General features: G+C 66.9%; 95 protein-coding genes, 1 other RNA gene, 1 pseudogene and 1 riboswitch (2 of these 98 only partly in view). Of the genes and pseudogenes, 62 read left to right on the plus strand and 35 right to left on the minus strand.

What is annotated here, in order from left to right; translation table 11 throughout:
- The 7 genes in view from ACSYAO_RS02690 to ACSYAO_RS02720 are tightly spaced (at most 28 nt apart) and all read left to right on the plus strand, a layout consistent with a single transcriptional unit that may run on beyond the window.
- On the plus strand, positions 1-944 hold the 3' portion of the coding sequence (locus ACSYAO_RS02690) for a glycosyltransferase family 4 protein (protein ID WP_049461342.1). The gene continues 256 nt to the left of window position 1, outside the view; only the last 944 of its 1200 coding nucleotides appear in the window; the start codon falls outside the window, past its left edge; it ends in the stop codon at positions 942-944.
- A 21-nt stretch (positions 945-965) separates the two neighbouring features.
- Complete coding sequence (locus ACSYAO_RS02695) at positions 966-1904, plus strand: UDP-glucuronic acid decarboxylase family protein (protein WP_049461344.1); 939 nt, start codon at positions 966-968, stop codon at positions 1902-1904.
- A gap of 5 nt (positions 1905-1909) precedes the next feature.
- On the plus strand, positions 1910-2857 hold the full coding sequence (locus tag ACSYAO_RS02700) for a glycosyltransferase (RefSeq protein WP_049461346.1): 948 nt from the start codon (positions 1910-1912) through the stop codon (positions 2855-2857).
- The gene (locus ACSYAO_RS02705; RefSeq protein WP_049461348.1) at positions 2841-3239 is read left to right on the plus strand and encodes a GtrA family protein; all 399 of its coding nucleotides are present in this window, start codon (positions 2841-2843) and stop codon (positions 3237-3239) included. The genes ACSYAO_RS02700 and ACSYAO_RS02705 overlap by 17 nt, the downstream gene beginning before the upstream one ends.
- The gene (locus tag ACSYAO_RS02710) at positions 3236-3835 is read left to right on the plus strand and encodes a hypothetical protein (RefSeq protein ID WP_049461350.1); all 600 of its coding nucleotides are present in this window, start codon (positions 3236-3238) and stop codon (positions 3833-3835) included. The genes ACSYAO_RS02705 and ACSYAO_RS02710 overlap by 4 nt, the downstream gene beginning before the upstream one ends.
- Positions 3822-5855 (plus strand): hypothetical protein, encoded by a 2034-nt coding sequence (locus tag ACSYAO_RS02715; protein ID WP_049461352.1) that lies wholly within the window; start codon positions 3822-3824, stop codon positions 5853-5855. The genes ACSYAO_RS02710 and ACSYAO_RS02715 overlap by 14 nt, the downstream gene beginning before the upstream one ends.
- 28 nt (positions 5856-5883) lie before the next feature.
- The gene (locus tag ACSYAO_RS02720; RefSeq protein WP_049461354.1) at positions 5884-7050 is read left to right on the plus strand and encodes a nucleotide sugar dehydrogenase; all 1167 of its coding nucleotides are present in this window, start codon (positions 5884-5886) and stop codon (positions 7048-7050) included.
- 50 nt (positions 7051-7100) lie between these two features.
- Here the strand turns inward: ACSYAO_RS02720 and ACSYAO_RS02725 are convergent, their stop codons facing one another.
- The gene (locus ACSYAO_RS02725; RefSeq protein WP_049461356.1) at positions 7101-8042 is read right to left on the minus strand and encodes an electron transfer flavoprotein subunit alpha/FixB family protein; all 942 of its coding nucleotides are present in this window, start codon (positions 8040-8042) and stop codon (positions 7101-7103) included.
- The gene (locus ACSYAO_RS02730) at positions 8042-8788 is read right to left on the minus strand and encodes an electron transfer flavoprotein subunit beta/FixA family protein (RefSeq protein ID WP_012509979.1); all 747 of its coding nucleotides are present in this window, start codon (positions 8786-8788) and stop codon (positions 8042-8044) included. Before ACSYAO_RS02730 ends, ACSYAO_RS02725 begins: the two co-directional genes overlap by 1 nt.
- 264 nt (positions 8789-9052) lie before the next feature.
- Here ACSYAO_RS02730 and rfbB point away from each other — a divergent pair, with 264 nt between their 5' ends.
- The 4 genes from rfbB to rfbD are packed head-to-tail and all read left to right on the plus strand — an operon-like array spanning position 9053 to position 12454.
- A complete protein-coding gene (gene rfbB, locus ACSYAO_RS02735; protein WP_049461358.1) occupies positions 9053-10108 on the plus strand; it encodes a dTDP-glucose 4,6-dehydratase in 1056 nt (351 codons plus the stop codon).
- A gap of 14 nt (positions 10109-10122) precedes the next feature.
- A complete protein-coding gene (gene rfbA, locus ACSYAO_RS02740) occupies positions 10123-11010 on the plus strand; it encodes a glucose-1-phosphate thymidylyltransferase RfbA (protein ID WP_049461360.1) in 888 nt (295 codons plus the stop codon).
- Positions 11007-11564, plus strand: a complete 558-nt coding sequence (rfbC, locus tag ACSYAO_RS02745; RefSeq protein WP_049461362.1) for a dTDP-4-dehydrorhamnose 3,5-epimerase — start codon at positions 11007-11009, stop codon at positions 11562-11564. The genes rfbA and rfbC overlap by 4 nt, the downstream gene beginning before the upstream one ends.
- Positions 11561-12454 (plus strand): dTDP-4-dehydrorhamnose reductase, encoded by an 894-nt coding sequence (rfbD, locus tag ACSYAO_RS02750; RefSeq protein ID WP_049461364.1) that lies wholly within the window; start codon positions 11561-11563, stop codon positions 12452-12454. The genes rfbC and rfbD overlap by 4 nt, the downstream gene beginning before the upstream one ends.
- A gap of 52 nt (positions 12455-12506) precedes the next feature.
- Here the strand turns inward: rfbD and ACSYAO_RS02755 are convergent, their stop codons facing one another.
- The 3 genes from ACSYAO_RS02755 to ACSYAO_RS02765 all read right to left on the minus strand — a co-directional run bounded on the left by ACSYAO_RS02755 (position 12507) and on the right by ACSYAO_RS02765 (position 18683).
- Entirely contained in the window at positions 12507-13910 is a 1404-nt protein-coding gene (locus ACSYAO_RS02755; protein ID WP_049461366.1) for a mannose-1-phosphate guanylyltransferase/mannose-6-phosphate isomerase, read from the minus strand.
- A 12-nt stretch (positions 13911-13922) separates the two neighbouring features.
- Positions 13923-15269 (minus strand): phosphomannomutase/phosphoglucomutase, encoded by a 1347-nt coding sequence (locus ACSYAO_RS02760; RefSeq protein ID WP_049461368.1) that lies wholly within the window; start codon positions 15267-15269, stop codon positions 13923-13925.
- 96 nt (positions 15270-15365) lie between these two features.
- On the minus strand, positions 15366-18683 hold the full coding sequence (locus tag ACSYAO_RS02765) for a DEAD/DEAH box helicase (protein ID WP_049461370.1): 3318 nt from the start codon (positions 18681-18683) through the stop codon (positions 15366-15368).
- A gap of 160 nt (positions 18684-18843) precedes the next feature.
- Here ACSYAO_RS02765 and ACSYAO_RS02770 point away from each other — a divergent pair, with 160 nt between their 5' ends.
- From ACSYAO_RS02770 to ACSYAO_RS02780, 3 genes are read left to right on the plus strand one after another with little or no spacing between them, the layout of a single operon-like run.
- A complete protein-coding gene (locus ACSYAO_RS02770) occupies positions 18844-19575 on the plus strand; it encodes a CoA transferase subunit A (RefSeq protein WP_049461372.1) in 732 nt (243 codons plus the stop codon).
- Position 19576: 1 nt separating this feature from the next.
- Positions 19577-20209, plus strand: coding sequence for a CoA transferase subunit B (locus ACSYAO_RS02775; RefSeq protein WP_049461374.1), 633 nt, complete (start codon positions 19577-19579; stop codon positions 20207-20209).
- Positions 20210-20257: 48 nt separating this feature from the next.
- On the plus strand, positions 20258-20845 hold the full coding sequence (locus ACSYAO_RS02780; RefSeq protein ID WP_049461376.1) for an alpha-ketoglutarate-dependent dioxygenase AlkB family protein: 588 nt from the start codon (positions 20258-20260) through the stop codon (positions 20843-20845).
- 4 nt (positions 20846-20849) lie between these two features.
- Here the strand turns inward: ACSYAO_RS02780 and ACSYAO_RS02785 are convergent, their stop codons facing one another.
- Genes ACSYAO_RS02785 through ACSYAO_RS02800 form a run of 4 tightly spaced genes read right to left on the minus strand, consistent with a single transcriptional unit; the run spans position 20850 to position 24368 of the window.
- A complete protein-coding gene (locus ACSYAO_RS02785) occupies positions 20850-21491 on the minus strand; it encodes an ABC-type transport auxiliary lipoprotein family protein (protein WP_049424921.1) in 642 nt (213 codons plus the stop codon).
- Positions 21488-22414, minus strand: a complete 927-nt coding sequence (locus ACSYAO_RS02790; protein ID WP_014035909.1) for an MlaD family protein — start codon at positions 22412-22414, stop codon at positions 21488-21490. Before ACSYAO_RS02790 ends, ACSYAO_RS02785 begins: the two co-directional genes overlap by 4 nt.
- Before the next feature lie 3 nt (positions 22415-22417).
- On the minus strand, positions 22418-23245 hold the full coding sequence (locus ACSYAO_RS02795; protein ID WP_049461378.1) for an ABC transporter ATP-binding protein: 828 nt from the start codon (positions 23243-23245) through the stop codon (positions 22418-22420).
- 1 nt (position 23246) lies between these two features.
- Entirely contained in the window at positions 23247-24368 is a 1122-nt protein-coding gene (locus ACSYAO_RS02800) for an ABC transporter permease (RefSeq protein WP_032127999.1), read from the minus strand.
- 92 nt (positions 24369-24460) lie between these two features.
- On the opposite strand from ACSYAO_RS02800, the gene ACSYAO_RS02805 reads away from it, so the two are divergent.
- Positions 24461-25720 (plus strand): threonine/serine ThrE exporter family protein, encoded by a 1260-nt coding sequence (locus ACSYAO_RS02805; protein WP_049398420.1) that lies wholly within the window; start codon positions 24461-24463, stop codon positions 25718-25720.
- A gap of 116 nt (positions 25721-25836) precedes the next feature.
- On the opposite strand, the gene ACSYAO_RS02810 is transcribed toward ACSYAO_RS02805, so the two are convergent.
- The 3 genes from ACSYAO_RS02810 to ACSYAO_RS02820 form a co-directional block, all read right to left on the minus strand.
- Positions 25837-26220 (minus strand): H-NS histone family protein, encoded by a 384-nt coding sequence (locus ACSYAO_RS02810; RefSeq protein ID WP_005415203.1) that lies wholly within the window; start codon positions 26218-26220, stop codon positions 25837-25839.
- A gap of 222 nt (positions 26221-26442) precedes the next feature.
- Complete coding sequence (locus ACSYAO_RS02815) at positions 26443-28146, minus strand: proline--tRNA ligase (RefSeq protein WP_032128001.1); 1704 nt, start codon at positions 28144-28146, stop codon at positions 26443-26445.
- Positions 28147-28710: 564 nt separating this feature from the next.
- Positions 28711-29085, minus strand: coding sequence for a DUF4124 domain-containing protein (locus ACSYAO_RS02820; RefSeq protein ID WP_049461832.1), 375 nt, complete (start codon positions 29083-29085; stop codon positions 28711-28713).
- Between the two features lie 80 nt (positions 29086-29165).
- Between ACSYAO_RS02820 and pssA the strand changes: the two genes are divergently transcribed.
- From pssA to rimI, 3 genes are read left to right on the plus strand one after another with little or no spacing between them, the layout of a single operon-like run.
- The gene (gene pssA, locus ACSYAO_RS02825) at positions 29166-29942 is read left to right on the plus strand and encodes a CDP-diacylglycerol--serine O-phosphatidyltransferase (protein WP_049461822.1); all 777 of its coding nucleotides are present in this window, start codon (positions 29166-29168) and stop codon (positions 29940-29942) included.
- Positions 29939-30448, plus strand: coding sequence for a hypothetical protein (locus tag ACSYAO_RS02830; RefSeq protein WP_049461823.1), 510 nt, complete (start codon positions 29939-29941; stop codon positions 30446-30448). The genes pssA and ACSYAO_RS02830 overlap by 4 nt, the downstream gene beginning before the upstream one ends.
- On the plus strand, positions 30445-30942 hold the full coding sequence (gene rimI / locus ACSYAO_RS02835) for a ribosomal protein S18-alanine N-acetyltransferase (RefSeq protein WP_049461824.1): 498 nt from the start codon (positions 30445-30447) through the stop codon (positions 30940-30942). The genes ACSYAO_RS02830 and rimI overlap by 4 nt, the downstream gene beginning before the upstream one ends.
- Positions 30943-31046: 104 nt before the next feature.
- Here the strand turns inward: rimI and ACSYAO_RS02840 are convergent, their stop codons facing one another.
- From ACSYAO_RS02840 to ACSYAO_RS02860, 5 genes are all read right to left on the minus strand, one after another.
- The gene (locus ACSYAO_RS02840) at positions 31047-31868 is read right to left on the minus strand and encodes an EamA family transporter (protein WP_049461825.1); all 822 of its coding nucleotides are present in this window, start codon (positions 31866-31868) and stop codon (positions 31047-31049) included.
- A gap of 121 nt (positions 31869-31989) precedes the next feature.
- Positions 31990-34818 (minus strand): valine--tRNA ligase, encoded by a 2829-nt coding sequence (locus ACSYAO_RS02845; RefSeq protein ID WP_049461826.1) that lies wholly within the window; start codon positions 34816-34818, stop codon positions 31990-31992.
- A gap of 33 nt (positions 34819-34851) precedes the next feature.
- Positions 34852-35043: a YqaE/Pmp3 family membrane protein gene (locus ACSYAO_RS02850; RefSeq protein ID WP_012510005.1), complete on the minus strand. Its 192-nt coding sequence runs from the start codon at positions 35041-35043 to the stop codon at positions 34852-34854.
- A 19-nt stretch (positions 35044-35062) separates the two neighbouring features.
- Complete coding sequence (locus ACSYAO_RS02855) at positions 35063-35488, minus strand: DNA polymerase III subunit chi (RefSeq protein WP_032128006.1); 426 nt, start codon at positions 35486-35488, stop codon at positions 35063-35065.
- Between the two features lie 82 nt (positions 35489-35570).
- A complete protein-coding gene (locus tag ACSYAO_RS02860) occupies positions 35571-37049 on the minus strand; it encodes a leucyl aminopeptidase (protein ID WP_049461827.1) in 1479 nt (492 codons plus the stop codon).
- 104 nt (positions 37050-37153) lie between these two features.
- Here ACSYAO_RS02860 and lptF point away from each other — a divergent pair, with 104 nt between their 5' ends.
- Genes lptF through ACSYAO_RS02875 form a run of 3 tightly spaced genes read left to right on the plus strand, consistent with a single transcriptional unit; the run spans position 37154 to position 40266 of the window.
- Complete coding sequence (lptF, locus tag ACSYAO_RS02865; protein WP_032128008.1) at positions 37154-38236, plus strand: LPS export ABC transporter permease LptF; 1083 nt, start codon at positions 37154-37156, stop codon at positions 38234-38236.
- Positions 38233-39339, plus strand: a complete 1107-nt coding sequence (lptG, locus tag ACSYAO_RS02870; protein WP_032128009.1) for an LPS export ABC transporter permease LptG — start codon at positions 38233-38235, stop codon at positions 39337-39339. Before lptF ends, lptG begins: the two co-directional genes overlap by 4 nt.
- A gap of 54 nt (positions 39340-39393) precedes the next feature.
- Positions 39394-40266: a hypothetical protein gene (locus ACSYAO_RS02875; protein WP_049461828.1), complete on the plus strand. Its 873-nt coding sequence runs from the start codon at positions 39394-39396 to the stop codon at positions 40264-40266.
- 54 nt (positions 40267-40320) lie between these two features.
- Here ACSYAO_RS02875 and ACSYAO_RS02880 read toward each other — a convergent pair whose 3' ends face one another.
- Complete coding sequence (locus ACSYAO_RS02880; RefSeq protein WP_049461829.1) at positions 40321-40812, minus strand: RDD family protein; 492 nt, start codon at positions 40810-40812, stop codon at positions 40321-40323.
- Positions 40813-40868: 56 nt separating this feature from the next.
- Between ACSYAO_RS02880 and xerD the strand changes: the two genes are divergently transcribed.
- Together xerD and ACSYAO_RS02890 are read left to right on the plus strand one after the other, a co-directional pair.
- Positions 40869-41846, plus strand: a complete 978-nt coding sequence (gene xerD, locus ACSYAO_RS02885; protein ID WP_032128012.1) for a site-specific tyrosine recombinase XerD — start codon at positions 40869-40871, stop codon at positions 41844-41846.
- Between the two features lie 100 nt (positions 41847-41946).
- A complete protein-coding gene (locus tag ACSYAO_RS02890; RefSeq protein WP_049461830.1) occupies positions 41947-42732 on the plus strand; it encodes a DsbC family protein in 786 nt (261 codons plus the stop codon).
- A gap of 60 nt (positions 42733-42792) precedes the next feature.
- On the opposite strand, the gene ACSYAO_RS02895 is transcribed toward ACSYAO_RS02890, so the two are convergent.
- Positions 42793-44892, minus strand: coding sequence for a glycosyl hydrolase family 18 protein (locus tag ACSYAO_RS02895; RefSeq protein WP_440566496.1), 2100 nt, complete (start codon positions 44890-44892; stop codon positions 42793-42795).
- 816 nt (positions 44893-45708) lie between these two features.
- Here ACSYAO_RS02895 and purL point away from each other — a divergent pair.
- From purL to pncB, 17 genes are all read left to right on the plus strand, one after another.
- Positions 45709-49593: a phosphoribosylformylglycinamidine synthase gene (gene purL, locus ACSYAO_RS02900; protein ID WP_143048192.1), complete on the plus strand. Its 3885-nt coding sequence runs from the start codon at positions 45709-45711 to the stop codon at positions 49591-49593.
- A 438-nt stretch (positions 49594-50031) separates the two neighbouring features.
- Positions 50032-57210, plus strand: coding sequence for an ESPR-type extended signal peptide-containing protein (locus ACSYAO_RS02905; protein WP_049461662.1), 7179 nt, complete (start codon positions 50032-50034; stop codon positions 57208-57210).
- Positions 57211-57367: 157 nt separating this feature from the next.
- Positions 57368-59221 carry a S8 family peptidase gene (locus ACSYAO_RS02910; protein WP_049461663.1) on the plus strand — a complete coding sequence of 618 codons (1854 nt, stop codon included), beginning with the start codon at positions 57368-57370 and terminating at the stop codon, positions 59219-59221.
- Positions 59222-59357: 136 nt separating this feature from the next.
- On the plus strand, positions 59358-61082 hold the full coding sequence (gene gspE / locus ACSYAO_RS02915) for a type II secretion system ATPase GspE (protein WP_049424954.1): 1725 nt from the start codon (positions 59358-59360) through the stop codon (positions 61080-61082).
- A 24-nt stretch (positions 61083-61106) separates the two neighbouring features.
- Entirely contained in the window at positions 61107-62327 is a 1221-nt protein-coding gene (gene xpsF / locus ACSYAO_RS02920; protein ID WP_032130133.1) for a type II secretion system protein XpsF, read from the plus strand.
- A gap of 49 nt (positions 62328-62376) precedes the next feature.
- Complete coding sequence (gene gspG, locus ACSYAO_RS02925; RefSeq protein ID WP_004142831.1) at positions 62377-62820, plus strand: type II secretion system major pseudopilin GspG; 444 nt, start codon at positions 62377-62379, stop codon at positions 62818-62820.
- 6 nt (positions 62821-62826) lie between these two features.
- Complete coding sequence (gene xpsH / locus ACSYAO_RS02930) at positions 62827-63321, plus strand: type II secretion system protein XpsH (protein ID WP_032130132.1); 495 nt, start codon at positions 62827-62829, stop codon at positions 63319-63321.
- The gene (gene xpsI, locus ACSYAO_RS02935; protein WP_049461664.1) at positions 63318-63737 is read left to right on the plus strand and encodes a type II secretion system protein XpsI; all 420 of its coding nucleotides are present in this window, start codon (positions 63318-63320) and stop codon (positions 63735-63737) included. Before xpsH ends, xpsI begins: the two co-directional genes overlap by 4 nt.
- Positions 63734-64366 carry a type II secretion system protein J gene (locus tag ACSYAO_RS02940; protein WP_049461665.1) on the plus strand — a complete coding sequence of 211 codons (633 nt, stop codon included), beginning with the start codon at positions 63734-63736 and terminating at the stop codon, positions 64364-64366. The genes xpsI and ACSYAO_RS02940 overlap by 4 nt, the downstream gene beginning before the upstream one ends.
- Positions 64363-65226 (plus strand): general secretion pathway protein GspK, encoded by an 864-nt coding sequence (locus ACSYAO_RS02945; protein WP_049424963.1) that lies wholly within the window; start codon positions 64363-64365, stop codon positions 65224-65226. Before ACSYAO_RS02940 ends, ACSYAO_RS02945 begins: the two co-directional genes overlap by 4 nt.
- Positions 65223-66368, plus strand: coding sequence for a PilN domain-containing protein (locus ACSYAO_RS02950; protein ID WP_049461666.1), 1146 nt, complete (start codon positions 65223-65225; stop codon positions 66366-66368). The genes ACSYAO_RS02945 and ACSYAO_RS02950 overlap by 4 nt, the downstream gene beginning before the upstream one ends.
- Positions 66343-67062 carry a type II secretion system protein GspM gene (gene gspM / locus ACSYAO_RS02955; protein WP_032130127.1) on the plus strand — a complete coding sequence of 240 codons (720 nt, stop codon included), beginning with the start codon at positions 66343-66345 and terminating at the stop codon, positions 67060-67062. Before ACSYAO_RS02950 ends, gspM begins: the two co-directional genes overlap by 26 nt.
- Entirely contained in the window at positions 67052-67846 is a 795-nt protein-coding gene (locus tag ACSYAO_RS02960) for a hypothetical protein (protein WP_049461667.1), read from the plus strand. The genes gspM and ACSYAO_RS02960 overlap by 11 nt, the downstream gene beginning before the upstream one ends.
- A 9-nt stretch (positions 67847-67855) precedes the next feature.
- Positions 67856-70057 carry a type II secretion system secretin GspD gene (gene gspD / locus ACSYAO_RS02965; RefSeq protein ID WP_049461668.1) on the plus strand — a complete coding sequence of 734 codons (2202 nt, stop codon included), beginning with the start codon at positions 67856-67858 and terminating at the stop codon, positions 70055-70057.
- A gap of 760 nt (positions 70058-70817) precedes the next feature.
- Positions 70818-71672 carry a glycosyltransferase family 2 protein gene (locus ACSYAO_RS02970; protein WP_049462837.1) on the plus strand — a complete coding sequence of 285 codons (855 nt, stop codon included), beginning with the start codon at positions 70818-70820 and terminating at the stop codon, positions 71670-71672.
- Complete coding sequence (locus ACSYAO_RS02975) at positions 71669-72508, plus strand: glycosyltransferase family 2 protein (protein WP_049462838.1); 840 nt, start codon at positions 71669-71671, stop codon at positions 72506-72508. The genes ACSYAO_RS02970 and ACSYAO_RS02975 overlap by 4 nt, the downstream gene beginning before the upstream one ends.
- Before the next feature lie 108 nt (positions 72509-72616).
- On the plus strand, positions 72617-73795 hold the full coding sequence (gene pncB, locus ACSYAO_RS02980) for a nicotinate phosphoribosyltransferase (protein WP_010482009.1): 1179 nt from the start codon (positions 72617-72619) through the stop codon (positions 73793-73795).
- 10 nt (positions 73796-73805) lie between these two features.
- Here the strand turns inward: pncB and ACSYAO_RS02985 are convergent, their stop codons facing one another.
- Positions 73806-74171 (minus strand): hypothetical protein, encoded by a 366-nt coding sequence (locus ACSYAO_RS02985; protein WP_014645902.1) that lies wholly within the window; start codon positions 74169-74171, stop codon positions 73806-73808.
- A gap of 459 nt (positions 74172-74630) precedes the next feature.
- On the opposite strand from ACSYAO_RS02985, the gene ACSYAO_RS02990 reads away from it, so the two are divergent.
- The 8 genes from ACSYAO_RS02990 to ACSYAO_RS03025 all read left to right on the plus strand — a co-directional run bounded on the left by ACSYAO_RS02990 (position 74631) and on the right by ACSYAO_RS03025 (position 88300).
- Positions 74631-75170, plus strand: coding sequence for a fimbrial protein (locus ACSYAO_RS02990; protein WP_049462839.1), 540 nt, complete (start codon positions 74631-74633; stop codon positions 75168-75170).
- 85 nt (positions 75171-75255) lie between these two features.
- Positions 75256-75984, plus strand: a complete 729-nt coding sequence (locus tag ACSYAO_RS02995) for a fimbrial biogenesis chaperone (protein ID WP_032128056.1) — start codon at positions 75256-75258, stop codon at positions 75982-75984.
- A 92-nt stretch (positions 75985-76076) separates the two neighbouring features.
- The gene (locus ACSYAO_RS03000; RefSeq protein WP_049462840.1) at positions 76077-78641 is read left to right on the plus strand and encodes a fimbria/pilus outer membrane usher protein; all 2565 of its coding nucleotides are present in this window, start codon (positions 76077-76079) and stop codon (positions 78639-78641) included.
- Complete coding sequence (locus tag ACSYAO_RS03005; protein ID WP_049462841.1) at positions 78632-79666, plus strand: fimbrial protein; 1035 nt, start codon at positions 78632-78634, stop codon at positions 79664-79666. Before ACSYAO_RS03000 ends, ACSYAO_RS03005 begins: the two co-directional genes overlap by 10 nt.
- Positions 79667-79932: 266 nt before the next feature.
- Positions 79933-81117, plus strand: coding sequence for a non-hydrolyzing UDP-N-acetylglucosamine 2-epimerase (wecB, locus tag ACSYAO_RS03010; RefSeq protein ID WP_049462842.1), 1185 nt, complete (start codon positions 79933-79935; stop codon positions 81115-81117).
- Entirely contained in the window at positions 81114-83315 is a 2202-nt protein-coding gene (locus ACSYAO_RS03015) for a membrane protein (protein ID WP_049462843.1), read from the plus strand. Before wecB ends, ACSYAO_RS03015 begins: the two co-directional genes overlap by 4 nt.
- Positions 83316-83321: 6 nt before the next feature.
- Positions 83322-85469, plus strand: coding sequence for a glycosyl transferase family protein (locus ACSYAO_RS03020; RefSeq protein WP_049462844.1), 2148 nt, complete (start codon positions 83322-83324; stop codon positions 85467-85469).
- Positions 85466-88300, plus strand: a complete 2835-nt coding sequence (locus ACSYAO_RS03025; protein WP_049462845.1) for an NfrA family protein — start codon at positions 85466-85468, stop codon at positions 88298-88300. Before ACSYAO_RS03020 ends, ACSYAO_RS03025 begins: the two co-directional genes overlap by 4 nt.
- Here ACSYAO_RS03025 and ACSYAO_RS03030 read toward each other — a convergent pair.
- The 3 genes and pseudogenes from ACSYAO_RS03030 to ettA all read right to left on the minus strand — a co-directional run bounded on the left by ACSYAO_RS03030 (position 88294) and on the right by ettA (position 92466).
- Positions 88294-89287: pseudogene (locus tag ACSYAO_RS03030) on the minus strand (DUF4434 domain-containing protein). The gene ACSYAO_RS03025 and the pseudogene ACSYAO_RS03030 sit on opposite strands and share 7 nt — an antisense overlap.
- Positions 89288-89401: 114 nt before the next feature.
- On the minus strand, positions 89402-90718 hold the full coding sequence (locus ACSYAO_RS03035; protein ID WP_005408048.1) for an NCS2 family permease: 1317 nt from the start codon (positions 90716-90718) through the stop codon (positions 89402-89404).
- 83 nt (positions 90719-90801) lie between these two features.
- A complete protein-coding gene (gene ettA, locus ACSYAO_RS03040; RefSeq protein ID WP_005412220.1) occupies positions 90802-92466 on the minus strand; it encodes an energy-dependent translational throttle protein EttA in 1665 nt (554 codons plus the stop codon).
- Between the two features lie 253 nt (positions 92467-92719).
- Here ettA and ACSYAO_RS03045 point away from each other — a divergent pair, with 253 nt between their 5' ends.
- From ACSYAO_RS03045 to ribD, 6 genes are all read left to right on the plus strand, one after another.
- Positions 92720-93166 (plus strand): RcnB family protein, encoded by a 447-nt coding sequence (locus ACSYAO_RS03045; RefSeq protein WP_049462846.1) that lies wholly within the window; start codon positions 92720-92722, stop codon positions 93164-93166.
- A 189-nt stretch (positions 93167-93355) separates the two neighbouring features.
- The gene (gene glyA, locus ACSYAO_RS03050; protein WP_010481990.1) at positions 93356-94609 is read left to right on the plus strand and encodes a serine hydroxymethyltransferase; all 1254 of its coding nucleotides are present in this window, start codon (positions 93356-93358) and stop codon (positions 94607-94609) included.
- Between the two features lie 123 nt (positions 94610-94732).
- A complete protein-coding gene (locus ACSYAO_RS03055; RefSeq protein WP_049462847.1) occupies positions 94733-95152 on the plus strand; it encodes a hypothetical protein in 420 nt (139 codons plus the stop codon).
- 27 nt (positions 95153-95179) lie between these two features.
- On the plus strand, positions 95180-95629 hold the full coding sequence (locus tag ACSYAO_RS03060; RefSeq protein WP_049462848.1) for a hypothetical protein: 450 nt from the start codon (positions 95180-95182) through the stop codon (positions 95627-95629).
- A 149-nt stretch (positions 95630-95778) separates the two neighbouring features.
- The gene (gene nrdR / locus ACSYAO_RS03065; RefSeq protein WP_004143350.1) at positions 95779-96300 is read left to right on the plus strand and encodes a transcriptional regulator NrdR; all 522 of its coding nucleotides are present in this window, start codon (positions 95779-95781) and stop codon (positions 96298-96300) included.
- A gap of 131 nt (positions 96301-96431) precedes the next feature.
- Complete coding sequence (gene ribD / locus ACSYAO_RS03070) at positions 96432-97517, plus strand: bifunctional diaminohydroxyphosphoribosylaminopyrimidine deaminase/5-amino-6-(5-phosphoribosylamino)uracil reductase RibD (RefSeq protein WP_049462849.1); 1086 nt, start codon at positions 96432-96434, stop codon at positions 97515-97517.
- A 35-nt stretch (positions 97518-97552) separates the two neighbouring features.
- On the opposite strand, the gene ACSYAO_RS03075 is transcribed toward ribD, so the two are convergent.
- The 3 genes from ACSYAO_RS03075 to ACSYAO_RS03085 all read right to left on the minus strand — a co-directional run bounded on the left by ACSYAO_RS03075 (position 97553) and on the right by ACSYAO_RS03085 (position 99740).
- Positions 97553-97987, minus strand: coding sequence for a hypothetical protein (locus ACSYAO_RS03075; protein WP_223224668.1), 435 nt, complete (start codon positions 97985-97987; stop codon positions 97553-97555).
- Positions 97988-98082: 95 nt separating this feature from the next.
- Entirely contained in the window at positions 98083-98967 is an 885-nt protein-coding gene (locus ACSYAO_RS03080; protein WP_049462850.1) for a hypothetical protein, read from the minus strand.
- 152 nt (positions 98968-99119) lie between these two features.
- The gene (locus tag ACSYAO_RS03085; RefSeq protein WP_032128042.1) at positions 99120-99740 is read right to left on the minus strand and encodes a hypothetical protein; all 621 of its coding nucleotides are present in this window, start codon (positions 99738-99740) and stop codon (positions 99120-99122) included.
- 187 nt (positions 99741-99927) lie between these two features.
- A riboswitch (FMN riboswitch) is annotated at positions 99928-100073 on the plus strand.
- 74 nt (positions 100074-100147) lie between these two features.
- On the opposite strand from ACSYAO_RS03085, the gene ACSYAO_RS03090 reads away from it, so the two are divergent.
- The 5 genes from ACSYAO_RS03090 (at position 100148) to thiL (ending at position 104068) form a co-directional block, all read left to right on the plus strand.
- The gene (locus ACSYAO_RS03090; protein ID WP_049462851.1) at positions 100148-100774 is read left to right on the plus strand and encodes a riboflavin synthase; all 627 of its coding nucleotides are present in this window, start codon (positions 100148-100150) and stop codon (positions 100772-100774) included.
- Positions 100771-101871, plus strand: coding sequence for a 3,4-dihydroxy-2-butanone-4-phosphate synthase (gene ribB, locus ACSYAO_RS03095; protein ID WP_049425006.1), 1101 nt, complete (start codon positions 100771-100773; stop codon positions 101869-101871). Before ACSYAO_RS03090 ends, ribB begins: the two co-directional genes overlap by 4 nt.
- A gap of 170 nt (positions 101872-102041) precedes the next feature.
- Positions 102042-102509, plus strand: coding sequence for a 6,7-dimethyl-8-ribityllumazine synthase (gene ribH, locus ACSYAO_RS03100; RefSeq protein ID WP_005408061.1), 468 nt, complete (start codon positions 102042-102044; stop codon positions 102507-102509).
- Positions 102506-102985, plus strand: a complete 480-nt coding sequence (gene nusB / locus ACSYAO_RS03105; protein ID WP_049462852.1) for a transcription antitermination factor NusB — start codon at positions 102506-102508, stop codon at positions 102983-102985. Before ribH ends, nusB begins: the two co-directional genes overlap by 4 nt.
- 120 nt (positions 102986-103105) lie before the next feature.
- A complete protein-coding gene (gene thiL, locus ACSYAO_RS03110) occupies positions 103106-104068 on the plus strand; it encodes a thiamine-phosphate kinase (protein ID WP_080355242.1) in 963 nt (320 codons plus the stop codon).
- Between the two features lie 230 nt (positions 104069-104298).
- Here thiL and ACSYAO_RS03115 read toward each other — a convergent pair whose 3' ends face one another.
- From ACSYAO_RS03115 to ACSYAO_RS03135, 5 genes are all read right to left on the minus strand, one after another.
- Entirely contained in the window at positions 104299-104484 is a 186-nt protein-coding gene (locus ACSYAO_RS03115; protein ID WP_032128040.1) for a hypothetical protein, read from the minus strand.
- Between the two features lie 341 nt (positions 104485-104825).
- On the minus strand, positions 104826-106211 hold the full coding sequence (locus tag ACSYAO_RS03120; protein ID WP_049462853.1) for an FAD-binding oxidoreductase: 1386 nt from the start codon (positions 106209-106211) through the stop codon (positions 104826-104828).
- Positions 106208-106927, minus strand: a complete 720-nt coding sequence (locus tag ACSYAO_RS03125; RefSeq protein WP_049462854.1) for a metal-dependent hydrolase — start codon at positions 106925-106927, stop codon at positions 106208-106210. Before ACSYAO_RS03125 ends, ACSYAO_RS03120 begins: the two co-directional genes overlap by 4 nt.
- A gap of 110 nt (positions 106928-107037) precedes the next feature.
- Positions 107038-107406, minus strand: coding sequence for a YraN family protein (locus ACSYAO_RS03130; RefSeq protein ID WP_177179500.1), 369 nt, complete (start codon positions 107404-107406; stop codon positions 107038-107040).
- On the minus strand, positions 107396-109117 hold the full coding sequence (locus ACSYAO_RS03135; RefSeq protein ID WP_049462856.1) for a penicillin-binding protein activator: 1722 nt from the start codon (positions 109115-109117) through the stop codon (positions 107396-107398). Before ACSYAO_RS03135 ends, ACSYAO_RS03130 begins: the two co-directional genes overlap by 11 nt.
- Before the next feature lie 81 nt (positions 109118-109198).
- Between ACSYAO_RS03135 and rsmI the strand changes: the two genes are divergently transcribed.
- On the plus strand, positions 109199-110017 hold the full coding sequence (gene rsmI, locus ACSYAO_RS03140; protein ID WP_005412235.1) for a 16S rRNA (cytidine(1402)-2'-O)-methyltransferase: 819 nt from the start codon (positions 109199-109201) through the stop codon (positions 110015-110017).
- Between the two features lie 152 nt (positions 110018-110169).
- On the opposite strand, the gene ACSYAO_RS03145 is transcribed toward rsmI, so the two are convergent.
- Both ACSYAO_RS03145 and ACSYAO_RS03150 read right to left on the minus strand, forming a co-directional pair.
- Positions 110170-111039, minus strand: a complete 870-nt coding sequence (locus tag ACSYAO_RS03145) for a nucleotidyl transferase AbiEii/AbiGii toxin family protein (RefSeq protein WP_197573250.1) — start codon at positions 111037-111039, stop codon at positions 110170-110172.
- On the minus strand, positions 111036-111695 hold the full coding sequence (locus ACSYAO_RS03150; RefSeq protein ID WP_177179501.1) for a type IV toxin-antitoxin system AbiEi family antitoxin domain-containing protein: 660 nt from the start codon (positions 111693-111695) through the stop codon (positions 111036-111038). The genes ACSYAO_RS03145 and ACSYAO_RS03150 overlap by 4 nt, the downstream gene beginning before the upstream one ends.
- Before the next feature lie 178 nt (positions 111696-111873).
- Between ACSYAO_RS03150 and rnpB the strand changes: the two genes are divergently transcribed.
- Positions 111874-112225, plus strand: an RNA gene (gene rnpB, locus ACSYAO_RS03155) — RNase P RNA component class A.
- 123 nt (positions 112226-112348) lie between these two features.
- Here rnpB and ACSYAO_RS03160 read toward each other — a convergent pair.
- Both ACSYAO_RS03160 and ACSYAO_RS03165 read right to left on the minus strand, forming a co-directional pair.
- Positions 112349-112828: a DM13 domain-containing protein gene (locus ACSYAO_RS03160; protein WP_049461627.1), complete on the minus strand. Its 480-nt coding sequence runs from the start codon at positions 112826-112828 to the stop codon at positions 112349-112351.
- Between the two features lie 361 nt (positions 112829-113189).
- The gene (locus tag ACSYAO_RS03165; RefSeq protein ID WP_049461626.1) at positions 113190-113978 is read right to left on the minus strand and encodes an NRDE family protein; all 789 of its coding nucleotides are present in this window, start codon (positions 113976-113978) and stop codon (positions 113190-113192) included.
- 368 nt (positions 113979-114346) lie between these two features.
- Here ACSYAO_RS03165 and ACSYAO_RS03170 point away from each other — a divergent pair, with 368 nt between their 5' ends.
- Positions 114347-114613, plus strand: the 5' portion of a protein-coding gene (locus ACSYAO_RS03170; protein ID WP_008266948.1) for a division/cell wall cluster transcriptional repressor MraZ. It continues 135 nt past the right edge of the window; only the first 267 of its 402 coding nucleotides appear in the window; its start codon is at positions 114347-114349; its stop codon lies beyond the right edge, outside the window.

Raw genomic sequence — 114613 nt, forward strand, 5'->3', positions numbered from 1 at the left:
ACTGCTCTTCGATGGTCCCGCAGGCCAGAAAATCGCTGTACCTGGCATTCTTTCCCCATGAACTCATCGAGGCCGCGCCGCTTCCCAGGCTTTTTCAGCGTGCGGCGGGAAGATTTGATCGTACCGGACACCCTTGGCTTTCGCGTATGTCGAGTTTGGCGCAGCGCACGCTGCGTCGTGGCGTGGCGTCCAGTCGGCGCCCGTTCATCGACAGTTACGAAGATCCGATGGCGAACTCTGAATTCACGGCAGCGTGGATTCGCAAGCGCTGGGCGCGTGATGCCGTGGTGCTTCCTCCGCCAATCGACGTGGAGCGCTTCGGCTCGGTGGACCTGTCGAACAAGAAGAAGGTCATTCTGAGTGTCGGCCGCTTCTTCTCCGGCGGCCACAACAAAAAGCATATCGAGATGATCACTGCTTTCCGGCAAATGCACGACAAGGGCCTCGTGCCGGAGGGTTGGGAGTACCATCTCGCCGGCAGCGTCCATGCGGAAAGCGAGGAGCATCGCCGCTACTTCCAGAAGGTCAACGCACTGGCGGAGGGCTATCCGATCCGTATTCTCGGAAACCTTGGATCACGGGAGCTGCTGCAGGAGTATGCGGAGGCATCTATCTTCTGGCATGGTGCGGGCTGGGGGGAGCGTGGTGACCAGGAGCCCGAGAAACTGGAACACTTCGGAATGACCGCCTGCGAAGCGATGGCCGCCGGCGTCGTACCCATCGTGCAGCCGTTGGGCGGGCCACGCGAGGTCGTCACCGACGGCGTCGATGGCTATTACTTCAGTGACGCCAGGGAACTCCAGGAGCGCACCCTTTCCTTGATGAAGCTCTATGGGACGCCCGAACTGGCGCAGTGGGCCGCCCGCGCACGTGCCAGCGTCCAGAAGTATTCGCAGGCGAATTTCCGGGCCGTCTTCATCAAATTCTTCAACACGATCGCTTGATCACAGATTTAGGGCAGGCATATGGCACGAGTACTGGTTACAGGTGGTGCGGGATTCCTTGGGTCGCACTTGTGCGATCGATTGGTCGAACGGGGCGACGAAGTCCTGTGCGTCGATAATTTCTACACGGGCTCCAAGCGGAACGTCGAGTCCCTGCTCTCGAACTCGCGCTTCGAGATGATGCGTCACGACGTGACCTTCCCGTTGTATGTCGAGGTGGACCGGATCTACAACCTGGCATGCCCGGCAAGCCCCGTGCACTACCAGCACGATCCGGTGCAGACGACGAAGACCAGCGTCCACGGCGCGATCAACATGTTGGGGCTTGCCAAGCGGACGCGTGCACGCATCCTGCAGGCCAGCACCAGCGAGGTCTACGGTGATCCGGAGATCCATCCGCAGGTGGAGGATTACTGGGGCAAGGTGAATCCGATCGGCATACGCAGCTGCTACGACGAAGGAAAGCGCTGTGCCGAAACTCTGTTCTTCGACTACTGGCGCCAGCACCAGCTGGAAATCAAGGTGATGCGTATCTTCAACACCTACGGCCCCCGCATGCATCCAGAAGATGGCCGGGTGGTCAGCAACTTCATCGTGCAGGCACTGCGCGGGGATGACATCACGATCTATGGCGATGGGCAGCAGACGCGCAGCTTCTGCTATGTCGACGATCTCATCAGCGGCATGATCAGCCTGATGGACAGCCCCGCAGAGCTGACCGGGCCGGTCAACATCGGCAATCCGGGCGAGTACAGCATGCTGGAACTGGCCGAAACGGTCATCCGGCTGGTGGGCGGCCACTCCAAGCTCGTGTTCAAGCCCCTGCCCTCGGACGATCCCCGCCAGCGCCAGCCGGACATCTCGATGGCACGGGCGGCGCTTGGCTGGGAGCCTCGCGTGAGCCTGGAGGACGGCCTGAAGGAGACCATCGCCTACTTCCGCAAGCGCTTGCAGGAATGACGGATATGAAAAGCTCGTCGCTGGTCGTCGTGATGCCTGTTTACGAAGATGTCGAGGCTTCGTCCATGTTGTTCAGGGCTTTGGCACGGGACCAGGGCAATGATGTCTACATCGTCGCAGTCGACGATGGCTCCGTGCGGCAGCCGGTGGACGCCGCCGCGATCGCCGCTGCGGGTCTCGATGGCGTGGTCCTGAAGCTGCGGCGTAATGTCGGGCATCAGAAAGCCATCGCGATCGGGATCGGCTACGTATCCGAACACTTCGTCGATAGGCAGCGCGTGGTCGTCATGGACTCGGACGGCGAAGATACGCCGCGCAGCATCAGCGAGCTCCTGGAGGCGTTGGAGTCCCCCGACGTCGATATCGTCGTGGCCTCGCGCAAGAGCCGGGTGGAAACCTTGAAGTTCCGTGCGTTCTACGTCGTGTACAAGTGGTTGTTCGCGATGCTCAGCGGCCGGCGCATCAGCTTCGGCAACTTCATGGCGGCCAAGCTGCATGCGATCAAGCGCCTGGCGGTGATGCAGGAGCTTTGGGTGCACGTTGCGGCCTGCGTGCTGACATCCAAGTTGCGGGTGGCATCGGTAGCTGTCGACCGTGGCCCGCGCTACGCCGGCAAGAGCAAGATGAACTTCGTTGGGCTGGCACTGCACGGTTTTCGCGCGCTGATGGTGTTTGCCGAGGATGTGCTGGTACGCGTGGGCATCGCCTGCACCGCGATCGCCGGATTGTCAGTGCTTGGCACTGTCCTTGCACTCGGGCTCAAGGCGGTCGGATTCGCTACACCGGGTTGGTTCTCGCTGGTGACCGGCATCCTGTTGCTGGTGTTCCTGCAGACCGGTGCGCTGACGCTGATCATCCTGATGCTCTCCGGAACGCTGCGCAATGGCGGCATTCTTGAAGTCGGTGGCTACAGGGCGTTCATCGCCGAGATCCTGCATGCGCGCACTGAGTGAGCGCATGCTGGCCAGCGAGGTCGTCCGCTATGGGATCAACGGTTTGCTGGCGACCGCGCTGCACTTCATGGTCCTCTACTGCGCGCTGGAAGTATGGGGCTTTCGATCAGCGGGACTTGCCAATGGCGCCGCAGCCTGCGTGGGCATTGCCGCGTCGTTCCTGGGCAGCCGTTACTTCGTCTTCCGCGCCTCCTCGGGCAGTTTCGTCGGCCAGGGTGTCCGGTTCGTAGCGCTTTACGCCGTCATCGCGCTCCTCCATGCACTCGTGCTCTACCTGTGGTCCGATCGAGCGGGCTGGGATTACCGTCTGGGCTTCCTCGTGGCGACTTGCGTGCAGGTGGCCTGTAGTTTTCTTGCAAACAAGTTGGTGGTCTTCAAATGAACAAGCTGGTCAAAGCGTTGCTCCTGACGTTGGCGTACGTCGTTACACTGATTGTCGTCTACATCGTGCACATGCGCTGGTTCAAGGTCGATGTCGTCCTGTACGCCAGTATTTTCGACGGCTTCCTGGCGGCTCTCATCGTCGGCGTGGCGGCACGAGGGGTGGGCGCGCTTTCCGGGTTCTCGGTGCTGGAGAAAGTCCAGCTGATCACGATCTGGCTGTTGGGCGGCTACCTGTTCGCCATATCCGTCCCGACTGTGATTGATCGATCATTGTCCTTCTATATTCTGGAGAAGATCCAACAACGCGGAGGCGGTATCCGTGAGGATGGTTTCGCACGCGTGTTCACTGATGAGTACCTCCCGGAGCACCATTTGGTGGAGGTGCGGCTGACGGAGCAGGAACAGTCGGGCACCATCGCCATCCACGATGGTTGCGTGCGGCTCACGCCCCGTGGCCAGGCTTTGGCAACCGCCAGCCGTTTCTATCGACAGAACTTCCTTCCACGCCAACGTCTGCTGATGGGCCAGTACACGGATGCACTGACCGATCCGTTCCGCTCCAGCAAGCAGGTGACCGACTATGAGTGCCAGTAAGAGCGCAGGCCGCTGGCGCAACGACCTGTTCGCTGCCTCGGTCTTCCTGCTCGTCGGGGTCGTGTTCTACCAACTCAAGGCGAACGCATATTTCACGGCGGTCCCCGGCGATCTTATCGACGCCCGTTTCAACTCGGTGGTCCTTGAGCATGTCTACCTTTGGTTGACCGGCGCCACGCCCGATGTGTGGAGCCCGGGCTTCTTCTACCCGGTGGCCAACGTACTGGCCCTGAGCGACAACCATTTCGGCTCAATCCTTCCTTATGCGGCCTTCCGCTGGTGGGGGCTGGATCGCTCGGAGGCATTGTCGGCCTGGCTAATGCTGGGGGGCGTACTCAACTACGCATGCGCCTACGTCGCCGCCCGTAGTTTGGGGCTGCGTCCTTCCGGCGCGGGAGCGGCGGCATTCGTATTTGCGTTTTCCCTTCCCGTTCTGGCACAGCAGGCGCATGCGCAGTTCGCATTCCGGATGTTCGTCCCTCTGCTGTTCCTAACCTTCTCCCGATGGCTGCAGCACGGCCGCCCCTCATCCCTGGCCTGGAGCTCCCTGCTGTTCGCTGCCCAAGTCTACTGTGCCATTTACACGGGTGTCTTCGCGGCCTACCTACTGCTGGCGATGACGGCCGCTTGGTTGCTGTTGGGGCGTGGCCGAACCCTAGCAGCGCAAGTCCGGGCCAGTTTCGGCAGGAACGAGTTGGGGCGCACGTTGGCCAGCCTTGCCGTCGTGCTCGCGTCTGCCATCGCAGTACTCGCCCTGCTGCGCAGCTATCACGCGGTAACTGAGGTACAGGGGTTCGTCAGGCCGCGCGACGAAATCCTGGGGATGTTGCCGCGGGTGTGGAGCTACCTGATCGCGGACTTCTCACCGCTGACGCGGTTCATCGGCGGCTCGATTGGTGACATCTCGATGCGCCACGAGCACCAGCTCTTCCTGGGCCTGGGCGTCCTGCTGTTCGCCGTCGTGGGGCTGCTCCTCGCCCTGCGGCGCATCGCCGATGCAGAACTGGGCATGCTGGCCGGCTTGGCCACGCTGGTGCTGGTGATCTGCACGCTCAACGTCAGCAATGTGTCGCTCTATCGTGTCTTCCTGCATCTTCCCGGCATTGATTCCATCCGTGCCGTTACACGCGTGATGCTCGTCATGGTGATGCCGATAGGCCTGCTTGCCGGCATCGGATTCCAGCGTGTCCTGCTGCTGGCCTCGCGTCGCGGTACCTGGACGGGCGCCCTGGCCTGTGTGGTTGCCTTTGTGTTGCTGACTGCCGAGTCCGTGACCTTCCAGGCTGGCCATGCGACCTTTGCCCAATGGCAACAACGGCAGGTAGCGTTCGCTGCCCGCGTTCCCGCTTCTGCACGGCAGGGTGACGTCCTATTCGCCGACAGGTCGGCCGAGGCCCCGTATCTTGACGACCTAGATGCCATGATTTACGCGCAGGACCACGGGATGTTCTCCGTGAACGGCTATTCGGGTTACGTGCCGAAGGGCGCGGGCGTGTCGGGCCCCTGTGAGTCGCCCGAAGGGTTTGCGCGCGCGTTCGGCGCCGTCAACGGCCTCGCTGCTCCTGCCATCGAAGCGCTTAGCCACCGCCTAGTACTAGTGCCGCTCGGGGACTGCTCCGGTGGCCGCATGAGCAGGATGTCCGGGCGAGTGGCGTCCGGTGTTGCAGAACACCTGCGCTTGGACATCACTGGCACCACGATCCAGCCGGGTCAGGTTGCGTTCACGCTCACGTTGGCCAATGGCTCGGATGGCGTCCTCTCGACCCGCGAGGTCCTGGGGCGCGACGTGCTGCTGTCGTGGCGGTTCATCCCCGACGGTCGCGACGAACGAGCCGTCGACTGGGATGCACGCCAAGCGCTGGTGTTGGAGTTGGCGCCCGGTGACCAGGCGGAGCTGCACGTCAAGGCGCCCGTCGCATCGGGGAGCTACACCCTGGAGGCGTCGCTGGTCCAAGAGACGATGTTCTGGTTCCACGATGAAGGCATGCGGATCCCGTCAGTCCACGTCGAAGTTCCTTGAATCCATTCTCCCCACAGAAGACACACGGATGAAGATCGCAATTGCAGGTACCGGGTACGTAGGCCTATCCAACGGCGTGTTGCTTGCGCGGAAACATGAGGTTGTCGCTGTCGACATCATGCCCGCTAAGGTAGAAGCGCTCAATGCGCGCAGGTCTCCCATCGCGGACGCCGAGCTGGAACAGGCATTGGCACACGACGCGCTGGATTTCCGCGCGACGCTCGAGCCCCGGGAGGCTTACGAAGGCGCGTCGTTCGTCATCATCGCCACGCCCACCGACTACGACCCCGACACCAATTACTTCAATACCCGTTCGATCGAGTCGGTCATCGCTGACGTGCTGGCCATTAATCCATCGGCCACGATGGTGATCAAGTCCACTATCCCGGTCGGCTACGTGCTCAAGGCACGTGAGAAGTTCGGCGTGGACAACATCATCTTCTCGCCGGAGTTTCTGCGCGAGGGCCGCGCGCTGTACGACAACCTGCACCCGTCCCGCATCATCGTGGGCGAGCGTTCGCCCCGGGCCGAGGCGTTTGCACGCCTGCTCCAAGAGGGCGCCATCAAGCAGGACGTGCCCGTCCTGTTTACTGAACCGACCGAAGCCGAGGCCATCAAGCTCTTCGCCAATACTTACCTTGCCATGCGCGTGTCCTACTTCAACGAGCTGGATAGCTACGCGTTGACGCATGGGCTGGACTCGCGGCAGATCATCGAAGGCATCAGCTTCGATCCACGCATCGGCGGGCACTACAATAATCCATCCTTCGGATACGGTGGCTATTGCCTGCCCAAGGACACCCGGCAGCTTTTGGCCAACTACCAGAGCGTCCCTCAGACGTTGATCCGGGCCATCGTCGATTCGAACACTACGCGGAAGGACTTCATCGCGGCCGATATCCTGCGGCGCAATCCCCAGGTGGTGGGTATCTATCGCCTGATCATGAAGGCCGGTTCGGACAACTTCCGCTCATCCAGCATTCAAGGGATCATGAAGCGCTTGAAGGCTAAGGGCGTTGAGGTGATCGTGCACGAGCCGGAACTTCATGAAGACGCGTTCTTCCGCTCGCGGGTGGTAAACGACCTGGAATCCTTCAAGCAGCAAGCGGACCTGATCATCAGCAACCGGATGGCCGACGCCCTGCTGGATGTGAAGGACAAGGTGTATACCCGCGATCTTTTCGGCGACAACTGAAAAATGATCGAACAAGGCAGGCCGGTGACAGACCGGCCTGCCTTGTTGCTTCAGGCCAGCGCCTCTTCCAGCTCCGGCAGGATCGCAAACAGATCCCCCACAAGGCCGATATCGGCAATCTCGAAGATCGGCGCGTCGCCGTCCTTGTTGATCGCGACAATGGTGCCGGCATCCTTGATGCCGGTCAGGTGCTGGATCGCACCACTGATGCCAACGGCCACGTACAGTTCCGGCGCGATGATCTTGCCGGTCTGGCCGACCTGCAGGTCGCTGGGCACGTAGCCGGCATCGACCGCCGCACGCGAGGCACCGACGGCAGCACCGAGCTTGTCGGCCAGCTGGAAGATGACCTTGAAGTTCTCTTCCGAACCGACGCCACGGCCACCCGAAACCACGCGCTTGGCGCTCTGCAGGTCCGGACGGTCGCTGGCACCGGCGGCCAGGCCGACGAAGCGGGTATGGGTCGGCAGGGCAGCGTCGACGCTGGCTGCTTCAACGGCGGCATTGCCACCTTGGGCGGCTTCCGGCCACGAGGCGGCACGCACGGTGGCGACCACGATCTGGTCGGCCGGGGCTTCCACGGTGATGATCGCGTTGCCGGCGTAGATCGGGCGCTTGAAGGTGTGGCTGCCTTCAACGCTCATCAGGTCGGAGACCTGGTTGACGCCGAGCAGGGCGGCCACGCACGGCATCAGGTCCTTGCCGAAGGTGGTCGACGGGCCGAATACGTGGGTGTAGCCCTTGGCCAGCTGTGCGATCTGCGGCGCCAGCACCTGGGCGATGGCCTGCGCGTTGGCCGCGTTGGCGACGGTCAGGACCTTGGCGACCCCAGCGATCTTCGCGGCTTCAGCGGCGACAGCGGCCGGATCGGCGGCCAGCACCAGCACGTCGATGCTGGCACCGCTGATGGCGGCGGCGGCGCTGACGGTCTTGGCGGTGGCGGCATTGAGCTTGCCGTCGTGGTGCTCGGCGATGACGAGAATCCTGCTCATTACAGCAACCCCTTCTGCTTGAGTGCGGCAACCAGTTCGGCCGCGTCCTTGACCATCACACCCTTGCTGCGCTTGGACGGCGCGGCGTACTGGGTGGTCTTGAAGGTGTCGGCGGCTTCAACGCCGAGGTCGGCCAGCTGCAGGGTCTCCAGCGGCTTGGCCTTGGCCTTCATGATGTCCGGCAGCTTGATGAAGCGCGGCTCGTTCAGGCGCAGATCGGTGGTGACCACGGCCGGCAGATCCACTTCCAGCGTTTCCAGGCCGGCGTCGACTTCACGGGTCACCGTGGCCTTGCCATCGGCAATTTCGAGCTTGCTGGCGAAGGTCGCCTGCGGGCGGCCCCACAGCGTGGCCAGCATCTGGCCGGTCTGGTTGGCGTCGTCGTCGATGGCCTGCTTGCCGAGGATCACCAGATCTGGCTGCTCCTTTTCGATCAGCTTGAGCAGGGTGCGCGACGCGGTCAGCGGCTGGATCGCCTGGTCGGTGACGACGTGGATGGCACGGTTGGCGCCCATGGCCAGGCCGTTGCGCAGGTGCGCCTGGGCGTCGGCCGGGGCGATGGTGGCAACCACGACTTCGCTGGCGATGCCCTTGTCGCGCAGGCGCAGGGCTTCTTCCAGAGCGATTTCATCGAAGGGGTTGGGGGACAGCTTGACGCCGTCGGTGACCACGCCGGAACCGTCCGGCTTGACCTGAATGCGGACGTTGTAGTCCACCACGCGCTTGTACGCGACGAGGATTTTCATCTGGTACGGGGTCCTTCAATAACGGAGAGAACGTCCGGTCCTGGAGCAGCAACCGGTTCGGGGGTGGGACCCCGATTCTAGCTGGCTTGGGGTGACCATGCGAATGCGTATGGTGGGAGCTCCGGCTGTTGCGATGCAGCAATGCAGTCGGCCTGAGTTCACTTGTGTGATCGCGTGTTACCGGAGGCCCGTTGTATCCTTCAACGTTGCATTGTCGTGGCCATGAAGGCCCCGTCCCACGAATCTCGATCAGGAGAACAGGTAGTGCCCACATGGCTTGTCACCGGCGGCGCCGGATTCATTGGCGGTAACTTCGTTCTCGAGGCCGTCGCGCGCGGCGTCAAGGTCATCAACCTCGATGTGCTGACCTACGCCGGCAACCTGAAGACCCTGTCCAGCCTTGATGGCAACCCGAACCACCTGTTCGTGCAGGGCGACATCGGCGACCGTGATCTGGTCGCCCGCCTGCTGGCCGAGCATCAGCCGGACGCGGTCGTGAACTTTGCAGCTGAAAGCCACGTTGACCGCTCCATCGATGGTCCCAGCGCCTTCATCCAGACCAATGTTGTGGGCACCCTGGGCCTGCTGGAAGCGGTCCGCGACTACTGGAAGGCGCTGCCGGCCGAACAGGGCGCGGCGTTCCGTTTCCTGCACGTGTCCACCGACGAGGTGTACGGCACGCTGGGTGAGACCGGCAAATTCAGTGAAACGACCCAGTACGCGCCCAATTCGCCGTACTCGGCGTCCAAGGCTGCGTCGGATCACTTGGTACGTGCGTTCCACCACACCTATGGGCTGCCGGTGCTGACCACCAATTGTTCGAACAATTACGGCCCCTACCACTTCCCCGAGAAGCTGATCCCGCTGGTGATCGCCAAGGCGCTGGCCGGCGAGCCGCTGCCGGTGTACGGCGATGGCAAGCAGGTGCGCGACTGGCTGTTCGTGTCCGACCACTGCGAGGCGATCCGCACCGTGCTGGCCAAAGGCCAGGTCGGCGAGACCTACAACGTCGGCGGCAACTCGGAAAAGCAGAACATCGAAGTGGTGCAGGCCATCTGCGCGCTGCTCGATGCGCGCCGCCCGCGTGAGGATGGCCTGCCGCGCAGCAGCCAGATCACCTACGTCACCGACCGCCCGGGCCATGACCGCCGTTACGCAATCGATGCGTCGAAGCTGAAGAACGACCTGGGCTGGGAACCGGCCTACACCTTCGAGCAGGGCATCGCCTTCACCGTCGACTGGTACCTGGACAACCAGAACTGGGTCAACGGCGTGCTCGACGGCAGCTACCGCCTGCAGCGCATCGGCACTGCAGCCTGAACCCAGGAGACACCATGACCCAGCGCAAGGGCATCATCCTCGCCGGTGGTTCCGGCACCCGCCTTTATCCGATCACCAAGGGCGTCAGCAAGCAGCTGTTGCCGGTGTACGACAAGCCGATGATCTACTACCCGCTCAGCGTGTTGATGCTGGCGGGCATCCGCGAAGTGTTGATCATCAATACCCCGCACGAACAGGCGCTGTTCCAGCAGTTGCTGGGCGACGGCTCTCAGTGGGGCATGGACATCCAGTATGCGGTGCAGCCGAGTCCGGATGGCCTGGCCCAGGCCTACCTGATCGGCCGCGACTTCGTGGCCGGCAAGCCGAGCTGCCTGGTGCTGGGTGACAACATCTTCCACGGTCACGGTTTGCGCGAAGTATTGAAGCGCGCCGATGAGCGCGTGGATGGTTCGACCGTGTTCGGCTACTGGGTAAATGATCCGGAGCGCTACGGCGTGGCCGAGTTCGACACGAGCGGCAAGGTCATCGATCTGGTGGAGAAGCCGGAAAATCCCCGCTCGAACTATGCGGTGACTGGCCTGTACTTCTATGACGGCAAGGCCAGCGATTACGCGGAGGAACTGAAGCCGTCGCCGCGCGGCGAGCTGGAGATCACGGATCTCAACAAGCGCTACCTGGAGGAAGGCAATCTTCACCTGGAAGCGCTCGGCCGTGGCTATGCCTGGCTGGATACCGGCACCCATCAGTCGCTGCTGGAGGCATCCAACTTCATCGAGACCATCCAGACCCGCCAGGGCCTGCAGGTGTGCTGCCCGGAAGAAATCGCGTTCGGTCAGGGCTGGATCAATGCCGAGCAGCTGGAGGCGCTGGCTGCGCCGCTGATCAAGAATGGCTACGGCCAGTACCTGCATAAACTCGCGCTGCGTGGAGTCGTTCCGTGAAAGTGATTGAAACCAAGCTTCCCGGCTGCAAGATCATCGAGCCGGCCGTGTTTGGCGATGCGCGTGGCTATTTTTTCGAAACCTGGAATGCCGAGCGCTTCGCTGCACTGGGCCTGCCGGACCGTTTCGTGCAGAGCAACGTATCGACGTCCGCACAGGGCGTGCTGCGTGGCCTGCATTACCAGTGGCCGCGCCCACAGGGCAAGCTGGTCAGCGTGCTGGAGGGCGAGGTCTATGACGTGGCCGTGGACATCCGTCGTGGCTCGCCGACCTTCGGCCAGTGGGAAGCGGTGGTGCTGAGTGCGGAAAACAGGAAGCAGTTCTGGATTCCGGAAGGCTTCGCGCACGGGTTTGCCGTGCTGTCCGAACGTGCGCTGTTCAGCTACCTGTGCACCGATGTCTACGTCAAGGAGGCGGATGCGGGTATCCGCTGGAACGATGCTGATATCGCGGTGGACTGGCCGGTCAGCGCACCGACCTTGTCGGCCAAGGACGAGAACGCGCCGTTCCTGAAGGACATTGCCGAAGACCGCCTGCCGGTCTACATCCCGTGACGGTGCTGGTGTTCGGCGGCAATGGCCAGGTCGGCCAGGAGCTGCTGCGCGCGCTGGCGCCGCTGGGCAAGGTGGTCGCAACGACCCGCAGCGGGCAACTGCCCGACGGAAGTGGCTGCGAAACCGCCGATTTCGGCCAGCCCGACAGCCTGCCGGCATTGCTGGATCGCCTGCAGCCATCGGTGGTGGTCAACGCGGCCGCCTATACGGCGGTTGATCGTGCCGAGCAGGATGCCGAGGCCGCCTTCGTCGCCAATGCGCAGACGCCGGGCATGATCGCGCGCTGGTGTGCGGCGCACGGCGTGCCGTTCGTGCATTACTCCACCGACTACGTGTTCGATGGACAGGGCAGCGCGCCCTACCGCGAAGACGAGCCGACCGCGCCATTGGGCGTGTACGGCACCAGCAAGCGCGATGGCGAGGATGCGGTTCGCGCGGCCGGCGGTCGTCATCTGATCTTCCGCACGGCGTGGGTGTATGCCTCGCATGGCGCCAATTTCCTGCGCACGATGCTGCGGGTGGGCGCCGAGCGCGACCAGTTGCGTGTGGTGGCCGATCAGATCGGCACGCCGACACCGGCCGCGTTGATTGCCGATGTCACCGTGCAGGCGCTGCAGCATCCGCGCGCGCTGTCGGGAACGTGGCACCTGACGGCGTCGGGGCAGACCAGCTGGCATGGCTTTGCCGAAGCGATTTTCGCTGAAGCGCTGGCGACGGGCGTGCTGGCCAAGGTGCCGTCGGTTGAAGCCATCCCCAGTTCCGAATACCCGACCCCGGCCAAGCGCCCGGCCTGGTCGGTGCTGGACAACCGCAAGCTGCAGCAGGATTTCGGCATCGTGCTGCCGAACTGGCAGGACGGCCTGAAGCGGGTGATGGCGGAGATTGCCTGACCCGGCAGGCGAAGTGCCGACCAACGGTCGGCACCCGCCGCAGGTCGTCGGATCAACTACGCCCGTACGTGTCCTCGAAACGCACGATGTCGTCTTCACCGAGGTAACTGCCGGACTGCACCTCGATCAGCTCCAGCGGCAGCTTGCCCGGGTTGCGCAGGCGATGGGTCACGCCCAGCGGGATGTACGTGCTCTGGTTCTCGCTGAGCAGGATCACCTCGTCGCCGCGGGTCACCTCGGCGGTGCCGCTGACCACGATCCAGTGCTCGGCGCGATGGTGATGCATCTGCAGGCTGAGCGTACCGCCGGGCTTGACGGTGATGCGCTTGACCTGGAAACGCTCGCCGTTGTCGATCGAATCGTAGGCGCCCCACGGGCGGTAGACCTTGCGATGCCAGGTGGCCTCGCTGCGACCGTCGGCCTTCAGCTGCGCCACCACGGTCTTGACCTCCTGCATGCGGTCGGCCTTGCCGACCAGCACCGCGTCGTCGGTCTCGACCACGATCACGTCATCCAGACCGACCAGTGCCACCAGGCGCTGTGCATAGGCATAGGTGTTGCGGCAGTCGATCGCGATCACGTCACCCTGATGCGCATTGCCATCGCCATCCTGATGCGAGACATCGCGCAGGGCTGTCCACGAGCCGACATCGTTCCAGCCGGCGTCCAGCGGAATCACCACGGCGTCTGCGGTTTTTTCCATCACGGCATAGTCGATGGAATCGGAGGGAACGGTTGCGAACGCCTCCTTGTCGAGACGGGTGAAATCCGAATCGCGACGGGCCTGCTGCCAGGCCTGGCGGCTGCCGGCCATCATGTCGGGCTGGAAGCGCTCCAGTTCCTGCAGGTAGCGCGAGGCCTTGATCAGGAACATGCCGCTGTTCCAGTAATACTGACCGCTGCTGACGTAACCGGTGGCGGTCTCAAGGTCGGGCTTTTCGACAAAGCGCTCGACCGCACGCAGGCCCTGCCCAGTGGCGGCCTTGATATAGCCGTAGCCGGTTTCCGGACCGGTCGGCACGATACCGAAGGTCACCAGCTTGCCGGACTCGGCAGCGCTGGCTGCAGCCTGCACGACTGCACGGAATGCAGCCTCATCGGTGATTACATGGTCCGAGGGCAGCACCAGCAGCAGCGCATCGGCGCCGTCGCGGGTGGCCTCCAGGGCTGCGACCGCAATCGCCGGCGCCGTATTGCGGCCAACCGGTTCCAGGATGATGGCAGCCGGCTCGGCGCCGACCTGCTGCAGTTGCTCGGCAGCGACGAAGCGGTGCTCTTCGTTGGCGATCACCAACGGGCCGTGGGTGGCGATGGGCGCGACGCGCTGCCAGGTGGCCTGCAGCATCGTCAGTTCGCCTGCCAGCGGCAGGAACTGCTTCGGATACGCCTCGCGCGACAGTGGCCACAGGCGGGTGCCGGAACCACCGGACAGGATGACGGGCTGGATGTTGCTCATGGTCTTCCTTGATTACTGCTGGAGGAGATGGGAGATTTCGTCGGTGCGCGCCTGCATCAGCGCTGCGTCGCCGCGGGCTTCAACGTTCAGGCGCAGCAGCGGCTCGGTGTTGGAACTGCGCAGGTTGAAGCGCCAGTCGCCGAAATCGGCGCTGATGCCATCGGTATGGTCCAGCGCGGGCGACCGCGCGGCGAAGTGCTCCATCACGCGGGCCACGGCGGCCTTGGCATCGGCCACCTTGAAGTTGATCTCGCCGCTGCAGGGATAGGCCGCCATGCGGTCTTCGACCCAGTCGGCCAGCGAGCGGCCGCTCTCGGAGATCAGCTGCGCGATCAGCAGCCACGGGATCATGCCGGAGTCGGCATAGGCGAATTCGCGGAAGTAGTGGTGTGCGCTCATCTCGCCGCCGTACACCGCATCTTCGGCGCGCATCTTTTCCTTGATGAAAGCGTGGCCGCTCTTGCACAGCACCGGCACGCCACCTGCCTGTTCAACCATTTCCACGGTGTTCCAGACCAGCCGCGGGTCATGCACGATCTTGCCACCGGGATTGCGTGCCAGGATGGCCTTGGCCAGCAGGCCGACCAGATAGTAGCCCTCGATGAAGCGGCCGGTATGGTCGAAGAAGAAGCAGCGGTCAAAGTCACCGTCCCAGGCAATGCCGAAGTCGGCGCCGTGTTCGCGCACCGCATTGGCGGTGGCGGCGCGGTTTTCCGGCAGCAGCGGGTTGGGAATGCCGTTGGGGAAGTTGCCATCGGGTTCGTGACAGATGCGGATGAACTCGAACGGCAGGTGCGGTGCCAGCAGGTCGACGATGGCGCCCGCACCACCGTTGCCGGCATTGACCACCAGCTTCAGCGGCTTGAGCTTGGCGGCGTCGACGTAGCTCAGCAGATGCTGGATATAGGCGCTCTTGTCATGCTGGGCGGTCTGCCCGGCGCGTGGCGGCTGGGCCTCGGACGTATCGACGGCGACCGCATCGGAGATCGCGAACAGGCCGGTATCGGAGCTGATCGGGCGGGCGTTCTCCTTGACCAGCTTCATCCCGTTGTAGTCCATCGGGTTGTGGCTGGCGGTCACCATCACACCGCCGGCTGCGCCGAGGTGATCGGTCTGGAAGTAGACCTCTTCGGTACCGCACAGACCGATGTCGATCACCTCACGACCGGTACCACCCAGGCCTGCGGCCAGTGCATCCTGCAGCGCCGGGCTGGTCAGGCGCACATCGTGGCCGAGGACCACCGGGCCGGGAGCGAGCTGCGCAGCCAGGGCGACGCCGATGCGGCGCGCCAGGTCTTCGTTCAGTTCTTCCGGCACGCGGCCGCGGATATCGTAGGCCTTGAAGGCGGGCAGGGGCATCGATCAGATCCTTTGTGAGCTCAGCGCTCAATTGTAGCCCCAGTCCCGTATGGGAATCGTTTCCATCGGAGAACGCCACCTGACTGGCGCCACGGATCAGGCCTGCGGCGATCGTCGGCCTGGCCGGCCGGTGCGCTTGGCCGGCAGGCCCGGCAACGGCGCCAGCAGCGCCTGGACGTCTTCCTCACTGAAGCGTGGACCCGTGCTGCCGCCGCCTTCCAGAATCGATTCCGCCAGAAGGGCCTTGCGTTCCTGCAGCTCGGCAATCCGTTCTTCGATGCTGCCTGCGGCGATCAGCCGGTAGACGAACACCGGCTGCTGCTGGCCGATGCGATGGGCGCGGTCACTGGCCTGGTTTTCGGCCGCCGGGTTCCACCAGGGATCGAAGTGGATGACGGTGTCTGCAGCAGTCAGGTTCAACCCGACGCCACCGGCCTTCAGGCTGATCAGGAACACGGGTACCTCGCCCTGCATGAAACGCTGCACCGGCGTGGCCCGGTCCTGGGTGTCGCCGGTCAGCGTCACATAGGCCAGCCCGAGCTCCTCCAGCGCCTGCCCGATCCGCGCCAGCATGCCGGTGAACTGTGAGAACACCAGGATCCGCCGGCCTTCCTCGACCATCGACGGCAGCATGTCGCGCAGCAGCTCCAGTTTGGCCGAGCCGGCATTGCGTGCAGGGGCGTCGCCCGGCAGCAGGCGCGGATCGCAGCAGACCTGGCGCAGCTTCAGCAAGGCATCCAGCACCACGATATGGCTGCGCGCCAACCCGCTGCCGCTGATGGCCTCGCGCACCTGCTTTTCCATCGCAGCACGCACGGTTTCATAGAGATCACGCTGGCCACCCTCCATCTCCACCGCGCGGGTAATGAGGGTCTTGGGCGGAAGCTCTGACGCGACCTGGTCCTTGCGACGGCGCAGGATGAAGGGACGCAGACGCTGCGCCAGCAACGTGGCGCGGCGGTGGTCGCTGCCGCGTTCGATCGGATGGCGCCAATGCTGGTTGAACTGTTTCTCGCTGCCGAGCAGGCCGGGCAGCAGGAAATCGAACTGCGTCCACAGTTCGCCCAGATGGTTTTCCAGCGGCGTACCGGTCAGGCACAGGCGATGACGCGCCTGCAGCGTGCGCAGCGTGACGGCCGCACGCGATTTCGGATTCTTCACCTGCTGGGCCTCGTCGAGGATCAGCAGATGGTAGGCATGTGCCTGCAGCGCCTGCTCGTCACGCCACAGCAGGGGATACGTGGTCAGTACAAGATCGTGCTCGGGGATCGCCTCGAACAGTGCTTCACGTGCCGGTCCGTGCAGGGTCAGTACGCGCAGGCCCGGAGTGAAGCGTGCCGCTTCGCTCTGCCAGTTGTGCAGCAGCGAGGTCGGCACCACCAGCAGCGCCGGCTGGTCCAGGCGGCCACTTTCCTTTTCGACCAGCAGATGCGCCAGTGTCTGCAGGGTCTTGCCCAGCCCCATGTCATCGGCCAGCACCCCGCCCAGCCCCTGCTGGCGCAGGTACTGCAGCCACGACAGGCCCTCCAGCTGGTAGGGACGCAGCGTTGCCACCAGCCCCGCCGGTGGCGGCACTTCGCCCAGTGCGGGTGCCTGCATCAGCCGCTGCACCAGCGCCTGGGTATCCTTGCGGCCCCGGAACTGCAGGCGCGCCGTGTCCTGCAGTGCCTGCAGGCGGCCACGGTCAAGCGCTGACAAGCGCAGCGGCGCGCCACGCTGGGCGAACAGGTCCGCCAACAGGGCCATGATCGGCTTCAGTCGCGCGGCCCGCAGTGCCAGGCGGGTGTTGTCGCCTGCCATCAACAGGACGTTCTCGTCGTCGCCGATGGCGTCCAGCTGGCCACGCATCCAGCGGGGATCGGACTGCAGCACCTGCTGCAGCAGCGGAACCATCGATACGTTGCGGCCTTCCACCTGGATGTCCAGACCCAGGTTGAACCAGCCCGCATCCGTCGGGTCCGCCTGGATGTCCAGGTCGATCTCATCCACCCGGGTGATGCGATGGCGGAAATCGTCGTCCGTCTCCACCTTCCAGCCCAAGGCTTCCAGGCGCGGCACGTCATCCAGCAGGAACCGTGTCCAGTCATGGGTGCGCAGCTGGAACTGCGGGCCAGCGCCGTCCAATGGCGCCCGCGGGTCCGTGTCGCGATACAGTCCCACCGTGCGCAGCTGGGCCTCGCGCCGTGATTCCTCAGCCAGGTCACGGGGCAGCAGGGCGAGCTGGCCCTCCGGATCGAGTGCGAACAGGCTCGGATCATCCAGGAACCGCACGTGCTCGTCGTACTCGAAGGCCACGGTCGCGATATCGGCCCATTGCGACGGGTCGCGGCGACCGAGCCATGCCGGCCGGAACTCAATCGTATGCAGGCGCAGCACGGGGATCATCGCGCTGATCTGCAGGGTAGGCAGCGTGTCGCTTGCACCGGGGCGCGGCAGGGCAGGGTCGATCTGTTGCAGCATCTGTGCGACCACCGCTTCTTCGTTGGGTAACAGATTGGGCAGGCTCAGGAAGGCGTCGGCGTCCTCGGCCCTGACATCCAGCAGCAGCGGACCGACCTCGCCGGTGACCGGGTCCAGATAGCACGCACTCCGGCCCAGGACCACGCCTCTGGCGCCGCCCTCCACGCTCAACGCGGGTTCCAGCAGCGTTGCGCCCTGCGTCATGCCAACGGTCCAGCCCAGTTCGCCGCGGCGTGGAGCTCCTGACCGGGCCGGCACGTCGCCGTGCGTACCGCAGGAGACCCAGCCATGGCCGCTGGAGACGATCAACTGCAGGGTGGCCGCGAAGTCGATCCATTCGTCCTTCGTCGCGGGCTGCCGCTGGGTGCGTAGCTGGATCATCACCGCCAGATCAGTCGGCGTGAGATAGGCCGGAGGATCCAGCAGCAGGTCCGCAGTGATATCCATCCACTTGCCCGTGCTGATCGCACCATCGGTCCCGTACTTGACGCGCCGGACCAGCACGGCGGGGTGGTGGTTGTAGGTGGACAGTTCGAAGATGACACCGTTTCGGCGTGGCTGGGCCGGCCGGATCCGCGCGCTCTGCCAACGCGAAAGCTCTGCCAGCAGTTCAGGACGCGGCGGTTGCGTCAGGTCCTGTTCGGTCAGGGGGCTCTCGTCGTCCATGGCAAGCGAATCCAGCATGTACGAGACCAGCACCGCCGCCACATGCTTGCAGGTGCGGCCGACGGGGCAGGAACAGGCACTCTGCAGGCGGCTGCGCGCGGTGCGCGTACTGGCCGTCAGATCGATCTCCACGTAGTAGGGATGCCTGGCCGAACCCTGTACCTCGGCCGTCAGCAGGCCATCGCGGAGTTGCCGGTTGCGCACGCCACCCAGGCACTGCTCGCTTTTCTGCAGTGTCCATTCGTCGATCCAGCGGAACAGGTCTTCGTCTGTGAAGGTCGGCGTCATCGTAGATCGAGGGGCGTAGGCGCTGAAGCACCCTTCTGCGTGGAATCGCCCATTCTACCCAATGCCCGCCTGGTCCTCCGTCAATGCTGCGGCGCATCCAGGCCCTTCGCCGCCCTCCAGCTAGAATGCGGTCATCCTCAACGTGCAGGGTAGTACAGCAATGCAGCAATCGACTTCCACCGGCAAGCGCGGCAAGCGCTTCGCCAGTGCGGCGGAGGCCCTGCAAGGGGTGGTCGCCGATGGCCAGACGCTGGCCGTGGGCGGCTTCGGCCTGTGTGGCATTCCCGAGGCCCTGATCGCCGCGCTGCGTGACAGTGGCGCCAAGGGCCTGACCGTGATCTCCAACAATGCCGGCGTCGATGGTTTCGGCCTGGGCCAGCTGCTGGAAACCCGCCAGATCAAGAAGATGATTTCGTCCTACGTGGGCGAGAACAAGGAATTCGAGCGCCAGTTTCTGGCCGGCGAGCTGGAGCTGGAATTCAACCCGCAGGGCACCCTGGCCGAGCGCCTGCGTGCCGGTGGCGCGGGCATCCCGGCGTTCTTCACTGCCACTGGCTACGGCACGGTGGTGGCCGAGGGCAAGGAAACCCGCGAGTTCGACGGCAAGCACTACGTGATGGAGACCGCGCTGCGTGCCGACGTGGCGCTGGTCAAGGCGTGGAAGGCCGACGAGGCTGGCAATCTGGTGTTCCGCAAGACCGCACGCAACTTCAACCCGGCCTGCGCGATGGCCGGCAAGGTCTGCATCGTGGAAGTTGAAGAGGTGGTGCCGGTCGGCACGATCGATCCCGACCAGGTGCACCTGCCGGGCATCTACGTGCACCGTATCGTGCACAACCCGCATCCTGAAAAGCGTATCGAACAGCGCACCATCCGCGCGGAGGGCAACTGACATGGCGTGGACCCGCGATGAGATGGCGGCACGCGCCGCCCGCGAACTGACCGATGGTGCCTACGTGAACCTGGGCATCGGCCTGCCGACCCTGGTTGCCAACCACATCCCCGAAGGCGTGGATGTGTGGCTGCAGTCGGAAAACGGCCTGCTCGGTATCGGCCCGTTCCCGACCGATGCCGAAGTCGATGCCGACCTGATCAACGCCGGCAAGCAGACCGTGACCGCACGTGCCGGTGCCAGCTACTTCGGCAGCCACGACAGCTTTGCGATGATCCGCGGCGGCCATGTCAACCTGGCCATCCTCGGCGCCATGCAGGTCACCGACAAGGGTGACCTGGCCAACTGGATGGTGCCCGGCAAGATGGTCAAGGGCATGGGCGGCGCGATGGACCTGGTGGCCGGCGTGCAGCGCGTGGTGGTGCTGATGGAGCACACCGCCAAGAACGGCGAGCAGAAGATCCTGCCCGAATGCACGTTGCCGCTGACCGGTGTGGGCGTGGTCGACCGCATCATCACCGATCTGGCCGTGTTCGACGTGACTGACAAGGGCCTGCTGCTGGTGGAAGCCGCGCCGGGTGTCAGCGATGACGAGTTGAAGGAAAAGACGGGCGTGGCGTTCGTTCGCGGTTGAAGGTCTGGGGCGGCCCGGCTCAGGGACGCCCCATTCTCAGGTAGCGCCATGCTTTTCCCTCACGACCTGCCCGATGCCGATGTCCAGCACCTGCCGGGCTGGCTGGCCGCGACCGATGCAGACCGGCTCCTGTCCGTGCTGCAGGCCGAAGTCCTCTGGGAAGTCCACCGCATCCGCATGTTCGGCAACTGGGTGGATTCGCCGCGGCTGAGCTGCTGGATCGGCGATCCGCAGGCGCGCTACCGCTATTCCGGGGCTGAATTCGTGCCGCACCCCTGGCCACCCGCGTTGCAGGCCATGCGTGATCGCCTGCAGGTGGAGGGCCTCGGCCGCTTCAACAGCGTGCTGCTGAACCGCTATCGCGGCGGCGGTGATTACATGGGCTGGCACAGCGATGACGAGCCGGAACTGGGGCCGGCCCCGGTGATTGCTTCGCTGAGCCTGGGCGCGGCGCGGCGCTTCCTGCTGCGCCGGCGCGATGACCCGGCGCGGAAGGCCGAGTATCTGCTCGGCCATGGCGATCTGCTGGTGATGGCCGGTCAGACCCAACAGTTCTATCAGCACGCGCTGCCGAAGATGGCACGCGTGCAGGGGGAGCGGATCAACCTGACGTTCCGCTGGATCACGCCGCGCTGATCGATCAGCGCGCGACGGTCGGCTGGTCGGCCTGTCCGCTGGTCAGCGTCCAGCCCACCACGTCCTGCGCCAGCTGCTGCAGGCCACGTTCGAAGGCGGCGGTGACGGCAGGAACATCGGTGCTGCCGACCGGCTGCGCCTGGCGGAAGGTGCGGTCGGCGACCACGCGCTGGTCGGCGACGTGGATCAGCTTGGCGTTGACCTCGATCACCACCGTCGGCGTGGCCTGTCCCTGGTAGTCCGATTCGAAGCGGCGCACGTCGGTGGACAGCTTGTAGTCGGCGCGGATGCCGGCGGTGCTGCGCGCCACGCCGCGGATGCGGCCGGAATCCTCGAAGCCGCGCAGCAGGGTGTCCTCGATCATGTCGGTGGCCGGCTGCGCCCAGCTGGCGCCCTTGTAGATCTCCAGCTGCGACGGCGTCGGCCGCACGTTGATGCGCGGGCTGTCGACCATGCGCGCGGCGCTGGGTTTGGCCAGTACCAGCTGCCAGCTGGCCTGTGGCCACGCCGGGTCCGCCTTGACCTGCACGGACGGCGAGTACAGCGTCACTGCGGTTTTCTCGCTGCTGCCAAGGATGGAGCAGCCGCCCAGCAGGGTGACCATCGAAGCGGCCAGCAGCAGGCGCGGAAGGGTGGTCGGGCTCATTTGGGTTCGAACTCCTTCGGTGCGTCGCGGCCCAGCAGGTAGCGCGCGGGGTTGTTCTCGAGGCGGTCGCTGACCCGGCGCAGGTCGCGGATCAGGCCGCGCAGTTCGGTCAGCGTCGGGCCGAGCTGGCCGAGGCCATCGTTGGCGAAGCTGTTGATGGCAGCGCGGTTCTCGCCAAGGATCGAATCGGCGTTGCCTGCGGCCGAATCAAGCTTGGCCAGAGTGCCGTCGAGCTTGTCGATGATGCCCGGCAGCTGCTGCACCAGGTTCTTGTCCAGGCGCTCGATGGTGCCGTTGGTGGTCTTCAGCGTGGTGTCCAGGCTGCGGGCGGCGTCGCGCGCGCTGAGCAGCAGCGCCTGCGTGCCCTGGTCACGGTCGGCCAGACCACCGCTGATGGTTTCCAGGTTGGCCAGTGTCGCGTTGATCGAAGCCACGTTGCGGTCGCTGAGAATCTGGTCCATGCGCTCGACGATGCGGTTGGCGACGTCGGTGATGTTCTGCAGCGCGGAGGGCGTGGTCGGGATGATCGGCGCCGGGTCCTTGTTGACCGTGGTCAGCGCCGGCGACTGCGGCGTGCCACCGCTGAGCTGGATGATCGACGGGCCGGTCAGGCTGGTGATCGCCAGCTTGGCGCGGGTATCGGTCTTGACCGGCGTGTTGGAGTTCAGGCGGATGCGCGCGACCACCTGGCGCGGGTCGTCCGGTACCAGGTTCAGTTCGGTGATCGAGCCCACCGCGATGCCGTTGTACTGCACCGGGCTGCCCACCGACAGCCCGGTCACCGCTTCGCGGAACACCACGCGGTATTCCTGCCAGGTGCGGTCGGAAGAGTACTTGGCGGCCCACAGGCCGAAGGCCAGCAGGGCCAGGCCGGTGATCAGGGTGAACGCGCCGATCAGCACGTAGTTGGCTTTGGTTTCCATGGCTCAGGCACTCTCGATCTGTTCGCCACGCGCGGCGCGCGCGCGGGGTCCGTGGAAGTATTCCTGGATCCACGGATGATCCAGTTTCTCGATGTCAGGCAAGGGTGCGTTGGCCACCACCCTGCGGTCGGCGATCACCGCGACCCGGTCGCAGATCGCGTACAGCGTGTCCAGGTCGTGGGTGATCAGGAACACGGTCAGCCCCAGCGCTTCCTGCAGGGTCTTGATCAGGCGGTCGAATGCAGCCGCACCGATCGGGTCGAGGCCTGCGGTCGGTTCGTCCAGGAACAGCAGCGGCGGATCCAGCGCCAGCGCTCGGGCCAGGCCGGCGCGCTTGCGCATGCCACCGGACAACTGCGAGGGCAGCTTGTTGATCGCATCGGCGGGCAGGCCGGCCAGCTTCACCTTCAGCAGCGCCAGCTCGTAGTGCCAGCGCTCGGGCAGTTCGCGATGGTGCTCCTTCAGTGGCACCTGCACGTTCTCGCCCACGGTCAGCGAGGAGAACAGGGCGCCGTCCTGGAACAGCACGCCGGTGTTGCGCTCGATGTGCAGGCGGCTCTCAGCATCGTCGGCACGCGCGTCGCGGCCGAGCACTTGGATCTGCCCGGCATCGGGCACGCGCAGGCCGAGGATCGAACGCATCAGCACCGATTTGCCGGTACCCGAACCACCCACCACGCCCAGGATCTCGCCGCGGCGCACGTCCAGGTCCAGGTCCTCATGCACGGTCTGGCTGCCGAAACGGTTGACCAGCCCGCGCACGCGGATGGCCAGCTCGTGGCCGTTGTCGTCCTGCATGGGAACTTCTTCGGGGGTCGGATGCGTGCTCATGTCACCAGTCCATGTGCATGAACCACAACGCCGCGAAGGCGTCGATGATGATCACCAGCGAGATGGTCTGCACCACGCTGGAGGTGGTGCGTTCGCCGACCGACTGCGCCGTGCCTTCGACCTTCAGGCCTTCCAGGCAGCCGATCAGGCCGATCACCAGCGCGAACACCGGCGCCTTCGACAGGCCGACCAGCATGTGGCGCACTTCCATCGTCTCGTGCATGCGTGCGATGTACATCTGCGGCGGAATATCCAGGTCGAACGCACCCACCGTGATGCCGCCGGCCAGGCCGGCGACCATGGCGATGAAGGTCAGCAGGGGCAGGGTGACCAGCAGGGCCAGCAGCCGTGGCAGCACCAGCAGGTCGATCGGGTCCAGGCCCAGAGTGCGCATCGCATCGATTTCCTCGCGCGCCTTCATCGCACCGATCTGCGCGGTGAAGGCGCTGGCGGTGCGGCCGGCCAGCACGATCGCGGTCAGCAGTACCGCGAATTCGCGCAGGAAGGCAATGTTGACCAGTTCGACCACATAGATCTCGGCGCCGAAGTCGCGCAGGATGGTCGAGCCGAGGAAGGCGATCACCGCGCCAACCAGGTAGGACAGCAGTGCCACCAGCGGTACCGCATCCAGCCCGACCTGCTCCATCTGGTGCACGGTGGCGGTCAGGCGGAAACGGCGGGGTTCCTTGACCAGGCGCGCGGCCTTGACCAGGTTCTCGCCGAGGAAACTACACAGCGCCTTGATGTTGTGGCCGGTGGCATGGACGCTGACACCCAGCCGTTCCAGTGCAGCCAGCACGCCGAAGTCGCGCTTGGGCTTGGGCCGGTCGTCGGCCACTTCCTCGATGGTGCACACCAGCGCCTGGTGGTCCGGGCGGAACTTCAGTGCGTCCTCGCCGAGGTCGGCACGGTGGGCTACGCGCAGCACCTGCAGCACGCCGGCCGAATCCATCTTCTCGATGGCGGTGGCATCGATGCCGGTCAGCGTGTCGGGAACGCCGCGCAGGACTTCGGCCGCGGCCAGCGCGGTCTTCAAGGTCCAGGTGCCGGACAGGCGGATCACGCCCGGGTCATGGGCATCCTGTTCGAGCTGGGGGGCGTGGTTCGGGGTCACTTGGGCCATTCGGGTCGCAGCATAACCGTTCTGTATTGGGCATCGCGTCGAACTCGGATGAATTTCTCCGGTAAGGCCCAGCCTAGGTAATACTACGGCGCATGTCCGCAGACGCTCACACGATCCCCACGCCCCAGGCCACCTACGCGCAGCGCGTGGCCTTCGTTTCCGAGATCGCCGGACGCCTGCACAGCTACGGCACAACGGCCCAGCGCCTGGAAACGGCAGTGGTGGCACTGGCCCGCCAGCTCGATCTGGATTGTGAACCGTGGTCGAATCCCACCGGTATCATCCTCAGCTTCAGCGACCCTGCGCAGGCGATCGGCTCCAGTGACATCACCCGCGTGATCCGCCTGGCCCCCGGCGAGAACGACCTGCACAAGCTCAGCGTGGCCGATCATATCGCCGAGGAAGTGGCCAACGGGCGGATGAGCATCGCCCAGGGCCACACCGCGCTGCGCCAGCTGGACAAGGATCCGGGCCGGCGCGGCAAGCTGCGCACCATCCTTTCGTTCACCCTCGGCGCGGCCGGCGTGGCCGGCATGTGGAAGCTGCCGTGGCTGGACATTGCCACCGCCGGTGTCATCGGCCTGATGATCGGCCTGCTCGGCATGGTCACCGACCGTCGCCCGGCCACCCGCGAAGCCGCCGAGGCACTGGCTGCGCTGCTGGCCGGCCTGGTCGCCACCCTGGTGGCGTCCTTCATCGGCGCGCTCAACCTCAACACGGTGATCATCGCCTCGCTGGTGGTGCTGCTGCCCGGCATGTCGCTGACGAATGCGGTCAATGAGCTGGCCAGCCAGCACTGGGTGTCGGGTACCGCGCGCTTTGCCGGTGCGCTGACCACCATCATGAAGCTCAGCGTCGGCGCGATGATCGCGGTGACCCTGGCCGATGTGCTCGGCCTCGATCCGGTGATCCGCGCCACGCGGCCGCAGGGGCCGTGGGTGGAGTGGGGCTCACTGCTGACCGCGGCGTTTGCCTTCGCGATGCTGTTCAAGGCCAACCGCCGCGATTATCCGTGGGTGATCGCGGCCTCGGTCGCTGGTTATGCGATCTCCAAGTTCGGTGGCCACGCCTGGGGAGCGCCGGCTGGCATCTTCCTGTCGGCGATGCTGCTGACCGCCGGTGGCAATCTGTTCGGCCGCCTCGTCGGCCGCCCGGGCGCAATCATCCGCCTGCCCGGCATCATCATGATGGTGCCCGGCAGCACCAGCCTGCGCGGCGTGCTGACCCTGGTCCAGCAGCAGGACGTGGGCGCCGGCCAGAGCGTGTTCCTCACCGTGCTCAACGTGGTGATGGCGCTGGTCGCTGGCCTGCTGTTCGGCAACCTGCTGATGCCGGCCCGCAAAACCCTGTAATCGCCCTCTGGGCTGCTTCCTGTGGGTGTGGACCGTTGGTCCACACACCTTTCCTTTCCGGGGAATGAAAAAACGCCGGCTTTCGCCGGCGTTTTTCATTGCATCCCGATCCGGCCTCAGGCCTTCTTGATCAGGAAATCTTCCGGCTTCTTGTTGCCCTTGGCGGTCAGCTCGGCCATCCAGCGCGGCTGCTTGCCACGGCCGGTCCAGGTTTCCTTCGGATTGGCCGGGTTGCGGTACTTCGGCGCAACCTTGCCCAGCTTGCGGCCAGCGGTCTTCGACGGTGCCTTGGCAACCTTGGCCACCTTGCGCGCGCGCGGGGCCGGGGCGTCGCCGAACAGTTCCTCGATGGTGTAACCCTCGGTCTTGGCCAGCTTGGTCAGCTGTGCCCGGACCTTGGTGATCGGCCGGCGCTTGGCGACGATGGTCTGCTGTTTCTTGGCGGTGCGGATCAGGGCGCCCAGCTCGCGTGCCGACAGGCCGGTCAGGTCAATGCTCATTTACGGTTACTCCGGAAACTAATAAGTGGACGGGACGAGCCAGTCCCTGGCGTCGCGGGACAGAATAAAGATGAATTAATCGCAGCACAAATGCAGACCGGTCATGGCCTGGCAGCATCCCGGCTGCATTGCGTCGATTTTGACCGGATTATGTCCGCTGCAATATTGCTCAAATGGGCGTCAGGCAAAAAAAGACCGGGGCATGCCCCGGTCTTTTCCTGATCAACCCTGCAGGCGCTGAAGCAGGGTGGCCTTGTCCAGGCTTTCCGCTTCGCTGGCGCGGCGCGAACGGTACTCGTAGGTGCCGGCGGCCAGGCCACGTTCGCTGACCACCACGCGGTGCGGGATGCCGATCAGTTCCATGTCGGCGAACATCGCGCCCGGGCGCAGGCCACGGTCGTCGAGTGCCGCGTCCAGGCCCGCATCGCGCAGCTCCTGCAGCAGGTTGGCCGCGGCGTCGGCCACGGCGGCGTCGCCCTTCGGATTGATCACGCATACCACCACCTGCCACGGCGCCATCGCGTCCGGCCAGATGATGCCGGCATCGTCATGGTTCTGTTCGATCGCGGCAGCCACCACGCGCGAGATACCGATGCCATAGCAGCCCATCGCCATCACCGCGGCCTTGCCGTTCTCGTCCAGAACGGTGGCATCCAGCGCTTCGGCATACTTGCGGCCGAGCTGGAACACGTGGCCGACTTCGATGCCACGGGCGATCTTCAGTTCACCACCGTCCAGCGCGCGGTCACCGGCACGCACGTTGCGGATGTCGGCCACTTCCGGTTCCGGCAGGTCGCGGCCCCAGTTGACGCCAGCCAGGTGGAAACCGGCTTCGTTGGCGCCGACGACGAAGTCGGACATCGCCGCCACTTCGCGATCGGCCACCACGCGGATGGCCTTGGCCGGGGCGACCGGGCCGAGGAAGCCCGGCACGCTGCCCAGGTGCTCGGCGATTTCCGCCTCACTGGCGAAGCGCTGTTCGTCCAGGCCGGCAACCTTGGCCAGCTTGATCTCGTTGACCTCATGGTCGCCGCGTACCAGCAGCAGCACGAACTGCTGTGCCTTGCCTTCGCCGGCGATCAGCGCCACCGATTTCACCGTGCGCTGCAGGTCGATGCCGAGCAGCGCCGCGACATCCTCGCAGGTCTTCTGGGTGGGGGTATCGACCTTGCGCATGGCTTCGCTGGCGGCCGCACGCGGTGCCGGATCGGCAGCGATCGCCGCTTCCATGTTGGCCGCGTAGTCCGAACCGGTGGAGAACACCAGCGCGTCTTCGCCGGAATCGGCGATGACGTGGAATTCCTGAGAGGCATCACCGCCGATCGCGCCGGAGTCGGCCTGCACCATGCGGAAATCCAGGCCGAGGCGGGTGAAGATACGGCTGTAGGCCGACTTCATGTTCTCGTACTCGCGCACCAGGCACTCATCGTGCAGGTGGAACGAATAGGCGTCCTTCATCAGGAACTCGCGCGAACGCATCACGCCGAAGCGCGGACGGATCTCGTCGCGGAACTTGGTCTGCACCTGGTAGAAGTTGACCGGCAGCTGCTTGTAGCTGGACAGCTCGCTGCGCGCGAAGTCGCAGGCGGCTTCTTCGGCGGTCGGGCTGTAGCAGAACACCTGGTCCTTGCGGTCCTTGATCTTCAGCAGCTGCGGGCCGAACTTCTGCCAGCGCCCGGTCTGCTCCCACAGTTCCTTCGGCTGGATGGTCGGGATCTGGAATTCCACGGCACCGGCGCGGTCCATTTCCTCGCGCACGATGCGCTCGACCTTGCGCAGCACGCGCAGGCCCAGCGGCGACCAGGTGTACAGGCCCGATGCCAGCTTGCGGATCATGCCCGCGCGCAGCATCAGCCGGTGGCTGGTCAGCTCGGCGTCGCTGGGGGTTTCCTTGGTGGTGTGCAGGTGGAACTGGGAGAGGCGCATCGTCGGCTTCGGATAACGGCAGAGACGCCTATTCTGCCAGCCCGGCCGGGGGGAGGGGTATCGGCAGGGCTGCGCCCTGCACCCGCCTCAAGCAACGTCAACTGCAACTGCAACTGCAACAGCGGGCTTCCCGTGGGATGGCGGGGGGGGCGGTTGCGGGGGACGCCGTAAATACGTCCCTGTGGCTCGGTCGCGCCATCCATGGCGCTCACGCCCTCGCAACCGGACCCACCCCGCCTTCGACAGTTTTCCGCGATCTGTCGCCCTTTTGTAGGGCCGAGCCATGCTCGGCTGCTGTTCGATCAATTCTCGAACTATTCGATTTCCATGGAGATTCATCCACGCATGGCGTGGATCTACTGACCACCGGGAATCTGTCGGGGGTGGGGCGGTGTCGGATTGCGGGGTGTCAGCCGCATGGATGCGGCTGCCAAGCCTACAGGGACGTACTTGCGGCGTCCCCGCACTCCGACACCGCCCCGCCATTCCACGGAATGCCCGCTTTTGACGTTGCCCTTGCTACCGCCTCTGTCGGTGCAGGGCTGCAAGCCCTGCCGATAACCCTCACTCCGCCGGGCAGTAGGCCTTGATGGCGGCTTCAGCCAATCCCTTCTGCGCGCTGCGCTGCTCCGGAGCCAACGGGGTATCGGCCTTGCCATCACCATCGGTGTCCTGCATCACCTGGCCGCCGCCCTCCAGCAGGGCCAGGTTGGCGCGGGCGGTGCTGCACTGCTCGGGCACCGGCGCGGCCGGGGTCTCGGCGCTGGCCGCCGCCTGGGGACTGCGCGCCTGCGCCCGGGTCTCGAACTTCCTGCCCGCCGGCGGGGTCTCCGAATACTGGGTCACGCCATTGGCGTCCTTCCATTTATAGACCGGGCCGGCCACGGCGTTGGCACTGGCCAACAACAGCAGGCATCCAAGGCAGGACAGGGCACGCATGGCAAACTCCACGGAATGGGCGTAGAACGCCGATTGCAGCATTGGCGCCGAGCACTGGCAAGTCGATTAAACTGGATTCCATGGACCCGATCACACCGCCGCCGCGTTCGCGCACGATTTACCTGCTGCCCAACCTGTTCACCACCGCCGGCCTGTTTGCCGGCTTCTACGCGATCATCGCCGCGGCCAACGGGGACTTCGTCAACGCCAGCATCGCCGTGTTCGTGGCGGCGGTGATGGATGGCCTGGATGGGCGCGTGGCGCGCCTGACCGGCACCAGCAGCGAATTCGGCGTGCAGTACGACTCGCTGGCCGACCTGGTCAGCTTCGGCATGGCCCCGGCGCTGGTGATGTACCACTGGTCGCTGTCGTGGCTGAAGTTCGACGACCCGCTGCTGGGTCGCGTCGGCTGGGCCGTGGCCTTCCTGTATGCCGCCTGCGCGGCGCTGCGCCTGGCCCGCTTCAATACCCAGGTAGCGGTGGTCGACAAGCGCTGGTTCGTCGGCCTTGCCAGCCCGGCCGCGGCCGGCCTGATGATGTCCTTCGTCTGGGCGTTCGCCGATGGCAACCTGGGCTGGGACGGCAACCAGCTGCGCTACGTGGCGCTGGCGGTGACGATCATCGCGGCGCTGCTGATGGTCAGCCGCATCCGCTTCTGGAGCTTCAAGGGCGGCGGCGCCAAGGGCACCCGCTCCGACCGCGTGCCGTTCCTGGTACTGGCCCTGGTGCCAGTGGCGATCGCCATTGCGGTCATCGACCTGCCGCGCGTGCTGTTCGCGGTGGGCATCCTGTACGCCTTGTCGGGCCCGGTGATGTGGGCCGTGCAGCGCCTGAGCAAGAAGCCCGAGGCCGCGTGAGCGAGGACCTGCCCGTGCTGTGGTCACCGGCCCAGCAGGCCTGGCTGCAGGCCATGGGCTACACCGTCTATCACGACGGCCAGCTGGCCGCCGAGCTGGATGCCGCGCTGCAGCTGAGCGTGGCCGAAGCCGAGGCGGCTGCCACACCAGCGGCGGAGCAGGCGCGGGCGTCGACCGCACCCGCGCGCGAACCTCTGGCTGCGGCCGCACCGGTTTCCCGCCAGGAACGCCCGGCGCCAGCGCGTCGCGAGACCCCGATCAGCGCACCGGACACCGCGCCCGCGGCTGCCCGGCCGCTGCCTGGCGGCAATGCCCGGCAGCCGGTGGTGCGCCTGCCGGATCGCCTGCAGATCGCCTTGCTGCGCGCGTCCGGCTGCAATCCCAATGATCCGGCCACGCAGGCGCTGATGGACAGCTGGCCGCTGGACCAGCTGCGTCAGGACCCGGCCGCCAAGCGCGCGCTGTGGCCGCAGCTGCGCGCCCTGCGCAAGCGGGGCGCGCCATGAGTGCGGTCAGCCAGCCCGGTCCGGTCAGCCTGCGCGCGCTGCGCGAGAGCGACCTCAACGCGGTGATGGCGATTGAAGTACGCGGCTATCCGTTTCCCTGGACCCGCGGCATCTTCGTCGACTGCCTGCGTGCGGGCTATCCGGGCCTGGCCATGGAGCGCGATGGCCAGTTGATCGGCTATGGCGTACTCAGCATCGCGGCCGACGAAGCCCATGTGCTGAACGTCTGCATCGACCCGCTGACGCAGTCGCGTGGGCTCGGGCGCCAGCTGCTGCGCGCGCTGGTACAGCTGGCCGGCGACCGGGGTGCGCAGCGTGTGTTCCTGGAAGTGCGTCCGTCCAACACACCCGCGCTGGCCTTGTACCACAGAGAAGGCTTCAACGAGATCGGTCGCCGCCCGCGTTACTACCCGGCCGCACAGGGCCGCGAAGACGCGGTGGTGATGGCGATCGAACTGGTCGACGGCGACCTGCAGGCGATGCCGCCGCTGTAACGGAGAAGGGGGGCCGGCCAGCGGCCGGCACTACCGATGGATCTCCGCTGTCATCGACACATCACCTACCGTGGTAGGTGCCAGCCTTGGTTGGCACGCTTTCCTCACGCCAGCCGCAGTGCCAACACACCCCCGACGATCAACGCCGCCGCCAGCCAGCGCGCGCGCGGAATCCGTTCGCGCAGCAGGAACACCGAGATCAGCAACGCGAACAGGATCGACGATTCGCGCAACGCCGAGACCATCGCCACCGGCGCCTGGGTCATTGCCCACAACGCCATCGCATACGAGGTGGTGGTGCCGACGCCACCGGCCAGCCCCAGCGGCCAGTGCTGCCGCGCATAGTCCAGCACCGCGCCGCGGCGCGTGTACAGCGCCCACAGTGGCAGTGGAATGCCCGACAGCAGGAACAGCCACAACGTATAGCTGAGTGCGCTGCCGGACTGACGCGCGCCCTGCGCATCGACCAGCGTGTAGGTGGCGATCATCGCCGCGGTCAGCAGCGGCAGGCGCAGCTGACCGCCACGCGCGCCCAGCGCCATGCACAGGATGCCGGTGCTGACCAGCACCACGCCCAGCCACGCCGCAGGCGGCAGCTGCTCACCGAGCAGAGTGCCCGCCAGCGCGACCAGGATCGGCGCGCTGCCACGCATCAGCGGGTAGGCCAGGCTCATGTCGACCTGCTGGTAACAGCGTGCGACCAGGCCGTAGTAGGTCACCTGCAGCAGCACCGACGCGCCCAGCCACGGCCAGCTGTGCGCGGCGGGAAATGGCAGGAAGGGCAGGCCGGCAGCCGACAGCAGCGCGGCACTGCCGGTCACCAGTACGGTGCCGAGGAACTTGTCCGGCCCGCGCTTGACGATTGCGTTCCAGCTGGCATGCAGCGCGGCAGCGGCGAGAACCAGCAGGAAGATGGAAAGCGGCATCCAGCGATGATGCCATGCGCGGGAAATGTAGAGTCGAGCCATGCTCGACTGCTGTCATGAGTCGAGCACGGCTCGACTCTACAAAAGGAAACGCCGGGCAGTACCCGGCGTTTCCCTGCACTTACAGCTTCGCGCGCTGCTCGCGCAGGCCGGCCAGCTGGGTGTTCCAGTCGACCAAGCGCACGCGTTCCTGCTCGACCACCGCCGGGGGCACCTTGTCGGTGAACTTGGCGAGCTTGGTTTCGCTCTTCTCCTGCTCGCCTTCCACGCGCTTGATCTCCTTGTCCAGGCGCGCACGCTCGGCGTCGAGATCAACCAGGCCTTCCAGCGGCACCAGCAGCTTCAGCTCACCGACAATCGCGGCGGCAGCCGGCGGTGCACTTTCGCCTTCAGCCAGCCACTGGATGCTGTCCAGCTTGAGCAGGAACGACAGCGAGGCGCTGAAACGTTCGATGCGCACGCGGTCCTGCTCCAGACCGGCCTGCAGGCGCAGCGGCACCAGCTTGGACGGGGCCACGTTCAGCTCACTGCGCACGCGGCGCACGGCACTGATCACGGCCTTCAGCCATTCCACGTCGGCCTCGGCCTGGGCGAAATCGCCTTCGAACTCGGCGGCGGTCGGGTACGGACGCAGCGACAGCGTGGTTTCGGCCAAGCCCAGGCGCGGGGCCAGTTGCTGCCACAGCTGTTCGGTGATGAACGGCGTGAGCGGGTGCAGCAGGCGCAGCAGCGCTTCCAGCACGTACAGCAGAGTGTGGCGGGTGCTTTCGGCGTCGGCGGCATCGGCACCATTCAGTGCCGGCTTGCTCAGCTCCAGGAACCAGTCGCAGAACTCGTTCCAGGCGAACTCGTACAGGCACTGCGCCAGCAGGTCGAAGCGGTAGTTGGCGTAGTGGCCCTGCGCCTCGGTGGACACCGCCGCCAGGCGCGCAAGGATCCAGCGCTCGGCATCGGTGCGCGGCGTCGGCACGCCGGTGAACGTTGCACCCTCGGTGTTCATCAGGGTGAAGCGGCTGGCGTTCCACAGCTTGTTGCAGAAGTTCTTGTAGCCCTCGGCGCGGTTCATGTCGAACTTGATGTCGCGGCCGTGGGTGGCCAGCGCGGCGATGGTGAAGCGCAGCGCATCGGCACCGTGGGCAGCAATGCCGTCCGGGAATTCCTTGCGGGTGGCCTTCTCGATCTTCTCCACCATCTTCGGCTGCATCAGGCCGCCGGTGCGCTTGGCGACCAGATCGTCGATGGTGATGCCGTCGATGATGTCCAGCGGATCGAGCACGTTGCCCTTGCTCTTGGACATCTTCTGGCCCTGGCCGTCGCGGATCAGGCCGGTGAAGTAGACGTCCTTGAACGGGATCTTCCCGACCAGGTTGTCGGTGGCCATGATCATGCGCGCCACCCAGAAGAAGATGATGTCGAAGCCAGTGATCAGCACCGACGACGGCAGGTAGCGGTCGAAGCCGCGCTCGGCCATGGCCTGCTCGTTGGGCCAGCCCAGGGTGGAGAACGGCCATAGCTGCGAGGAGAACCAGGTCTCCAGCACGTCGCTTTCCTGGTTCAGCACCACGTCGCTGCCCAGGTTGTGCTTCGCCCGCACTTCCTCTTCGCTGCGACCGACGTAGCAGCTGCCGGTGGCTTCGTCGAACCACGCCGGAATGCGGTGGCCCCACCACAGCTGGCGGCTGATGCACCAGTCCTGGATGTTGTTCATCCAGTGGCGGTAGGTGTTGATCCAGTTCGGCGGCACGAAGGAAATGCTTCCATCCTCGACCAGTTCCAGGCCGCGCTTGGCCAGGTCGTCCATCTTCACGAACCACTGGTCGGTCAGGTACGGCTCGATCACCTGGCCGGTACGGTCGCCGCGCGGCACCTGCAGCTTGTGCGCCTTGGTCTCGACCAGGATGCCCAGGTCTTCCAGCTCGGCCAGCACGGCCTTGCGCGCGGCGTAGCGGTCCAGACCCTGGAAACGCTCCGGCGCGTTCTCGTTCAGCGCCGCCACCGGGGTGAACAGGTTGATCATCGGCAGGCTGTGGCGCACGCCCACTTCATAGTCGTTGAAATCGTGCGCCGGGGTGACCTTGACCACGCCGGTGCCGAAGGCACGGTCCACGTAGTCGTCGGCGATCACCGGGACGCGGCGGCCGGTCAGCGGCAGCACCACGCTCTTGCCGATCAGATGTGCATAGCGCTCGTCTTCCGGGTGCACCATCACCGCGGTATCGCCCAGCAGGGTTTCCGGGCGGGTGGTGGCGACGACCAGGTAGTCGCGGGTTTCGCGCAGGGTTTCCACGCCGTCGGCATCGCGCTCGACGTGTTCGTAGCTCAGGCCCTCATCCAGCGTGTAGGCGATCGACCACAGGAAGCCGTCTTCCTCGGCGCTCTCCACCTCCAGGTCGGAAATGGCGGTCTTCAGCACCGGGTCCCAGTTGACCAGGCGCTGGCCGCGGTAGATCAGGCCCTGCTCGTACCAGCGCACGAAGGCCTCGTTGACCGCCGCCGACGGCTGCGGGTCCATGGTGAAGGTGCTGCGCGACCAGTCGGCGGAGGTGCCGAGGCGGCGCATCTGGCGTTCGATGGTGTCGCCGGACTGCTGCTTCCACTCCCAGACCTTGCCGATGAAGCCTTCGCGGCCCAGCGAATCGCGGGTCTCGCCCTTGCCTTCCAGCGCCAGGTTGCGGCTGACCACCATTTCGGTGGCGATGCCGGCATGATCGGTACCGACCTGCCACAGCGTGTCGTAGCCACGCATGCGGTGGTAGCGCACCAGCGCGTCCATCAGGGTCTGCTGGAAGGCGTGGCCCATGTGCAGGGTGCCGGTCACGTTCGGCGGCGGCAGCAGGATGGTGTAAGGCTCGCCCGTGCCGGACGGCTTGAAGTGGCCGGCCTTCTCCCAGGCCTCGTAGAGGTCGGTCTCGAAGGACTTCGGGTCGTAACTGGAGGCGAGTTGGGTCATGCGGGGGAACCGGTAATCAAGGCGGAAGGGAGATCAGCGCGGCCCGAGGGCGCGCCGGATCTTCTGGTCGGTGTGGTACTGGCTGACCGCGTAGGCGGCCCAGATGGCGGCGGGCAGCCAGCCGATCAGGGTGATCTGCAGGATCAGGCAGACAATGCCGGCAAACGGCCGGCCGATGGTGAAGAAGGACAGCCAGGGAAGAATCAGGGCGATCAACAGGCGCATCAAGGGGTCCTCGCTGGACTTACATGTCGTGCTTGTTCAGGTCGTAACCGGCGGTCTTGTACTGGCGCCAGCGTTCGCGCAGCGGTTCGCGCGCTTCCGGGTCGGCCGGAACCACTTCCAGCACGCGCTCGCACTCGCCCAGCCAGGGTTCATCGCGCAGGTTGATCACCAGCGGGCGCGCCGGTGCCTCGGTGCCCGGCACGGCGATCAGCACCAGGGCTTCTTCCTCGTCCATGTCCTCGCCGGCGATCTGGTGCGGGATGTAGGCATCGTTGTCGAACGCCCACAGCAGTTCGTCCAGCTCCTCGGCCTGGGCCTGGTCGCGGGCCAGCACCAGGGTGAACAACCCGGCGTCGTTGGCCTTGCGCGCCAGCTCGCAGACCAGGCGCAACGGCTCGGTCAGGAAGCGGGGCTTGGCGATCAGGTAGAAGTCGGCGCGGGGCATGGCAGGGTCCGGGTCAGGCAGGGGCCCGGCAGTGCCGGGCGAGGCCCTGGCCGGCGGGCGCCGGCCAGGGTCGGGTACGGCATCAGGCGCGGGCGGCCTGGTCCAGCAGCCACTGGCTCAGCAGGCCGACCGGGCGGCCGGTGGCCATGCCACGCTTGCCTTCATCGCTGGCCACGCCGGCGATGTCCAGGTGGGCCCAGCGCTGGCCTTCGGCGAAGCGCGACAGGAAGCAGCCAGCGGTGATCGCGCCGGCCCAGCGGCCGCCGATGTTGTAGACGTCGGCGAAGGTCGAATCCAGCATCGGCTGGTACTCGTCCCACAGCGGCAGGCGCCAGGCGCGGTCGAACACCTGCTCGCCGGCGGCCAGCAGCTCGTTGGCCAGGTCGTCGTGCTTGCTCATCAGGCCGGCGGTCTGGTGGCCGAGGGCGACCATGCAGGCACCGGTCAGGGTGGCGACGTCGACCAGCGCGGCCGGCTCGAAGCGCTGCGCGTAGGTCAGCGCGTCGCACAGGATCAGGCGGCCTTCGGCGTCGGTGTTGCCCACTTCGATGGTCTTGCCCGACATCGAGGTGATCACGTCGGACGGGCGGTAGGCGTTGCCATCGATGGCGTTTTCCACCGCCGGCACCACCACCACCAGGTTCAGCGGCAGCTTGGCCTTGACCGCAGCGACGAAGGTGCCGATGACGTTGGCGCCACCGCACATGTCGTACTTCATCTCTTCGATGCCGCCCTGGGTCTTCAGGTTGACGCCACCGGTATCGAAGGTGATGCCCTTGCCGACCAGCACGTACGGCTTGGCGTCGCCGCCATTGTTCCACTTCAGTACGACCAGGCGCGGGCGGTTGGCCGAACCACGGGCCACGGCCAGCAGCGAGCCCATGCCCAGCGCTTCCATCTGGTGCTCGTCGAGGATCTCGGCTTCGGCACCGTCGTGCTCGCCGGCGAACTTCACGCCGACCTCGGCCAGATGGGCCGGGGTGCAGTAGTTCGGCGGCAGGTTGCCCAGCTCGCGGGCGAACTCGACACCGGCGGCGATGGCCTGGCCCTGGGCCAGGGCCTGCGCGTCGTCACCGGCGATGGCCAGCTGGGCCAGGCCGGCGTCGTCGGCCTTCTTCTTGCCCAGGGTGGCGGTGTAGCGGTACGCGGCATGATCGGCGGCGATCACCGCCTGGCGGATCGCCCAAGCCGCGTCGCGGTCCTTCACCGCCACTTCGGACAGGGTGAACAGTGCGCTGCGGGCAGCACCGGCCTTCAGCGCGCGCACGGCGTCGCCGACGGCCTTCAGGTACTGCGGCACGCCGAAACGGGCGACTTCGCCGAGGCCGACCACCAGCACGCGCGGGGCGGTCACGCCCGGCAGGTCATGCAGCAGGGTGGTGGCGCCGGTCTTGCCGGACAGGTCGCCGCGCTGGGCCAGGGCGGCCAGGCGGCCACCGCTGGCGGCGTCCAGGGTCTGTGCGGCCGGGGTCAGGGTATGGTCGGCATACGCGCCAACCACCAGGCAATCGACGGTGGCGGCGGCCGGAGCAACGTGGTTCAGGGTGAATTCGAGGGCCATTGAGCAGATTCCATTGGCGAGTCCGTACAATCGCAGGCCGTTTACGCCCAGACAGTAGACTGGGCGGCACCGCGAACGAACCCCAGAGTTTAAACCACCGCCCCATGCTGAAGCTCGACCGATACCTGCTGGGCGATTTCGTCCAGAGTTTCCTGGCTACCCTGATCGTCCTGCTGGTGGTCAGCGTGGGCGGCGTGCTGGTGGACATCCTCGGCAACATCGCCGACGGGCGCCTGCCGGCCAAGCTGCTGTTCTCGCAGCTGGGCCTGCAGTTCATCGCCTACCTGCCGCTGATCCTGCCGCTGGCGCTGATGCTGGGCCTGCTGCTGGCCATCGCGCGCCTGTACCGCGACTCGGAAATGGCAGTGATCACCGCCATTGGTGTCGGCCCCAAGCGACTGCTGCGGCCACTGCTGATGCTGGTGGTGCCGGTGGTGGCCCTGGTGGGCGCCTGCTCGCTGTGGCTGGGCCCGTGGGCCGGCCGGGTGGCCGAGCAGATGATCATCGAGGCCAACCGCAGCGTGCTGATGGCCGGTCTGGAGCCGGGCCGCTTCACCCCCCTGCCCAACGGCGGCGTGGTCTACCTGTCCTCGATCTCGCCCGATGGCACCCAGCTGGGCAAGGTGTTCCTGCAGCGCCAGAAGGATGACCGCCTGGAGGTGGTGTCGGCCAATGGCGGCCGCATGTTCTTCGAAGGTACCCGCCAGCGCTTCCTGGAGCTGGATGACGGCCACCAGGTGGAAGGGCCGGTGGCCGGTGGCCTGGACTACCGCCTGGCGACCTTCGCCCGCAATGACGTGGCCCTGCCCGATGGCGCGCAGACCCGCACCGAGGATGACCCGGAACTGATGCCGACCCTGCAGCTGATCGGCGATGAGCGTCCGCAGGCGCAGGCGCAGCTGCACCGCCGCCTGGCGCCGCCGCTGATCGCGCTGGCGTTCGCCCTGCTGACCGTGCCGCTGGGCCGCAGCTCGCCGCGCCAGCAGCGCTACGGCCGCATGATGCTGGCGCTGATGGCCTACATGGTCGGTACCAATCTGATGTTCATCGGCAGCGGCTGGATCGCCAACGGCAAGATCCCCCCAGCGCTCGGCCTGTGGTGGTTGACCCTGCCGTTGCTGGCGCTGGCAATCTGGATGTATGCACGTGATGGCCGCCTGGGCCGCCCGAAGGGAGCCCGCGCATGAGGCTGCGCCCGATGCGTTTCGACCTGTACCTGGGCCGGTCGGTGTTCACCACGGTGCTGCTGACCTGGGCCGTGCTGGTCGGCCTGGACGTGGTGATGGCGTTCTCCGGCGAGTTCAAGGACATCGGCAAGAATGGCTACACGCTGGGCCATGCCGCCGCCTGGGTGCTGTACACGGTGCCACGCCGCGCCTACACCATGTTCCCCACCGCCGCGGTGATCGGTGCACTGATGGGCCTGGGCCAGCTGGCGGCGACCTCGGAGCTGACCGCGCTGCGAGCGCTGGGCCTGTCGCGCAAGCGCCTGAGCGTTTCGGTGGCGATCGCGCTGTCGCTGCTGACCGCGGTGATGGTGTTCAGCGCGGAGACCCTGGGCCCCTGGGGCCAGGACCGCGCCGATGCGTTGAAGTCCAGCGCCAAGTGGGGGCGGGATATCGCCACCAGCCGCTACTCGGGCCTGTGGGCACGCGAGGGCGATACCTTCCTCAACGCGCAGAGCGGCGAGGAGCAGCTGGTCGGCGACAAGGGCACGCGCCTGATCCTGCGAGACGTGCGCCTGTACCGCATCGCCGAGAACGGGGGCATCGCCTCATTGACCCATGCCGACACCGCCGAGCATGACAAGGATGGCTGGGTGCTGACAGGGGTACGTCGCGATACCTTCGGCGAGCGCTCGGCGACCCGCCAGGAAATCGCGCGCGAACCGTGGAATTCGAAGCTGGATGCGGCCGCATTGGCCACCGGCATCGCCAAGCCGCGCAACCTCAGCCTCGCCGAACTGAGCACCAGCATCACCTACCGGCAGCGCAACGGGCTGGACGCGCGTGACTTCGAGGACGTGTACTGGAGCCGCTGGTTCTACCCGTTGAACGTGCTGGCGCTGTGCCTGGCGGCGGTGCCGTTCGCGTTCGGCTCGCTGCGCAGCGGCGGCATGGGCAAGCGCCTGTTCCTGGGCATCCTGTTCGCGCTGGGCTTCTGGCTGCTGCAGCTGTTCTTCGGGCGCATGGCCGGCGCGCTGAAGTTCGATTACCGCATTGCCTATGCGCTGCCACCGATCGTGATGCTGGCAGTGTCCGGATTGCTGTTCCGGCGCAAATCAGGTTGATTCCCAGGGAGCCGGGCAAGGCCCGGCTGTTTCCGTTTCACTTCAAGGACGAACATGAGCTTCCAACGCTTTCTGCCGTACATCGCGGCCGTGCTGCTTTCTGCCGGCTGCAGCCGGTCCACCGTCGACTTCGAGATCGACAACCCGACGGATGCACCGCTGACCTTGTCGGTCGACCAGCAGGTGCATACCCTGCCGCCGCACACCTCCATGCCCCTGGTCCTGGAGCCGGGCCAGTACCGGCTGCAGAGCGAGAAGATCGGCAGCGTACGCATGGTTGTCTACGCCGACGGGATCGGCGGGCTGATCAACCCGGCCATGGCCGAGTACGTGATCGTCACCGAGCAGTACGTCACCAGCAAAACCAATACCGGCAACCTGGCGTCGAAGATCGAACTGAACGATGTGGAGATCGAGGGTCCCTACGTGAAGGCGACCGGCTTCTTCATTCCGCGCCGTTGGGACGCAGGACTGAAGGGCGAACTGCCTGACACGGTGGTCTCCAGCAGCCCGGATACCTCGTCCGACTACCGGACCAAGCTCTACAACGTGCCTGGCTTCTTCGAATACCTGGATGCCGGGGACGAGCTGAAGGAGGCTTTCGGGCCGGATGGCTACCGGCCGCCGGCAGCATCGGTGGCTTTCACTGCCGCCCAGCTGCCGCCGCTTCCGGCGGCCTATGAGGCCCAGGGCAAACCGATGCGCGAGCTGTACGCGCAGTACCTTGCCGCAACCGATGCAGGCGAGCAGAAGCGCCTGAAGAAGGCCAGCCTGAAACTGTGGCAGGAGTTCGTGAAGACCCGTGCGCAGTTGAGCGGACAGTCGCCGGCGGCTGACGATGTGCAGGCCAATGCGTTTGCGTCCGCCTTTTTCGACCTCTGGACGCAGCCGGCGGTGATCCTGCCGGATCCGGCACCTGCTGGCTGATCGCTGCGTTGATCGTGTGGAGCCGAGCCCATGCTCGGCTCTACACGTGGTGCATCACCGCTTCGGCATGCGCATCAGGCGGGTGCCGCTGGCGCGGTCGTGCCAGGTCAGGCGGTCGCGGTCGACCCATGCCCACCAGAACCCCAGTCCACCCAGCAGCAGCGACAGTGAGCCCACCGCGAAGCGCAGCCACAGTTGGCCGCGCCGCAGCGGCGTGCCATCGCTCGATTGCAGTTTCAGCCGCCACGGTCGCATGCCCAGCGTCTGTCCGCCACGGCGCCAGCTGGCCGTGGCGTACCACCCCGTGATTCCCCAGCACACCGCCCACAGCAGCCATTGCCAGGCACTGAACGGTGCGATGTTCTCGCGCTGCGCGTGGCCGCTGAAGGTGTAGGCGAGGGTGAACAGCGTGCCGGCCAGCATCCACAGCGCCAGCACCGGCAGTGCGTCGTAGACCATCGCCAGCACGCGCCAGGCCAACAAGGCACGTGGGCGGGGCATTTCGGTAGCGGCCGCAGGGGCCGTGTCGGTGGCGGGGCGGGACATGCGCCGAGCATACGCAAAGCTGGCCGCGTCCGCAGTGGCCCTCGTATCCTGCACCCATGGCCCTTGTTTCCACCCCCGCCGAACGCCGCCAGCTGGTGCAGCAACTGCCCGAGCTGCGCGCCGACGACAGCGCGCGCATCCAGCGCTTCCTCGATGCGATCTGGGCCGAGAACGGCCTGGCCCGCGCCACCCTCGACAGCTACCGGCGCGACCTGGAAGGGCTGGCGCGCTGGATGGATGGACGCGACGGTGGCCTGGCCGGCATCGAGCGCCCGGGGTTGTTCGATTACCTGGCCTGGCGCACCCGGCATGGCTGGTCACCGCGCAGCAATGCGCGCCTGCTGTCGGCGCTGCGCGCGTTCTTCGCCGATGGCGTGCGCCGTGGTGAACGCAGCGAGGACCCCAGTGCCCTGCTGGACCCGCCGAAGCTGCCGCGGCTGTTGCCGAAGGCGTTGGCCGAAAGCCAGATCGACGCACTGCTGGCGGCGCCGGACATCGACAGTCCGCTGGGCCTGCGCGACCGTGCCATGCTGGAGCTGATGTATGCGGCCGGCCTGCGCGTGAGCGAGCTGGTGCTGCTACCGGCCACGGCAGTCAACCTGCGCCAGGGCGTGCTGAGGGTCACGGGCAAGGGCAGCAAGGAGCGGCTGGTGCCGCTGGGCGAGGAATCGCAGCACTGGCTGGAGCGCTATCTGCAGGCGTCGCGCCCGCAGCTGGTCGGCAAGGGCAAGGTGCAGGCGCTGGCCGATGGGCAGACCCCATTGTTTGTCGAGCCGACGCTGCATGCGCTGACCCGCCAGGCGTTCTGGCATCTGGTCAAGCGCCACGCGCAGGTGGCCGGTATCGATCCGGTGCGGATCAGCCCGCATGGCCTGCGCCACAGCTTCGCCACGCATCTGCTCAACCGCGGCGCCGACCTGCGCGCGCTGCAGATGCTGCTCGGCCACAGCTCGCTGTCGACCACCCAGATCTACACCCTGGTGGCCCGCGAACACCTGCAGAAGCTGCACGCGCGCCACCATCCGCGCGGCTGAGCAGCGGCCTGAACCCCGGCCTCGGACGGTGGGCGGTGTCGCGGCCCGGTAGCGGCGGCTGTGTCAGAATCCGGGGTCTTCTTCTGTCGCGGACCGCTCCATGCTCCGATTTGCCATCGCCGCCGTGTTCGGTGCGCTCAGCCTGACCGCCTGCGCCCAGCCGGCTCCGCCGGCCGCCAAGGCACCCGCCGCGGCCGCGGCCAAGGCCGTCCCGGCCGCCAACGCTTCGGCCGACCAGGCCGTACGCGCCGTGCTGACCGCCCTGAATCCCGGCTTCCAGGTGGACTACATCGGCGCTGCGCCGTTCCCCGGCTTCCGCGAGGTCGTGGTCTCCGGCCAGTTGCTGTACGTGTCCGACGATGGCCGCTACCTGTTCCAGTCGCAGCCCTACGACACGCGTGCCAAGGGCCCGGCCAACAGCGAAGGCCTGCTCGGCTACCGCCGCGATCTGCTGGCCAAGGCCAACCACGGCGACCGCATCGTATTCGCTGCGCCCAACGCCAAGTACACCATCAGCGTGTTCACCGACATCGAGTGCGGCTACTGCCGCAAGCTGCATCAGGACATCGCGGAGCTCAACCGCAACGGCATCTCGGTCGAGTACCTGGCATTCCCGCGCATGGGCCTGGGCAGCAAGGACTACACCGACATGATTTCGGTCTGGTGTGCAGCGGATCGCCGCCAGGCCCTGACCAACGCCAAGCGCGGTGGCAGTGTGCCGGCCAAGAACTGCACCAACCCGGTGGCGATGCAGTACGCGCTGGGCCAGCAGTTGGGCGTGAACGGCACGCCGGCGATCTTCGCGCCGGATGGCACCCAGCTGGGCGGTTACCTGCCGCCGGCGCAGCTGCGTGCGGCGCTGGAAAAGCTGTCGGCCAAGCGCTGATCGCCGCCGACCTCTACAGGTGGGAGGCCGGGGATGCGTGCCGCATCCCCGGCTTTTTTCTTACTTCAGGCCATCACTGACCGCCTTGGTCAGCGTGCCCTGTGCATCGTCACCACTGAACTCCCAGACGAACGCGCCGCCCAGGCCCTGGGTCTTCACGTAACCCATCTTGCGGGTGATGTTGGCCGGGGTGTCGAAGCTCCACAGCGTGCTGCCGTTGTAGATCCAGGTGGCACCGGCGGTGTTGTCGGTGTAGCTCGGCCACGCCAGGTTCTTCAGCACCTTCCAGTCCTCGATGCCGGCTTCATACGTGCCCGGGGCAGCGCCGGTCGCGGTCTGGTACAGGCCGTTGTTGGCGTTGGCCACACCGGTCCAGCCACGCCCGTAGTAGCCGATGCCCAGGTTGAGCTTGGCGGCAGGCACGCCACGGCTGATGAAGGCCTCGATGGCGTCGTTGCTGTTGTAGAGCTTCTGGTCGCCGGTGGACGGATCATTCGGCGAATCGAACAGCGCCGACTGGTGATTGGTCTTCGCATCCCACGCGCCGTGGAAGTCGTAGGTCATCACGTTGATGTAGTCCAGGTACGGGTGGTACGCGGCCGGATCGGTGACGCGGATCTTGTCGATGCCGGCACCCACCGCCACCGTCAGCAGCAGGCCCGGACGCACCGCATCGAGCTGGCGGCGGAACTCGGCCATCAGCGCGGTGAAGTTGGCGTTGTCCTCCGGCTTGCCGCATTCGATGCCACACGCCACCGGGTATTCCCAGTCGACGTCGATGCCGTCGAACACACCCAGTGCGGCACCGGCGCCACCGGCACCGTCGGTCACCGGCAGGTTGCCCTTGATGTAGGCGTCGATGCACGAGGCGACGAAGGCCTGGCGGTTTTCCGGGCGCGCCGCGCTGGAGAAACCACGCGACCAGGTCCAGCCACCCAGCGAGATCAGCACCTTCATGCCCGGGTACTTGGCCTTGAGCTGCTTGAGCTGGTTCCAGTTGCCACGCAACGGCTGGTCCCAAGTATCGGCACTGCCGCTGACGCTCTCGGCGGCACTGAAGGCCTTGGTGTAGTCGGCGAAGGCATCGCCACCGGCACCGCTGTTCGGATCCGACGGCTGGGTGATGCCCACTTCGCAACGGTTGTTGCGCACGTTGCCGAACGCGTAGTTGATGTGGGTCAGGCGTGCGGCCGAGCCACTGCTGTCGATGTTCTTGACCCGGTAATTGCGGCCGTAGATGCCCCACTGGGTGAAGTAACCGATCACCCGCTTGCCGGTGGTGCCGCCGTCGCCGGCCAGCGTAGTGGCGCTGATCTCGGTGCCCTGGGCCGAGGCGTTGCCGGCGTTGTCGCGGGCACGAACCCGGTAGCGGTAGGTGGTGGAGGCAGTCAGCCCGCCATCGATGTAGCTGGCGCTGGACGGTGAACCGACCAGGCTGCCGTTGCGGTACACGTCGTAGCCGGCCACGCCGCTGCCACCGGTGTTGTCGGTGGACGGGCTCCAGCTGAGCGCGATGCTGTTGGCGGTGCGGGTGCCGACCGCCAGCCCGCCCGGCACGCTCGGTGCGGTGGTATCGCCACCGGCGGCATTGACGGTGATGGTGATGGTCGCGGTGCTGGTGGTGGCGTTGTTGTTGTCGGTCGCGACTGCACGCAGGGTGTGGCTGCCGGCGCTGGCATTGGCCCAGCTGGCCGCGTACGGCGCACTGGTGGCCACGCCCAGCGTGCTGCCATCGCGGAAGAACTCGACCTTGGCGACGCTGCCGTCCGGATCACTGGCGTTGGCGGTCACGTTGACCGTGCTGCCGGCGCTGAAGGTGGCGCCGTTGGCCGGCGAGGTCAGGCTGACCACCGGCGGCTGGTTGCTGCCGCTGCCATCGCAGGCACCGAGGTTGGTGTAGTAGGGCGCACCGGCCGGATGGTCCGGCGGCGCGTTCCAGATGTCCTGGTTCGCCCGATAGAGGACGCCTCCTTTCTGCAGGGTATCGCCGGCCCGGTAGATCTTGGCCTGGTCCCACTGGGCCACGCCGGCACAGCTGGCGGCCTGCGCCAGGCCGGGCAGGGCGGCGGTACCGGCGGCCAGGGCAAGCAGCCAGGCCAGGCGGCGGGGACGAGAGCTTCGGGTCGAACGTTCGGCACTGCGCACAATCGGGTCGTACATGGGTAAGTCTCCGATCAAAGGGCGCGCGGGCCCCGATGGCGCCGCGCGTGACGCAGGTCCGGGCGTCGCCCGGGAAGGCGACGGAGGGGGCGGACGGAGGTACCTGGGAGGCCGGGGAGAGAGTCCGGCACCAGGTAGGGACAACGTTGTCATCAATCGTGTGGTCAATCCGTGAGCGAGTGCATGGTTCGGGGATTTGGCGGAGAGCGGCGCTGGTGCGCGGTCGGCGGCCATCGGCGGAGCCCCCTCGTGGCTGGGGCTTTCCGCGAACAGCGGATTTCTGGGGGGTGGCCGTGCGGGTGGGCTGCGCAGGGGACGCCGTGAATCCATCCCTGGAGGCTCGGGCGCGCCATCCATGGCGCTTACGCCCCTGCGCAGCCCACCCGCCCGGCCACGGACAGGTTCCTGCGCGGCCAGCCACGGAAGACAGAACAAAAAATCAAAAGCAGAAGCCGATCGCTTCGCTCTTCAATGCCTGACTTCTGAGATTTCCCTGGTTGCCGGCCAGCGGCCGGCATTACCGGGGAGCATCCACGCATGGCGTGGATCTACTGCAGATCTCGGAAATCTGTCGAAGGCGGGGTGGGTCCGGTTGCGGGGGCGTGAGCCGCATGGATGCGGCGATCGAGCCTCCATGGACGGATTCACGGCGTCCCCCGCAACCGGACCCACCCCGCCATCCCACGGGAACCCCGCTTTTGCTTTGGCAGTTGCCGTTGCCTTGGCCTCGGCGGGTGCCGGGCGCCGCCCGGCCAAAGCCCTTCCCCCGCTTCCGGTACAATGTCGGGCCCGTTTCCCAACTACGGTTCCCCGGACATGATGGTCCTCGAGGGCGCGCCCGCCCTGTCGCCGTTCCGCCGCGAACGTCTTGAATCCCGCCTGCAGTCCATCGCTCCCTCCCTGCGTATCAGCGGTGCCTGGCACGTCTACTTCGTGCAGCCCGAAGGCAGCGCCGCCCCCGACCTGACCACCCTGTGCCGCATCCTCGAAGCCGCGCCGCAGGCCGAGGCCGTGGCCGACGGCGCGGTCAGCCGCATCGTGGTGCCGCGCCTGGGCACGCTGTCGCCGTGGTCGAGCAAGGCCACCGAACTGGTCCGTGGTGCCGGGCAGCCGGTCAGCCGGGTCGAGCGTGGCCTGCGCATCGACGTGCAGGGGTGGCCGGCCGATGCCGCCGCCCAGCAGGCGCTGGTCAAGGCGCTGCACGACCCGATGACGCAGTCGGTGCTGGAGACCGTGGAACAGGGCCAGGCGCTGTTCTCGGCGCCGGCCCGCGGTGAACTGGAACGCGTGCCGGTGGACCAGCTGGAGGCTGCCAACCAGCGCCTCGGCCTGGCCATGGCCCAGGACGAGATCGACTACCTGCGCGAACGCTTCACCGCGCTCGGCCGCGCGCCGTCCGACGTCGAGCTGATGATGTTCGCGCAGGCCAACTCCGAGCACTGCCGGCACAAGATCTTCAACGCCAGCTGGACCATCGACGGCCAGGAGCAGGACCGCTCGCTGTTCCGGATGATCAAGAACACCCACCAGCAGACCCCGCAGCACACGCTCAGCGCGTACAGCGACAACGCCGCGGTGATCGAAGGCCATCCGGCGTCGCGTTACCGCCCGGATCCGGCCAGCGGCGAATACCGCCGCGAGCCGCAGGTGCCCAGCGCGTTCCAGATCAAGGTGGAAACGCATAACCATCCGACCGCGATCGCGCCGTTCCCGGGTGCCTCGACCGGCAACGGTGGCGAGATCCGCGACGAAGGCGCGACCGGCCGCGGCGGCAAGCCGAAGGCGGGCCTGTCCGGGTTCTCGGTCTCGCACCTGCGCATTCCGGAGCTGCCGCAGCCGTGGGAAGCGCCGCGCGCGCTGAACCCGCGCATGGCACCGGCGCTGGAAATCATGACCGACGGCCCGCTTGGCGGCGCTGCGTTCAACAACGAGTTCGGCCGCCCGAACCTGCTCGGCTACTTCCGCAGCTTCGAGCTGCCGGAAGGCGCCGATCTGGTGCGCGCGTACGACAAGCCGATCATGCTGGCCGGTGGCCTCGGCGCGATCGACCGCGTGCAGGTCGACAAGATCCAGCTGCAGGCCGGTGATGCGGTCATTGTGCTCGGCGGTCCGGCGATGCTGATCGGCCTGGGCGGCGGTGCCGCCAGTTCGGTGGCCTCCGGCGAGAGCGCCGAGGACCTGGACTTCGCCAGCGTGCAGCGCGACAACCCGGAAATGGAACGCCGCTGCCAGGAGGTCATCGACCGCTGCGTGGCGATGGGCGCCAACAACCCGATCAAATTCTTCCACGACGTTGGTGCCGGTGGCCTGTCCAATGCCATCCCCGAACTGCTGCACGACTCCAAGGTCGGCGGTGTCATCGACCTGGGCAAGGTGCCCACCGATGATCCGTCGCTGTCGCCGATGCAGCTGTGGTGCAACGAGTCGCAGGAACGCTACGTGCTGGGCGTGGCCCAGGAGCGCCTGGCCGAGTTCGCCGCACTGTGTGCCCGCGAGCGCTGCCCGTTCGCCGCGGTTGGCGTGGCGACTGCCGAGGAACACCTGGTGGTGGCCTACGGTGCGGTGCCGGGCCACACCCCGGCCGATGCGCCGATCGACCTGCCGATGGATGTGCTGTTCGGCAAGCCGCCGAAGATGCACCGCGACACCGCGCATCCGTCGGCCCCGCGCTGGCCGGCGCTGAAGACCGGCGGCCTGGACCTGCAGGAAGCCGGCCTTCGCGTGCTCGCGCACCCGACGGTGGCGTCAAAGAATTTCCTGGTCACCATCGGTGACCGCAGCGTCGGTGGCCTGACCGCACGCGAACAGATGGTCGGCCCGTGGCAGCTGCCGGTGGCCGACGTGGCGATCACCCTGGCCGACTTCGAAGGCGTGTCCGGTGAAGCGATGTCGATCGGCGAGCGCACCCCGCTGGCCCTGCTCGACGCCGCTGCTTCGGCACGCATGGCGGTGGGCGAAGCGTTGACCAACCTGTGCGCGGCCCCGGTCGATGCGCTGGATGAGATCAAGCTGTCGGCGAACTGGATGGCCGCGGCCGGCCACCCGGGCGAAGACGCGCTGCTGTACGACGCAGTGAAGGCGGTGGGCATGGAACTGTGCCCGCAGCTGGACATCAGCATCCCGGTGGGCAAGGACTCGCTGTCGATGCAGGCGCAGTGGCACGACCAGGGCGAAGCGCACAAGAGCGTGTCGCCGGTGTCACTGGTGATCTCGGCGTTTGCGCCGGTGGCCGACGTGCGCCAGCAGCTGACGCCGCTGCTCGACCGCGACGTGGAAAGCGAGCTGTGGCTGATCGGCCTGGGCGCCGGCAAGCAGCGCCTGGGCGGTTCGATCCTGGCCCAGGTGCATGCCGACCACGGCGAACTGCCGGCTTTCGCCGGTGCCGCTCCGGACCTGGACGACCCGCAGCGCCTGCGTGGCTTCTTCGAACTGATCCGCGATGCGCGCCAGTCCGGGCTGCTGCTGGCCTACCACGACCGCAGCGACGGCGGTGCCTTCGCTGCGCTGTGCGAAATGGCCTTCACCTCGCGCCTGGGCCTGGACATCACCCTCGATGCCTGGGGCGATGATCCGTTCCGCAGCCTGTTCAATGAAGAACTGGGTGCGGTGGTGCAGATCGCGCGCGAAGACCGTGCTGCGTTCGCCGATCTGGTCGAACGCCACGCACTGACCGAATGCGCACAGCGCATCGCCAAGCCGACCACCGCGCCGGTGGTGCGCGTGTCGCTGGGCGGCGAGAACCTGGCCGAGTGGCGCTGGGACGCGCTGTTCGACGCCTGGTGGTCGGTCACCCACGCGATGCAGAAGCGCCGCGACAACCCGGCCAACGCCGACGCCGAGCGCGAGATTGCGCGTTCCTTCACGGCGCCGGGCCTGAAGCCCAAGCTCAGCTTCGACCTCAACGAAGACGTGGCGGCGCCGTTCATCAGCACCGGTGCGCGCCCGCGCGTGGCCGTGCTGCGCGAGCAGGGCGTGAACGGCCAGATTGAAATGGCCAACGCCTTCGAACGTGCCGGCTTCCGCGCGTTCGACGTGCATATGAGCGACCTGATCGAAGGCCGCGTGGCCCTGCAGGACTTCACCGGCCTGGTCGCCTGTGGTGGCTTCAGCTACGGCGACGTGCTCGGTGCCGGCCGTGGCTGGGCCACCTCGATCCTGGAGCGCAGTGCGCTGCGTGATGCCTTCGCCGCATTCTTCGCGCGCGAGGACAGCTTCGCGCTGGGCGTGTGCAATGGCTGCCAGATGATGAGCCAGCTGAAGGGCATCATTCCGGGGGCCGAGCACTGGCCGCAGTTCCGCCGCAACGCCAGCGAGCAGTTCGAAGCCCGTACCGCGCTGCTGGAGGTGGTGGAATCGCCGTCGATCCTGCTGCGTGGCATGGCCGGATCACGCCTGCAGGTGGCGGTGGCGCATGGTGAAGGCCAGGCGGTGTTCGACAACGCCGTTGACCAGGCCGCCGCACGCGTCTCGCTGCGCTACATCGACGGCAATGGCAACGTCGCCAGCCAGTACCCGCTGAACCCGAACGGTTCGCCGGACGGCATCACCGGCCTGACCAGCAGTGACGGCCGCGTCACCATCATGATGCCGCACCCGGAACGCACCCCGCGCGCGCTCAACCTGAGCTGGGCTCCGACCGAGTGGCAGGGTGACTCGCCGTGGATGCGCATGTTCCGCAACGCGCGGGTGTGGTGCGGCTGATCGCACTGCATCGCGCAGGCCTCAATGCCATCGCGTATGGAAAAACCCGCCGTTGATCGGCGGGTTTTTCTTTGCGCGCTTGAAACTCCAGTCGCGACCGCTAGTTACATGCATTTTCATGCGTCGAGGAATCGTCACGCATGTATAACAAAATACTTTCATAAACACGTGAAATAGTGATGTGCTTCACGGCAATAGGATTTGCTGTGTCAAAGTCTTGACGATCTGCAAAGTTGCCGTTAACACTTGAGCCCCGTTTCAGAATCATTCATTTCGCAGTAACCGCTTGGCGCACGCGCTCGGTTTTCTGTCGCTGCGCGCCGTTCGGCAATACCCCGCAGTAAATCACGCGAATAAACGCCCCCAGGGGACGTTGGGCCGGAAAGCCCAGCGGTGGCGTTGCTTTGCCCAAAACCAGTCCAATCAGGAGCCGTACCGATGAATCGGATTTATCGCAAGGTCTGGAACAAAGCATTGGGTCAGTTGGTGGTGGCCTCGGAACTGGCCTCCTCCGACAGCGGCGGCGGGGTCGTCGACCAGCGCCGCGATGCGACACAGGCCACGCCCGCACTGTTGGCAGTGGCACTGGGCCTGGCAATGGGGTTGGGCATGAGCGGCAGCGCCGCAGCACAGTCGGTGCAGATCGGCGGCAGCGCCACCTGCGTTGCATTCAGCGGCAAGCTGCTCGAAAAGTGCCTGATCGAAGGCTCGGCCACGGCCAAGGGCAGCAACGCGGTGGCGATCGGCAGCAACAGCAATGCCAGTGCCGCCAACAGCGTTGCGCTGGGCGCTGGCTCCAAGGCCACGCGGGCCAACACCGTGTCCGTCGGCGATGCCGGCAAGGAACGGCAGATCGCCAACGTTGCGGCGGGCACCCAGGCGACCGATGCGGTGAACAAGGCGCAGTTGGACGCGCAGGCGCGCGCCACCCAGGCTGCGCTGGCCGACGTTGCCGCAGATGGCAACCGCTATTTCAAGGCCGATGGCGCAGGCGATGACAGCGACGCGGCGAAGATCGACGGGCAGGGCGCAGTCGCGGCCGGTGCCGGCGCGCAGTCGCTGGCCAATGCCACCACTGCCATCGGTACCCAGGCCATTGCCGCGGGCCTGGGCGCAAGCGCGTTCGGCCAGGGCGCCTTGGCAATCGGCGATGCCAGCGTGGTGGTCGGGCAGAGCGCTGCGGCCTTCGGTCTTGGCGACACCGCGGTTGGCGCAAGCGCGACCGCCGCCAGCGAGAACGGCGCGGCCACCGCACTGGGTGCGCTGTCCGAAGCGACTGCCGATGGCGCCACGGCTGTGGGCGGCGGTGCCGTGGCGATGGGCCCGGGCAGCACCGCATTGGGCCGCGGCGCTACCGCCGCCAACGAAGCGTCGATTGCGGTGGGTGCATTCAGCACCGCCGTTGGTGAATACAGCACCGCGCTGGGCTCGAATTCCGCTGCGGTTGCCACCGGCAGCGTGGCGCTCGGCGCGGGCTCGCTGGCCGACCGCGTCGATACCGTGTCCGTTGGTGCCGCCGAATACGGGCTGACCCGGCAGATCACCAGCGTGGCCGCAGGCACCGAAGACAACGATGCAGTCAATGTCGGTCAGCTGAAGGACGTCGCCGCCGTGGCCGATTCCACCGCCAAGCGCTTCCAGGCCAATGGCAGCAGCAACAGCGATGCCGGTGCACTGGCCGAGGGCGACGAGGCGCTGGCGGCCGGCGAGGCCGCCAATGCCATCGGCAACGGCACCACTGCAGTCGGTGCCGGCGCCACCGCCGTCGCGCAGAACGCCACTGCCGTTGGCAACAACGCGCTGGCCTCGGGCCAGAACAGTGCCGCGTTCGGCAACAACGCGCAGGCCAACGGTCCGGGCAGCGTTGCCGTGGGTGGCGCTGCGGTGGATGCCGACGGCAACCCGCTGATCACCAGCGGCGGCGTGCCGGTGGAAACCGGCGCAACCAGCGCAGGCGTCGGCGGCACTGCGGTCGGCGCCAGTGCCGAAGCCAGTGGTTTTGCGGCGTCGTCCTACGGCGTCGGCGCCTATGCGGCCGGTGCGCAGGCGTCGGCCTTCGGCGCCGTGGCCAATGCCATCGGCGATTATTCCACCGCGCTGGGTACGCAGAGCAACGCGACGGGCACCAGCAGCGTCGCCATCGGTGGTCCGGCTGACCTGATCCCCGGCCTGGGCTTCTTCGTGCAGACCCAGGCCAGTGGCGAAGCCGCCACCGCCGTCGGTGCCGGTGCCATCGCCAGTGGCGACCGTGCCGTGGCCAACGGCAGCCTCAGCGAAGCCTCCGGCGCCGAAGCGACCGCGGTCGGCTACTTCGCCTATGCACCGGGCGAGAACGCCAGTGCCCTCGGCGCGCAGACCTGGGCGAGCGGTGCGCAGAGCACGGCCGTGGGTTACTACGCCACCGCACGCGGCGCGAACAGTGTGGCACTCGGCGCGAATTCCGAAGCGGTGCGCGCCAACAGCGTGGCCGTCGGCAGCGCCGGCAACGAGCGGCAGATCACCAGTGTTGCTGCAGGCAGCGAAGCCACCGATGCGGTGAACAAAGCCCAGCTCGACGCCGTGGCCAGCACTGCCGACACCACCGCGCGTTTCTTCCAGGCACAGCCGGAGGCGGGCAGTGATGCTGGCGCACTGGCTGATGGCGAAGGCTCCATCGCTGTGGGTTCGTCGAGCAATGCGATCGGCGCAGGTGCCATTGCACATGGTGCTGCCGCGTCGGCCATCGGCGATGACAGCGTGGCCGTGGGCCGCAACAGCGCGGCCACCGGTAATGGCGGTGTCGCCATCGGTGGCCTCGGCCAGGCCTACGACGAGTTCAACCAGCCGATCATCGGTGCCGATGGCACGGCGCAGCAGGTGGGCACCACCGCTGTTGCCGATGCCACCGCAGTCGGCAGCGGCGCGCAGGCCACCGGGGCTGCCAGCAGCGCCTTCGGCAACGCGGCCAAGGCCAGTGGTGACAACAGCTTCGCCGCAGGCGGCAAGTCGCGCGCCACCGGCAGCTATGCGGTTGCGGTCGGCGACAGCGCATTCGCCAGCAGCGATGACAGCACTGCAGTAGGCGGTTACAGCTGGGCGACTGCCAGTGGCGCAGCAGCATTCGGTTCGGGTGCATGGGCCACTGCCACCAATGCCTCGGCGTTCGGCAACGCGGCCTGGGCCAGTGGCAGCGGCGCAACGTCCATCGGTTACAACAGCTGGGCCAACGGCGCCAGCTCCACAGCGGTCGGCCGTGGTGCCTTCGGCTATGGCGACAACAGCGTGGCGCTGGGCTTCCAGGCGCTGGGCAACAGCATCAACAGCATCGCCATCGGCACCAACACGGTAGCCGGTGGTGAAAGCGCGATCGCGCTGGGTGCGGGCAGCAATGCCAGCGCCAGCAATACGGTCGCGCTGGGTGCCGGTTCGGTCGCCAACCGAGCGCGCACGGTGTCGGTGGGCAGCGCCGGCAACGAACGCCAGGTCACCAACGTCGCCGCCGGCACCCAGGCCACCGATGCGGTGAACAAGGCGCAGCTGGATGCGGTGGCGACCACGGCCACCACCACCAGCCGCTTCTTCCAGGCCAGCGGCAACGGTGATGACGTAGCCGGTGCGCTGGTGGAAGGTGACAACGCACTGGCGGCCGGTGATGCCGCCAACGCCATCGGCAATGGCGCCACCGCACTGGGTAGCGGCGCCAACGCGCTGGCCAGCAACGCACAGGCGCTGGGCTTCAATGCGTTGGCGACCGCAGCCAACGCCAGCGCTGTTGGTGCCAACGCACAGGCCACGGGCGAGTACGCCACCGCGCATGGCGCGGAAAGCGAAGCCAGCGGCGAGCAGAGCGCGGCGTTCGGTGCGGCCAGCATCGCCAGCGGCGCCGGTAGCACTGCCAATGGCGTGCTGTCCGAAGCGTCCGGCGAAGAGGCCGTGGCCGTGGGCTACTTCAGCAATGCCAGTGGTGACGCGGCCACCGCTGTCGGTAGCGAGAGCGTAGCCAGTGGTACGGCGTCGGCGGCCTTCGGTATCGGTGCCGAAGCCAGCGGCGGTTACAGCACCGCCATCGGTGGCTACGCGCAGGCCTCGGCGTTCAATGCCACCGCGTTCGGCAACTTCGCCAACGCCTCCGGCTCCAACAGCGTGGCAGTGGGTGGCGACTCGGAAGCGTCCGGCGCCTACAGCACCGCCACCGGCCAGGGCAGCCTGGCCACCGGCACCAACAGTGTCGCCGTTGGCGGCTCGCTGTTCGGTCTGCTGGCCACCGAGGCATCGGGCAACTACTCCACTGCGGTGGGTGGTGGCGCCTGGTCGGGGGGCATCAACAGCACCGCACTGGGCAACGCCGCCGAATCGCGTGGTGCCAACAGCGTGGCGCTGGGTGCGGACTCGATTGCCGACCGTGACAACACCGTATCGGTGGGCGGCGGTGGCAATACCCGCCAGATCACCAATGTGGCCGACGGCATCCAGGGCAATGATGCGGTCAACAGGAATCAGCTCGATGCCGTAGCCGCGGCAGCGGAAAAGACCAGCCGGCAGTTCCAGGCCAGTGGCAATGCCGATGGCGAAACCGGGGCGCTGGTCGAGGGTGACAACGCGCTGGCGGCCGGTGACGCGGCCAATGCGATCGGCAACGGTGCCACCGCGCTTGGCAGTGGTGCCAATGCGCTGGCCGCCAACGCCACCGCCGTGGGCATCGATGCGCTGGCCACCGGTAGCAACGCGGCTGCCCTGGGCAGCACGGCACAGGCCACCGGCGAAGACAGCCTGGCGCTCGGTACCGGCGCCAGCGCCAGTGAACTGGGCGCCACAGCCACCGGTGCGCGTGCGCAGGCCAGTGGTGCGTACAGCACCGCCAGCGGCGCCGAAGCCAATGCCAGCGGCACCCAGGCATTGGCCAGCGGCTTCCGCAGCGCCGCGTCCGCCGATGGCACTACCGCTGTCGGCGGTTATGCCGAAGCCAGCGGTCGGCTCGGCACGGCACTGGGCTACGGTTCGGCGGCCAGTGGCGCCAACACCACGGCGGTCGGCTTCGGTGCCGCCGCCGCCGGTACCGGTGCAGTAGCGGTCGGTCAGTCCAGCGAAGCCAGTGGCGAAGAAAGCGTGGCGATCGGTGGCAGCACCTTCTTCGGCCTGATCCCGTCGCGTGCCAGTGGCACCGGTGCCGCGGCATTCGGTGCGGGCGCGTGGGCCACCGAAGACTACGCCACGGCGATCGGCTGGAATTCGTGGGCGGCGGGCAGCAGCGCCACCGCGCTGGGTGCCAACGCCACCGCCAATGGCAACAACAGCGTCGCGCTCGGCGCCGGATCCAAGGCCGACCGTGACAACACTGTGGCCGTCGGCAAGGCGGGCGGTGAGCGCCAGGTCACCCATGTCGCAGGCGGTACCGAAGCCACCGATGCGGTGAACAAAGGCCAGTTGGATGCAGTCGCCAGCGTCGCCGACAAGACCAGCCGGCAGTTCCAGGCCAGCGGCAATGCCGATGGCGAGGCCGGTGCCCTGGTGGACGGTGACAACGCACTGGCCGCCGGCAACGCGGCCAACGCCATCGGCAACGGCGCCACCGCGCTGGGCAGTGGTGCCAATGCCATGGCCGGCAATGCCACGGCCGTGGGCTTCGATGCGCTCGCCACCGGCAACAATGCGGCGGCGCTCGGCAACGCGGCGCAGGCTGCTGGTGTCGACAGCGTAGCCGTGGGCAGTGGCGCCAGCGCCAGCGAACTCGGCGCCAGTGCTACCGGCGCCGGCGCCCAGGCCAAGGGCGCTTACAGCACTGCCAGCGGCGCGCAGGCCACGGCCAGCGGCACCCAGTCGCAGGCCAGTGGTTTCCGCGCCAATGCTTCGGCCGACGGCGCTTCGGCGCTGGGCAGCTATGCCGAAGCCAGTGGTCGCCTTGGCACTGCAGTGGGTTACGGCAGCAAGGCCACCGGCGCCAATGCCACTGCGGTGGGTGTCAGTGCCAACGCGTCGGCGGCCGGCAGCATCGCACTGGGCGCAGGCTCGGTGGCCGACCGTGCCAACACCGTGTCGGTGGGCAGCAGCACCAGTGATCGTCAGATCACCCGCGTCGCCGCCGGTACCGAGCGCACCGATGCGGTCAATCGCGGCCAGCTTGATGCGGTCGCCGCAACCGCTGATGGCACGGCGCGTTACGTCAAGGCCACCGGCGCAGGTATCGCCAGCGCCAGCGGCAGTGATGCCGCCGCGATCGGTTCGGCGGCCAGCGCCAGCGGCGCACGCAGCAATGCACTGGGTGCCAATGCGATGGCGATCGGCAATGGTGCACTTGCGCTGGGTACCAGCGCCGGCGCATCCGGTGCCAACTCGGTGGCACTGGGCGCAGGTTCGCGTGCGCTCGATGCCAACGTGGTGTCGGTCGGCGGTGGCAACGGCACCGAGGGTCCGGCCACGCGCCGCATCGTCAATGTGGCCGATGGCCGCATCGCCGCCGGCAGCAGCGATGCCATCACCGGCTCCCAGCTCAACGTCACCAACCAGCGGGTGGGTGCGGTGGAAACGCGCGTGGGCGATTTCGATTCGCGCATCGCCACCGTGGAAACCACCGCGGCCAGCGCGGTCGGCTACGACGACGCCAGCCGTGACCGCCTGACCCTGTCCGGCTTCCAGGGCACCACCATCGACAACGTCGGTGCCGGCAGCATCGCTGCGGGCAGTCGCCAGGCGATCAACGGCGGCCAGCTGTTCCAGTCGCTCAGCGATGCCGCCAGCTTCCTCGGCGGTGGTGCCAGCGTCGGCATGCAGGGGGTGTTCGTGGCCCCGAACTACGTGATCCAGGGCGCCACCTACAGCAACGTCGGCGATGCGCTCGGCGCGCTGGACCGCAAGGTCAGCGAGATCGACCGCAGAACCGCCGGTGGCTCGCGTGCCGGGACTGCCAACCTGCGCGCGATGAGTGCCTCGCTGGATGAGAGCCCGCTGGCAAGCACCGCTGATGCACCTGCAACGGCCGACGCGGCACCGGCCAGCACCGCGCGTGTGCAGGGCACGCCGACCGCTGCTGCCGCCGGTGCCGGGATTCCGGTTGGCACTCCCGCGACGGGCTTCAATGCCGTCGCCATGGGCGAGGGCGCCGTCGCCAGTGGCGCTTCGTCCACGGCCATCGGCCAGGGCGCCAATGCCACTGCGGCAAATGCCGTGGCGCTGGGCCAGGGCTCGGTTGCCGATCGTGCCAACACGGTCTCGGTGGGCAGTGAAGGCAACGAGCGCCAGGTCACCAATGTGGCGGCGGGTACCACGGCCACCGATGCGGTCAACAAGGGCCAGCTCGACCGTGGCATGGCCACGGCCAACAGCTACACCGACAGCCGCGTCCAGGCCGTCGCCGACAGCTTCGATGTGTTCAAGGGCGAGATCGACGGACGCCTGCGCCACATGGATCGCCGCATCGACCGCCAGGGTGCGATGAGCGCGGCGATGCTCAACATGGCCACCAGTGCCGCCGGTATCCGCACCCAGAACCGGGTCGGCGTCGGCATTGGTTTCCAGGGCGGCGAGTCGGCGTTGTCGCTGGGCTACCAGCGTGCGATCAGCGATCGCGCCACGGTGACCTTCGGCGGTGCTTTCAGCAGCGACGACAGCTCGGTTGGCGTCGGTGCCGGCTTCGGCTGGTAAGCCACTCCATCGCGCCGGCGGCCACCCACGCCGGCGCAGCACCTGCAGTGAGGGCCTGGGGGGAGGTCACGGCAATCCCGGCTGGGCCGGCCGGGAGTCGTCAAGGAATGATGGCCGCAGTGTTGGTTCGATCCATGACCCAGAAGAGGAATTCGACGTGATCAAGAAGCAGAACCTTCGCATCAATGTGCTTGCCGCCGCCGTGCTGTCGATGACGGCCGTCGGTGCCGTCCACGCCGCCGGCCTGCCGACCCGCGAACCGGTGCGCCAGGCCAGCACCGCCCAGCCGGGCACCGAGCGCATCATCGTCAAGTACCGGGCCGGCGCTGCCGCCGCCACCGACCGCTCGGCGAAGCTGTCCACCGTGCAGTCGGCGCTGACCCGGGCCAGCCTGTCCGGCGGTACCTCACGTGCCAGTACCCTCGGCCCGCAGGTGGTACGCAAGCTCGCTACCGGTGCGGACCTGATCCGCGTGCAGGGCCGCCTGGCCCCGGCCGAACTGCAGCGTGTGCTGAAGGAACTGCAGGCCGACCCGTCGGTGCAGTACGCCGAAGCCGACGTGAAGCTGCGCCGCACCGAACTGCGTGCCGGCAACGTACAGCCGGCGCTGGTGCCGAACGATCCCTTCTACCAGCAGAACCAGTGGCATCTGCACAATGCGGTCGGCGGCATCAACGCACCGGCGGCATGGGATGTCTCGCAGGGTGAGGGCATCGTGGTGGCGGTGATCGATACCGGCATCCTGCCGCAGCATCCGGACCTGGTCGGCAACCTGCTGGAGGGTTACGACTTCATCAGCGATGCGGAGACCTCGCGGCGCCCGACCAACGATCGTGTGCCGGGTGCGCAGGACTACGGTGACTGGGTCGAGAACGACAACGAGTGCTATGACGGCTCGCTGGCCGAGGACAGTTCCTGGCACGGCACCCACGTCGCTGGCACCGTGGCCGAGCAGACCAACAACGGCGTCGGCATGGCCGGTGTCGCCTACAAGGCCAAGGTGCTGCCGGTACGTGTGCTGGGCAAGTGCGGCGGCTACCTGTCCGACATCGCCGACGCGGTGGTCTGGGCATCGGGTGGCACGGTGACCGGCATCCCGGCCAACACCAACCCGGCCGAGATCATCAACATGAGCCTGGGCGGCAGCGGTACCTGCGGCAGCACCTACCAGGACGCCATCAACGGCGCGATCTCGCGTGGCACCACGGTGGTGGTCGCGGCGGGCAATGAAGCCGACAACGCATCCAAGTACCGTCCGGCCAGCTGCGAAGGCGTGGTGACCGTGGGTGCCACGCGCATCACCGGCGGCATCACCTACTACTCCAACTACGGCACCCGCGTGGACCTGTCCGGTCCGGGTGGCGGCGGCAGTGTCGACGGCAACCCGGGTGGCTACATCTGGCAGACCGGCTCCAATGCGGCGACCACGCCGGAATCGGGCACGCCGGGCTACATGGGCATGGGCGGTACCTCGATGGCCTCGCCGCATGTGGCCGCCGTTGCTGCACTGGTGCAGAGCGCACTGATCGCCAAGGGCAAGGATCCGCTGACCCCGGCCGCGATGCGTACCCTGCTGAAGGAAACCGCACGTCCGTTCCCGGTCGCCATCCCGGCAGCCACGCCGATCGGTACCGGCATCCTCGATGCCAAGGCCGCGCTGGCCAAGGCACTGGAAGAACCGTGCACCGAGAACTGCGGGCCGGTGGCCACGCCGCTGACCAACAAGGCCGCCGTCGGTGGCCTGTCCGGTGCGGCCGGCAGCAGCAAGCTCTACAGCTTCGAAGCGGCTGCCGGCAAGCAGTTCAGCGTGATCACCTACGGTGGCACCGGCAACGTTTCGGTCTACGTGGCTGAAGGCCGTGAGCCCAGTGCCAGCGACAACGACGCCAAGTCGACCCGTCCGGGCACCTCCGAGACGGTGCGGGTGACCAAGCCGGTGGCGGCCACCTACTACATCAAGGTGGTGGGTGAAGCGGCCTACAACGGGGTGAGCATTCTCGCCACGCAGTAAGCTTGAACTGTCGTAGTTGAATGGCCGAAGCCCGTCATCCCATGTGACGGGCTTCGTCTTTTTACGAAAGGTGGCGCAGGGGCGGCGGAAATCATGGCTTAACTGTTAAAGTCGAGCCGATTGACAGGAGAGTCATGTGAACGCGCTTGCTGCTACCGCCGCTGCCGACGACGCTGAAGGCCGCATCCTGGATGCGCTGCTGGCGCGCGGCCGGCTGAAGGAAGGCGATCTGGCACGTGCGCGGCCGCTGCACGCAGAGGCCGGCGGCAGCCTGCTGGGCCTGCTGGTGCGGCTGGGGCTGGTCTCCGAGCGTGACCAGGCCCAGGCCAGCGCCGAAGTGCTGGGGCTGCCGCTGCTGGAAGGCAAACAGCTGCCGGAAGCACCGCCACAAGGGCTGGCGGAAGGCTTGCCGTTGTCGCTGCGCTTCCTCAAGCAGTTCCATGTCTGCCCGCTGGCGCTGGATGAACAGGGGGTCCGGCTGTGGCTGGCCGATGCCCATGATCCTTATCCGCAGCAGGCCGTGCAGCTGGCACTGGGTGTACCGGTGACACCGGTGCTGGGCATGCGCGCAGAAATTGATGACCTGGTCGAACGCTGGTTCGGCCAGGGCCGCAGCGCGATGGGCGCGATCGTCGAAACCGCCGATGGCGAGGGCGGTGCGGTCGATGACATCGAGCATCTGCGTGACCTCGCCTCGGAAGCGCCGGTGATCCGCCTGGTCAACCTGGTGATCCAGCGTGCAGTGGAGCTGCGCGCTTCGGACATCCATGTCGAACCGTTCGAAAGCCGGTTGAAGGTGCGTTACCGCGTCGATGGCGTGCTGGTGGAAGGCGAAAGCCCGCCGGCCAACCTCACTGCTGCGGTGATCAGCCGCATCAAGATCATGGCCCGGCTCAACATCGCCGAGCGCCGCCTGCCGCAGGACGGCCGCATCATGCTGCGCGTGCAGGGCAAGGAGCTGGACCTGCGCGTGAGCACGGTGCCGACCGCGCACGGCGAAAGCGTGGTGATGCGATTGCTGGACCGCGAAACGGTGGTGTTCGATTTCCATCGTCTCGGTTTCACTGACGCCTTCCTGCCGCAGTTCCGCAAGGTGCTGGAACAGCCGCACGGCATCCTGCTGGTGACCGGCCCGACCGGTTCAGGCAAGACCACCACGCTGTACACCGCGCTGAGCCAGCTGAACACTGCCGACGTCAAGATCATCACGGTCGAAGACCCGGTGGAATACCAGATCGAAGGCATCAACCAGATCCAGGCCAAGCCGCAGATCGGCCTGGACTTCGCCAACGCCCTGCGCAGCATCGTGCGCCAGGACCCGGACATCATCATGATCGGCGAAATGCGCGACCTGGAAACCGCGCGCATCGCGATCCAGTCGGCGCTGACCGGCCACCTGGTGCTGTCCACCCTGCATACCAACAACGCAGCCGGCGGCATCACCCGCCTGCTCGACATGGGCGTGGAAGACTACCTGCTTACCTCCACCATCAACGGCATCCTGGCCCAGCGCCTGGTGCGTCGGCTGGAGCCGACCCATGCCGAGCGCTATGAAGCCTCGCCGGAGGAGATCGAACGCTTCGAGCTGCGCCGCCTGCAGCCGGAAGGACCGATCCACCTGTACCGCCCGAAGCCCTCCGCGCTGGCGCCGACCGGTTACCTCGGCCGGACCACCATCATGGAATTCCTGGTGATGAACGACGCGCTGCGGCGCGCGGTGATGCGCCGCGACGGCATGGGCGAGATCGAACGCATTGCCCGCGAAGCCGGTATGCGCACGATGTACGAAGATGGTCTGTCCAAGGCCCTCAGTGGTCAGACGACCATCGAGGAAGTGCTGCGTGTCACCGAGGAAAGCTGATGCGCGCAGGACGCCGGGGCTGACATGCCGACCTACCGTTACAAGGCACTGAATCCGCACGGCGAGATCTTCGACGGGCAGATGGAAGCGGCAAGCGAGGCCGAGCTGGTCGCGCGCCTGCAGGACCAGGGCCATCTGCCGATGGAGACCCAGCTGGCCGATGGCGGTGCGATCGGTGGCAGTACCTGGCGCAACCTGTTCCGCCAACGGCCGCTGCAGGGTGCGGCATTGCTGCAGTTCACCCAGCAGCTGGCGACACTGCTCGGTGCAGGCCAGCCGCTGGATCGCGCGCTGTCGATCCTGCTCGGGTTGCCCGAAGACGAACGCTCGCGCCGCGCGATCACCGACATCCGCGATGTGGTGCGCGGTGGCGCGCCGCTGTCGACCGCACTGGAGCGCCAGCATGGGTTGTTCTCGCGCCTGTACGTGAACATGGTGCGGGCCGGTGAAGCCGGCGGCAGCCTGCACGAAACCCTGCAGCGCCTGGCCGACTACCTCGAACGCAGCCGCGCGTTGCAGGGCAAGGTGATCAACGCGCTGGTGTACCCGGCCATCCTGCTGGTGGTGGTGGGTGGCGCGCTGCTGTTCCTGCTCGGCTACGTGGTGCCGCAGTTCGCGCAGATGTACGAAAGCCTGGATGTGGCGCTGCCGTGGTTCACCAACGCGGTGCTGCAGCTGGGCCTGTTCGTGCGCGACTGGTGGGTGTTGCTGCTGGTGGTGCCAGGGATACTTGCGCTGTTCTTCGAACGCAAGGCGCGGCAACCGGCCTTCCGGCTGGCGCTGGATGGCTGGCTGCTGCAGCGTCGCGGCATCGGCCGCCTGCTCGGCGAACTGGAAACCGCGCGGCTGGCCCGCACGCTGGGCACCCTGCTGCGCAATGGCGTGCCGTTGCTGGGTGCCTTGGGCATCGCCCGCAACGTGCTGGGCAACCGCGCGCTGGCCGCCGATGTGGAAGCCGCCGCGGATGAAGTGAAGAACGGTACCGGCCTGTCGCTGGCGCTGTCGCGCGGCAAGCGTTTCCCGCGCCTGGCGCTGCAGATGATCCAGGTCGGCGAGGAATCCGGTGCACTCGATACCATGCTGCTGAAAGCCGCCGATACCTTCGAACAGGACAGCGCCCGGCGCATCGACCGCCTGCTGGCGGCGATGGTGCCGGCGATCACCCTGGTGCTGGCCTCGGTGGTCGGTGCGGTGATCGTTGCCGTGCTGGTACCGCTGTACGACCTGACCAATGCCATCGGTTGACGATGGATCCCTACGCAACCCCGACACTCCGCAACTGAAAGGACCGACCATGATTGCTTCCCGTCGACCGATCCGCCTTTCCTTCACCGCCGCGCGCAACCAGTCGGGCATGAGCCTGCTGGAAATCATCATCGTCATCGTGCTGATCGGTGCGGTGCTGACCCTGGTCGCCAGCCGCGTGCTGGGCGGCGCCGATCGCGGCAAGGCCAACATCGCCAAGGCGCAGGTGCAGACCGTTGCGTCCAAGGTCGACAATTACCAGATCGATACCGGCAAGCTGCCCGGCTCGCTCAACGATCTGGTGACCGCACCGGCGGGTGTCGGTGGCTGGCTGGGGCCGTATGCCAAGCCGGCTGACCTGAACGACCCGTGGGGCCACGCGCTGGAGTACCGTGCGCCGGGCGAAGGCCAGCCGTACGAGCTGATCAGCCTCGGCAAGGATGGCAAGGCCGGCGGCAGCAGCGTCGATGCCGACATCCGCTACCAGCCGTAATCCTGCATGACGTATTTCCTGCCGCGCCGGCTGCCTCGCCCGCGCCTGCACGGCAGGCGCGCAGCAGGCCTGTCGCTGCTGGAAATGCTGCTGGTGATCGCGCTGATCGCAGCGATCGGCCTGATTACCGCCGCCGGCCTGTCGCGCGGCTTCGCCGGCATGCAGCTGCGCAGCGCCGGCAAGGACATCGCCAACCAGCTGCGGGTAGTACGCGCGCAGGCGATCGCCCGCGGCGAGCCGCAGCGCTTTGTCATCGAACCGGCAAAGCGGCGCTGGGAAGGCGCCAACCAGCGCCATGGTGACGTGCCGGCACAGCTGCAGGTGCAGTTCGAAGGCGCCGCGCAGCTGGCCACCGCGCCAGGGCAGGGCGTGATCGAGTTCCATCCCGATGGTGGCTCCAGCGGTGGCCGCATCCGGCTGCAGCGTGACGATGCCGAATGGCGCATCGACGTGGGCTGGCTGACCGGTGAGGTCCGCTCCGGCCCCTGGCGGGCACAATGAAGCGGCACATTCGCGGCTTTACCTTGCTGGAAGTGATCATCGCCTTTGCCCTGCTCGGGCTGGCGCTGACCCTGCTGCTGGGCAGTCTGTCCGGTGGTGCCAGGCAGGTGCGCGAGGCCGAGCTGCGCACGCGCGCGATACTGCATGCGCAGTCGCTGCTGGCCGAAACCGGTGTCGCCACGCCACTGCAGGTGGGTAGCCAGCAGGGCGACTGGGAACAGGGACGCTACCACTGGGAGCTGCAGGTGCAGCCGTGGGTGGAGCCACGTGCCGGCAACGCCGTGCAGTCACAGTCGGCCGGTGCCCCCTGGCTGGCCGAACTGCAGCTGCAGGTGCGTTGGGGCGACAGCGAACGCGAGCAGCTGCGCTGGCGCAGCCTGCGCCTGCTGCCGCCGGACCTGGAGAGCGCGCGATGAAGCGCCGCGCCGCGGGTTTCACGCTGGTTGAAGTGATGCTGGCCACGGTGCTGCTGGCCGGTGGCCTGGCGCTGGCGTTCGCCAGCGTCCGCTCGGCAATGGCGGTCAGTCAGCGTGGCGAGCAGATCGCGGCCGAGAGTGAGCGCATGCGCGCGGTGCAGGCGCTGTTGCGGCGGCAGCTGGCCGGTGCGCTGCGCGCGCCGCTGGAAGTACCCGATCCCACCCGCGAACCGATCTTCTTCCAGGGCGAAGAGCAGCGCATGTTGTTCGCCGCCGATCTGCCGGGCTACCTCGGCCGCGGCGGACCCTACCTGCACGCGCTGCAGGTGGACGGCCGCGATGGCCAGCAGCGCTTGCTGCTGGACCTGGTGCTGCTGCAGGAAGGCGAGCGCATCGCCGAGAACCCGCCGCGCCCGCCGGAAGTGCTGGCGGAAAACCTGAAGTCGGTACAACTTCGCTATCGCGGCATCGATGCCAGTACCGGCCAGGTGAGCGACTGGATGCCGCGCTGGGACGATACCCGCCGCCTGCCGATGCTGGTGGAGATCAAGATCGTCCCGGCCAGGGGCGCGCCCTGGCCGACGCTGGTGGTGGCGCCGCGCAACGGTGGCAGCGGAGGCGCGCGATGAACCGGCAACACGGTGCGGCACTGGTACTGGTGCTGTGGTTGATCGCATTGATGACCGCGCTGGTCGGTGCGTTCGCGCTGAGCGCACGGGTCGAGCATCTGCAGCAGCGGGTGCTGGATGACGATGCACGCGGCCAGGAACGGGCGCGCGCCGGCCTGGAGTACGCGCTGCTGCGCCTGTCCGCCGATCCGCTGCGGGCGCCCTGGCGCGCTGATGGCCGAACCTACCGCTGGCAGTTCGATGACGCCAGCATCGAGATCAAGGTGCTGGACGAGAACGGCAAGATCAACCTGAACCTGGTCGACGTGACCTTGCTGACCGCGTTCCTCAAGGCGCTCGGCGAAGACGAAGGGGCAGCCCGGCAGCTGGCCGGTGCCATTGTCGACTGGCGTGATGAAGACAGCCTGCTGCAGCCGGGCGGCGGTGCCGAAGCCCCGGACTATGCGGCGGCGGGGTTGCCGTATGGCCCACGCAACAAGCGTTTCGAGACGCTCGGTGAACTGCAGCGGGTACTGGGCATGCGCGGCCCGCTGTACAAGGCCATGCTGCCGCACCTGACCCTGTACAGCCGCCAGGCACGCCCGGATCCCCAGTTCGCCAGCGCGCCGGTGCTGACCGCACTGGGCCTGGATGCGGATACCGTGCTGGCGCAGCGCGCACAGCAGGAGCGTGACGCAGATACCGCTGGCGGTGCGACAACGCTTGCCAGCAGCAGCGGCACCTATAGTATCGAGTCTCGTGCAACCGACGGCAGTGGACGCCGGTCGGTGTTGCAGGCAGTGGTACGCAATGGCTCGGGCGGGGTTCCCGGGCGGTCCTACACAGTGCTTCGCTGGGAGCAGGGAATGACAGCAAGATGACGGCATGGCAGGACAGTGTGCGGCAGGTGCAGGGCCGGATCGGCCCTGGCGCCGGCCGTTTCCTGCGCTGGTGGCGGCAATCGCTGCTGGCCTGGGTGCCGGCACGTTGGCAGTGGGCACTGGGCTGGGCACAGGCGCGCCTGCTGCTGCAGCGCCAGGGTGAGCAGCTGCAGGTCTGGCGAGAGGCCGGAGAACGCCGCGAAGCAGTTGCCAGCGTGCCATGGCCGCTGTCGCCGGCCGAACTGGACCGCGTGCTGGAACCGCGACTGCGCAGCCTGCCGCGGGTGTGGCTGCTGCCGGCCAGCGAGGTACTGCGTCGTCATCTGCGCCTACCTGCGGCTGCGGCCGACCGGCTGCGCGCCGTGGTCGGTTTCGAGATCGACCGCCAGACGCCGTTCGAATCCAGCCAGGTCAGCTATGACGTGCGTGAACTCGGGGGCGCCGCCGAGGGCCAGCTGCAGGTCGAACTGATCGCCTGGCCACTGCGCCAGCTTGAGGCGTGGCGGGCCAGCGTAGGCGAATGGGCCGATGCACTGGCCGGTGTCGATGCCATCGACACCGAGGGTGAATCCCTGCAGGTGAATCTGCTGCCACCGGGGCAGCGCCAGCTGCGGGCAGACCCGACGCGGCGCTGGAATGTGCTGCTGGCCGTGGCCGCGCTGGTGATGCTGGTGCTGGCGGCCCTGCAGCTGCTCGACAACCGCCGCGCCGCCGCCGACGAACTGCGTGCGCAGGTCGAGCGCAGTGCACGCAGTGCGCGTGGTGTCGCCAGCGAACGCGCGCAGCTGCAGGCGCTGATCGATGGTGCCGCATTCCTGGAAAAGCAGCGCAGCCAGCGCGCCGGAACGGTGGAAATCTGGAATGAACTGACCCGGCGCCTGCCGGAGGGCACTTACCTGGAAAAGCTGGCCATCGAGAACAACAACCTGCAGCTGATCGGCCTGAGCCGCGAGGCCTCGCAGCTGGTGCAGCTGCTGCAGGACGCACCGCAGTGGCGCAAGGTCAACCTGACCGGCGTACTGCAGGCCGATGGCGCAGCCAGTGGCCGTGACCGCTTCACCATGACCGCCGAACTGCAGCCGTTGCCGGCTGCGGCCCCGACACGGGAGGCGGCCGATGCCGATGCCAAGCGCACGCCGTGACCGCTGGCTGGCACTGGCGCTGCTGCTGGCAGTGCTGGGTCTGGCGTACCTGCTGCTGGTGCACCCCTGGTTCACCCAGCCACTGCGCGAAATCGACGCCGACGTGGCTGCCCTGCGCGAGCGCGAGCAGCGCGTGCAGGCGCAGCTGCAGCAGCAGCCGCAGATCGAACAGCGCCTGCGCGCCACCCGCGAGGCACTGCAGCAGCGGCCGGGCTTCCTGCGCGAAGCCACCGCCGAAGCTGCGGCCGCTGCGCTGGGCGCGAAGCTGCAGGATGCGGTGGCGATGGCCAGCCCGGGCAACCGCAGCTGCACCATCAGCAACCGCACGCCACTGACCGACAACCGCCGTGACGCCGAATTCGTGCGCGTGGCCATGCAGGTGCGCCTGCGTTGCGGTGTGGCCGAACTGGCCACGGTGCTGCACAGCCTGGAAACCGGCAGCCCGCGCCTGTTCGTCGACAACCTCAACCTGATCGCGCAGCGCTTCCAGCAGTCGCCCAACGAGTCCGGGCTCGGCCTGGACGTGTCGTTCGAACTGGCCGGTTACCTGCTGCCCGGTGCTGCGGCCGATGGCGCTGCGCCGGCACCTGCAGCCGAACCGGGCGCGGCGCCGCAACCGCCTTCGGCCACACCTGCACCGGCCGCCGCACCGGCTGCGCCGGAAGAAGGGCAGGAGGTGGCCGATGAAGCTTGAGCAGATCAGCCTTCGCACCGGCTTCCTGCTGGCACTGGCCGGCTGGGCGGCAGCGGTCTGGCTGGCCACCGGCTTCGGTCTGGGCAGCCAGCTGCCAGGTGCGGACGGTGATGCCGATGCGGTGCCTTCGTTGCCGGTGCTGCCGCCGTTGGTTGCAGAACGCATGGCCAGTGCCGACAGCTACAGCGCGATCGGCGAGCGACCGCTGTTCGCCGAGGACCGCAGGCCGAAGCCCTACCTGCTCGGCGGCAGCGAGCCCGCCGCCAGCGCCGCGCTGCGCCTGACCGGCGTGCTGCTGACCGGCGACTTCGGCATGGCCACCTTCACCACCGAACAGAACCGCTCGCTGCGCCTGCGCCTCAACGGTGAAGCCGTCGACGGCTGGCAGCTGGTCGCACTGCAGCCGCGCCAGGCCACCGTGATCGGCCCCGGTGGCAACCAGGTGCTGGAACTGGCGGTATTCAACGGGCAGGGGGGGGAACCGCCGACCGTGCTGCGCGGCGCCAACGGTGCGCCACCGGCCGGTGCGATCGTTGTGCCGCCCCCGGCAGGCGCTCCGCCGGCACCGCCGCCGGCTGCGGCAACCGCATCGCCGTCGCCTGCTGGCAGTGCGCCGGCATCCTCGGCTGCGGCGGCCGCCACACCGCCTGCCAACAACAACGGCCCCAGCGAAGCGCAGATGCAGGCCATTCGCGAACGCATCCAGGCCCGTCGCCGCCAGCTGCAGCAACAACAACAGCAGCAACAACCGTCGCCGCCCCCGGGCGATGGCACCAACCGATAGAGTGAATGCATGAGCCTGCGTTTCCTTCCCTGGTCCTTTGCCCTCGCGCTGCTGGTCGGCTGCAGCACCGTGTCCGCACCGCATGTGCAGCGCAAGGGCAATCTGTCGCCCACTGCCGAGGCCGGCCAGGCGGCCGAAGTCGCCGCTGATGCTGCCCGTGACGCCCAGGGCGCTCCGCAGGCGGTGATCCGCCGTGGCACCGGCACCATGATCAACCGCGAAGCAGCACGCGCACCGGCTCCGGCACTGCATGGCGCCAGCACCGGTGAAGCAACCTTCAATTTCGAAGGCGAATCGGTGCATGCGGTGGTCAAGGCCATCCTCGGTGACATGCTGGGCCAGAACTACGTGATCGCACCGGGGGTGCAGGGCACAGTCACCCTGGCCACGCCCAAGCCGGTGTCGCCGGCGCAGGCGTTGAACCTGCTGGAGATGGTGCTGGGCTGGAACAATGCCCGCATGGTCTACAGCGGCGGCCGCTACAACATCGTCGCCGCCGATCAGGCATTGGCCGGCACCGTCGCACCGAGTACGGCGCCGGCGGCCAGCGCACGCGGTTTCGAGGTGCGGGTGATCCCGCTGCAGTTCATCTCCGCAACTGAAATGAAGAAGGTGCTGGAGCCGTACGCGCGCCCCAACGCCATCGTCAACGTCGACAGCGGCCGCAACGTGATCACCCTGGGCGGTACCCGCGCCGAGCTGGAAAACTACATGCGCACTGTCGAGATCTTCGACGTCGACTGGCTGTCGGGCATGTCGGTGGGCGTGTTCCCGATCCAGTCGGGGAAGGCCGAGCAGGTGGCCGCCGATCTGGAGAAGGTGTTCGGCGAGGAGAGCAAGACGCCCAGCGCCGGCATGTTCCGCTTCCTGCCGCTGGAAAACGCCAACGCGGTGCTGGTGATCACCCCGCAGGTGCGTTACCTGGACCAGATCCAGCAGTGGCTGGACCGCATCGATACCGCCGGTGGCAGCGCCCGCCTGTTCTCCTATGAGCTGCGCTACATCAAGGCGCGGGATCTGGCCGAACGCCTCAGTGAAGCCTTCGCCAGCAGCGGCAATCGCGGCGGCTCCAGCCCGGCCTCGCTGGCACCGGGTGCAATGCCGTCGCAGCTGGGCAGCGACGGTGAGCGTGGCATGGACAGCAACAACAGCAGCAATTTCGGTTCGACGCCGGGCAGTGGCTCCAGTGGCACCGGCAACGGCAGCATGAACCTGCCGCAGCGCCAGTCCGGCAACGTCAGCGTCAGCCTGGAAGTGGAAGGCGATCGCGTGGGCGTGTCGGCGGTGGAGGAAACCAACACCCTGCTGGTGCGCTCGACCCCGCAGGCCTGGCGCTCGATCCGCGAAGTGATCGAGAAGCTGGACGTGATGCCGCTGCAGGTGCATATCGAAGCGCAGGTGGCCGAGGTCGCACTGGAGGGTGACCTGAAGTACGGCGTGAACTGGTTCTTCGACAACGCGGTGGCCGGGCGCGCGCTGACCGGCGCATTGGCCGGCGTGACCCTGCCGGCCGCCGCCGGCGGCTCCTGGAGCAGCTTTGCCGGTGCCGCGACCGGTGGCGAAGGCCTTGGCTGGGCGTTCACCGGCCACAATGGCGCGGCGGTGGTCAGCGCGCTGGACAAGGTCACCGATGTGCGCCTGCTGCAGACCCCCTCGGTGTTCGTGCGCAACAACGCCGAGGCCACGCTCAACGTGGGTGACAAGGTGCCGATCAACACCACCACGGTGAACACCGGTATCGGCGCCGGCACCTACAGTTCGGTGCAGTACATCGACACCGGCGTGATCCTGAAGGTGCGGCCGCGCGTGACCCGTGATGGCACCGTGTTCCTCGACATCGTGCAGGAAGTGAGCAGTGCCTCCAACGTGCCGGACAATTGCAATCCGACGGAGCGCAACTGCAACCCGCGTATTTCCACCAAGAAGCTGTCGACCGAAGCGGCGGTGCAGAGCGGGGACACCATCATGCTGGCCGGCCTGATCACCGACACGGGCACCGATGGCAGCAGCGGCATCCCCGGCCTGAGCCGGATTCCGGTGGTGGGCGCACTGTTCGGGCAGAAGAGCCGCACCAGCCGCCGTTCGGAGGTGATCGTGCTGCTGACGCCGAGCATCGTGCGCAACGGGCAGGAGGCACGCACCCTGACCGACGAGTACAGCCAGCGCTTCCGCGCGATGGAACCGCTGAACCAGCCGCGCGCAAAGAAGTAAGGGGTTACGGCCGGGCTGCGCCCGGCACCCGCAGAGGCCAGAGCTGGAGCAACAGCAACAGCAACAGCAACAGCAACAGCAACAGCGGGTTTCTGGGGGATGGCGGGGCGGTGTGGGTTGTCAGGACACGCCGTAAACCCTTCCATGGGGGCTCGATGGCGCCATCCATGGCGCCAACGGTCCTGCCAACCCACACCGCCCCGCCTCTGACAGATTCCCGCGGCTGTTGGTAGGTGTCGACCTTGGTCGACACGCTGGATCCACGCCATGCGTGGATGCTTTTCGATTCCAATTCGAAATATTCGATTCCGATGGAGATTCATCCACGCATGGCGTGGATCTACTGCAGATCGCAGAGATCTGTCGAAGGCGGGGTGGGTCCGGTTGTGGGGGCGTGAGCCGCATGGGCCCGAGGCATGCCTCGGGCGGGTTGAGCAGGACGCCCAACCCCGGTCTTGCCGTGTGCGCAGGACTGCGCACACGAGCAAGCGGCGACCGAGCTTACATGGGTGAGGGCGCTTTGCTTGCGAAGCATTGCTTCGCAAGCGCCCGAACGCACAGCCGCCAGCGGCTGGGCCGGGCCCCGGAGGGGGACTTGCAGCGGCCCCCGCAACCGGACCCACCCCGCCATCCCCCAGGAACCCAGCTTTTGCTCCGGCTGTTGCTTCGGCTCTGGCTCTGGCCTCTGCAGGCGCCGGGTGCAACCCGGCCGATACCCTCCCAGTGCTAGGCTGTGGCTACCGACAACCACGGAGGCGGGATGGGGGCGATCGTGTTGTTGCCGCTGTGCGTGGACGATGCCGCGCTCGACCGCTGCCTGGCCGCGCTGGATGCCGGCACCGCGCCGGGAACCGCGGTCTGGCTGGCCGATGACGCGCAGACCGGCCCGCGTGCGCAGGCGGTGGTGGAGCATTGGTTGGCGCATACGCCGTTGCAGGCCGAATACACCCGCCGCGCGCGGCCGTTGGGCGAGGTCGCCCATCTGGATGAGATGCTGCGCGCCTGCGAGGGCATGGACGTGGCGGTGCTGGCGCCGGACAGCGTGCCCGCGCCGGGCTGGCTGCAGCAGCTGCAGGATGCCTTCGCCCGCGACGCCGCCATCGCCACCGCAACCCCGTGGTGCAATGCCGGCGAAACCGCTGCATGGCCGCGGCTGGGCGAGATCAATCCGGAACCGGAGGACCCGGCGCTGCTGGCACACACCTGTGCCACGCTGCCGGTGCTGCATCCGGAGCTGCCCTCGGCGGTCACCCACGCGGTACTGGTGCGCGGCAACGCGCGTCGCCGCGCCGGCGGCCTGGACGTGGACAGCTACGCCGGCTGGAACGCGGCACTGGTGGACCTGAGCCTGCGCATGGCTGGCCTGGGATGGCGCAACGTGCTGTGCGAGACCGCCTTCGTCAGCCGGGAAGGGGAGGCGGTCAGCCGTGATGGCGATCTCGAGGCCCTGGCCGCGCGCTGGCCGGGGTGGGTGCCACGGTTGGCTGACTTCCTCATGCACGATCCGCTGCATGGCCTGCGTGCCGATCTGCAGCAGCGCATGCGGCAGGCGATAATGCCGAAGGAACAGGGTGACCTGTTCGTCTCGTCTTCCGCGCCGGAGCCTCCTGCTTGAATGTTGCCATTGCCGCCATCGTCGTCACCTACCAGAGCGGCAGCACCATCGACGCCTGCCTCTCGCGTCTGCGCCAGGCGCAGGACGTGGCCGAGATCCGGGTGATCGACAATGGCTCGATGGATGGCACGCTGGATATCGTGCAGCGCCATGCCAGCCACGACCCGCGCGTGCGTCTCGTCGGCAATCCGGACAATCCCGGCTTTGCCGCCGCCAACAACCAGGGCGTGGCCGATTCGCACAGTCCATGGCTGGCCTTCATCAACCCGGACCTGATGGTTGAACCGGAGACGTTGGCCGCACTGCGCAGCCGCGCGGAAGGACTGGGCGACTGCCTGCTCGGTGTCGAGCAGGTGGACGAGCAGGGCCATGCCGACGAAGCCGTGCGCCGCCGCGACCCGGATTTCCTGATGATGCTGCGCTCGCCGGGCAAGGGCTCGAAGCTGGCGGTGCCGCGTGACCCGCAGCAGGCGCTGCAGCGGGTGCCGGCGCTGTCCGGTGCGCTGCTGATGATGCCGCGTGCATTGTTCAACTGCATCGGAGGTTGGGACGCCGGCTATCGTCTGCATGCCGAAGACCTGGACCTGTGCCGGCGTGCACGCGAAGCCGGAGCAGTGGTGGCGATCGCCAATGACCTGCAGGTCACCCACGTTCGTGGCGTCTCCAGCCGCTCGCGGCCGTTCTTCGTTGAATGGCACAAGCACAAGGGCCTGTGGCGCTATTTCCAGAAGTTCGAGGCCAGGCAGCGTTCGCTGCCGGTGCGGGTAGCGGTGTGGGGCGCGATCTGGGCGCACGCGCTGATGCTGGTGCCGAAGCTGCTGCGCAAGGCGCTGTAGCGCCGCAAGAGCATCCACGCATGGCGTGGATCTACCAATGTTGTTTCCCGTGAGCTGAGTGTGGCCGCAGGCACCCCGGTTCACCCTGCCGGGCGCATAATCCGCCCCATGCCTATCATCCAGTCCCTGCTCGACACCGACCTGTACAAGTTCACCATGATGCAGGCGGTGCTCCACCAGCACCCCGGCGCCCAGGTGCAGTACCGGTTCAAGTGCCGCACGCCCGGCATCGACCTGGCCCATTACATCGACCAGATCGACGAAGAGATCGACCACCTGTGCAGCCTGCGTTTCAGCGACGCGGAGCTGGACTACATGCGTGGCCTGCGCTTCGTGAAGCCGGACTTCGCCGATTTCCTCGGCCTGTTCCACCTCGACCGCAAGTACATCCAGCTGCGCGCGTCGAAGACCGTGCCCGGCGAGATCGAACTGGACATCACCGGGCCCTGGCTGCACACCATTCTGTTCGAAGTGCCGCTGCTGGCGATCATCAACGAAGTCTGGTTCCGCAACACCACCACCGCCGACTTCGCCGAGGGCGAGCGCCGCCTGCAGGCCAAGGCCGCGCTGCTGCGTGATACCCCCGGCTTCGAGCAGTGCCGCATCGCCGACTACGGCAGCCGCCGCCGCTACTCGCGCGACTGGCATGCCCGCCTGCTGCCGTTGCTGCGCGACGCCCTCGGGCCGCAGCTGGTCGGCACCAGCAACGTGCATTTCGCCCGCCTGTACGGCATGACCCCGCACGGCACCATGGCCCATGAGTACCTGCAGGCGTTCCAGGCGCTGGGCCCGCGCCTGCGCGATTCGCAGGTGGCGGCACTGGAGTCGTGGGCACGCGAGTATCGCGGCGACCTCGGCATCGCGCTGTCCGACGTGGTCGGCCTGGATGCGTTCCTGCGCGACTTCGACATGTACTTCTGCAAGCTGTTCGACGGCGTCCGCCATGACTCCGGCGATCCGTTCGACTGGGGCGACCGCATGCTGGCGCACTTCCAGCAGCGCCGGGTGGATGCACGCAGCAAGGTGCTGGTGTTCAGCGATGGGCTCGACATCGCCAAGGTGATGCGCCTGTACGACTACTTCCGTGGTCGCTGCCAGGTCGCCTTCGGCGTCGGCACCCACCTGACCAATGATCTGGGGCCAACGCCGCTCAACATCGTCATCAAGATGGTCCGCTGCAACGGCCAGCCGGTGGCCAAGCTCAGCGATTCGCCGGGCAAGAGCATGTGCGACGACCCGGGCTACCTGGCCTATCTGCGCCAGGTCTTCGAGCTGCCGCCGGCGTAAACACGCCGGCTTACAGGTAGTCGACCACCACCAGGTAGGCGCCCTGCAGCGGCTGCTGCTTCGAAGCCTGCACGCTGTAACGCTCGGAGAAGGCGATATCGCCGGCGCGCATCGCGCTGGCCGACACCGACAGCTTCTGGCCCTGGCGCTTGCCGTCGCGCAGCGTCGCGGCCTGGCCATCGGCCAGCGCCGTCACGGCCACCGTCGAGCCCTTGGCCGAGGGCGGGCAGGCGGCCAGGCTCAGCTCACCCTGGGACAGGTTCGTCGTGCAGCCCGGCTCGGCGATACGGCCGCTGAAACGGATGCTGCCGCTGCTGGCCTGGGCCAGCGCACTGACGGACATCAGGGCCACACACAGCAGAATGGAGTTCCTCATGACACGTTCTCTGGTTCGGTGTGTCCTAGTTAGCGACAGGTTCGATCCGTCTTTAATAGGACAAATCCGAATCTGCTAGGGCCATCACCAAGAAAGAGTGATGCGCATCAAATAAGGCGATTTCCACCTGAAAAAAGCCTGTTTTCGCGCATGCCGAACGCGCCACGGGAAGCGTCATGCAGGGTCGTTTGTGACCTGATCGCCTTGCCGTCAAATCCCCTACGCCCGCCGGGCTCTCATTCCGCCTACCACGTCACATTTGAGGCGTCAATGAATTGGCGTTCAGAAAAATAATGAGACTTTCATCACAGTTGTGCCTATACTTGCGTCACGGATTCAGGGGAAGGTATGTCCGAGTCCGGCCACAGGTGAGACGCAAGGATGGGTCTTGATAGCCCGGCAGTGCTCCTTGCTTCCTCCTCTACTTCTCATCTCTTCAGTAGGGTTAGGTAAAAGCGAATGCACAAGATCAATATCATCGCCGCTCTGATGCTGGCCGCCGCTCCGCTGGCCGCCAACGCCGCCGACGGCACCATCACCTTCAACGGCAAGGTGACCGACAAGACCTGCACCATCTCGACCCCGGGCGGCAAGGACTTCGCCGTCAACCTGCCGACCGTGTCCAAGAACACCCTGGCCACCGCCGGTGCCGTTGCGGGCCGTACCCCGTTCGCCATCAACCTGAGCAAGTGCAGCGCCGGCAACGTCGCCACCTACTTCGAGCCGGGTTCCACTGTTGACTTCAACAGCGGCCGCCTGGTCAATCAGGCTTCGGCCAACGCTGCCACCAACGTGCAGCTGCAGCTGCTGGGCTCGAACAACACGTTCCTGCCGATCAAGGCGGCTGGCCTCGGTCTGGCCCAGGAGAACTCGCAGTGGGTCACCGTCGGCACCGACGGCTCGGCCAATCTGAACTATTACGCTGAGTACTACGCCACTAACGCCGCCACCCCGGGCGACGTCACCAGCAGCGTCAAGTACACGATCATCTACAACTGATCGTAGTCGTACCCGCGCTGGCCGGCGTACGCGCCGGCCAGTGCATCGCGGCCCCTGGCCACATACCTCGAGCGTAGTACTTCCGATGAAAGCATTCTTTCCCCGGGCGCTGCTGCTGGCAGCGTTCACGCTGCCCTTCTGCCAGAACGCTCTGGCCGGCGTGGTGGTCAATGGCACGCGAGTGATCTATCCGGCGCAGGCGCGCGAAGTCACCGTGCAGGTCGACAACGTGGGCGATTCGCCGGCGCTGGTGCAGGCCTGGATCGACAGCGGCGACGCCAACCAGACCGCTGATACCAGCGATGCCCCGTTCGTGCTGACGCCGCCGATCGCGCGCGTCGAGCCGGGCCGCAGCCAGGCGCTGCGACTGATCTTCTCCGGCGCGCAGCTGCCGACCGACCGTGAGTCGGTGTTCTGGCTCAATGTGCTGGATGTTCCGCCGTCCCCGGACAACGCCGACAGCGGCGAACAGAATTACCTGCAGGTCGCGTTCCGTTCGCGCCTGAAGCTTTTCTACCGGCCGCAGGGCCTGAAGGGCGTCGCCAACGACGCGCCCGCAGCGCTGCGCTGGACCCGCACGGGCGACCGTCTGCGGGTGGAAAACCCGAGCCCCTTCCACGTCACTCTGGCCGAAGTACATGCCGTGACCGGCAGCAGTGAAAAGGCCGTCGAGGACAAGGGCGCGATGGTCGCGCCCAAGCAGAGCCTGGAGTTCGCCGCACCGGCGGGCACCGACCAGGTCCGCTTCATCACCATCAACGACTACGGCGGCCGGGTGGAACACACCATCCGCCTCGGCAGCACCGGGGGCTGAACGCGCCGCGCCGGCCTTGGGCCTGCGCATCCCGCCACCGCCGCTGTGCGGCGAATTGAAGGAATGTCAGTGTGATCGGAAACAGATTGACATTGTCGATCCATCAGGCGCTTTGCCTGTTGGTTGCTGGCGTGGCCTGCCCAGGATGGGCGCTGGCTGCCCCGGCCAATCTCGGCGAACAGGCGCTGATGGCGCAGAGTGGTGCGGCCAATGCGCGTGCACCGGAATCGGCCCAGTTCAACTCCAGCTTCCTGTCTGGCCAGGCCAAGCAGGTCGATCTGGCGGCCTTCAGCAACGGCAACCCGATGGTGGCCGGCAACTACCGTGTCGACGTCTACGTCAACGGTGCCTGGCAGGGCCGTCGCGATCTGCAGTTCAAGGCCGATGCGCAGGGCCGTGTCGACGCCTGCCTGCCGCTGCCGATGCTGGAAGAAATGGGCGTGGACAGCGAAGCCGTGCTGCTGCAGCAGGATCCGTCCGTGCCGACCGACAAGACCAGCTGCGTGCCGGTTCAGCAGCGCATGGCCAATGCCTATGGTGTCTATGACAGCGGCAACCTGCGCTACGACCTGAGCATCCCGCAGGTGTTCCTGCGTCGTGAGGCACGCGGCTACGTCAACCCGGCGCTGTGGGACCGCGGCATCAATGCCGGCTTCGTCGGCTACAGCTTCAATGCCATCGACAGCGACAGCCGTGTCGAAGGTGGCCAGCGCAACCGCAGTGCCTACCTCGGCCTCAACGCCGGCATGAACCTGGGTGGCTGGCAGTTCCGCCACGATTCGAACCTGACCTGGTCCGAGGGCGATGGCCGCCATTGGCAGAGCATCGCCACCTATGCGCAGCGCGGCATCCCGCAGGTGCGCGGCATGCTTACCATCGGTGAGGCCTACACCACCGGTGAACTGTTCGACTCGATCGGTTACCGCGGTGCCAGCCTGGCCAGCGACGACCGCATGCTGCCCGATTCGCTGCGCGGTTACGCGCCGGTCGTGCGCGGCATCGCCGAGACCAACGCACGCATCGAAGTGCGCCAGAACGAGCAGCTGATCTACTCCTCCACCGTGTCGCCGGGCAGCTTCGTCATCGACGACCTGTACCCGACCGGCTACGGCGGCGACCTGGAAGTGAGCGTGATCGAGGCCGATGGCCGCCGCCGCGAATTCAAGGTGCCGTTCGGTTCGGTGCCGCAGATGCTGCGCGAAGGCGTGTCGCGTTACTCGCTGACCGCCGGCCAGGTGCGCAACAAGCTGCTGGCCGATGAGCCGTGGCTGGTGCAGGGCACCTACCAGCGCGGTATCGGCAACCAGCTGACGCTGTATGGCGGCAGTGCACTGAGCGACGGCTACCTGTCGCTGCTGTACGGCGTCGGCCTGTCCACGCCGGTTGGCGCGTTCGCCGCCGACGTCACCCATGCACGTACGACGTTCGACCACTACGGCAACCACACCGGTGCCAGCGTGCGCTTGAGCTACAGCAACATGATCGGCGAGACCGGGACCAATCTGACCCTGGCCGCCTACCGCTATTCGACCGAAGGCTTCTACAGCCTGCAGGACGCGCTGTATGGCCGTGATTCGGACAAGCGCGGCATCGATCCGACCACACGTGGCCGTCAGCGCAGCCAGTTCCAGGTAACGCTGAACCAGCCGCTGGGCCGTCGTGGCGGCGCGCTGTACGTGACCGGTTCGGTGCGTGACTTCTACGACCGTTCCGGCACCTCCAAGCAGTACCAGGTCGGCTACAACAACGCCTGGCGTTCGGTGAACTACGGTTTCTCGGCGCTGCGCACCGAAGAGGGCGTACTCGGTCGCTCGGATACCCAGTACCTGCTGTCGATGAGTGTGCCGCTGGGCCGTGGTACCCACCCTGTGTCATTCAGTGCTGATCTTGGCGTGCGCGACCGCGGGGGCTACGACAACAGCCGCGTTGGCATCACCGGTTCGGCCGGTGTCGACAACAACTTCAGCTATGGCGCGGCCCTGTCCGATTCCCGCGAGGGCAGCACCACCGCGATCGGCAACGTCGAATACCGCAGCCGTTATTCCGCATTGAACGCCAGCTACAGCCACTCGCGTGACTTCCGCCAGGCGTCGGTGGGTGCCAATGGCAGCGTGGTCGTGCATCCGGGCGGTTTCACCTTCACCCCGCAGCGTGGCGACACCATGGTGCTGGTCGAAGCACCGGGCGCGCGCGATGCGATCGTCAGCAACGCCCCGGGCCTGCGCGTCGACGGCCGCGGCTACGCGGTGGTCCCGTACGTGTCGCCGTACCGCCTCAACACCGTCACCCTCGACCCGCAGGGCATGGCTCACGACGTCGAGCTGGAAAGCACCAGCCAGTCGATCGCGCCGTTCGCCGGTGCCATCAGCTACCTGCGCTTCGATACCCGCAAGGGCAACGCGCTGCTGATCCAGGTGCGCAACACCGATGGCCGCACCATGCCGTTCGGTGCGCAGGTCAAGGACGAGCAGGGCCAGCCGGTGGGCATGGTCAGCCAGGGCGGCCGCCTGTACGTGCGCAGTGACAAGAACCAGGGCAGCCTGCTGGTGGAGTGGGGCGCCGGCGCCGACCAGCGCTGCACGGTCGATTACCAGGTTCCGGCGGGCGCCGATGCGTCCAAGACCGGCTTCATCCCGCTGGAGGCAGCATGCCGATGATTTCTTCCCGTGGCCGCAAGGCGCTGAGTGCCCTTGCATTGCTGGGCGGCGTGCTGCTGGCCCAGCAAGCCAGCGCCGCGTGCAGCCTGAACTCTTCGTGGTTCACCGCACAGGACGTCACCATGGACATGGGCCAGATCGTGATCCTGCCCAGCACGCCGGTCGGCGGCGTGATCAAGGAGATCAGTGAATCGATCACTCAGCGTGATAGCGTGGCCAGCTGTGATTGGAGTGGCGGCTACTCGCGCGGCGAGTATGTCAACGCGGCGCAGCAGCGCCCGGTGCCCGGTTTTGCCAATACCTATGAAACCGATGTCCCTGGCGTTGGCATCAAGCTATTCCGCGATTCAGGGGCGATCCAGGCCTACTATCCGCACAGCATTCCATTCAACGGTGGGGCGAGGATCAATCTCAATGGCGGTCGATTCCGTATCCAGCTGATCAAGACAGCCGCGCAGACCGGTTCCGGCGTGATCGCGCCGAACGGTCGTTTCACTACATACTATTTTGATGGTGATGGCAGCCGTCGCCCGGTGTTGACCTCCACCTTCAAGGGCTCGGGCACCACCGTGGTCAGCCCGACCTGCGAAGTGCAGGCGGGCAGTCGCAACATTGCCGTCGATTTCGGCAGCGTGCCCAACACCACGTTCACCGGTGTCGGTTCCAAGGCTGTAGATCGCGATTTCGAGATCCGCCTGAACTGCCAGGGCAGCAACGTTGCTGCCTACCAGAGCAAGATCGGCATCCGCCTCGACGCCGACCAGGACAGCTCGAACATGCCGGGCGTGCTGAAGCTCAGCGCGGCCACCAACAGTGCCACCCGCATCGGCATCCAGATGGTCCAGCGTGATGGCAGCACCGAGCGCGAAGTGCGTTTCGGCCAGACCGTCAACGTCGGTACCACCGTGCCGGGTACCAGTGTCATGGCGCTGCCGCTGCGTGCCCGCTATGTGCAGACCCAGGCCGGCACTGTGGGTGCAGGTGTCGCAAACGGCCAGGCCACCTTCACCATCCAGTACGAGTAAGGCGGCCGCAGGCCGCGCCACTGCTGCGTTCCACCGCAACGTCGCCCGTTCCACGGGCGGCGTTGACTGCGTCTTGATCTTCCAACGATGAAGATCAATGCCACGACGCGCGTACCATCATTCGAATGTGATGTACGTCGCGATTTTGGAGTTTCCTCATGAGGTGACCGTCTCCTGCCTGCGGGTGTTGGACGGGAACGCCGAAAGGATCCAGACGTGGCTACAGCTCCTGGCATTCCCTCGCGCCGGCCTTTCGGAGCGCTGCGATGAAGGTCCTGTCGGTGTTCGGCACGCGACCGGAAGCGATCAAGATGGGGCCGCTGGTAAGGGCCTTGGCGGAGGCTGCGGACATCGAATCGGTGGTCTGCATCACCGGCCAGCACCGGGCGATGCTGGACCAGGTGATGTCGCTGTTCGCGATCACCGCCGACCATGACCTCGATGTCATGGTGCCTAACCAGACCCTCAATGGCCTGTGTTCCAAGCTGTTCGAACGGCTTGACGCGCTCTACACGCAGGTTCGCCCGGACCGGGTACTGGTGCACGGCGATACCACCACGGCGATGACCGCCGCACTGGCCGCGTTCCACCACCGCATTCCGATCGGTCACGTCGAGGCCGGCCTGCGCACCGGCGACATCAACCGGCCGTGGCCGGAGGAAATGAACCGGCGGGTGATCGATGTGGTCGGCCACCAGCTGTACGCGCCCACGCCCAGCTCGCGCGCCAACCTGGCCGGTGAACACCTGGGCGGGCAGATCCTGGTCACCGGCAATACCGTCATCGATGCCCTGCAGCAGACCGTAGAGCGGCTGGATGCCGACCCGGCGCTGCGTGCGCGGGCTGACGAACCCTTCCACATGCTTGACCCCGATCGTCGCCTGCTGCTGGTCACCGGCCATCGCCGCGAGAGCTTCGGCCAGGGCTTCGAGGACATCTGCCGTGCGCTGGCTGAGCTGGCGCGGCGGCCGGACCTGCAGGTGCTGTACCCGGTGCACCTCAACCCGAACGTGCAGGGACCGGTCAACGCCCACCTCGGCCATCTCGACAACGTGCACCTGGTGCCACCGCAGGATTACCTGCGCTTCGTGCGCCTGATGCAGCGTGCGGACGTCATCCTCACCGACTCCGGTGGCGTGCAGGAAGAAGCGCCTGCGCTGGCCAAGCCAGTGCTGGTCATGCGCGACGTCACCGAACGCCCGGAGGCGGTCGAGGCCGGAGTGGTGACGCTGGTCGGCACCACGCCCTCGCGCATCGTCGAGGGGGTCAATGCGGCACTGGCCCAGCCACCGCAGCCGACCCGCTTCGATCCTGATGCCAGCCCCTACGGGGACGGCCGCGCCAGCGCCCGCATCGTCGCTGCCCTGCGCGGCACGCCGCTTCCCGAATTCTCGCCCGGTCTCCGCAGCGGCGGTGCCGCCCACCCCCATCCGCACGAAGTGACGCCATGACCCAGACCGGCCGCTCTGCCCTGTTTGTTTCCGCCGCCGCGTTCGTCCTGTCGGGCGTGGTCGGCACTGCCCATGCCGCCGACAACGTCGCCGGCCAGTTCGCCGAATGGAGCGGCGACAGCACGGTGAACCGGCAGATGACCCTGCGCGAACTTGGTTTCCGCCAACCGCTGGTGCTGAGCGGGCAGGAGAGCCAGCGCGAGGTCTACCTGCCGGTGCCGGCCGGCGTCGCCACCCGCGATGCGCAGCTGCAGCTGGATGGGCGTTATGTGCGCGGTCACGCCGGGCGCACCTCGGGCCTGTGGTCGGTCGATGGCGATCCGATCGCCGCGCGCTCGATTACCGACGCGCAGGGCGACGCCAGCCAGCTGCTGGCCATCGATGGCGAACCTCGCCAGAACGGCTTCGTGCGGGTCGGCGTCGGCTGGTGGTCGATCGTCTCCGACTACCAATGTGCCGACCAGAGCGCGCCGGCCAACGTGTTGCGGCTGTCGCCGGACTCGCGTTTCAGCTACCGCTTCGATGGCCGGGCCGTGGACACCGTGGCCAAGGCCTGGGGCGCGCTGCCACCGCAGGTGCGCCTGCTGGTGGATGGCAAGGCGCTGCAGGCGCCCGCCTACGACGCCGCCTGGCGCGTCGGTACCGCGTTGCAGGGCGGTGGCAAGCAGGTGCAGGTGGTGGCGCTACCCAAGGTCGGTGACAGTGTCGACCTGACCGGCATCAGCATCCCGGCCAGCCTGCAGGGCGTGCCGGCCTACGCTGCGCTGGCGACGGGCGAGCGTGCGCATGTGATCAAGGATCTGGCCGAAGTTGGCGCGCTGCTGTCGCTGCGTGACAGCGGGCCCTTGGCCGCTGACGTGATGATCGGCAGTGATGCGCTGCGGGCCGGCGTACGCGCGGCACTGGACGCGCTGGCCGTACAGGTTGCGGCTACGGGTGCCGATGCGGGCGCTGCCTTCGCCGCGTGGCGCGGTACCGATATGGGTGGCCTGGAAAAGCCCACGGCCAACGCATCGGTCAGCGTGGTCGCCGTTGCTGGCCGTCCGACGCTGGTGGTCGACCCGGCGGCGGCGGGCAAGGTCGCCGGGTTGTTCGCCGAACAGTGGCGCAGCTACGCGTTGGGCCGCAGCCTGCAGGTCAGCGCGGCGGGAACACCGAAGCTGGACGGAGACCAGGTGCTGCTGAGCCGGCTCGGCAACATCGCCGGCACGATGGATGTGGTCACCCGCGCGGACCGCAGTGCCACCTTCGACCTCGGCGTGCTGTCGGCCGATGGGCGCCTGCCCGAGGAAGTGGTGATCGATGTCTCGGCGGCGCCCAACGCCGCCGGGCAGGGCGCGGTGGCCACGATCCATTTCAACGATTACCTGCTGGGCGGCAAGGTGCTGTCGGCCAATGGCCAGCCGCAACGGCTGGTGGCCAAGGTGCCGGCCTACGCGCTGTCGGCGCGCAACGAGATCCGCGTCAGCTTCCTGCGCCAGCCGGCACGACCTTATTGCCACGATCCGGCCACCGCCTATCCGGTCTCGATCCTGCCCAGCAGCCACCTGACCCTGGCCAAGCGGTCGCTGGGCAGTGATTTCGTCGGCGCCAGCAGTCAGCTGTCGCGCGGCAACCAGGTGTTCGTGCCGGCCACGTGGCTGCAGGATGCACCGGCATCGCTGCGCAAGGTGATTGCGGTGGCCAGTGCAGTGGGTGCCTCGCCGGAGGCGTCGGAACTGAAGGTGGTCGATGCCGGTGCGGCGGTCAGCCCGGGCGTACCGTGGCTGGCATTCGGTGTGGCGCCATCGGGTGTCGATGTGGCCGGCCTGAAGGACGGTCATCTGCTGATCGGCGGGAAGCCGCAGCCGCTGCTGGATGTCAGCGGCCTGGACCGCGCCGCGGTGGTGCAGGTCGGCACCTCCGGCGGCCAGCTCGGCGTGCTGTACAGCGACCTGGGCGCACAGGCACCGTCATTCGGCGCACCGTTCCGGCTGCTGCGCGGTGATCTCGCCGTGCTCGACGGCAGTGATGCCGTGCGCGAGTTCGACCGCCAGGATCCTTACGGGAGTCGCGTTGCCCAGGATGGCAATCCGCAATCGAAGTGGGAACGGCACATGATCTGGTTGCTGCTGCTGGTCGGCGTGATCGTGTTCGCGCTGCTGGCCGCCCGCGTCACCCAGGTGCGCCGCCGCAAGTCCGCCAACACAGGGCACTGATCCACCGTGGACGGTCTGTTCTGGAACATCCAGCTGGCCAACTACTACGCTGCCCTGGAAACCACGGCGGCGGCGGTGGCCGTGCTGATCCTGATCTCCAGCCTCGATGACCTGTTCATCGATGTCTGGTACTGGGTGCGCGAGAGCTGGCGGGCGCTCACCATCAAGCGTCGCGCGGCGTACCGGCCACTGAGCCAGGAAGACCTGCTGCAGCGGCCGCAACAGCCGCTGGCGATCATGGTGCCGGCGTGGATGGATTACGACGTCATCGCGCAGATGGTGGAGAACATGATCAACGTGCTCGACTACCGCGAGTACGTGGTGTTCGTCGGCACCTATCCCAACGACCAGCAGACCATCGACGAAGTGGAGCGCATGCGCCGCCGCTACAAGCGCCTGCGCCGCGTGGAAGTGCCGCATGACGGGCCGACCAGCAAGGCCGACTGCCTGAACTGGCTGATCCTGGCCATCTTCGATTACGAGAAACGCCACGACATCGAGTTCGCCGGGGTGATCCTGCACGACAGCGAGGACGTGCTGCACCCGATGGAACTGCGCTTCTACAACTACCTGCTGCCGCGCAAGGACATGATCCAGTTGCCGGTCACCTCGCTGGACCGCGAGTGGTACGAACTGGTGGCCGGCGTCTACATGGACGAGTTCGCCGAATGGCATGCCAAGGATCTGGTGGTGCGCGAAAGTGTTTCCGGCATGGTGCCGTCGGCGGGCGTCGGTACCTGCTTCTCGCGGCGCGCGCTGCTGGCGCTGAGCGCGCAGACCGACAACCAGCCCTTCAACACCGACAGCCTCACCGAGGACTACGACGTCGGTGCGCGGCTGGCGGCGATGGGCATGCAGTCGATCTTCGCGCGCTTCCCGGTGCAGTTCCGCGTGCGCCGCCCGTCCTGGTTCGGTTGGGGACCGGTGCGCGAGCGCACCCAGCAGATGGCGCTGTGCGTGCGCGAGTACTTCCCCGACAACTTCCGCGCGTCGTACCGGCAGAAGGCGCGGTGGGTGCTGGGCATCGGGCTGCAGAGCTGGGAGTCGCTGGGCTGGCGCGGCTCGCTGGCCACCAAGTACCTGCTGGCGCGCGACCGCAAGGGCATCATCACCTCGTTCGTCAGCATCATCGCCTACCTCATCTTCCTGCAGCTGCTGCTGTTCTGGCTGCTGAAAATGACCGGGCTGTGGACGATGCAGTTTCCCAGCGTGTTCCAGGCCGGTACCTGGCAGATGAACGTGGCGCTGCTGACCACGGCGGCGCTGGCGACCCGCGTCGTGCAGCGCTTCTACTTCGTCAACCGGCTGTATGGCTGGGAACACGCGCTGATGTCGATCCCGCGCATGGTGGTCGGCAACATGATCAATTTCATGGCCACCGCACGCGCGTGGAAGGTGTTCCTGGCCTACCTGCTGTTCGGCAAGCGCATGGTCTGGGACAAGACCATGCACGACTTCCCGGATGCGGCGCAGCTGGTGCAGACCCGCAAGCAGCTCGGTGAGCTGTTGACCACCTGGCAGGCGGTGGAACCCGAACGCCTGCAGCAGGCGCTGGATCAGCAGCAGGCAGGGCGCCAGCAGCCGCTGGGTCGCATCCTGCTCACCCAGGGCTGGCTGGATGATGAAACGCTGGCCGAGGCGATCGCCTTCCAGGGCGACCTGCCACGCGCGGTCATCGACGTGGACTACCTGCGCGCCTGCCAGTTCCCGGTCAGTGCCGATGCATGTGTGCAATGGCGCATGCTGCCGCTGCCACCGCGCCAGCAAGGCACCCTGCGGCTGGCCGTGGCCAGCCCATTGCCCGAAGAGGCGTTGGCACTGCTGAAGCAGGAAACCCGCAGTGAGCACGTCGAACAGAGCATCGCCCGCGAAAGCGAAATCAACGCGGGCCTGCGCCTGATCGGTGGCGACCGGCAGTGGCACCTGGACAACGTGCCGCTGCTGGGCGACCTGCTGGTGGAGATGCGCCTGATCGACCACGCGCGCTTCGAGATCGCACTGGATGACTACATGCCGCAGCGCGACGGCCGCATCGGCGATTACCTGGTCAAGCAGGGCATCACCACCGAGGAGGCCGTGGCCCAGGCCATGCAGGAGCAGCGTCGACGTGCGGCCGCGCTGCAGTCACCGCCTCCCGGAGCCTTGCCGGCATGAAGACCACGCTGCTGTCCACCGTCATTGCCGTCGCGTTGGCCACGGCCAGCGTATCGGTACAGGCCCAGGCCGATGCGCAGCTGCCATTGTCTGGAGCTGCCTACCGTATCGCCGAACAGGCGTTTGCCGCCTATGAGCGTGGTGACTACCGAGCGGCGTACCAGCAGTCCACTGAAGCGATCCGGCTGCGCCCGGATGTGGTGCGGCTGCGCCTGCTGCAGATCTATGCGCTGCAGAAGCTCGGGCGTGGCGCAGAAGCGCAGCAGCAGGCGCGGCGTGCGCTGGATGCGGGGTTGAAGGATCCCGCCTTGCCGGCGCTGGCGGCTGCCACCGCTGCACGTAGCGCGGCAACCGGAGGCGAAGGTGCGCGCACGACATCCCCATCGCGTCCGGTCGGCAGCGCCGCAGACCGCAGCAGGCAGCAGGCCTACGCGCTGGCCACCGAGGCGTACGCGGCCTATGACGCCGGGCGGATGGGAGAGGCGGCCAGCAAGGCCGAGCAGGCGTTCCGGCAGCAGCCGAAACAGAGCGCATGGGCCCTGCTGTGGGTGGCGGCACTGGAGGCACAGCAACAGCCCGAACAGGCCGACGCCGCCATCGGCACCGCGCTGCAGCTGGGGGCACCCAACGTCGAGGAACTGCGCGCGCGCCGCGTGGCACTGGGTCGCCAACGCGCCCTGCTGCAGGCCCAGCAGGCCTATCAATCGCTGTCCGCAGGCGAGGATGCCGCCGCCATTGAGCAGGCACACGCTGCCGTGGAACTGGCCCCCGACGTGGCTTCATACCGGCTGCTATTGATCACCGCGCAGCTGCAGGGCGATCAGCTGGCCGACGCTGAGCACAGTGCTGATCAGGCATTGCAGGTAGATGCCAACGACCTCAATGCACGGGTCATGCGCGGTTACCTGCGCCAGCGCCAGGGCAGCACGTTGCGGGCCAATGAAGATTTCGACGCCGCGCTTGCCACGCCGGGATCAACCGCGCAGCAGCGCAACGTGCGCCTGCTCGCGGTGGATGCGGCACTGGCTGCCGGCGATCGGGTGCGTGCGGCTGCACTGCTGGCACCGTTGCAGGCGCCAGTGCCAGCAGATGAGAGAGACGCACGGGCACAGCTGCTGTTGCAGCAGGGCATCGAGCAGCGCGCCAAGGCGATTCGCTCCAGTCGCGCGCTTCCCCGCATCAGCGCCGAGGCCTACCCGGCACCGGTCCAGCACTGCCAGTCCGGCGACACAGGCAATGTCTGCGAGCTGATGCCGGCCGACCTGCAGGGGGATGGCGGTGCCGCACAGCGCGCCTACGCTGCCTATGCGCGGCGGGACTACGCTGACGCCATCGATGAGGCACGGCAGGCCGTGCAGCACGCACCGGACGACGCGAACCTGCAAGGCCTGCTGACCACCACGCTGGCAGCGGGCAACCGTGCCCAGCAGGACGAAGCGCGGCGGCGGCTGGATACGGCGCTGGCACAGCACCCTGATGACGCAGGAGCACTGATGCAGCGCGGCTACCTCAACCAGAAGGCCAGGGATCCGGCACAGGCACTGGCCGACTTCCGTGCCGCCGAGGCCACCGGCAAGGCGCCGAAGAGCGTGGTGCTGGACCAGGCGTACGCGAGTGCGGCCAACGGCGATCATCCACAGGCGGTGACGCTGCTGCGTAGCGCCATTGATCGCGCCGACGTCGGTGAGCTGCCGCTGGATGAGCATCAGCGCTACAACGTGCGCAATGCCATCGCCAACTATTCACGCGAGTGGGGCGTGGTCGCCTCGGCGGGTTTCCGGGGTGCGCGCCAGGCCGCAACCAATGTCGGCGGTGCGGCGATCAGCACGCCGGGCGATTCGGTGTTCAGCACGCTGGAGGCGTTCTGGCGGCCACCAGCGTTCAATGACCAGCATGGCACGCTGGAGCTCTACGCACGCCTGCTCAATACGCTGTACGACGAAGGCGGCACCTATGAATCGATCCGTGCGGTGGATCCGTGCACCGGCGAATCAACGCCGGATGCGCGTGCACGCGCCGAGCGCCTCAGTCATTCGCGCTCGACCACCGGCTGGCCGTCCACCATCGCCTCTTTCGGCCTGCGCTACGCCTTTGGCCAGACCGGTTTGAGCGCCGGCATCGAGCGCCGCCAGTTCCTGGGCAGTGCCACCCGCCAGGGCGAGGTCTACCCCGCATCGGCAGCGGTGCAGTGCCGCCTGCAGCTGGCCCTGAACCGGCCACTGGAAGCCAGCACGCTGGCGCGCTACCGCTTGGCCAGCGGTTCCGGTGGATGGATGTCCTACCTGACCTACGGCTATTACCACGGCACTGATCTGCGCACCGATGTGAACCAGTGGTGGATGGTCAGTGGCTATGCGCAGGGGGGATATACCTGGGACGACAACGGTGCCACCTTCACCCTCGACGCGCTCGATGCCAACGGCACGCCGGTGCGGCGCCTTGGCGAGGCCAATGGCCGCCTGCATCGCGAACAGTGGTTCGCTGCCGGTGAACTGCGTGCCGGGCGCAGCTTCCGTTTCGGTGCCGGGCAGACGCACTGGGTGGTGACACCCTATGTCGTGGTTGGCGCCGATTGGCTGGACCAGCGCTCGCGCGTGCGTGACATCCGTTATCCGCCGTTCCCGGCGCAGTCGTTCGCGCTCAACGATACGCAGCGCAGCTGGTCACTTGGCGCAGGGCCAGGCGTGGGCGTGCGTTACTGGTTCCGGGAGGACCACTACAACACGCCGCGTTCCTACCTGGACCTGACCGTGCAGTACCGCATCGCGATCGGCGGTGGTGATACGCAGCGTGCCAAGGGCCTGTTCGCCACCGCCATCCTCTACTACTGAGGAAGGCCCCAGCGTCGCCGCAGCGCTGCGGCCTGCGGTGTGTCCTGGGTCAGCCATGGCTCCAATGCATAGACCAGCACGTGCTGTGCGCCGCTGTCGCGTGCCCATGCCAACTGCCGCTGGATGCGTGCGGCATCGGCCGTTTCGCCCTTGAATCCGCTGCCGTCGGCGGGGCCGCCGGGCAGTTCGCGGAACAGTTCAACGATCGCATCGAAACCGATGCCGTTGGCATGGAGATGATCGAGCAGCGGTTGCAGCTGCTGCACGTTGCCGGCGCCGGCCACCCCCACGCCGTCCTGCACCATTGGCCGCAGCGCGGTCTGTGCCAACACCGCCTGCCACAGCGTGACCAAGTTGCCATCGGTCTGCAGGCGGCTGAAGTAGCAGGACATCGCGCAGTCGCCACCGCGTGCGCTGGCGGCCTGCACCAGCCCGTGCAGCCACTGCGCCAGCCATTGCTGGCGGGCCGGATCGGCCCAGTGGTACTGCTCCAGCTCGTAGGGCAGGTACCAGCCCCCGAAGGCCGGCTGCTGCGCCCAGGGTGCCTGTGCCAACCAGCTGCGTGCGTGCGCCAGGCTCTCGGCCAGGAAGGCCTGCAGCGTTGCGTCGTCTGCGCCGATGGCCTGCCACCAGCGCTGCTGGAAGGGCAGGCCGACGCGGATGCGGATGTCGTTCTCGCTGGCAGCGGTGAACAGCTGCTGCAGGCTGCCGTCGGGCAATGACCATGCCACCGACGATGCCGGTCCATTGCAGCACCAGCTGCCTGCAGCCCAGCGTACGTGCAAGCTTCAAGGATCGCTGCCAGTCGGCCAGGCCCCACTGCAGGTGGCTGCGCCAGGGCTGCAGGAAGGTGCCATCCACCTGCACCGGCAGCGAGCAGCCGGGCAGGGTGGCGAGCGTACCGGCCAATGGCGCCAGCACTGCCGCACGCAGCAGCCGGCGGCGCAACGGCGAGGACGGATCAGCAGGAAGGACTGGCGGTGGCATGCCCGCATCATCCCAAAGCACCGTGCGCGGCAGGTGAACCAGCGCCCGGTAGCGCCGGCCGCTGGCCGAAGCGTGCTCCGGTAGTGCCGGCCGCTGGCCGGCATCACCTACCGCTTATTCCAACGCGTAGCGCAGGGTGAACAGCACCGCCACCAGCCACACCGCCGGATGCACTTCGCGCCAGCGGCCGGTACCGGCCTTCAGCGCGGCATAGGCGATGAAGCCGAACGCCAGGCCATTGGCGATGGAGTAGGTGAACGGCATCGCCAGCGCACACAGTGCCGCCGGCACCGATTCGGTCAGGTCGCTCCAGTCCACTTCCACCAGCTCACGCAGCATCAGCCCGGCCACGAACAGCAACGCCGGTGCGGTGGCATAGCTGGGCACCATCGCCGCCAGCGGCGAGAACAGCAGCGCGGCCAGGAACAGTGCCGATACCACCAGTGCTGTCAGGCCGGTACGGCCACCTACCTGCACGCCCGAGGCGCTTTCGGCAAACGCGGTGGTACTGCTGGTACCGAGCATCGAGCCGGCCACGATCGCGGTGCTGTCGGCCAGCAGCGCACGGCCGAAGCGCTTCTGCGCGCCTGGAAGTTTCAGCAGGCCGGCGCGACCGACCACGCCGTACAGCGTGCCGGTGGCATCGAACACTTCCACCAGCACGAACACCAGCACCACCTGCAGCAGCACCGCGATCGGCGCACCGCCGTCATGGTGCAGCAGGCCCGGCAGGTCCAGCTGCAGGAAGGTGGGTGCCAGGCTCGGCGGCAGCGAGACCAGACCCTGGTACTGCACGTCGCCCAATGCCCAACCAGCGCCGGTCACGGCCAGGATGCCGATCAGGATCGCGCCACGGATGCGGCGCGCTTCCAGTACCGCGATCAGCAGAAAGCCGGCCAGCGCCAGCAGCGGCGGCGCCGTGTTCAACGGGCCCAGCGCCACCAGCGTGTCTTCATTGCCGACGATCACGCCGGACTTCTGCAGCGCGATGATCGCCAGGAACAGGCCGATGCCGGCCACGATGGCCGAGCGCAGCGACGAAGGAATGCCCGACACCAGCCATGCACGCACACCGGTCAGCGACAGCACCAGGAACACCAGGCCGGAGATGAACACCGCGCCCAGTGCCTGCTGCCACGGCAGGCCGGCAGCGCCGACCACGGTGAAGGCGAAGAACGCGTTCAGGCCCATGCCGGGCGCCATGCCGACCGGGAAGTTGGCGGCCAGCGCCATCACCGCCGAACCCAGTGCAGCAGCCAGGCAGGTGGCCACGAACACCGCGCCCGCATCCATGCCGGTGGTGCCAAGGATCTCGGGATTGACGAAGACGATGTAGGACATCGTCAGGAAGGTGGTGACACCGGCCAGCAGCTCGGTGCGCACGGTGGTGCCGTGCTGCTGCAGCTGGAACAGGCGCTCGAACAGGGACATGGGGCTTCTCGCGAAGGTGTCGCCAGCAAGCGGGCGACCCACAGAAGGAGAAAGGCCGCGCGAGCGCGGCCTTTCCTGTTGCCTTACTTCAGCGCCTTGAAGCGCAGGCGCTTCGGCGCAGCGTCGTCGCCCATGCGGCGGCGCTTGTCTTCTTCGTACTCGCGGTAGTTGCCCTGGAAGAACTCCACGTGCGAGTCGCCTTCGAACGCCAGGATGTGGGTCGCGATGCGATCCAGGAACCAGCGGTCATGCGAAATGACGAAGGTGTTGCCCGGGAACTCCAGCAGCGCATCTTCCAGCGCACGCAGGGTTTCGATGTCCAGATCGTTGGACGGTTCGTCGAGCAGCAGCACGTTGCCACCCTGCAGCAGGGTCTTGGCCATGTGCAGGCGGCCACGCTCACCACCGGACAGCGAACCAACCATCTTCTGCTGGTCCTGGCCCTTGAAGTTGAAGCGGCCGATGTAGGCGCGCGACTGGATCTCGATGCCGTTGATGTTGAGGATGTCCAGGCCGCCAGCGATTTCCTGGAAGACGTTGTGGTTGCCTTCCAGCGCGTCGCGGCTCTGGTCCACGTAGGACAGCTTCACGGTCGGGCCGACCACGATCTCGCCGGTATCCGGCTTTTCCTGGCCGGTGATCATCTTGAACAGGGTCGACTTACCGGCACCGTTCGGGCCGATGATGCCGACGATGGCGCCGGCCGGCACCAGGAAGCTCAGGTTGTCGAACAGCAGGCGGTCGCCGAACTTCTTGGAGACGTTCTTGAACTCCATCACCGCATTGCCCAGGCGCTCGCCCGGCGGAATGAAGATTTCATTGGTCTCGTTGCGCTTCTGGTAATCGACCGACTGCAGCTCTTCCAGGCGGGCCAGACGGGCCTTGCCCTTGGTGCGGCCGCCCTTGGCGTTCTGGCGCGACCACTCCAGTTCCTTCTGGATCGCCTTCTGGCGAGCCTTTTCCTGGTTGTCTTCCTGCTTCAGGCGCTCATCCTTCTGGGTCAGCCAGTCGGTGTAGTTGCCCTTCCACGGAATGCCGCGGCCGCGGTCCAGTTCCAGGATCCACTCGGCGGCGTTGTCCAGGAAGTAGCGATCGTGGGTGACCGCCACCACGGTGCCGGTGTAGCGCGCCAGGAACTGTTCCAGCCATTCCACCGACTCGGCGTCGAGGTGGTTGGTCGGTTCGTCGAGCAGTAGCATGTCCGGCTTCTGCAGCAGCAGGCGGCACAGCGCCACGCGGCGCTTTTCACCACCGGACAGCTTGCCGACCACGGCATCCCACGGCGGCAGGCGCAGCGCATCGGCGGCCACGTCCAGCTGGTTCTCCAGGGTGTGCGCGTCGCCAGCGGCCAGGATCGCCTCCAGGCGCTCCTGTTCCTTGGCCAGCGCGTCGAAGTCGGCGCCTTCCTCGGCGTAGGCCAGGTACACCGCGTCCAGCGCGGCCTGGGCCTGCAGCACTTCGCCCACGCCTTCCTCGACCGCTTCACGCACGGTCTTGGTCGGGTCCAGTTCCGGTTCCTGCGCCAGGTAGCCGACCTTGATGCCCGGCTGCGGGCGGGCTTCGCCCTCGAAATCGGTGTCCACGCCGGCCATGATCTTCAGCACGGTGGACTTGCCGGCGCCGTTCAGGCCCAGCAGGCCGATCTTCGCGCCCGGGAAGAAGGACAGCGAGATGTCCTTGATGATCTGCCGCTTGGGCGGGACCACCTTGGACACGCGGTTCATGGTGTAGATGTATTGCGAGGACATGCGGTCTCCGTAGGCGCGGCCCTGCGCCCGACCCGTCACGGGAACATCCCGTTGCGGCAGCGGGCACAGACTGAAATGGAATACCGCCAATTATAGCCGGAACCGGTTCCGGGCCGCGCCCGGGCAGGGGCGCCGGGCTGGCCGCGGCCTGAATACCCGGTCACAGTCCTGTAGCGGGAAGCGTTTCCAGCCGGAAACGGTTCAGATCGGGTGCGCAATATGGGCTCACCACCCACCCGAGCAGAGGTCTGACATGCGCATCAATCGAGTAATGGCCGGCGCCGTGGCCCCGGCCTTCGCCGACAACGACCACCGCCGCGACCACGACCGCCGCGAGTGGCGCGAGGACCGCCGCGAATGGCGCCAGGACCGTCGTGACTGGGAACGCGACCGCCGCGAGGCCCGGCGCGACTACCGCCAGGATCGCCGCGAGTGGCACCGCGACCATGACCGCTACTACCGCCCGGCACCGCCGCGTGTGGTGTACCGCCCGGCCTATGGCCCGGGCTACGGCTGGAAGGTCGGCCATCGCTACCGCGACTACTACCGTGGCCCGGTCTATGTGGTGAACGACTACCCGCGCTATCACCTGCGTCGCCCGCCATATGGCCACCACTGGATCCGCGATGACCGCGGCAACATGCTGCTGGTGGCCATCGCCACCGGTGTGATCGCCCAGTACGTGCTCAGCAGCCGCTGAGGATCGCAGTCGGGGTCGGATCCCTTTGCAGCGCAAAGGGCTCTGCCCCCGCAACGCCACTCGAAACCATACGGGGCCGGATTCCTTCGGGGATGCCGGCCCCGTCCGTTTCGGCCCCGGCAGGCCCGGTGCGGGGCTACAATCGGGGGCTGAGCCGTACCCCCTTTTCCCTGCCTGCTGGAGTACCCGATGTTCCCGCGTGACGTCCGCATCGAATCCTACGATCCCGAACTGGCCAAGGCCATCGCCGCTGAAACCCAGCGCCAGGAAGACCACGTCGAGCTGATCGCCAGCGAGAACTACACCAGCCCGGCGGTGATGGAAGCGCAGGGCAGCCAGCTGACCAACAAGTACGCCGAAGGCTACCCGGGCAAGCGCTACTACGGTGGCTGCGAATACGTGGACATCGCCGAGCAGCTGGCGATCGACCGCTTGAAGCAGCTGTTCGGCGCCGACTACGCCAACGTGCAGCCGCACAGCGGCTCGCAGGCCAACCAGGCCGTGTACTTCGCCCTGCTGCAGCCGGGTGACACCATCCTCGGCATGAGCCTGGCCCACGGCGGCCACCTCACCCACGGTGCCAAGGTCAACGCCTCGGGCAAGCTGTTCAACGCCGTGCAGTATGGTGTGAACGACCAGGGCCTGATCGATTACGACGAAGTCGAGCGCCTGGCCCTGGAGCACAAGCCGAAGATGGTCGTGGCCGGCTTCTCGGCCTACTCGCAGGTGATCGACTGGGCGCGCTTCCGCGCCATCGCCGACAAGGTCGGTGCCTACCTGTTCGTCGACATGGCCCACGTCGCCGGCCTGGTTGCTGCTGGCGTCTATCCCAGCCCGCTGGAACACGCGCACGTGGTCACCTCGACCACCCACAAGACCCTGCGCGGCCCGCGTGGCGGCATCATCGTCGCCAAGGGCGCCGACGAAGACCTGGTCAAGAAGCTGCAGTCGATCGTGTTCCCGGGCATCCAGGGCGGTCCGCTGATGCACGTCATCGCCGGCAAGGCCGTGGCCTTCAAGGAAGCGCTGGAACCGGGCTTCAAGGCCTACCAGCAGCAGGTGGTGAAGAACGCCCAGGCGATGGCCAACACGCTGATCGCGCGCGGCTACAAGATCGTCTCCGGCGGCACCCAGAACCACCTGATGCTGGTCGACATGATCGGCAAGGACGTGTCCGGCAAGGACGCGGAAGCCGCGCTGGGCAAGGCCCACATCACCGTCAACAAGAACTCGGTGCCGAACGATCCGCGTTCGCCGTTCGTGACCTCGGGCCTGCGCCTGGGCACCCCGGCGGTGACCACCCGTGGTTACGTCGAACAGGATTGCGTGGACCTGGCCAACTGGATCGCCGACGTGCTCGACGCACCGAACGATGACGCCGTCATCGCCCGCGTGCGCGACGCCGTCAGCGCGCAGTGCCGCAAGTACCCGGTCTACGGCTGATCGCAGCAGGGGTCGGATCCCTTCCCGCCGGGAAGGGCTCCGACCCCGAAGCCCGGATCGAAGCAGGGGTCGGATCCCTTCCCGCAGGGAAGGGCTCTGACCCCGGTATCGGAGCAACCGCGCATGGATGAGCGCCACCTCAAGTACCTCTACGCCGCGCTGGCGGTGCTGTTCGGCCTGCCCAGCCTGGCGATGGGCGGCGCGGCGGCGACGATGCTGTTGCTGATGGGGCTGGGCCAGTTTGGTCATGGCACGCTGGTCTCGGTAACGGTGATGCCGCTGTGGGGCCTGGCCGGCATTGCCGGCTGCCTGGCCTGGTTGTGGCTGAGCGCGGGTTTTCTGTTGCAGGGGCGTGCCGGGCTGCACGTGCACCGCCTCTGGTGGTGGATGCTGCTGGCGGGCGGTCTCGCCGCCTTGCCCCCGCTGGGGCTGGCGCTGTGGTGGGGCATCGCCGTGCACGGCGAAGGCCTCGGCTTGTTGCTGCTGGGCCCGTCGATGCTGGTGCCGGCTGCGATGCTGGTGTGGATCAAACGCTGCGGATGATGCGGCCCAGGGAAGGAAACCGAACGCATGGATGAGCGTCTGCACAAACGCTGGATGGCCATTGCCGGCCTATTGGTGGGCCTGCCCACGGTGGCCGCCGGAGGCACGGGTGCCGTGCTGGGTCTGATGGTCGTATGGGATGGCAAGTACCTGACCGGTGACGAGTACAGGATCCTGCTGCTGTGGTCGTCGGCCGGGATCATCGGCCTGCTGTCGTGGTTGTGGCTGAGCGGCCTGTTCCTGTGGCGCGGTGTTACCGGCCTGCGCCAATCGCCGGTTGTCGCCTGGATAGGCCTGGCGCTGGGAAGCCTGGCCGCGCTGGGCGTGGTCGCCGCCACGCTGTACTTCACCTTCAAGCGCGGGGAGATCTCGACCCTGGCCTTCTTCGGGTTCGGCCCGCCGCTGTTGGTGATGGCAGGGCATCTGGCGTGGCTGCGTTGGGCGCGCGCGGCCTCGGCGCCGCCGGCACCCGGTTGAACGCGCAGCGCTGACCGCGCTGGCGGTTCTGTTCGGCCGAAATGCAGGCACTTCCGCGCAGACAGCATTTGCTGCGGGGCCCTTTCTCAGGTACCTTTGCGACGCTGCCATGACCGTGGCAATAGGTACTTTCCTGAGCCAGGCGTTCCATGCACTGCCCCTTCTGCCAACATGCCGATACCCGGGTCATCGACTCGCGCGTCTCCGAAGACGGCGCGACGATCCGTCGTCGGCGTGAATGCGAAGCCTGTGGCGAGCGCTTCAGCACCATGGAAACGGTGGAGTTGAAACTGCCCGCCATCGTCAAGAGCGATGGCACCCGTGAAGCATTCGACCAGCGGAAGGTCCGCGCTGGCTTCGACCGCGCGCTGCAGAAGCGTGCGGTGGCCGAAGACAAGATCGAAGCGGCGGTACGCGCCGTGGTCCATCAGCTGCGCATCAGCGGTGAGCGCGAAGTACCCTCGATCAAGGTCGGCGAGTTCGTCATGAACGAACTGCGCAAGCTCGACCATGTCGGCTATGTGCGCTTCGCGTCGGTCTACCGCAGCTTCGAGGACGTGGCCGATTTCCGCGAGGAGATCGAGAAGCTGGAGCGCGACCTGCCATCCAGTACCGAACAGCTGCAGCTGCTGGGCGACGTGATCGCCCTGACCAAGAAGAAGAAGGGCTGACGCCCCGGTAGATGCCAACCTTGGTTGGCACAGATATCTGCTTCGGTGGGTGCCAACCTTGGTTGGCACAGTGGCGCCCATCCACGCATGGCGTGGATCTACACCGCCACCAACGGCGCTACCATGGCCGCATGACCGCCCCGTTCTCCGTTCTCGACCACCTGCACATGGCCAACGCACTGCGTCTGGCCGAGCGTGCCGCCTACACCACCCGCCCCAACCCGATGGTCGGCTGCGTGATCGCCCACGGCGAACGCGTGGTCGGGCAGGGCTGGCACCAGCGTGCCGGTGGACCGCACGCCGAAGTGTTCGCGCTGCGCGAGGCAGGAAGCGAGGCGCGCGGTGCCACCGCCTACGTCACCCTGGAGCCTTGTGCGCACTACGGGCGCACACCGCCGTGTGCGCTGGCCTTGATCGAAGCGGGTGTGTCGCGCGTCGTTGCCGCGATGCGCGATCCGTTCCCGAAGGTCGATGGGGGTGGCTTCGATCTGCTGCGCAATGCCGGCATCGAAGTCGCTGAAGGGCTGATGGCGACGCAGGCACGTGAGCTCAACAAGGGCTTCCTGTCGCGTGTGGAGCGCAACCGGCCGTGGCTGCGGGTGAAGCTGGCGGTCAGCCTCGACGGTCGCACCGCGATGGCCGATGGTAGCTCCAAGTGGATCACCGGCCCGGCCGCGCGCGAAGACGTGCAGCACTGGCGCGCGCGCGCAGGTGCGATCCTGACCGGCGCCGAAACCGTGCTGGCCGACGATCCGATGCTGACCGTGCGCCTGGCGGACACCGAAGTGATGCCGCCACTGCGCGTGGTGCTCGATTCGCGCCTGCGTTCGCTCGAATGCAGCCGCGTGCGCGAGGGCGGGGCACCGACGCTGTACCTGCACGATGCTGCAGTGAGTGCACCGGATGCGGCCGATGCCGAATTCGCCAGCGTGCCCAGTGTTGACGGCCGTCTCGATCTTGGCGCGGTGTTGGCACTGCTGGCCGAACGCGGCATCAACGAGGTGCATACCGAAGCCGGCGCGACGCTGGCCGGTGCCTTGCTGCACGGCGGCTGGGTGGACGAACTGCTGCTGTATCAGGCGCCCACGCTGCTGGGCGATACCGGTCGCCCGCTGCTGGCTGGCCTCGGCATCGATGCCATGGACCAGCAGCGCCGCCTGCGCGTGGTTGACCAGCGTCAGGTCGGTGAGGACATCAGGCTGCTGCTGCGCCCGTGAGGGAATGACGCGAAGCAGGGGCGATGCCCTTGTCGTCAGGCTTCCTCGTCGTCTTCTTCGCCGACGGGGCACTGGCCCTTCCACTGCTGCTTCCACAGCCCATGCAGGTTGCGGCAGTACGCGCCCAGTGCCTCGCCCGGCAGTTTCCTCGCCTTCAATCGCAGCTGGTGACGGGTAAAACCGTCGTCGTACTCATGCGGCAATACCAGCACTGCGCACTGATCGTGATACATCAGGAACGCGTGGCAGTCGTCGTCTTCGCTCATCCACGCATCCAGCTGCCTGTCGCTCAGCAGGGTTGACTCGAAGGCAACCGCTGGGATGACCGAGAAGGTCGTAATCCTGGACTTGGGAGCTTTGGCTTGCCCGCACGCCACAAGCGCCAGCAGCGTCAGCAACATGACCATGGTCGACGTCGTGCGGTGTTTCATGCGGTTGCCCCGATGGAAGAGGGCAACAGCATTGACCATGCAGGCCACGCAGGGCCATGCAACGGTTCTGAAAGTGCGGCCGCCCTCGTCGTCGGCGACAATGAGCCGAGCGTGGGCTCGGCTCTACACGAGGCTCACGCGCACTCGTCGGTCCACATCATCTCGGCGATCGGGCGCAGTGCCTTGCACTCCTGCGTCATCTCATCGGCCGACTGCACCTGTGCCTTGGCCTTCAGCTCCTCGGCCATGGCGTCCACGCCGCTGATCTGGTCCGGTGCGACCTTCGCCACGCAGGCACGATGCTGCTGCAGCAACAGGTCGCAGCCCGGTACGCCGGTCACCTTCGGCGCGTTGGCCGCCTGCGCGTCCTGCATCCAGTCCTCGAACGGTGCCAGCGCACCGGCCACGGTGCCCACCAGGTCATCGAAGTTGCCGCTGTACCAGTAGCCGTTGTCCTTGGCCGGGTACAGGGTGAAGGTGCCGATGACCGGCACGCGCGCGCCACTCTGCAGCGCTTGGGTGTAGGCATCGGTGAACTGCTTGCGCGAGGCCGGGCTGGCATCGGATGCGAGGCTGGCGGCGAACAGCGGGCGCACCTTGCCCAGGTCGGGCAGCTGGCAGCTGAAGGTGATCCGTGCCAGCTTCTGGTCTTCAACGTATTCGTTGTCTTCGATCACGCTCTTGGTCGCGCGGCACTTCGAATCACGCAGCGCCTTGGCATACAGCGCTTCGGTGGCCGCAGCGTCGACCTTGGCGCCGGTGCTGGCGAGGACGGTCTGCCAGGGTTCGGCCAGCGCCTTGGCCAGCGCACCCGGGTTCGGGGTCACGGCGTCCTGGCCTTCGAATGCCGGTTTCAGTGCGTCGTTGAGCGTGCGCGTGGCGGCCGCGTCGTCTTCCAGCAGGGTGCGTGCATACAGGTCGAACGCCTGTTCGGGCGACAGCGTGGCCGGGGCGGCCGTGGCGATCAGCGGGGCGCACAGCAGCATGCTGGCCAGCAGAGTACGGGTGGGGGTCTTCATGACGGTGTTTTCCTGTTCCAGAGGCGCGCAAGCCTAGCGCATCTGCGTGGGCTTTCGATGGCGCTATGGGGTCACGTGGTCGTGTATGCCGGCCAAAAAAACGGGCCCCTTGCGGGGCCCGTTCGATCGCACCACGAGAAGCGATCGCTGGATCAGAAGCTGGCGCGGACGCCGGCCGAGTACTGGGTGACGTCGCGGTAGCCGGAGATCTCGCCCACCAGACCCCAGGTCCTGGTGAAGTTGATCTGGCCACCGATGGTGCCGACCCAGGTGCCCTTGTAGTTGTTGCCGCCGTCCATGTAACCGGCCTTGGCCCAGGCTTCGGTCATGCGCGACGGCTTGCCGCGGATGCCCATGGTGGCGCGGGCCAGGTTGGTGTGGTCCTTGTAGCGGTCGCTGTAGCCGTCATAACGATCGGTCAGCTCGGCGTTCTGGCGCACCCAGGCGATGTCGGCGGTGAAGTCGACGCGGTCGGTCCACGGCATGTGGTAGCCGATGCCCAGCTCCGGCTGATTCAGTTCAACCTTCAGCGAACCGTCGCTGTAGTGATAGGTCTTGCTGGTGCGCGACCAGCCACCGAACACGTAGACCTGTTCGGCGATGGCCACGGAGCCACGCAGGTAGCCGCCGTCGACCTTCGGGTCGTCCAGTGCGTTGTCGTCAACCTTGACCTGCGTCCAACCGCCTTCAACGTAGGTGTAGCTCAGGGCGTCGGCCGAAGCCGAGAGCGGGGCGGCGGCCAGCAGGGCGGCCACGATCAGCATCTTGCGCATGGGAATTCCTGTGAATTTCAGTCCTTTGGCGGGCATGCCCAGCGGGCTGCCCGTGGCGACCTCATGTCGTCCGGGGCAGAATTTTAATGAAAGTTTTACAAATTGCGAGCGACGGCCGTCACAGCTGTGGCATCCGACCCCGTTCAGCACGGGCTGGTACACTAGCCACGCCGGTTCGCCGGTACACAAACGTCTTCAGGGCGGGGTGCAATTCCCCACCGGCGGTAGGTGCGCAAGCACGAGCCCGCGAGCGCCCCGGCCCACGGCCGGGGGTCAGCAGATCCGGTCCAATGCCGGAGCCGACGGTCATAGTCCGGATGAAAGAAGACGGTGCCACAGGGCTCATGCCCTGCGTGCGCCTGTTTGCCTTGCGGCGTTTTTCGCTCACTTTTCGCGGAGAACGTTACTTGTTTACTGGAATCATCGAAGGCGTCGGCCGTCTGGCCGCACGCGAATCCATCGGCGGCGATGTCCGCTTCACCTTCAATGTCGGGACTCTGCCGTTCGACAACGTGCAGATGGGCGAGAGCATTGCCATCAACGGCGTCTGCCTCACCGTCATCGCATTCGACGCCAGCAGCTTCCAGGCCGATGCCTCCACCGAGACCCTGGGCCTGACCACGCTGGGCCAGCTGGGCGAGGGTGCGGTCATCAACCTGGAACGCGCCATGCGCCCGACCGACCGCCTCGGCGGCCATCTGGTCAGCGGCCACGTCGACGGCCTCGGCCGGGTGCTGTCCATCCACGAAGACGCGCGTGCCCAGCGTTGGCGTTTCGCAGCGCCGGCCTCGCTGCGCCGCTACATCGCCAAGAAGGGCTCGATCTGCGTGGACGGCGTCAGCCTCACCGTCAACGAAGTGGACGATGAAGGTTTTGAAGTCGCCCTGATCCCGCACACGGTGGCCAACACCGCCTTCTCCGCCGCAGGCGTGGGCAGCGCGGTCAATCTTGAAATCGATCTGGTCGCCCGCTACGTCGAACGCCTGATCAGCGTGCCGGCCAACGGCCAGCACCCGCATGGAGATGCAGCATGAATTTCGCCCCGATTCCGGAAATCCTGGAAGACATCCGCCTGGGCCGCATGGTCGTCATCGTCGATGACGAAGACCGCGAGAACGAAGGCGACCTGATCATGGCCGCCGAGCTGGTCAAGGCCAGCGACATCAACTTCATGGTCACCCATGGCCGTGGCCTGGTGTGCCTGCCGCTGAACCGCACCCGCGCCGCCGATCTCGGCCTGGCGCCGATGGTGCAGGCCAATACCGCGCAGTTCCAGACCAATTTCACGGTCAGCATCGAGGCCGCCGAGGGCGTCACCACCGGCATCTCGGCGCATGACCGCGCGCACACCATCCGTACCGCGGTGAAGCCCAACGCCAAGCCGTCGGACCTGCACCAGCCGGGCCACATCTTCCCGCTGATCGCTCAGCCGGGCGGCGTGCTGACCCGCGCCGGCCACACCGAGGCGGCCGTGGACATGGCCATGCTGGCCGGGCTGGAACCGGCCGGCGTGCTGGTGGAGATCCTGAACCCGGATGGCAGCATGGCACGCCGCCCGGAACTGGAAGTGTTCGCCCGCGAGCACGGTCTGAAGATGGGCTCCATCGCCGACCTGATCGCCTACCGCCTGGCCACCGAAAAGACCGTCGAGCGTGTGGACGAGCGCGAGATCGAGACCGAGTTCGGCCCGTTCAAGCTGGTCACCTACCGCGATCGCATCGCCCACGACGTGCATTTCGCCCTGGTGCGCGGCACCCCGGATGCCGAAACGCCGACCCTGGTGCGCGTGCAGGTGGAAAACCCGCTGGCCGACCTGCTGCACTGGCGCCGTGATGACTTCGGCGTGGCTGCCACCGATGCCCTGCGCGCGATCGATGCCGAAGGCGCCGGCGTGATGGTGGTGCTGTCGGCCCCGCGCGACGGCGAGGCCCTGCTGGCCCGCCTGCGGCAGCAGCCGGCGCCGGTGGTACCGGGCAAGGACAAGGACGTGAGCCAGTGGCGCCGCAATGGTGCTGGCGCACAGATCCTGTCCGACCTGGGCCTGGGCAAGCTGCGCGTACTGGGCACCCCGCGCCGCCAGATCGGCCTGGCCGGCTACGGCCTGGAAGTGGTGGAGACGGTGACCCTGTAATGGGTAGTGCCGGCCGCTGGCCGGCAACCGCAGTCCCCGTGATTGCCGGCCAGCGGCCGGCACTACCGGTGGGTGGCGACCGTTGGTCGGCACGCCCCGGGCCCCCATCGGCCACGGCCGGGGCCCATCCACGCTAGAATTACCCCCTTATCGAGTCCCCCAAGCCGCATATGAGCCACTTCGAAGGCGATCTTCGCACTCCCGAATCGGCGCGCTTCGCCATCCTGGCCAGCCGCTGGAACGCCCGCATCACCGACACGCTGGTCGCTGGCGCCCGCCAGAGCCTGGCTGGCAACGGCATCACCGAAGCCAACATCGACGTGATCCGCGTGCCGGGTGCCTGGGAACTGCCGCTGGTGGCCGCGCGCCTGGCCGCCGCCCACGAACACGCCGCCATCCTTACCCTGGGCTGCGTGATCCGTGGCGATACCCGCCACTACGAGCACGTGGCCGATCGCTGCGCCGAAGGCCTGATGCGCGTGCAGCTGGACTTCGGCGTGCCGGTGCTGAACGGCGTGCTGGCGGTGGAACGCGTTGAAGACGCCGAGGCCCGCGCAGGCGGCAGCCACGGCAACAAGGGCGAGGAAGTCGCACTCGCCGCATTGGAAATGGTCAATCTTCTGGAGCAGCTGCCATGAACAAGAACACCCAGGGCAAGCCCTCCGGTAAACCCGTCCGCCGTGATGGCGTCGATCCGGTGCTGCGCTCGCGCGCGCGCCGTCGTGCTGTGCAGGCCGTCTACGCCTGGCAGATCTCCGGCGGCAACGCCCAGTCGCTGATCGCCCAGTTCGCCCACGAGCAGGCCCGCGAAATCGCCGACCTGGCGTACTTCGAAGCACTGCTGCACGGCGTGCTCGACAACCGCCGCGACATCGACGAAGCGCTCGGCCCGTACCTGGACCGTGGCATCGAAGAAGTGGACGCGATCGAACGCGCGGTGCTGCGCCTGGCGGCGTACGAGCTGCGCTACCGCTTGGACGTGCCGTACCGCGTGGTGATCAACGAAGCCATCGAATCGGCCAAGCGCTTCGGTTCCGAGCATGGCCATACCTACGTCAACGGCGTGCTGGATCGTGCCGCCGTGGAATGGCGCAAGGTCGAATCGGGTCACTGACCCACCTGTGGTAGTGCCGGCCGCTGGCCGGCAGCTGCAGGGATCCTGAGGTTGCCGGCCAGCGGCCGGCACTACCGCCCACCGCGCACCGCGCGGCACGTACAACAGCGGGAACGCCCCATGTCCCTGGCCGAATTCGCCCTCATTGACCGCATCCGCGCCCGTACCCTCGAGCGCGACGACATCCTGCTCGGCATCGGCGACGACGCTGCGCTGCTGCAGCCGCGTGCCAATGAGCAACTGGTGGTCACTGCCGACACGCTCAACAGCGGCGTGCACTTCCCGGTGGAAACCCCGGCCTTCGATATCGGCTGGAAGACCCTGGCGGTCAACCTGTCGGACCTGGCCGCGATGGGCGCGCGCCCGGCGTGGTGCACGCTGGCGTTGTCGCTGCCGGAAGCCTCCGAAGACTGGATCGATGCGTTCGCCGATGGCTTTTTCGCCCTGGCCGATCAGCACGACATCGCGTTGATCGGCGGTGACACCACGCGTGGTCCGTTGTCGCTGTCGGTGACCGCGATGGGCCAGGTGGGACGTGGCCAGGCGCTGCGTCGCGACCGCGCGCAGGTGGGCGATGACATCTGGGTGAGCGGCACGCTCGGCGATGCCGCCGGTGCGCTGCGCCTGTGGCAGCAAGCTGCGCTGAGCATCGCCACCGCCACGCTGCTGGCCGACTACGAAAGCCTGCGCCTGCGTCTGCTGCGGCCGACTCCGCGTGTGACCCTGGGCCTGCGCCTGCGTGCGTTCGCACACGCGGCGGTGGATGTGTCCGATGGCCTGCTGGCCGATCTGGGTCACATCACCACGCGCAGCAACGTGGCCGCACATGTCGATGCCGATTCGTTGCCGATCTCCCACGCGCTGCGTGAGCTGCTCGGCCGCGATGGCGCGCGCGACTGCGCTCTGCGCGGTGGCGACGACTACGAACTGTGCTTCACCGCCGCCGCCGACCAGCGCGACGCGCTGCACTACCTGGCCGAATCGCTGGACGTGCCGCTCACCCGCATCGGTCGCATTGCCGAAGGGCAGGGCGTGCACGTGGATGGCGAAGCCGCCGACGGCGGATACCAGCACTTCGTCTGATTGATGACGCCGGGCATGGCCCGGCGCTGCCACGCGACTGAAACCGCCGGGCATGACCGGGTGCTGCCGTATCGGTGCGCGGTTGCTGGATGACATCGACGCTGCAGAGCCGAGCCTACGCTCGGCTCACGCGCGAAGCGCGGCTTTCATCGCGATGTGCCCCATGGCAGCCGAGCATGGGCTCGGCTCTGCAGATGTCGCTAAGCTGCCTGCAACTGCACATCCAGTACTCAGTCAGCCTGCGGCTGCCTGCCGCGACGCTGCTGCAGGCAGGACTCACACGTGACCGTTGCCAGCGACCGCGCATCGTTGACCGCGGCCAGGGCCTGCTCCAGGATCGGCGCGAGGTCATGTGGCAGGCGCGCAGCGGCTTCGCCAAGAGTGGTGATGACATGGGGATAGAGAGGCTTGTACATCTCGGCATCCTTGTTCGCAGGGCGTGGGCGCTGTTGCTTCGACCCAACCCGTTCGGCGGTTGCCAACGGCTCACAGAGATGCCGATGGTGCTGTCACTGCAGGCTCGCTGGACCAGGCAGCTGGCGCTCACGACGGGTGTGGGTCAGAGCTGTGTGGTGCTGTTGGCGATATGTTCCTGGCAAAGGAGCAGTTTTCCCATGCAACAAGTTGCAAAGCACACTGGACACCGGATGGAGCTTCAGTTGACGGCTGGCAGCGTGAAGGTCCGTAGCGGGTACAGTGCGACGCCTCCAGCTGGGGAGGGCTCCTGCGGGTCGTCGTCAACACATTGGCAGTGGCACTACACCGGCGGCAGCACCTTGCCGGGGTTGAGGATGCCGTCCGGGTCCAGCGCGGCCTTGATCGCTCGCATCGTCGTCAGCGTTTCTGCGGTGAAGGCCTTCGCCATGAAATCTCGCTTGGCCAGGCCAATGCCGTGTTCTCCCGACAGCGTGCCGCCCAACGCCAGCGTCAGCTCGAAGATCTTTGGCAGCGCGGCATGGGCGCGCGCGTTCTCGTCGGCATCGTCCGGGTGGTACAGGATGTTGACGTGCAGGTTGCCGTTGCCGGCATGGCCAAAGGTGACGATGGTCAGCGCGTAGTCGCGTGCCAATGCCTGCACGCCGGCCACCAGTTCCGGAATGCGCGATACCGGTACCACCACGTCTTCGTTGATCTTGCCCGGGGCAACGCTGCGCAGCGCCGGCGACAGCGCCTTGCGTGCGGCCCATAGCTGGTCACGCGCGCGGCCTTCCATCGCGACGTCCAGCTCGATCATGCCGTCGCCTTCGGCAGCGCTGGCCAGTGCCTGCAGCAGGTAGGGCAGGGTGTCGTGGTCACCATCGGCTTCGACCAGCAGCATCGCACCGGCCTCCGGCACGTCGGCACCATTCAGCCGCAGCAGCTCCAGGCTGCGTGCGTCCATGAATTCCAGGCGCGTGGGCACCACCGGTTGCGACATCAATCGCGATACGGCGGCCGCGGCGGCATCGGCATCGCGGTACAGCACGCGCAGGCCGGCCTGGCTGACCGGCAGCGGGGTCAGTTTCAGCGTGGCTTCCACGATCAATGCCAGCGTGCCTTCGCTGCCTACCAGCAGATGCGTGAGGTCATAGCCGGTGGCGTCCTTGGTGTAGGCACCGCCGCAGCGGATCACGTCGCCGGTGCCGGTAACGGCAACCAGGCCCAGCACGTTGTCGCGGCTGGTGCCGTACTTCACCGCGCGCGGGCCACCGGCGTTGCAGGCCAGGTTGCCGCCGATGCTGCAGATCTCGGCGCTGGATGGATCCGGCGCCCAGAACAGGCCATGCGGGGCCAGCGCCTGCTGCAGGGCGCCGTTGAGTACGCCCGGTTGCACCACCGCGCAACGGTCACCGGCGCGGATCTCGACGATGCGGTCCATGCGGGTGAACGACAGCACGATACTGCCGGGCAGCGGCACCGCCGCGCCGGTGGTGCCGGTACCAGCGCCACGTGCGACCAGGGCCACGCCATGCGCACGGCAGGCCCGCACCAAAGCCTGCACCTGTTCGATGTCGGCTGGCAGCGCCACCGCCGCCGGGCGCTGGTGACGCCATGAGTTGTCCTGCGCGTTCGCCTCCAGCGCGCCGTCATCCATGCGCCAGCCCTCCGCGCCCAGCAGGGCGGACAGTTCGGCAACCAGGGCAGCAGGCAGGGCAGGACTCATGACGGATCTCGTGGGGCAACGGGAGCGGGTTGGATCAGTTTCCAGGCAACAACGGCGCCGGCTAGTGGCAGCCACACCCAGCGCAGTTCCGACATTACGGTGGCGAGGCCACGCGCGCTGAAGAACTGTGGCGCGAACGGAGAAACGCGGATGGGTCGCCACGGCGCGAAGAAGCGCTGCTCACTCCATGGCCAGGCCAGGGCGACACCGAGGCCGCCGGAGGTCATCGCATCCAGCAGCGGGTGGCTGGCGGCGCAGACGAAGACGAACACCGCCGCTTGTAGGGTCGATGCCATCGTTGGCCCTGCCTTGGCAGGTGCCAACCTTGGTTGGCACGAAACCGCCGACCAAGGTCGGCCACTACCAGAGCGTGCCATTGCCTCTTCGGTAGGTGCCAACCTTGGTTGGCACCGAAGCGCCGACCAAGGTCGGCGACTACCGGAGTTGCGGGGCGCCGACCAAGGCCGGCGGCTACCGAAGAACGCCAACACCGCGGCCAACGCCGCCAGCACGAACGCAAACAGCAACGAATGGCTGGCACCACGATGTCCGAACGCATCGGCGTAGGGAATATGCAGTGCAAAGGCCAGCACGTCGGCATCGGGCAGCATCGCAGCGATCACACCGGCCGCCAGCAGGCGCGGTGGGATGCGGCCACGGTCAGCGGCGCACCAGAGCGCCAACGGCACAGCGGCATGGGTGATGATCGAAGGCATCAGTCACGCACCGTGGTCGTGCCGGCCAGGCTGCGCTCTGGTAGGTGCCAACCATGGTTGGCACAGAGGCGCCGACCAAGTTCGGCCTCTACCAGAGCGGACGTTAACCATCAGCAGTCATCCAGCCGGAACGCATCACGCAGCCACCGCAGCTGCGGCGGTTCACCACTGGCTTCAACCACATCGAAACGGCAGGGCGCATTGGCCAGTGCCGGGTTGTCCTGCAGGTACAGCTGCGCGGCATGCGCCAGGCGCCGGCATTTGCGCGCATCCACCGAAGCGGCGCCGCCACCGAAATCGGAGCGCGCGCGATAGCGCACTTCCACGAACACCACGGTACCGGCGTCATCCATCACCAGGTCCAGTTCACCGCCGCGATAACGCACGTTGCGCGCACGCGGCAGCAGCCCGGCCTGTTGCAGGTGCTGCTCGGCGGCGGCTTCCACCGCCGAGCCACGTTGGCTGCGCTCAGCGACCACCGACGATCGGCATCGGCCGGCCGCCATTGAAGGTGGACCATGCCGGCTGGCGCAGGATGTTGCCGTTGCTGTCCAGGAACAGGGTGCCGGTGGCACCGTCCAGGCCGCCCTCGTTGGACAGCTTGTCCAGATAGGCGGTGATCTTCCAGGCATCGGCACCGAAAGCGAACAGGCGGCCAGCGGCGCCGCGAGCGCTGGGCAGCGCGCTGGCCACCTGGCTGGCCGACGGCAGGCCGGACACGCTGCGCACATTCCAGGCTTCGTTCGGGTAGACGATGCCGTCCAGCGCCACGTCTTCTTCCACCTTGCCGCTGCCGACGGTCAGCTGCGAGGTGCCGACGCGGGTCGCGCCACCGGCACCGGCCAGCGCAAGCTGCGGCGCCAGCAGTCGGGCCTGCGGGGCGCGCACGGCGAGGAACACGGCATCGACCTGACCGGCATTGCGCACCTGCGCGCCGACATCGCCGACGGCTTCGCTGACATTGACCGTGGCCACCACCTGGCCGCCGCGCTGTGCGAAGCGCTGGGCAAAGGCGGCGGCGGAACGGCGGCCGGTGTCGTCGTTGCTGCTGATCACCAGCGCGCGGTTGCGCTCGCGGCCACGCAGGTACTCGGCGGCGACGATGCCGTCGTCTTCCGGTGCCAGCGAGAAACCAGCGCTGCCGGCCGGCGGTGCATCCTTGCCGCGGTTCAGGGCCAGCACCGGTACCTGTAGCTGCTGGCGGCCGTACACGGCGTCCACTCCGTCGCGGCCCAGCGGGCCGACCACGAAGTCGGCACCGGAGGCGACGGCCTTGTCGTAGGCGGCGAGGGCACCAGCCGGGGTGCCAGCGGTGTCGAAGAAATTGATGTCCGGGCGGCGACGGCTTTCACCGTAGTAGGCGCTCAACAGGCCGTCGCGCACCGGCTGCGCGGCGGTGGCCAGGCGGCCGCTGAGCGGCAGCAGCACGGCCAGCTTGGCCGGCGGTCGGTAGCCGTCGCTCATCGCCGGCGGACGCTTGCTGGTATCAAACTGGGCCGCGCCATCGCGGTCGAACGGGCGCGGCAGCGGCAGGCCGCGCGCGATCAGCGCACGGCCGGCGAAGTTGTACAGAGGATCGTTGGCCGGCAGGGCAGCGGCACGGCTGCGCAAAGTGGCGTCGTCGAGGGTACCGAGCAGGCCGGAGATGGCGGCCTGGTTCTCGCTGCGCGCACTGCCGGTCAGGCTGGCATGGGCGCGTGCACGTTCGGTGGCGGCGCCGAAGGCATCGCCGGTGCCCTGCAGCGCGTTGGCGCGGGCCAGATACCAGCGCGTACGCAGCGCCGGCAGCACGTTGTCGCCGTGGTCCTTCAGCAGGGCCAGGGCCTGCGCCGGCTGCTTGTCGGCCAGTGCCAGCTCGGCGCCGGTCAGCTGGTAGCGCTGCAGGCTGGCGCCGGACAGCTGGCGGGCGGTGAGCTGGCCCAGCAGGCTGCGCGCGCGCGCACTGTCACCGGCCAGGTGCCAGGCCCAGGCCGCGTCGGCCAGCGCATTGCTGCGAGCGCCGCCGCGCAGGGTGGCGGCCAGGCCTTCCAGCTGCAGCGCGGCGTCGCGGGGCTTGCCCTGTTCGATCAGCGCCAGCGCCTGGCTCTGGGCCGGCGAATCGGGCGTGCTGGTCAGGCTGGTGGTGGCGCAACCGGCCAGCAGCATCAGCGACAGCGACAGGGCGGAGATCCGTGCGGCGGGCTTGTTCATGATCGGGTCCATGCGATGAGGGCAGCGGCCTTGGCCGGGTACACGCTACGATTCTACCCTTGCCCCGTGAGTACCGCTGAAATGAGTGTGCCAACCCTGTACGTCGTCGCCACCCCGATCGGCAACCTGGCCGATCTGAGCCCGCGCGCGCAGGAGGTGCTGCGGTCGGTGGCGGCCATCTGTGCTGAAGACACCCGCCGCAGTGGCCAGCTGCTGTCCCATTTCGGCATCCAGCAGCCGTTGGTGGCCCTGCACGAACACAATGAAGAGGCCCTGGCCCAGCGCCTGGTCTCGCGCCTGCAGGCCGGTGAATCGCTGGCGCTGGTCAGTGATGCCGGCACCCCGCTGGTCAGTGACCCCGGTTTCCGCCTGGTGCGTGCTGCGCGCGCGGCGGGCATCAAGGTCAGCCCGATTCCCGGCGCCTGTGCCGCCATCGCTGCGCTGAGCGTGGCCGGCCTGCCCAGCGACCGTTTCAGTTTCGAGGGTTTCCTGCCGGCCAAGGCCAGCGGCCGCCGCGACCGCCTGCAGGCGCTGGCCGGTGAAGTACGCACCATGGTGTTCTACGAATCCTCGCACCGCATCGCCGAATCGCTGGCCGACATGGCGGCGATCTTCGGCGGTGAGCGCCCGGCGGTGTTGGCCCGCGAGCTGACCAAGCTGTTCGAGACCGTGCTTGATGGTGACCTGGCCGGCCTGCTGGCGAAGGTGGAAGCTGACGAGAACCAGCGCAAGGGCGAGTTCGTGGTGATGGTGCAGGGTGCTGGCGACGATGAGGAAGCGCAGCTGGCGCATGGCCGCCGTGTCTACGCCAAATTGAGCGAGCATCTGCCGCCGTCGACCGCCGCCAAGCTGGCTGCCGAGCTGACCGGCGCACCGCGCAAGGCGTTGTACGGGAGTTGATGGATCGTGCGGACCAAGGTCCGCACCCACCAGAGCGGAATCCGCACCCACCAGAGCAGCGGAATCGGTAGATCCACGCCATGCGTGGATGAACGGGCCGCGCCGGGGTCTGCACCCACCCGGGCGGACCGATAGCGCCAGGCCTTGCGACGTCAGGACTGTACGGGTGTGTCGAGGGTGTCCAGATAGTTGGCAATCTCGGCAATCACCGAAGAGAGGTCCGGCGCGATCAGGCGATTCCTGCGCAGGAAGGCGCGCCACTGGGTCTGCTTCTGGGTATCTGCGGCGAATGACTGAGTCAGTCCGTAGGGCAGGGGCGTTGGCGCCGGGGTCCTTCGTCGATCAAACGTCGCGCCAATGGCCGCAACAAGGTGCGGGCGATCCATGGCGTCTTCGCGGATCAGTGCCAGCAAGTCGAAGAAGTCCTTCATCCTGCTGTTAGCGATGCCCAGTGCCGCTATAGCCTCGAGCTTTTCGGCAAACACGGTTTCGCGTGGATAGACGCGCAGGCAGGCTGGAGGGAATCCTTCCAGAATCACCGGATAGGTGATTTCCGGCGGCGGGGTGATCACCGCGTCGCCAAACCCGACGTCCCACTGCACATGGCAGCGTGCCCGGCCCAGATGTGCGATCAGGCGCATGCGCAGCCCCTCGTACGTGGCTTCTTCACGTATGGCCTCGATGACGATGCTGCCTGGATCGAAGCGCAGGCCGTCGTCCCCGGGCATTCCACAGAGCGAAAGTGCGATATGTAGCAGGCGATCGGGCTCAGCGCTGCCGGATCCCAGGAAATCGGCATCCCGTGTAGGGCGGTGCGGCGCGTCGAACCACACTGCGAACAGCATGGCACCCTTCAGCAGGAACTGGTTGCGGTATCGAGAAGCGGAGAGCCGGTAGAGCAGGCGCTCAACGGCGAACCTGTCCAGCACGAACTGAAAGTCCTCACCCTGCTTGCGTGCGAGATCGAGCAGCCGTTGCCGGATGGAAGCAACGCGGTGGGGAGGTGTTGGAGAGGGGATCAAGCCAGGGCATCGAGGTACGGTCTCATCAGTCTGGCAACGCGGCAGATCCGCGCATACTCCATCAACGCATCCGGCGTGGTTGCACGGCTGTGAAGCGCGTCACGCAGGGCTTCAAGTGCGACATCAAGCCCTACGAGATTGCGGAACTTGAAGCAATCGACGACGGTTTTGGCTACGTTGCTGACGTATATGAGACGTCCGCCTACGCGACGTTCTTCCAGCCCCGCATTGAGGGTCGTTGCCGACATGCGGACCACACGGAGGGGCGGCCAGTCGATCCGCGGAACGCGGTCGCTGTTGCCGATGGAGACCCAGCGTTCGAATGGTGCCTGAGTGGTCAGGCCATGCAGGCGCAGGGCACTCAACAGGCATAGACGGGGGTGTGGCAGGCGTTCTGCAATGATCCGCAGTCCATCATCGGTGTCGTCGCTCTTTCTTTCCGCCAACGCGTAGACGCCACGGGACAGCCGGATGAGTGCGCCTGCCTCGACCAGGCGGGTCAGTTGGGCGCGGGCGATCCCGGCAGTCACCAGTTCGCGGGCGCGCAGGGTGCCTGCGCGTCGCAATAGCTTTCGTGCCTTGGCCTCGGCGTTTCCCATGACGGCATTGTTCCATAACGTCGGGTGTTTTGAATATCGACCGACAAAAAGGAACATCGTTGGCTGCGGCGAGTGACGAGTAAATGGTGCGGACCAAGGTCCGCACCCACCAGAGCGGAATCCGCACCCACCAGAGCAGCGGAATCGGTAGATCCACGCCATGCGTGGATGGATGAACCGGATGCCGCGATCAGCACGGCAGGAAGGGCGTTCGTAGGCTAGAATGTGCGTTGGCGGAGCCGGCCAGACAGTCGCGTCATCCCTTCGGGGATGCCGAGGAAAGTCCGGGCTCCATAGGGCAAGGTGCCAGGTAACGCCTGGGCGGCGCAAGCCGACGGAAAGTGCAACAGAAAGATACCGCCTACGTCTTCTTCGGAAGGCCGGTAAGGGTGAAATGGTGCGGTAAGAGCGCACCGCGAGTCTGGCAACAGACCGGCACGGCAAACCCCACCTGGAGCAAGACCAAATAGGGATCCTTTGGCGCGGCCCGCGTTGGATCCGGGTAGGTTGCTTGAGCGTTGCGGTGACGTAACGCCTAGAGGAATGACTGTCCACGACAGAACCCGGCTTATCGGCCGGCTCCGCCTCTTTCTTCCATATGCGTGAACCGCGCATCGGTAGTGCCGGCCGCTGGCCGGCAGCTTCACGATGCCTGCAGGGCGGACAGAGTGCCGGCCAGCGGCCGGCACTACCTCGACGTCGCGCGTTCGTCAGCCCGGCGTACGGTACTGCCCTGCGGAAATGAACTGCGAGAAGCGCTCGCACCACACCACCACCGTGGTGTAGTCGTCGACGTTGACGTCATCGGGTACATCGACCAGGAAACGGTTGAAGGTCTTCACCTCGCCGATGCGCCGGGCCTGCGCCTTGATCTTCAGGAAGTCCGCTTTGTTGTCGACGAAATCGCGGACCAGGTAGACCTTGTAGTCCGGTCCCGGTCCCATCTTCCCGTCGAAGGCCACCTGGCGTGCGCTGACGCTGACCTTGCCTTCCGCCCAGTGCACCGCGTCGCTGCCCTTGAGGTCGCGGCGGAACGTGGTGTGATGGGTGGCGTCGTTCATGGCGGCCTGCACCTGTGCTGCGGGCGGATCATCAGGAGCGATCAGGATCGGCAGGAAGTAGACGCCCAGGCCGAAGCCGAGGCCGAGAGTGAGCAGATGGGTGGCGAGCAGGATGAGGGTGCGGCGCATGGGGCCTCCATGTGGATGTGGATCGCGCGGCATGGTGCCGGGCATGACCACCTTGGGAGGTTGCGGGCGGCATTTATAGACACAGTGCCAAGCGCAAAAAGGGCACAGTGGGGTGGCTGCGGCAACGCAGGCCCTGTGGCGCGGGCGGAAAGGCGCTGCGTCCGGAAGCTGAATGACGTTGGCAGCCTTGGATCGCAGTGACGGGTAGTGCCGGCCGCTGGCCGGCAGCGGCGTGGCCTGCCCGAAGATCCGGAGGTTGCCGGCCAGCGGCCGGCACTACCCTGCTGGAAAGAGATTCCGGCCAACGGTAGGCAATACCCCTGCTGGAGAGAGATTCCGGCCAGCGGCCGGCACGACCCGGTCAGAAAATGACGTGACTCTGTCCGTTGGCTGCGCCCTGTGGGCCAAAGCGGCGCTCGTGGATCTGGCCGTGGCCGTCGGCGTCGATCAGCAGCACGGTGCTGGCGCGGGTGCCGTAGTCGTCGCCGCGGATGAAGGCGGGGCTCAGCCAGCGCTCGCGTTCCAGGCCGATGCCGGTGTCGGGCAGGTCGCTGTCGGCGGGGCGATGTTCGTCGGCCAGGGCGGCCCAGAGCGGGGTCAGGTCCGGGGTCAGATCCTTTTCGCTTTGCGAAAGGGATCTGACCCGGTCTTCCTGCAGCCAGGCTTCAAGGGCCGCCATCAGCCGCCGGGTCTTCGGCCAGGGCGCGTCCAGCGCACCGTTGGACATGCCATGCACGCCCGGGCCCAGGCTCTGCCGCTCGGCGGGGTGGTTGCCCAGGAACTCCAGGCTGTGGCCGTCGGCCAGCAACAGGTTGAACGGCGCGTAGGCGCCGGCCACCGTTGCCAACCGGTCGATATGCACGGCGGCCGGGTCGCGGCCGCGCAGGAAGTCGGCCACCAGCGCGCCCCGTGAAGGGCCGGTCTGGGCGGCCAGCGGATCACGCACATTGGTGACCACTGCCATCCGGCCTACGGCACCGACGCCCGCCCAGCCGCCGCCGGAGCGCAGGTCGCGCCCCCCGATGACGGAGGTCTCATCTTGCCAGGCGGCCAGCGCCGCCGTCGGGCGGGCGTGGAACTCATCACGGTTGCCGGTCATCACCAGCCGCCAGCGCGGGTGGTGCATCCAGCCAAGAGCGAGCAGGCACATGGCCTCATTGTGCACGGTTTGCGCAGTCTGGCGCCGCTTCCGGCCCGTTTTGGATGAATGCGCGGCCGATGTTTCACGCGCTGTCCACAGCCCTGAACTTCCGTTCAATCTCAAAAATTGAGACGGATCAGCAACTTGTGGATAAGCCTTGAACAATTCTCTAAAGGTTGTTGCAAGCCATTGATGTGGCTGGCGATTTCCCCGCTGAAAAGTTGTTGACAACCCTTCGGCCGCTGCTAAGGTGGGCATCAGAGGGAAATCCGGGTGTTTTGTGGGTTTTCGTGGTTCAATGTTTCACCGGGCGAAGGATAGGTGCACGCGTCGTGTTCCAGGGCGAGACGGCCATCACAGTTGACGATAAAGGGCGCATGGCGGTTCCCACCGCTTACCGCGACCTCGTCGCGCGCGCCAGCAACAACCGTCTCGTGCTGACCTACAACCCGTTCGAAGCCGGCTGCCTGTGGCTGTATGCAGAGTCGGAATGGGAGCGGGTCCGCGACGACGTGATGTCCAAGCCCAACACCCAGCGCGTCGTGCGCCTGTTGCAGCAGAAGCTGGTCGGCTCGGCCGCCCATCTTGAGCTGGACGGCAACGGTCGCATCAGCATCCCCGCCAGCCACCGCGGTGCGGTGGGC

Source organism: Stenotrophomonas sp. STK16_22 (assembly GCF_051984505.1).
GTDB lineage: Bacteria > Pseudomonadota > Gammaproteobacteria > Xanthomonadales > Xanthomonadaceae > Stenotrophomonas > Stenotrophomonas maltophilia_A.

Bases quoted from the DNA above. Each gene is read 5' to 3' on its own strand.
- pncB (WP_010482009.1), top strand. From the start codon at position 72,617: ATGCCTATCATCCAGTCCCTGCTCGACACCGACCTGTACAAGTTCACC.
- ACSYAO_RS02815 (WP_032128001.1), bottom strand. From the start codon at position 28,146: ATGCGCCTCTCCCAGTTCCACCTGCACACCACCAAGGAAACCCCCAGC.
- rimI (WP_049461824.1), top strand. From the start codon at position 30,445: ATGAGTGCGGTCAGCCAGCCCGGTCCGGTCAGCCTGCGCGCGCTGCGC.
- ACSYAO_RS03150 (WP_177179501.1), bottom strand. From the start codon at position 111,695: ATGTTCCTTTTTGTCGGTCGATATTCAAAACACCCGACGTTATGGAAC.
- ACSYAO_RS02940 (WP_049461665.1), top strand. From the start codon at position 63,734: ATGAAGCGCCGCGCCGCGGGTTTCACGCTGGTTGAAGTGATGCTGGCC.
- ACSYAO_RS03045 (WP_049462846.1), top strand. From the start codon at position 92,720: ATGCGCATCAATCGAGTAATGGCCGGCGCCGTGGCCCCGGCCTTCGCC.
- ACSYAO_RS03035 (WP_005408048.1), bottom strand. From the start codon at position 90,718: ATGTCCCTGTTCGAGCGCCTGTTCCAGCTGCAGCAGCACGGCACCACC.
- ACSYAO_RS02895 (WP_440566496.1), bottom strand. From the start codon at position 44,892: ATGTACGACCCGATTGTGCGCAGTGCCGAACGTTCGACCCGAAGCTCT.
- ribB (WP_049425006.1), top strand. From the start codon at position 100,771: ATGAATTTCGCCCCGATTCCGGAAATCCTGGAAGACATCCGCCTGGGC.
- ACSYAO_RS02905 (WP_049461662.1), top strand. From the start codon at position 50,032: ATGAATCGGATTTATCGCAAGGTCTGGAACAAAGCATTGGGTCAGTTG.
- ACSYAO_RS02760 (WP_049461368.1), bottom strand. From the start codon at position 15,269: ATGCCCCTGCCCGCCTTCAAGGCCTACGATATCCGCGGCCGCGTGCCG.
- ACSYAO_RS02995 (WP_032128056.1), top strand. From the start codon at position 75,256: ATGAAAGCATTCTTTCCCCGGGCGCTGCTGCTGGCAGCGTTCACGCTG.
- ACSYAO_RS02765 (WP_049461370.1), bottom strand. From the start codon at position 18,683: ATGACGCCGACCTTCACAGACGAAGACCTGTTCCGCTGGATCGACGAA.
- ACSYAO_RS02780 (WP_049461376.1), top strand. From the start codon at position 20,258: ATGCTTTTCCCTCACGACCTGCCCGATGCCGATGTCCAGCACCTGCCG.
- ACSYAO_RS02755 (WP_049461366.1), bottom strand. From the start codon at position 13,910: ATGAGCAACATCCAGCCCGTCATCCTGTCCGGTGGTTCCGGCACCCGC.
- gspG (WP_004142831.1), top strand. From the start codon at position 62,377: ATGATTGCTTCCCGTCGACCGATCCGCCTTTCCTTCACCGCCGCGCGC.
- ACSYAO_RS02845 (WP_049461826.1), bottom strand. From the start codon at position 34,818: ATGACCCAACTCGCCTCCAGTTACGACCCGAAGTCCTTCGAGACCGAC.
- ACSYAO_RS02890 (WP_049461830.1), top strand. From the start codon at position 41,947: ATGCTCCGATTTGCCATCGCCGCCGTGTTCGGTGCGCTCAGCCTGACC.
- rfbA (WP_049461360.1), top strand. From the start codon at position 10,123: ATGACCCAGCGCAAGGGCATCATCCTCGCCGGTGGTTCCGGCACCCGC.
- gspM (WP_032130127.1), top strand. From the start codon at position 66,343: ATGCCGATGCCAAGCGCACGCCGTGACCGCTGGCTGGCACTGGCGCTG.
- ACSYAO_RS03080 (WP_049462850.1), bottom strand. From the start codon at position 98,967: ATGAAGACCCCCACCCGTACTCTGCTGGCCAGCATGCTGCTGTGCGCC.
- ACSYAO_RS02805 (WP_049398420.1), top strand. From the start codon at position 24,461: ATGTCCGCAGACGCTCACACGATCCCCACGCCCCAGGCCACCTACGCG.
- ACSYAO_RS02715 (WP_049461352.1), top strand. From the start codon at position 3,822: ATGAGTGCCAGTAAGAGCGCAGGCCGCTGGCGCAACGACCTGTTCGCT.
- ACSYAO_RS03160 (WP_049461627.1), bottom strand. From the start codon at position 112,828: ATGCGCCGCACCCTCATCCTGCTCGCCACCCATCTGCTCACTCTCGGC.
- ACSYAO_RS03125 (WP_049462854.1), bottom strand. From the start codon at position 106,927: ATGCCTTCGATCATCACCCATGCCGCTGTGCCGTTGGCGCTCTGGTGC.
- ACSYAO_RS02775 (WP_049461374.1), top strand. From the start codon at position 19,577: ATGGCGTGGACCCGCGATGAGATGGCGGCACGCGCCGCCCGCGAACTG.
- ACSYAO_RS03120 (WP_049462853.1), bottom strand. From the start codon at position 106,211: ATGAGTCCTGCCCTGCCTGCTGCCCTGGTTGCCGAACTGTCCGCCCTG.
- thiL (WP_080355242.1), top strand. From the start codon at position 103,106: ATGTCCCTGGCCGAATTCGCCCTCATTGACCGCATCCGCGCCCGTACC.
- ACSYAO_RS02820 (WP_049461832.1), bottom strand. From the start codon at position 29,085: ATGCGTGCCCTGTCCTGCCTTGGATGCCTGCTGTTGTTGGCCAGTGCC.
- ACSYAO_RS02970 (WP_049462837.1), top strand. From the start codon at position 70,818: ATGGGGGCGATCGTGTTGTTGCCGCTGTGCGTGGACGATGCCGCGCTC.
- wecB (WP_049462842.1), top strand. From the start codon at position 79,933: ATGAAGGTCCTGTCGGTGTTCGGCACGCGACCGGAAGCGATCAAGATG.
- ACSYAO_RS02850 (WP_012510005.1), bottom strand. From the start codon at position 35,043: ATGCGCCTGTTGATCGCCCTGATTCTTCCCTGGCTGTCCTTCTTCACC.
- lptF (WP_032128008.1), top strand. From the start codon at position 37,154: ATGCTGAAGCTCGACCGATACCTGCTGGGCGATTTCGTCCAGAGTTTC.
- ACSYAO_RS02790 (WP_014035909.1), bottom strand. From the start codon at position 22,414: ATGGAAACCAAAGCCAACTACGTGCTGATCGGCGCGTTCACCCTGATC.
- ACSYAO_RS02730 (WP_012509979.1), bottom strand. From the start codon at position 8,788: ATGAAAATCCTCGTCGCGTACAAGCGCGTGGTGGACTACAACGTCCGC.
- ACSYAO_RS02810 (WP_005415203.1), bottom strand. From the start codon at position 26,220: ATGAGCATTGACCTGACCGGCCTGTCGGCACGCGAGCTGGGCGCCCTG.
- ACSYAO_RS03015 (WP_049462843.1), top strand. From the start codon at position 81,114: ATGACCCAGACCGGCCGCTCTGCCCTGTTTGTTTCCGCCGCCGCGTTC.
- lptG (WP_032128009.1), top strand. From the start codon at position 38,233: ATGAGGCTGCGCCCGATGCGTTTCGACCTGTACCTGGGCCGGTCGGTG.
- ACSYAO_RS02840 (WP_049461825.1), bottom strand. From the start codon at position 31,868: ATGCCGCTTTCCATCTTCCTGCTGGTTCTCGCCGCTGCCGCGCTGCAT.
- xpsH (WP_032130132.1), top strand. From the start codon at position 62,827: ATGACGTATTTCCTGCCGCGCCGGCTGCCTCGCCCGCGCCTGCACGGC.
- ACSYAO_RS02785 (WP_049424921.1), bottom strand. From the start codon at position 21,491: ATGAGCCCGACCACCCTTCCGCGCCTGCTGCTGGCCGCTTCGATGGTC.
- purL (WP_143048192.1), top strand. From the start codon at position 45,709: ATGATGGTCCTCGAGGGCGCGCCCGCCCTGTCGCCGTTCCGCCGCGAA.
- ACSYAO_RS02860 (WP_049461827.1), bottom strand. From the start codon at position 37,049: ATGGCCCTCGAATTCACCCTGAACCACGTTGCTCCGGCCGCCGCCACC.
- ACSYAO_RS03025 (WP_049462845.1), top strand. From the start codon at position 85,466: ATGAAGACCACGCTGCTGTCCACCGTCATTGCCGTCGCGTTGGCCACG.
- ACSYAO_RS02945 (WP_049424963.1), top strand. From the start codon at position 64,363: ATGAACCGGCAACACGGTGCGGCACTGGTACTGGTGCTGTGGTTGATC.
- ACSYAO_RS03115 (WP_032128040.1), bottom strand. From the start codon at position 104,484: ATGTACAAGCCTCTCTATCCCCATGTCATCACCACTCTTGGCGAAGCC.
- xerD (WP_032128012.1), top strand. From the start codon at position 40,869: ATGGCCCTTGTTTCCACCCCCGCCGAACGCCGCCAGCTGGTGCAGCAA.
- ribD (WP_049462849.1), top strand. From the start codon at position 96,432: ATGACCGCCCCGTTCTCCGTTCTCGACCACCTGCACATGGCCAACGCA.
- rsmI (WP_005412235.1), top strand. From the start codon at position 109,199: ATGAGTGTGCCAACCCTGTACGTCGTCGCCACCCCGATCGGCAACCTG.
- pssA (WP_049461822.1), top strand. From the start codon at position 29,166: ATGGACCCGATCACACCGCCGCCGCGTTCGCGCACGATTTACCTGCTG.
- xpsF (WP_032130133.1), top strand. From the start codon at position 61,107: ATGCCGACCTACCGTTACAAGGCACTGAATCCGCACGGCGAGATCTTC.
- ACSYAO_RS02875 (WP_049461828.1), top strand. From the start codon at position 39,394: ATGAGCTTCCAACGCTTTCTGCCGTACATCGCGGCCGTGCTGCTTTCT.
- xpsI (WP_049461664.1), top strand. From the start codon at position 63,318: ATGAAGCGGCACATTCGCGGCTTTACCTTGCTGGAAGTGATCATCGCC.
- ribH (WP_005408061.1), top strand. From the start codon at position 102,042: ATGAGCCACTTCGAAGGCGATCTTCGCACTCCCGAATCGGCGCGCTTC.
- ACSYAO_RS02725 (WP_049461356.1), bottom strand. From the start codon at position 8,042: ATGAGCAGGATTCTCGTCATCGCCGAGCACCACGACGGCAAGCTCAAT.
- nusB (WP_049462852.1), top strand. From the start codon at position 102,506: ATGAACAAGAACACCCAGGGCAAGCCCTCCGGTAAACCCGTCCGCCGT.
- ACSYAO_RS02795 (WP_049461378.1), bottom strand. From the start codon at position 23,245: ATGAGCACGCATCCGACCCCCGAAGAAGTTCCCATGCAGGACGACAAC.
- ACSYAO_RS02880 (WP_049461829.1), bottom strand. From the start codon at position 40,812: ATGTCCCGCCCCGCCACCGACACGGCCCCTGCGGCCGCTACCGAAATG.
- ACSYAO_RS02695 (WP_049461344.1), top strand. From the start codon at position 966: ATGGCACGAGTACTGGTTACAGGTGGTGCGGGATTCCTTGGGTCGCAC.
- ACSYAO_RS03135 (WP_049462856.1), bottom strand. From the start codon at position 109,117: ATGAACAAGCCCGCCGCACGGATCTCCGCCCTGTCGCTGTCGCTGATG.
- ACSYAO_RS03060 (WP_049462848.1), top strand. From the start codon at position 95,180: ATGGATGAGCGTCTGCACAAACGCTGGATGGCCATTGCCGGCCTATTG.
- ACSYAO_RS02720 (WP_049461354.1), top strand. From the start codon at position 5,884: ATGAAGATCGCAATTGCAGGTACCGGGTACGTAGGCCTATCCAACGGC.
- ACSYAO_RS02800 (WP_032127999.1), bottom strand. From the start codon at position 24,368: ATGGCCCAAGTGACCCCGAACCACGCCCCCCAGCTCGAACAGGATGCC.
- ACSYAO_RS03085 (WP_032128042.1), bottom strand. From the start codon at position 99,740: ATGCGCAAGATGCTGATCGTGGCCGCCCTGCTGGCCGCCGCCCCGCTC.
- ACSYAO_RS02990 (WP_049462839.1), top strand. From the start codon at position 74,631: ATGCACAAGATCAATATCATCGCCGCTCTGATGCTGGCCGCCGCTCCG.
- ACSYAO_RS02710 (WP_049461350.1), top strand. From the start codon at position 3,236: ATGAACAAGCTGGTCAAAGCGTTGCTCCTGACGTTGGCGTACGTCGTT.
- ACSYAO_RS02855 (WP_032128006.1), bottom strand. From the start codon at position 35,488: ATGCCCCGCGCCGACTTCTACCTGATCGCCAAGCCCCGCTTCCTGACC.
- ACSYAO_RS02700 (WP_049461346.1), top strand. From the start codon at position 1,910: ATGAAAAGCTCGTCGCTGGTCGTCGTGATGCCTGTTTACGAAGATGTC.
- ACSYAO_RS02770 (WP_049461372.1), top strand. From the start codon at position 18,844: ATGCAGCAATCGACTTCCACCGGCAAGCGCGGCAAGCGCTTCGCCAGT.
- ACSYAO_RS03055 (WP_049462847.1), top strand. From the start codon at position 94,733: ATGGATGAGCGCCACCTCAAGTACCTCTACGCCGCGCTGGCGGTGCTG.
- ACSYAO_RS03165 (WP_049461626.1), bottom strand. From the start codon at position 113,978: ATGTGCCTGCTCGCTCTTGGCTGGATGCACCACCCGCGCTGGCGGCTG.
- ACSYAO_RS02705 (WP_049461348.1), top strand. From the start codon at position 2,841: ATGCGCGCACTGAGTGAGCGCATGCTGGCCAGCGAGGTCGTCCGCTAT.
- ACSYAO_RS03075 (WP_223224668.1), bottom strand. From the start codon at position 97,987: ATGGTCAATGCTGTTGCCCTCTTCCATCGGGGCAACCGCATGAAACAC.
- ettA (WP_005412220.1), bottom strand. From the start codon at position 92,466: ATGTCCTCGCAATACATCTACACCATGAACCGCGTGTCCAAGGTGGTC.
- ACSYAO_RS02960 (WP_049461667.1), top strand. From the start codon at position 67,052: ATGAAGCTTGAGCAGATCAGCCTTCGCACCGGCTTCCTGCTGGCACTG.
- gspD (WP_049461668.1), top strand. From the start codon at position 67,856: ATGAGCCTGCGTTTCCTTCCCTGGTCCTTTGCCCTCGCGCTGCTGGTC.
- ACSYAO_RS03005 (WP_049462841.1), top strand. From the start codon at position 78,632: ATGCCGATGATTTCTTCCCGTGGCCGCAAGGCGCTGAGTGCCCTTGCA.
- glyA (WP_010481990.1), top strand. From the start codon at position 93,356: ATGTTCCCGCGTGACGTCCGCATCGAATCCTACGATCCCGAACTGGCC.
- nrdR (WP_004143350.1), top strand. From the start codon at position 95,779: ATGCACTGCCCCTTCTGCCAACATGCCGATACCCGGGTCATCGACTCG.
- ACSYAO_RS02950 (WP_049461666.1), top strand. From the start codon at position 65,223: ATGACGGCATGGCAGGACAGTGTGCGGCAGGTGCAGGGCCGGATCGGC.
- ACSYAO_RS02985 (WP_014645902.1), bottom strand. From the start codon at position 74,171: ATGAGGAACTCCATTCTGCTGTGTGTGGCCCTGATGTCCGTCAGTGCG.